Here is a 113,410-nt window from a genome sequence, read left to right as displayed (position 1 = left end):
GCCTTTTTAGCTGCGCCCCTGCATGCACCGTCACACGCCGCGTCTGGCCGGTCCGGGCCGGACTCGGACGGTAAAGTAATGCGTATGCGCTGGTCACCGTCAAGTCACACGGCCGGCGGACTCCACCCGCGAGCCCCTCTTCGGAAGACCGGTGACACCCAGTGAAGCTGCGCCTGTTCCCGCAGGAGTCCGCCGGACTGAACCTGCTCTCCCAAATGGCGCGCCAGATCGTGCTGGCGACTGGAACCCTCTCGGAGATCCTCGGCGCCCCGGCCAGTGAGCATGCCCGGCTCGTGGAAGACATGCACAACCACGAGGCCAAATCAGCGGAACTGCACTTTGCCCTCCTGACCCACATGCGGACCAGCTTCATAAACCCGCTCCCCCGTGAGGACATGTACACGCTGTCCCGCTTCCTCAACGAGGCAATGGAGAAGCTCGACGCCGCCGCCGAGCTCGTGTCCCTCTACAAGCTCGAACGGCTGCCCAAACGCGCCGCGGACCAGCTGGAAATCATCAGCCGCCAGGCCGAACTCACGGTCGATGCCATGCGGAAGCTGAACAACCTGGACGACCTCGAGGACTACTGGATCGAGATCTTGCGGCTGGCCAAACGCGCCGAACGCACGCACCGGGTTTGGGTCGCGGACATGCTCCACGAGATGAAGGCGATGCAGTACGCGCGCAACCGCGACGTCGCGAACCAGCTCGTGGAAGTCACGAAGGACATGCGCCGGATCGCCACACAGGTGGGCAGCATCATCGTCAAGGAATCCTGACGTGATGATCTTCTTCCTGGCCCTGGTGCTGCTCTGCGCCGGGGCCTACGCATTTCTCAACGGCTTCAGGGACGCGTCCGCGTCGGTGGCACTGGCCGTGAGGACGCGGGCGTTGACCCCAACAGTGGCGGTGCTGCTGGCAAGCCTTTTCAACTTCATCGGCGCCGGGCTCAGCGCCGCGCTGACGCTGGCCGTGAGCCAGGCGTGGCTGTCGCTGCCCCAGGGCACGAACGGCCTGACGATCCTCCTGGCCGGACTGCTCAGCGCCATCCTGTGGGGCCTGTACATGTGGTGGCGCGGGATCCCGGCTTCCTCCACGCACTCCCTGGTCGGCGGGCTCGCCGGGGCGGGAGTCGCGAGCGTGGCCGTCGGCGGCAACCCCGTCACCGGCGTTGACGCCTCGCTCCTGTCCCAGGTGGTGCTCCCGCTGCTGGTCTCACCGGTGATCGCCTATGTCGGGTCGTACCTGCTGGTCTGGCCTGCCAGCTGGGCGGCCCGCTATACGCCGCCCAACGTCGTCAACACCCGCTCCCGGCGGGCCCAGGCCATTGCCGCCGGCGCCGTCGCCTTCGGCCACGGGCTGCAGGACGGCCAGCGCACCAGCGCGGTGGTGATCCTGGCGCTGCTGGCCGCCGGGCTCACCGACGGCGGATCCATGCCCATGTGGGTGGCCCTGCTGACGGCCATCATGCTGTCGGCGGGAACCCTGGCCGGCGGCTGGCGGATTTCCTACACCATCGGCTACCGGCTGACCCGGATCGACCCCCTGCGCGGATTCGTCGCGCAGATGTACACTGCGGTGATGCTGCTCGTGGGCGCGATCGGGCTGCACTGGCCCGTCTCCACCACCAACACGGTGACGGCGGCAACCCTTGGCGCCGGCGCCAACCAGAGTTTCCCGGACACCAACCGACGGCTGGTGATCCGCATCCTGGCGTTCTGGGTCCTGACCCCGGTCGCCACCGCCGCCGCCGCGTTCGTCCTTCAGCTGGCGCTCTCGCCGGTGGCCGGTCTGTAGGACCGGCTCCTATAGAGCCGCTCAGCCCCCAATCGCGTCGCCTATCCGGGATGTTTCCCTGAATACGACTACGTCCCCGTAGTGGTGGGCTATTTCGATCACGGCCGGATTGTCCCTTATCGGAATATCCGGTCGTCCAAGGACTCCTACTACGACTGCGTCCAGAGCTGTGTTTAGACCTACCGACTGGATGGCCTCTTGGCCCTTCCCCATGTACTTCTTTACGAGGATTTCCTTAACCGAATCGAGTTCGGACCAGGACCACTGGGCGTCCACCAGGACGATCTGTTTGTGGCCCGGATCCAATTTCTTGGCCAGCTCCTCGAGCCGTTTGGCGGCGGCGTCGGAAGGCCTGGCAACCCCCACGAACAGCTTGGAGGAGTCCGAAGCGAAGTAGGCACCTGAAAAGGTGTCCCGGTGCGCGGTGACGTAGAGGTTGATCTTGTGCGCCATACTGCTCAGCTCGCCACTGGCCGATCCGGTATAAACAGGATCCGTGACGACGCGGACCGGCTTCTGCGCCTGGGTCGTTTCCTTCGGAGATTGCAGTCCCGGTTGGGCATCGGCTCCTGGAATACCGCAGGCAGCCAGACTTAAAGCCACGCCTAGAACAGCCGCCAGCGAGGGCTTGGACAGATCTTTCACCTACGCGCCCTTCAACGAATCCCTACGCCGAACTATTCGCCCGCTTGCGGGGTGTGTCAAGGACACGGGCGAGGCCCGGTCGCAAGGAAACGTTGCGGGTTATCCGAAGCGGCCGGAGACGTAGTCCTCGGTGGCCTTCTCTGTCGGGTTGCTGAAGATCGTCGGGGTGTCGCCGAACTCGATCAGCTTGCCCGGCTTGCCGGTACCGGCAATGTTGAAGAAGGCCGTCTTGTCCGACACGCGGGCCGCCTGCTGCATGTTGTGGGTCACGATCACCACCGTGTACTGGTCCTTGAGCTCGTTGATGAGGTCCTCAATGGCCAGCGTCGAGATCGGGTCCAAGGCGGAGCAGGGCTCGTCCATGAGGATCACCTGGGGCTCCACGGCTATCGCGCGGGCAATGCACAGGCGCTGCTGCTGGCCACCGGACAGTCCGGAACCGGGCTTGCCCAGACGGTCCTTGACCTCGTTCCACAGGTTCGCCCCTTGCAGGGAACGCTCCACCAGGACATCGGCCTCGCCCTTGGAGATCTTCGTGTTGTTCAGCTTCACGCCGGCCAGCACATTGTCCCTGATGGACATGGTGGGGAACGGGTTGGGGCGCTGGAACACCATGCCGATTTGGGAACGGACCGTCACCGGGTCAACGCCGGGGCCGTAGAGGTTGTCACCGTCCAGCAGCACCTCGCCTTCAACCCGCGCACCGGGGATGACCTCGTGCATGCGGTTCAGGGTGCGCAGGAAGGTGGACTTGCCGCAGCCTGAGGGGCCGATGAAGGCCGTGACGGACTTGGCCTCGATGTTGATGTTGACGTCTTCGACGGCCAGGAATTTGCTGTAGTAGACGTTCAGGTCCTTGACGTCGATGCGCTTAGACATGGTATTCCTTCACTTGCTGGAGGTAAGGGCGGCGGGCGCGGCGGTGGCCTAGCGGCCTGTCTTGGGGGCGAACATGCGGGCAATCAGGCGGGCGCCAAGATTGAGCAGCATCACCAGGATGATGAGCACCAGGGCCGCGCCCCAGGCCCGCTGGGAGGACGGATCCGGGTTGGACGGCGAGGTCGGGTTCAGGATCTGGGTATAGATGAACGTCGGCAAAGAGGCCATCCAGCCGCTGAACACGTTGGTGTTGATGGTGGTCGCGAATCCGGCGGTGACCAGAATCGGCGCGGTTTCGCCGATCACGCGGGCGATCGCCAGGGTGATCCCGGACGCGATGCCGGAGATCGCCGTCGGGAGGACCACTTTGAGGATGGTCCGCCACTTGCGGACGCCAAGGGCGTAGGCGGCCTCGCGGAGTTCGTTTGGCACGATTTTGAGCATTTCCTCGCTGGAGCGGACCACCACCGGGATCATCAGCACCGAGAGTGCGACGGCGGCAACGGCGCCTGTCTTGGTGCCCGGACCGACCAACGCGAAGAAGGCGGCGGCGGCGAAGAGGCCCGCGACAATCGAGGGAATGCCGGTCATGACGTCCACGAAGAAGGTGATGGCCCGGGCCAGTGCGCGGTCCTCGCCGTACTCCACGAGGTAAATCGCGGTCAGCAGGCCCACGGGGACCGAGATGAGGGTGGCAAGCACCGTAATCAGCAGGGTGCCCATGAGGGCATGGTAGATGCCGCCCAGCAAGGGGGCGCCTTCCTCGACGGTCTTGTTATCGAAGGCGCCTGTGACACCATTCATGGAGGTGTTGAGGAATCCGGGGTCCAGGAGCCCGGGAAGCCCGTTGACCAGCACGGTCCAGATCACCGAGAACAGGGGCAGCAGGGCAACCAAGAAGGCTCCCACCACCAGGCAGGTGGCCAACTTGTCCTTGGCCTTTCGGGCGCCTTCCACAATCAGGCTCCAGCCCACCAGGCCGGCGGCGAAGAGGATGCCGGAGACGATCCCCCAGCCGAAGGCGTTGAATCCGATCAGGGCCAGGATCGCGGCGCCGAGGACCAGGGCAACGGCCACGACGATGTACGGCGCGGCCTTGGGCAGTTGGCCCTTGGTCAGTGCCGAGCGCTTGCGTACCGGGGTCAGGGTGGAGGTCATTTAGTTGGCTCCCGAGAATTCTTTGTGCCGGGTGATGATCCCGCGGGCGATCATGTTCACGCCGAGGGTGATGACGAACAGCACCAGGCCGGCGGCGATCAGCGTGCTGACCTTGAGTCCGCTGGCCTCGGGGAAGTTCAGGGCGATTTCTGCGGCGATGGTCTGGTTGCCGGACTGGATCAGGCTGGCTGTGAGGGCTCCGGAGGAAAGGACCAGCGCCACCGCCATGGTCTCGCCGAGGGCACGGCCGAGTCCCAGCATCACGGCACTGATGATTCCGGGCCGGCCGAACGGCAGCACGGTCATCCGGATCATCTCCCAGCGGGTGGCACCGAGCGCCAGCGCGGCCTCTTCGTGCAGCTTGGGGGTCTGCAGGAAGATTTCGCGGGTCAGGGAGGTGATGATCGGCAGGACCATGACGGCCAGCACGATCCCGGCCGTGAGGATGGTCTTTCCGGTGGCGGAGGCAGGACCCTGGAAGATCGGCAGCCAGCCCATGTTGTTGGCCAGCCAGTTGTAGGCCGGGGAGATTTCCTTGGCCAGGAACGCAACGCCCCAGGCGCCGTAGACCACGGACGGGATGGCGGCGAGCAGGTCAATCACGTAGCCCAGGCCGGAGGCGAGCTTGCGCGGTGCGAAGTGCGAAATGAACAGCGCCACACCGATGGCGATCGGCGTAGCGATCACGAGTGCGATCACGGCGGCGATGAGAGTGCCGATAACGAGTGGCCAGATGTAGGTGAGGAATCCTTCACCGCCCTGGATCTTGTCCGGCGAGGCCACGAGGGCCGGGAACGCCTGGATGACCAGAAACAGTGCCACGCCGAAGAGCACGACGAGGATCAGACACCCTGCCGCCAAGGCGGCTGCGGAAAAGACTTTGTCACCGGTGTGGCCTGCGCCCCGGGACTTGGTCAGGGAGGTGGTGGTCACTTCACGGTCCTTCGGTTTGGATGGGGATCCGGGTGCCGGCTGCGGAGGCCTCCGCGGCCGGCGTCCGGCAAATCTTGAAGTTTGGAACAAACGCGTCGGTTCCCTGCTCCATGGCGGCCGCGGTGACGGCCGCCATGGTGCAGGGAACCTGGGTCAGGCTCGTGTTTCCACTATGCCTCGCGGTGCGAGCGTATCCCTAGGCCTTGGCCTTGACGGTTTCGACAGCAGCGATTGCCTTGTCCTGGAGGGTCTTGGACAGCGGCGCCGACTTCGCGGCGTCGGCGGCGGCCTTCTGGCCCTCGTCGGAGGCTGCGTACTTGACGAACGCCTTGACCAGGTCAGCAGTGGCCTGCGTGTCGTAGGTGGTGCAGACGATGTGGTAGGACACCAGGACGATCGGGTAGGCGCCTGCGACCGTGGTGGTGCGGTCCAGCTTGATGGCGAGGTCGTTGGCGTTGCGGCCTTCAACCGGATTGCCTGCGTCCACTGCCTTGGCAGCCGCCTCCGGGGAGATCTTAGTGAAGGAGTCTCCGACCTTGATCTGTGCTGTGCCGAGCTTGCCGCTGACAGCGGAGTCGTCGGCGTAGGTGACCGCACCGGGGGTGTCGGTGACGGTCTTGACGACGCCGGAGGTGCCCTTGGCGTTCTCGCCCTTCAGGCTCGCGGGCCAGATGCCGGCTGCCTTGTCGGTCCAAACCGTGGGAGCGACGGCGGACAGGTAGTCCGTGAAGTTCGAGGTGGTGCCGGAGTCATCGGAGCGGTTCACCGGGGTGACCTTGAGGTCCGGAAGCTTGGCGTCCGGGTTCAGGGCCGCGATGGCGGGGTCGTTCCAGTTGGCGACCTCGCCGCGGAAGATCTTGGCCACGGTGGGAGCGTCGAGCTTCAAGTCCGTGATGCCGGGCAGGTTGAAGGCCACGGCGATCGGGGAAATGTAGACTGGGATGTCCAGGGCGCCGTCGGGACCGCACTTCTCCTTGGAGCTGGCGAGTTCTTCATCCTTGAGGTAGGCATCGGAGCCGGCGAACTGGGCCGAGCCGTCGAGGATCGCCTTGCGCCCGGCGCCGGAACCGTCCGGGGAGTACTGCACAGTGGCACCCGGGTTCGCGGAAGCGAAGTTGGTCTTCCAGACATCCATGGCCGCGCCCTGGGCGGAAGAACCGATACCGGTCAGGGTGCCGGTGACCTTGGGGCCGGAGGCGGACGGAGCGGTCTGGGCCGTGTTGGTTGCGTTGTCCGAACCGCAAGCAGTCAGCGCGAGTGCGCCGGCGGCGATAACAGCGATGGCCGCGTTGCGGCCGAAGCGGAGTGCCTTCACTTGATATACCCCTTTCAGGGCTTTGCGTGCCGGGCCGGAGATGGCCAGCAGGGATGCGTACGGGTTTGTACCTTTACCGACCGTAGGTGGCCCAGATGAAGAGAATTGCGGACCAAAGTGAACGGCCGGTTAACGACGCCGGGCTATTGGCTTACATCTGTCGGGCAGCCATTGTGTTCTGTGCGTCACAGTCGTATCGCCCTCAGTGTGATGGGTTTGCCGGCCCGGCCTGTCTGACCCGGGGGCGGCCGTGAACGGCCGCCCCCGGGCAGCAAATAGACTGGAGGGCATGGCCTCCGCGACTGGACTCTCCGCAAGCGCACGATTCCTGCGCGTCCGGGTCCGCACCGGCTTTGTCCGGAGCCGCAACTCTCTGGGCCCGGCCATCCAGATGACCACCTGTGCCGTCAGCGCCTACGCCTTCGCCGAATACGTCCTGGGCCATTCCGGACCGTTGTTTGCGGCCACGTCATCCCTTATTGCCCTCGGTTTTTCCCGCGACCCCAGGCTGCGCCGCGTCATCGAGGTGGGCCTGGGCTGCACGATCGGAATCGTGGTCGGGGACCTGCTGCTGCACTGGCTGGGCTCCGGAATCTGGCAGGCCGCCGTCGTTCTCCTGTTCTCCATCCTGCTGGCCAGGTTCCTGGACAGCGGGACGATCTTCACCACCCAGCTGGGCCTGCAGTCAGTGCTCGTGGTGCTCCTGCCCGCGCCGGCCGGGGGGCCGTTCACCCGCAGCATCGACGCCGTGGTGGGCGGGGTTTTCGCGCTCTTGATGACCGTCCTCGTTCCCAAGGACCCCCGGCGTGAACCCCGCAGTGATGTCAAGAAGCTCCTGCACGAGCTCGCCGAGGTGCTGCGGGAATGCGCGTCGGCGCTGAGCTACAGCGACTCCACGCAGGCGTGGCACGCCCTCATCCGGGGGCGGAACTGCCAGCCCCTGGTCGACGCCATGCGCCAGTCGCTGCGCGCCTCCGCCGAAGTGGCCACCCTGGCCCCCGCCTACCGGCGGCACCGGGAGGAACTGGACCAGATGGAGCAGTCGCTGGACTACATCGACCTCGCGCTGCGCAACAGCCGGGTCTTTGCGCGCCGCCTGACCAGCGCCATCAACCATGCGGCGCTCTCGGACGAGGCCACCCAGAACATCGCCGAGGTCCTGCAGGAGACGGCGGCCGCCATCGACGAGCTCTCGCTGGGCCTGGCGGAAGTCCACGACGGCGCCCGCCGCGCCCACCTGCGCACCGCCCGGTCCGAGCTGCGGGAGATCGCCGTCCGCCTGCATCCGCGGATGCTGGACGTCCAGCTGCTCGAGGGCGAAACCGTGGTCATGCTGTTCCGCCCGCTCATGGTGGACCTGCTCGAGGCCGCCGGCGTGGATTCCAAGGAAGCCCGGGACATCCTTCCCCCGCTGTAGCCGCTGTAGTTGCTGCTGTAGTTGCCGCCGGAGCGCCGCTGACCCCGCTGGCGCCCTTGGTTGTCGCTGGCCCCGGATAGTGTGGACCAATGGCTACGAAGACTTCCCGGGGGCCGAAGGCACCGGGCTACAAATGCGCCGAATGCGGCTGGACGACTGCCAAGTGGGTGGGCCGCTGCGGCGAGTGCCAGGCGTGGGGCAGCGTGGAGGAAACCGGCAACGCCGTCGCCCGGACGACGGCGGCCACGACGGTCCTTGAACCGGCCCGCCGGATCGCCGACGTCGACGCCACCACTGCCGCTTTCCTGCCCACCGGTGTGGACGAACTGGACCGCGTGCTCGGCGGCGGGCTGGTGCCCGGCGCCGTCATCCTCCTAGCGGGCGAACCCGGGGTGGGCAAGTCCACGCTGTTGCTGGATGTCGCGGCCAAGTTCGCCCGCACCGCGCAGGATGTTCTTTACATCACCGGCGAGGAATCCGCTGCCCAGGTCAAGCTCCGCGCGGACCGGATCGACGCCGTGGCCGAATCTTTGTATCTGTCCGCCGAAACGGACCTCGGGCAGGCCCTGGGGCAGGTGGAGAAGCTGGAACCGCGGCTGCTGGTGGTGGACTCCGTGCAGACCCTCAGCAGCGCCGATGTCGAGGGCAGCGCCGGCGGGGTGTCCCAGGTGCGCGAGGTTGCGGCGTCCCTGATCGCCGCGGCCAAGCGCCGCAACATGACCACGCTGCTGGTCGGACACGTGACCAAGGACGGCTCCATCGCCGGGCCCCGGCTGCTGGAACACCTTGTGGACGTCGTTTGCCAGTTCGAGGGCGAACGGCACTCGCGGCTGCGGCTGCTGCGCGCCGTCAAGAACCGCTACGGACCCACCGACGACGTCGGCTGCTTTGACTTGAACGAGGACGGCATCGAGGGCCTCGCCGATCCCAGTGGACTGTTTGTCTCCCGGACCAAGGAGCCCGTTTCGGGAACGTGCATCACGGTCACGCTGGAGGGCCGTCGGCCGCTGCTGGCCGAGGTCCAGGCCCTGCTGGCCGAGAGCGCCAGCTCCCAGCCCCGCCGCGCCACCAGCGGACTGGACAGCTCGCGCGTGGCGATGCTGCTGGCCGTCCTGCAGCAACGCGCCGGCTGCCTGCTCAACAAGGACGACTCCTATGTGGCAACGGTTGGCGGGGTCAAGCTCAGCGAACCCGCCACGGACCTCGCCGTGGCCCTGGCGGTGGCTTCCGCCAAGGCCAAAAAGCCGCTTCCCCAGCGCCTGATCGCCTTCGGCGAGGTGGGCCTGGCGGGCGAAGTCCGTCCAGTGCCCGGCATCAACCAGCGCATCCAGGAGGCACACCGGCTTGGCTTCACCCATGCCGTGGTCCCGGCCAGCCCCAACGGGCACGGGCCGGTTCCCGCGGGCTTCTCGGTCCGCGAGGTCGGCCACCTGGCCGAAGCGTTGGGACTGCTGATCAGCTGACGCCGCCGGGCAATAGAGGGCCATGGACAGTGGTGCGCTCCCTCCCAGTTGCTGCGGCCCCCGCCCCCGGTCGACCCGGGTTTCCGGGACTGGCCGGGACCGCACTGCCCTCGACGCGCGGGCAACCGGGAAGGAGCGTCTGCCGGGGTGCGGTGAGATCGACGTCCGAAGGAAATGCCTTGCCAAGAATACCCCCTGGGGGTATGTTGGGAAAAGACTGGCCCCTAATCCCGAGGAGGGCGTCATCATGGATCACCAGCACATCGGACCCGCTGTCCGCCCGGCCAACCAGGCCGTCGACGCCGGACAGCACAGGCACGAGGCCGCCGGCAGCGGGCACACATCCAAGGGGACGCCCAGCCCGGATGCGGGCCATCCGCCGGACGGCGACCACTCGGTGCACGGCCACGGCCAGCACGCCGGGCACAGCGTCGCGATGTTCCGGGACAGGTTCTGGCTGACACTAATCCTGGCCGTGCCGGTGGTCTTCTTCAGCCCCATGTTCGCGGAGCTCCTGGGCTACGAGCCTCCCGCCTTTCCCGGCTCGGCCTGGATCCCGCCGGTGTTCGGCACGGTGATCTTCCTTTACGGCGGCCGGCCGTTCCTCAAGGGCGGCCTCAGCGAACTGAGGGCGCGCCAACCAGGGATGATGCTGCTGATTGCCATGGCCATCAGCGTCGCCTTCATCGCCTCCTGGGTGACGAGCCTCGGCATCGGCGGTTTCGATCTCGACTTCTGGTGGGAGCTGGCGCTGCTGGTCCCCATCATGCTGCTGGGCCACTGGATCGAGATGCGCGCCCTCGGCTCGGCCCAGGGCGCCCTGGACGCGCTGGCGGCGCTGCTGCCCGACGAGGCGGAACGCGTCACAGCCGCCGGCACGGAGACTGTCAGCCTCGCCGAGCTCCGCGCCGGAGACACCATCCTGGTCCGCCCCGGCGGCCGGATGCCGGCCGACGGCACTGTCAGCGGCGGCCAGGCCGAATTCGACGAATCCATGATCACGGGCGAATCGAAAACTGTCCTGCGGGTCCCGGGCGATCCCGTGGTGGCCGGCACCATCGCCACGGACAACTCCGTGCGGGTCCGGGTGTCAGCCATCGGCGAGGACACCGCCCTCGCCGGGATCCGCCGCCTTGTGGCCGAAGCGCAGGCGTCCTCCTCCCGCGCCCAGGCCCTGGCAGACCGGGCCGCGGCGTTCCTCTTCTATTTTGCAGCCGGCACCGGCGTCCTGACCTTCATCTTCTGGACCCTGATGGGCAGCGTAGGTGATGCCGTCACGCGCACCGTGACGGTCCTCGTCATCGCCTGCCCCCATGCGCTCGGCCTGGCCATCCCGCTCGTCATCGCCATCTCCACCGAGCGGGCCGCCCGGGCGGGCGTGCTGATCAAGAACCGGATGGCGCTGGAGCGCATGCGGACCGTCGACGTCGTGCTGTTCGACAAGACCGGAACCCTGACCCGGGGCGAGCCGGAGCTCAAGGAGGTCGCCGCCGCAGGCACGGGAACAGCGGCCGGCCAGGACGCCGCGCAGAATACAGTGCTGGGACTCGCGGCCGCCGTGGAGGCGGACAGCGAACATCCCCTGGCCCGTTCGATCGTTGCCGCCGCCCGGGAACGGGGACTGAAGATACCGGCGGCGGACGGGTTCACCTCGCTGACCGGCCGCGGAGTCCGCGCCACGATTGATGGCCGCATGGTCCAGGTGGGCGGCCCGGCGCTGCTCCGGGAGCTGGGTTTGCAGGAACCGCGGGCTTTGGCCGCCTCTACGGGCGCCTGGCTGGAGCGTGGCGCCGCGGTGCTCCACGTCGTGGACGGCGGCACAGTTCTGGGCGCTGTCAGCCTCGAGGATGCCGTGCGGCCCGAGTCCTACCAAGCTGTCCGGGCCCTCCAGGCACGCGGCATCAAGGTGGCCATGGTCACCGGCGACGCCCTGCAGGTGGCGCACGCCGTCGCCGCCGGGCTCGGCATCGATGAAGTGTTCGCCGAGGTCCTCCCCGCCGACAAGGACAAGAAGGTGGCGGAACTGCAGGGCCGCGGACTGAAAGTGGCCATGGTGGGCGACGGCGTCAACGACTCCCCCGCGCTGGCACGGGCGGAGGTGGGGATCGCGATTGGCGGCGGCACCGACGTGGCAGTGGAATCCGCCGGTGTGGTCCTGGCCGGCAACGATCCGCGGGCTGTGCTGTCGATGCTCGATCTTTCCGAGGCGAGCTACCGGAAGATGTGGCAAAACCTCGTGTGGGCCACCGGATACAACATCATCTCGGTGCCGCTGGCTGCCGGGGTCCTGGCCTTCGCGGGGATCGTCCTCTCCCCCGCCGCGGGCGCCGTGATGATGTCGGCGTCGACCATTGTGGTTGCCCTGAACGCGCAGTTGCTGCGCAGGCTCAAGCTCAACCCGGCCGATCTCGGCTGACCGGAAGGAGTCCCATGCCGGAAACCAACCGCCGCGAATCATCATTCGGGGCATCCTATGCCCGCGTGGGTCCGCGGATGGATGCCCGCGGGGCAACGGAGCACCGCCGGCGGCTCGTGGAAGCGGCGCACGGCGTCGTCATCGAAATCGGGGCGGGCTACGGGGCCACCTTCCCGTTCTACCCTTCCGCGGTGTCCAGGGTGCTGGCCCTCGAACCGGACCCCACGCTCCGGGGGCTGGCCCTCGCCGCCGCCAGCACGGCACCGGTGCCTGTCAGCGTGAAAGACGGCGTGGCGGAAGCGCTGCCGGCGGCGGACGCCTCGGCGGACGTCGTCGTCTCCAGTTTGGTGCTGTGCAGTGTGGCGGACCAGTCCGTCGCCCTGGCGGAGGTGGTCCGGGTCCTGCGCCACGGCGGCGTGCTGCTGTTCTACGAACACGTTCGCTCCGCCCACCGCGTGCTGGCGGCCGCCGAAGACTTGGCCACCCCGCTGTGGAGCCGCGTGGCAGGCGGATGCCACCCGAACCGCGACACCGCCGCCATGATCGCGGCTGCCGGCCTCACCATGCAGCGCCTCGAGCGCTTCGGCTTTTCGGTCCTTCCCGGCAACCCGCGGCTGGCCCACGTCCTTGGCGCGGCGAGCAAGCCCTGAGCCTACCCCCGGTGTGGCGTTCCCGCCCGATTGCTTCCGCACCGGGGCTTGGGCTGCCCGGAATTCCGGGGCTTCCCGTTCCGGCCGGGCCGAACCAGCGCAGGCAACTGGGAGGAAGCGTCGGCCCGAAACCAGCACGGGTCGCCACTCGCTCCGCCACACGCAGAAGGGGCGCCCGCCGCAATGGCAGGCGCCCCTCCTTCAATGATTCGAACCGGGCGATGGGCCCCGGTGCTAGGCCTTCTTCGGAGGCAGGGCCAACTTGAAGACCTTGGCCCAGGTGGAGCCGACCTGCTTCAGCAACGGCCCGGTTGTATACGGCAGCCCGTACCGCTGGCAGATCTCCTGCACCTTAGGTGCCACTTCGGCGTAGCGGTTCGAGGGCAGGTCCGGGAAGAGGTGGTGCTCGATCTGGTGCGAGAGGTTGCCGCTCATCAGGTGCATGAACTTGGACCCGGAGATGTTGGCCGATCCGATCATCTGCCGAACATACCAGTCGCCGCGGGTTTCGCCTTCGACCATCTCTTCGGTGAAGGTGTCGGTGCCGTCGGGGAAATGCCCGCAGAAAATAATCGCGTGCGCCCAGACGTTCCGGACCGCGTTGGCGGTCAAGGTGCCATACAGCGCCTGCTTGCCCGAGCCGGTCAACATGGCGACGGCCGGTGTGGCGGCATAGTCCTTGGTGAATTGCTTCAGGGCCTTGAGCCCCAGCGCCTTGAGGTCCCGGGTCATGGCCTCCTTGCTCTTCTTGCCCTCCTTGTAGTCAGGCAATTCAAGATCGTAGAGTGCGATGCCCCATTCGAAGACTGGCGCCAGGATCGCGTTATACAGCGGATTGCCCAGATTGAAGGGCTTCCATTCCTGGGACGGATCCATCCGCAGCAGGTTGTACCCGATGTCATTGTCCTTGCCCACGACATTCGTCCACCGGTGGTGCAGGTCGTTGTGGGTGTGCTGCCAGGATCGCGTCGGGGTGACGAAGTCCCAGTCCCAGGTGGTGGAGTGGATGTCCGGGTCCCGCATCCAGTCCCACTGGCCGTGCAGGATGTTGTGGCCCAGTTCCATGTTTTCCAGGATCTTGGCGAAGCTAAGCATCGCCGTGCCGGCGACCCAGGCTGCTTTGTGCTTGCTCACCAGAAGGGTGGCGCGGCCGGTGATCTCAAGCCCGCGCTGGACCTTGATCACCCGGCGGATGTAAGCCGCGTCGCTGGCGCCGCGCTTGGCGAGGACCTCGTCCTTGATGGCGTCGAGTTCGCGGCCGAGCTCGGCGACCTGCTCGTCAGAGAGGTGCGCCGCCGCGTCCGGACGGACCAGCGGGCTGCCGGACTCCGCCAGGGCACCGGGCCGCGGCTTTACGGCAGCGGACGCCTTGCTTTGGGAAGGGCCGCCCTTGGGAGCTTCCTCGGAAACGTCGGGTTTGTCGGAAACAATCGTCATGCGGTGGTACTCCTTAGAGATCGAGGTTAACGGGTCCGGCGGCTGCCGAAACACACGTCTGAATTAATTGGCCGGGCTCGCCATGGACTTCGTCCGTGCGCAGGTCACGAACGTGGCCGGCCCGGAGTGGGATGAGGCAGCTGTGGCAGATGCCCATGCGGCAGCCGCTGGGCATCAGGATGCCGGCGTCCTCGCCGACATCGAGCAGCGGCGTATCGCCGTCGGCTTCGACTTCGCGGTCCGACGCCTCGAACGTGACCAGGCCGCCGTCGTGCCCTTCCCCGCCGGCGAGCTTCGTGCTGAAGCGCTCGATCGTCAGTGAGCCTTCCACGGCCGACGGGGCTTCAGTGGCCTCGGCGGCTTCGGCTTCCCAAAGCGTCTCGGCATCGTCGAGGAAGCCTTCCGGGCCGCAAGCGTACGCGGCACGCTGCCGCCAGTCAGGGCACAGCCGGTCCAGGTCGGCGGCGGAGGTGAAGTCCAGCCGGCCTTGCTCGCCGGTGAACCAGTGTGTGACCCGGAAGTTCGGGAACTGGTCGGCGAGCTCCGCGAGCTCTTCACGGAAGATGGTGTCCGCGGCGGTGCGGGCGGTGTGGATCAGGACGACGTCGGAGTCGGGACGGTGCGGCACCAGCGTGCGGATCATCGACATCACGGGCGTGATTCCGCTGCCGGCTGTGAGCATGAGCAGCGGGCGGGGGTGTTCGGGCAGGACGAAGTCGCCTTGCGGAGGCGCCAGGAACAGGACGTCGCCGGGTTTCGTGCCGCGCACGAGGGCGCCGGAGACAGCGCCCATATCGGTAACAGTAATTGCCGGGTCCTGCCCGGCGGGGGCGCTGAGCGAATAGGACCGCCAGTGGCGGACGCCGTCGAGCTCGACGCCAATACGGGCCCATTGGCCAGCAAGGTGCGCTTGCCAGCCGCGGCCGGGACGGAAGAAAATAGTGGCGGAATCGGCCGTTTCTGGAACCACCCTCGTGACCACGCCGCGCAGTTGGCGAGCGGAGAAAACAGGATTGAACAGCGACAGAATGTCTTCTGGAGCTAGGGGGGTGGTCAGTAGAGATGCGGCGCGCGCCAGCTTACGGAGCCGGATCATCTATCAAGCTTATGTCAGTTTGCGTAATACATCTTCACCCAAGGCATACGATCGACACAAGAAAACTATCCCACCGCAACAACTCATCGGATTAACCATGAACGCAGCCCCTGTCCCGGAGCCTTCTGGCCCCGCCCCCGCCCACGAACCTCCATGGCTGGCACTGCCCGGGGAGGTCAGCGACATGCTGCGTCCCAGGATGCCCGGCATCGTCGAGGCCATCATCGAGGCCGTCCCGCAGCTCGTTCCCGCCTACGCCAGACCGATTGAGGGGCGGTTCGGCCGGGGCCTGAGGCGGGGCGTGGCAGCGGCGCTTGACCGGTTCCTGCAGCTGCCCGGGACCCGGCTGCCGGCGCTGTCCGAGGAAAGCCGGGAGCTGGTGGCCGGCCTGGGCAGCGGCGAGTTCCGCCAGGGGCGGAGCATGGACGCGCTCCTGAGCGCCTACCGGATGGGTGCCCGCGTGACCTTCCGGGAAATGTCCAAGGTCTCAGTGGAACACCACCTCGGCCAGGGCGTCGTGGTGGATCTGGGCGAATCGATCCTCGCGTACATCGATGAGCTGTCCGCGGTCAGTGCCGAGGCCTACGCTTTTGAACAATCCGAACGCGCCGGAGCGGTGGACCGGCGCCGCACCGGACTGCTGGACCTGCTCCTGCTCGGCCAGGCAGACGAGGCAGCCCTGCGCCAGACTGCGGCGATGGCGGACTGGTCCCTGCCGCCGCGCATGGCGGTAGTGACGCTTCCGCTGGACCGGGCGGCCGGGCTGCGTCTGCGCCTCGGTCCGGGAACTCTTGTGATTGAGCGCGAGACCGACGTCGTCGCGCTGGTGCCGGCGCGGAATTCGCGGTCCGCCCGGGAGGATCTGGACCGTGCCCTGAAGGGGCGCGGCGCTGCCGTGGGGCCGTCCGGCGGCTGGGAGCGGGTTCCGGATTCACTGCGGCTGGCCGTGCTGGCGGCCGCGGCGCTGCCTCCGCGCGAAGGGCCGGACGATCCCCCGATTTGGGCGGACGAGCACCTGGCGCAGGTGATTCTTGGTGCGGAACCCTCGGCAATCACCGAACTGGCCACCCGGCGGCTCGCGCCGCTGGAAGGGCTCCGGCCCGCGCAGCGCGAGCGGCTCGCCGAAACCCTGCTCTCCTGGCTGCGCCACTGGGGCCAGCGGGCACCCGTGGCCGCCGAGCTCGGGATCCACCCGCAGACCGTGGGCTACCGAGCGGCACAGCTGCGCGAGCTATTCGGCGACGCCCTCGAGGATCCAACGGCGCGCTTCGAACTCGAACTGGCCCTGCACGCCGGGCGGCGGTAGGCGACCGGTGGGCCGGCGGCGGACCGCAGATTACCCGGCGAGCGCCCGCCGGCTGTGGAGCCGCAGCTCCAGGTCGTGCATCACGAGCGCCGCCAGGTCTTCCAGCGCAGAAGTGTCCTCCTCGCTGAACTCGCGGGGCTCACGGTCCAGGATGCACAAGGTGCCCAGGTTGTAGCCGTCCGGAGTGCGCAGCGGCACTCCGGCATAGAACTGCAGGCCGAACTCGCCGGCTACGAGAGGGTTGGCCAGCGTCCGGGGATCATTGATGGCGTCCCGGACAATCCAGGCATCGCCCTGCAGGATGGCGGAGGCGCACAACCCGGGGTCCCGGCCGATCTCCGTGACGTCCGTGCCGTGGTGGGACTTGAACCAGATGCGGTCATGGTCCACTACGCTGACAATCGCCACGGGCACCGAGAACATGCGTGCGGCCAGCGTCGCGATCCGGTCGAAGGCGCCGTCCGCGGGGGTGTCGAGGATCTGGTACCGCTCGACAGCCTGCATGCGCCCGTCTTCGTCGGTCAGCAGCGCGGCCTGGTCGCGGCGGTGGCGTCCCGTGCCATTGATGACTTCCTGGCGCAGGGCCAGGGACACTTCCCGGGCCGGCGGGCGGGCCGCCGGATCCCGGTCAAGCATGGAGGTCAGCAGGGCCACCCACAGGGGTGCGAGCTCTTCGGGGATGTGCGGGTCCTGGAGCAGCCGGGCCAGGGCGGACTGGACCGGCGCGCCGGGGTACGCCATCTTTCCGGTCAGGCCTTCCAGGAGGACCAGCCCCAGCGAATAGACGTCGCTGGCGGGGCCGGCCGGTTCGCCGGCGGCCTGTTCGGGGCTGAGGTAGGCCGGGGTTCCGGAGCTGTCGTCAGGGTCGCCGCAGTGGTCTTCGCGGATTGTGATGGCCACGCCGAAGTCGCTGAGTTTGGCGCGCGGGCGCCGGTCCTCGACGCTGTAGTCCACAAGCAGGATGTTGGCCGGCTTGACGTCCCGGTGGATGATGCCGTGGTGGTGGATGTGCGCCAGTCCGTCGGCGAGATCGTGTCCGATCACCGCCATGTGGGCTGCCGAAAGCGGGCCCTCGGCCGAGCGGCGGCGGAGGTCGGGGCCGCGGACGAGTTCCATTACCAGGTAGCTGAGCCGGCGGGCCGGGTCGCTCAGGTCTGTCCCGGCGTCGAACAGTGTCACGAGGGCGTGGTGGGCCATCCCTGCCAGGATCCGCACTTCTTCGCTTTGCCTGCGGGTCCGCTCTTCGTCCACAGTCCCGTCGCGGAAAAGTTTGACTGCCACTTCGCGTCCCAGGACCTCGTCCGTGGCACGGTACACGCTCGATTGGCTGCCCCGGCCAATGAGTTCTTCGATCCGGTAGCGCCCGCTGAGCAGGAACCCGGGGTTCATGGTTGTCAAAAGGTTTACGTGGTCCCTCTAATGGGGCCGCCGCTGGAATCGGGGCGGATCAGTCCAAAGCCGGAAAACCGATCCCGGCACCCGCATCATAAGCAAGCTTACTTATGATAACGCGGAAACCGGATTTCGGAAGACATGGCGGGCCTTTCGGTCCGGCGCCTTGCCGCTATTTTGCGGGGTTGTGGGTCCCGATCGGCACCAGGGTGAGGTCAGGGTGGTTCTTTTCGATCCGGCGCAGGGCCCAGACGTCGTTGAACAGTGCCAGATATTCCCCGTCGGAACGCAACAGGACTTCGGCGCCGGGGACGTTGGCCAGCGCCGGCATGGCGTCGACGGTCGAGATCCGGGCCATCGAGTACGGGAGGCGTTCCAGCCGCATCGGGGCACTGAAGTCGTGCGCCATGCGGTCTTCGACCACTTCGAACTGCATGGGGCCGACGGCGGCAAGGACTGGCGCCTGGTCACCGCGGATGTCGGAGCGGAGCACCTGGATGACGCCCTCGTGCTCGAGTTGTTCGATGCCGCGGCGGAACTGCTTGAACCGGCTCGGGTCCTTGGAGCGCGCCACCTGGAAGTGTTCCGGGGCGAACAGCGGGATCGCGGGGAACTCCACCGGCTGGTCCAGGAACAGGCTGTCCCCCACGCGAAGGGAGGAGGCGTTCACGAGGCCAACCACGTCGCCCGGGAAGGCCTCGTCGATCACCTCGCGTTCGCGGCCGAAGACCTGCTGGGCGTACTTGGTGGCGAAGGATTTCCCTGTCCGGGTCTGGGTGACCACCATGCCGCGCTCGAACATGCCGGAGCAGACCCTGATGAAGGCAACGTGGTCGCGGTGGGCCTTGTTCATGCCGGCCTGGACCTTGAAGACGAATCCGGCGAACGGTGCATCGACTGGGCGGGGCTCACCTTCGACGTCGGGCCGCGGGGCAGCCGGCGGGGCAAAGTCGACGAGGGCGTCGAGGATTTCCTTCACACCGAAGTTCAGCGCGGCCGAACTGAAGAGGATCGGCGTCGCCTTTCCGGCGTGGAAGGCCTCGACGTCGAACGCCAGGTTGGATTCAATGACCAGCCCGGCCTCGTCCACGGCATTCGACCAGTCCTCGCCCTGGCTGGCCGCGGCCTCATCCGGGGTGAAGTACTCGGTGAGGGCGATGTTGGCGCCGGAGTTGTTGCGCTTGAACTGCGCGAAGCGGTCATTGCGCAGGTCCCAGACGCCGCGGAAGTCGCCGGAGATGCCCACGGCCCAGGTCAGCGGCATGGGCTGCAGGCCGGTGCGCTCGGTGATCTCGTCCATGAGGGCCAAGGCGTCCAGGCCGGGCCGGTCCCACTTGTTGATGACCGTGATGATGGGCAGGTTGCGCTGCTTGCAGACCTCGAAGAGTTTCATGGTCTGGGTTTCCAGGCCCTTCGCGGCGTCGACCAGCATGACGGCGCAGTCCACGGCTGCGAGCACGCGGTAGGTGTCCTCGGAGAAGTCCGCGTGGCCCGGAGTGTCCAGGAGGTTGATGACGGTGTCCCGGTAGCCGAACTGCAGCGCTGCGGAGCTGATGGAGATGCCGCGGTCCTTTTCCATCTGCATCCAGTCCGAGACCGTCTCCTTGCGGTTGGCCTTGCCGCTGGAGGCCCCGGCAGTGCCGATCACCTTTGCGTGCAGCGCGAGGGCCTCCGTCAGGGTGGATTTGCCGGCGTCGGGGTGCGAAATGACCGCGAAAGTCCGGCGCCGGGCCGCCTGCTTGTGAATCTCCTGGACTCGGGCGGGGCTGAGGACTTCTTGAGACACGATGCTACTTTCGCTGCGGCTGTGGACGGGTCACGGCGCGGAGAGCCCGCGGTACACCCAAGGATCCAAGTTTATCGCAGGCCGCGCACCGCGCACGAAGCGGCGGCCATTCAGCGCCAAAATGCCGTCGAGGGCGGGACCCGGAACAGCCGTTCCGGAGGCTCTTGGCGGCACGTCGCAATGGACCACTTTAAGGCTTGCCCGTGCGGAAGTGGCCGTACTTTACCCCTATCATGGGGAGAGCGGGGAACTGAGTACTTTTGATCCTGCCGGGGGACCCTGGAAACCGGCGCACTTGCAGGCTCTCGCCTGCACCTTTGAAGGGAAATCTATGGCTCGGAGCCCTGAAGATGCGCTGAAGGCCACCCTGGCCAGGGTGGCACCGGGCACCGCCCTCCGCGACGGCCTGGAACGCATCCTCCGAGGACGGACCGGCGCGCTGATCGTGCTGGGAATCGACAGGACCATCGAGTCCATCTGTTCGGGCGGCTTCGAAATCGGAATCGACTTCTCCCCCACCCGGCTGAGGGAACTGGCGAAGATGGACGGTGCCATCGTCTGCGATAAGGATGCCAGCAACATCCTGCGCGCGGCGGTCCAGCTCGTCCCGGACTCGAGCATCGAAACGCAGGAATCGGGAACCCGGCACCGGACCGCGGAACGCGTGGCCATCCAGACGGGCGTCCCGGTCATTTCGGTCAGCCAGTCAATGCAGATCATCGCGCTGTACGTGCACGGGCTGCGCCACGTCCTGGAGGGCTCGGAGAAGGTCCTGGCCCGCGCCAACCAGGCCCTGGCAACCCTGGAACGCTACCGCTCGCGCCTGGACCAGGTGACCAGCTCACTCTCCGCCCTCGAAATCGAGGCCATGGTGACAGTCCGCGACGTCGCGGTCACGCTTCAGCGCCAGGAAATGGTGCGCAGGATCTCCGAGGAAATCTCCCAGTACGTCCTGGAACTAGGTGAAGACGGCCGCCTGCTTTCACTGCAGCTGGACGAGCTCACCGTGGGCCGCGGCCCGGGCAGCGACGTCATCATCCGCGACTACTCCGGCCCGGCCGCAACCGCGGAGGACATCGACAAAGCGGTCAAGGCCCTCGTCAGCCTGGGCCCAACCGAGCTGATCGATCTGGGCAAGATCGCCGGAATCGTTGGCTTCGCCGGCGGCGAGGCCAACCTCGACGCCGTCGTGCAGCCGCGCGGCTACCGCCTGCTCTCCGGCCTCAAGGCCGTACCCAAGGCCGTCGCCGACCGGCTCGTGGACCACTTTGGCGGCCTGCAGTTCCTGATGGCGGCAACGATCGATGACCTCATGACAGTGGACGGGATCGGTGACCAGCGCGCCAGGACCGTCAGGGAAGGCCTGAGCCGCATGGCCGAGGCCAGCCTGCTGGACCGGTTCCTCTAGCCCCCTCCAACACCCCTCGAGTGCTCCCCACCGGCCCCCTCGCCTCGCAAGCTCGGCCAGGGAACCCTGCCGGCGTGGGCCCAGGTGCCCTTTTGAGCGCCCAAAAGGGCACCTACGGAGCAGTCGACGGGGGTTAACGGGATTAGTTGAGTTGGAACACGGCCTTGGGGCTGGTTTTGTTCGCCAGCCGGGCGGTGAAGACATAGTAGGCGCCGCCGGCTCCGGGCTTGGCGTCGACGGGTTCGCAGCCCTGCACCGTGCGGTTGCGCTGCCACGGGAAGTTCGCGGACTCGCTCTTGCCCGGAGCAATGGTCTTCATCAGGTCCGTGCTCTCCGCCTGGCAGTCCTTGGAGGAGAAGATCCGGTCCGAGCCGCTGGTGATCATGTACTCCATCTGCGATGTCCCGATATTGACGTCGCAGGGCACCTTGTTGTTGTTGGTCACCGTGAGGCTTAGCAGCGGCTTCTCACCGGAGGCATAGATCTGTTTGTCGGTGGCAGCCGTGACGACCACCAGATTCTGCTCGCAGCCGTCGCCCGAGGCGGCCGTGGGTGAGGCCGAAGGATCCCCGGACGCCGTAGGGCTCCCCGACGCGGACGCAGTCGGCTGGCTCGCCGGCGCTGCGGCCCCTGAAGGCTGGCCACCGGATGAGGGGCCGCCGCCCTGGCCCCCACTCATGGCGCTCGAGAGGGCGACGAAGCCGCCGAAAGCCACGGCGAGAACGAGCAGCAGGACCACGCCGGCAATCAGCCGGCGGCGGCGGTACACCGGGCGGAGCGGGGGCCGTCCGGATTTCCGCCCGGATCGTCCTGGGGGAGAACCTTTCGGCCGCGAGCCACCCGTTCCTGAACTGCCTTGCCTGACCATTCTTCTAGCCTAGAGAACCGCGCGGGCTATGGCGCCCGACCACGCCGCGGGACCTACCGCCGTCCCGATCCGTTACCCCGATCTATTACGCTGAATGGATCGAAACTTTAACCCCAACGCCCCCAGTATCCGCCGCGGCGCAGCGGGAGCCCCTGCCCGCCGGGCCGCGCGCCCGCGCCGCGGATCTCCCCGCGCTCCATGCCGCCCTGGACGACTGGTTCGCACTTAATGCGCGGGAACTGCCGTGGCGGGCCGCGGAGTGCACCCCCTGGGGCGTGCTGGTCAGCGAGGTCATGCTCCAGCAGACGCCGGTGGTCCGGGTCCTGCCGGTCTGGGAGGAGTGGCTGCGCCGCTGGCCGGAACCGTCCGCTCTGGCCAGCGAACCCGCCGGGGAAGCCGTCCGGTCCTGGGGCCGGCTGGGGTATCCCCGGCGCGCACTGCGCCTGCACGCGGCTGCCGTGGCCATCAGGGACAGCTACGGCGGGGCCGTCCCCGGCGCCTACACCGAACTCCTGGATCTCCCCGGTGTGGGCAGCTACACGGCCGCGGCCGTCGCGGCGTTCGCCTATGGACGCCGGGAAACGGTGGTCGACACCAATATCCGCCGGGTCCACGCGCGGTTGGTCTCCGGTTCTGCCCTGCCGGCGCAGGCCCTGACCGCTGCCGAAATGCGGCTGGCGGCGTCCCTGCTCCCCGACGACGCCGGCGCCTCGGTGCGCTGGAACGCCTCCGTCATGGAACTCGGCGCCCTGGTCTGCACGGCGCGGGCCCCCGGGTGCGGCCAATGCCCTGTCCGGGAGTCCTGCGCCTGGCTGGCGGCCGGGGAGCCAGCGCCAACGTACACGCCCAAGGGACAGGCCTGGCACGGCACGGATCGGCAGGTTCGCGGCGCCGTGATGGCTGTCCTGCGGGTGGCCGAGGACCCCGTGGCGCCGGTGCTGTTCCATCAGGCTCCCGCGGACCTGGGCTTCGAACCGCAGGGAATCGGGATCCCGCTCGCGGCCCTGCACCGGCTCAATGCCGCTCCCGAGCAGCTGGAGCGGGCGCTGGCCGGCCTGCTGGGCGATGGCCTCGCGGAACTGTACCGGGGCGGCTTCCGGCTCCCGGGCTGAAGATCTACGCTGGAGCATGCGCAAGCTGGCGGCCGCGGCCGCTCTGGCCCTCACCGCCTTCCTGGTAGCCTCGTGCCGGGCGGAGGCCGCCTGCCCGGCGATCGGCCAGGCGACTGTCGTGACCTTCACCGTCGCCCGGGAGTATGCCCCGTCAGTGCGGGCCATCCACCTTCGGGCCTGTCAGGACGGGCGCTGCAAGGAAGCGGACCTGGAACTGGTGCCCGGGAGCACGGCCGTGGACCAGGGCTGTGAACCGGTTCGCTACGGCGGCGACGGCGTCTGCTCGGCCACTTCGTCGCCCGACGGCACCCTGACCGGCATGCTGATGATGGAGACGCTGACGGCCAGCCGCATCGAGGTGACGGCCACGGGCACAGATAGCGCCGGGAACCCGCTGCCGTCACGGACCGCGGCCTTCACACCCCGGGCGGCGCAGCCGTTTGGCGAGCAGTGCGGAACCTTCATCACGGCCGGCGTGGTGCTGGACGCGGCCGGCCTTAGGCAGGCACCCTAGCCCGGGCCGCCCGGCCTGCCAGACCCGCGCCTATGGTTCGCCGAACCCCGAGCCGACCAGGCGCTCCAGGTAGCCGACCGCTTTGGCGGCGTCCGGGCCGCTGGCCTCCACATGCAGGATGGTTCCCTTGCCGGCGGCAAGCATCATGAGCTCCGTCATGGAGGCGCCATCGGCGCCGTTGACGGTCACGTCGGCGTCCATGGCGGACAGGCCGCCGGCTATCTTCGCCGCCGGCCGGGCGTGCATGCCGGCCTGGTTGACGAGCTCGAAGTCCCCCGTGGCGTCAGGCGGCTGCTGGTGCACATGTTCGGCCTCCGCGGGGTGGGCTGGGGGCCGGTAGACGGCCTCGGCCGCGTCCTTCACCGCCGCCGCTTCGGCTCCGGCCTGGGCAGCCACCGCGGCCGCCACCAGTCCTTCCACCAGGGGCGCGTCCGCGAGCAGCACCGATCCCGGATCCGCTGCGAACTCCGCTGCGGACTCCGCCGTCATCACCGCGGATCCGAGGTCGGCGAGCACCACCACCCCGTCACCGGCGGCCTGCTCCAGCGCCGCCATGACCTTCTCCAAGCTCGTGCCGATGCGGCCGTCGTCGGTGCCACCGGCGGGGAGGATTAGGACGTCGGGGGCCATCTGGGCGGCGAGCTCGGCGGCGCCGTCCGCGATCTTGGCGCTGTGCGAGACCACCACCAGCCGGACTGTCATTCGGTCGCTCCGGCCGCGGCGCGCAGGATCAGTGCACTGGAGACCGCTCCGGGGTCGCGGTGGCCGATGCTGCGCTCCCCCAGATAGCTGGCGCGGCCCTTGCGGGCGAGCATCGGATCCGTGGACACTGCGCCGGCTTCGGCGGCCTCCGCCGCGGCGAGCAGCACCTTCCGGACGTCGCCGTCGCCAGCCGCGGCAGCGGCTGCGGCTGCCTCGATCGCGGGCGTCCAGGCGTCCACCATCGTTTTGTCCCCCGGCTCGGCCTTTCCGCGGACGACGATCCCGTCGCGGGCGGCCTGCAGCGCGGCCGCCAGGGTGGCGGCGTCGACGTCGGAAGTGTCACCGAGTGCCGTGGCGGCCCGCAGGAACGCGGTGCCGTACAGTGGGCCTGCCGCGCCGCCGACCTTGGACATCAGCGTCATGGCCGTCAGTTTCAGGGCCGCGCCCGGGGTTTCCGGCGGCGCCTCGGAAAGCTTGTCCATCACGGCCTTGAAGCCGCGGTCCATGTTCTCGCCGTGGTCCGAGTCCCCGATGGGCCGGTCCAGCTCGATTAGCTCCACCCGGTGTTCCGCCATGGCCTGCGCTGAAAGGGTCAGCCAGCGCACGGCCCAGCCGACGTCCAGCCCCACGGTCAGACGCCCCAGCGGAGGGCCGAAGTGTGCACGGGAGCGTCCCAGAGCGTCGCCATTTCATCATCGAGGCGCAGGACAGTGATGGAGCAGCCCTGCATCTCCAGGGAGGTGATGTAGTTGCCCACCAGGGACCGTGCCACGGTGACGCCCTGCTCGGCCAGTTTCTGCGCGGCCCGGCGGTACACGATGTACAGCTCGCTGGCCGGGGTGCCGCCCATGCCGTTGACGAACAGGAGAACCTGGTCCCCGGAACTGAGGCCGAGGTCGCTGACCACCGGGTCCAGGAGGCGGTCGGTGATGCCGTCGGCGTTTTCCATGGGAATTTTGTGCCGGCCCGGCTCGCCGTGGATGCCGATCCCGATCTCGATCTCGTTTTCCTCGAGCTCAAAGCTGGGGACTCCTGCGTGCGGAACGGTGCAGGCGGACAATGCCACGCCCATGCTGCGCACGTTCTGGTTGACCCGGTCACCGATCGCGGCGACTGCGTCCAGGTTGTCGCCGCGTTCGGCGGCCGCACCAGCGATCTTCTCGACCAGGACTGTTCCGCCGACGCCCCGGCGGCCGGCCGTGTACAGCGAATCCTGCACGGCGACGTCGTCGTTGACCAGAACAGTGCGGATCTCTACGCCTTCGGCCTGCGCGAGTTCGGCGGCGGTCTCGAAGTTCAGGACGTCGCCGGTGTAGTTCTTCACGATGTGCACGACGCCGGCGCCCGAGTTCACGGCCAGTGTGGCCGGCAGGATCTGGTCCGGGGTGGGCGAGGTGAACACGGCGCCCGGAACGGCGGCGTCGAGCATGCCCAGGCCCACGTACCCGCCGTGCAACGGCTCATGTCCGCTGCCGCCGCCGGAGACGAGTCCGACTTTCCCCGCCACGGGAGCGTCCTTGCGCACAATGTATTTCGGGTCCGGAAAAACGGTCACGAGGTCGGCGTGTGCAAGCCCGAACCCCTCCACTGACTCGTCGACCACGGCTTTGGGATCATTGATGAGTTTCTTCATGGCGGTGCTCCCTGGATGGTGTCCTGGCTGCTTGCTTAGACCCTACTACCGGGGCACGGCCGGCGGTAGGCTCCCGATTCCCTCGGCCCGGGGCTCCCTGGCGGGGCTGCGAATCCCGGGCCGGCGGGTTGTTGCGGCGCGTTCCCTGGTCCTACGGATGATTCAGGCTTGTTTGTCGGCTCACGCCGGGAAGTGCGGCCAGGCGTCGACGCCCAACCAGGAGAACGGCGGCGCGGCGAGCCGGCCCATCCGGGCGCGGGGTGTGGCCGGCGGCCCTGCCGCGGCAGGCGCGGGACCAGCGGTTTGTCCCGTCACGGGGACACCCGTGCCCGGCGACGAGCGGTTGGTGAATTCTGCCGGTGGCGCTTTCAGCGGCTGGACCGGCGGCGCTGCCGGAGCGTTGGCGATTGTCATTTGGAAAGCGGAGAAATCGGGAAAAATCACGGCTTTATGCAATCTTCTGCCTCCGAAAGTATGGCGGCCCACCCCCTGGGCCGGGATCAGTTTATCCACCAATTTTATTGAAGGGAAGCCCCGGGCGGGCGCCGGGTTCCTGGCGGCTGCCGGTGCTGGCCGGAACCCGCCGGACGCTCACCCGGACTGGGCACAACCGGCGGGCGCTACAGCTCCTTGATCATCCTGGTGTTGCCCAGCGTGTTCGGCTTGACCCGCGCCAGGTCCAGGAACTCGGCAACGCCTTCGTCATGCGAGCGCAGGAGCTCGGAATACACCACGGGGTCGACGGCGGTCTGGTCAGCCATGACTTCAAAGCCGTGCTTCTTGAAGAAATCCACTTCGAACGTCAGGCAGAAGACGCGCGAGACGCCCAGCGCGCGGGCATCCTCCAGCAGACGCTCTACCAGGGCGTGGCCCACGCCCCTGCCGCGCCAGGCATCCGAGGCCGCGAGTGTGCGCACCTCGGCCAGGTCCTCCCACATGACGTGCAGCGCTCCGCAGCCGATCACCTCGCCGTCTTCCGATTCGGCGATCCGGAATTCCTGCAGGCTCTCGTAGTAGGCCACGGTTTCTTTGGCCATGAGGATCCGCTGGTCGGCCAACGGCGCCACGAGCGTCTTGATGGCGCCAACGTCGCTGGTACGGGCAGGGCGGATGCGGATCGAGTCAGTCACAGCCCAATCCTACGGGGGCTCCGGGCCAGCCGGCTCGCGGCCGGGCCCGGGGCCGGGGTGTCAGAGACCCAGTTCGTCGGGGACGGGAATGTCCTTGTCCAGCAGGTTCCTGGCGAGGAAGTGCTCGACTACCCCGTACCAGACCTTGGCGTGCTGCGGCTGCAGGATCCAGTGGTTCTCGTCCGGGAAGTAGAGGAAGCGGTGGTCCGTTTCGCCGTTGTCGTCGGCCGCCAGCTGTGACTTGGCGAGCAGTTCGTACCAGAGCCGGAGCCCCTCGCCGATCGGCACGCGGTAGTCCTTGTCGCCGTGGATGACGAGCATCGGAGTGCTGATGTTTTTCACGTGCAGATGCGGGGAGTTCTCCAGCGCCATCTCGGCCGTCATCTCCTTGAGCCAGTACTGCGCGGCGTCCGTGGTGGGACCGAACTGGTCGAGGGCCCAGAGGCTGGCGTGCGTGACGATTGCCTTGAAGCGGTCCGTATGTCCGGCCACCCAGTTGGCCATGTACCCGCCGAAGGAACCGCCCATGGCGGCCGTACGCGTCTCGTCGATGTCCGGGCGCTGCACAACAGTGTCGGTGATGGCCATCAGGTCAGTGAACGGAGCCTTGCCCCACTCCCCCCAGCCGCGCTGGATGTGCTCCTGGCCGTAGCCGGTGGAGAGGGCAGGGTCCGGGAGCAGCACCGCGTAACCGCGGGCCACCAGCAGCCACGGGTTCCAGCGCCAGGTCCAGGCGTTCCAGGATCCCAGCGGGCCGCCGTGGATCCAGAGCAGCAGCGGGGCCGGGCTCGCGGCGGACGCGCCCTCGGGCAGCGCCAGGTACGCGGGCACACGGGCGCCGTCGGCCGCCGTCGTCTCCACGCGCTCAAGGGTCCCTTTGAAGTGCGGGCGCTCCGCGGGCGAGGGCAGGCGCACGACGCCGCCGCCGGCGAGGTCGATCCGCACAGGTTCGGCGGGGAATTCGTAGGAGCTGCGCAGGGCATAGGCGCTGCGTCCGTCGGGCGCGACGACGACGTCGGTATACGCGGCGGCGTCGTCCGTCAGGCGAAGCACCTGGCCAGCTTGGCTCCCGGCTGCACCGATCCGGAACACCGGCGAGGCGCCGTCCTCGTCGGCGGTGACCAGCAGCGCCGATCCGTCCGGCAGCCACGCTGCGGGGTGGGCCCAGCGGTCCCAATCATGGGCGAGCGGCGTCAGGGCACCCTCGCCTGCCGCCGGGCCGGCGACGTCGAGGAGGTGCAGCTTGACCTGCGGGGCCTCCAGCGGAGTGGTGTCGCTTTCACTGAGCACCACCAGGCTCCGGCCGTCCGGACTGACCGGGCCCGGGAAGTAGCTCAGGCCTTCCGTGTCCAGCAGAACCGTCCGGGTGCCGGTGGCGACGTCGATGGCGACCAGCACGGAACGTGAATCGGCATTAGCAAGCGGCTTGGCGAAGCTGCTGTAGATCATCGTGCCGTCCGGGCTGACCACCGATTCGGCGTCCCTGAGCCGGGTTCCGGCGTCGGGCGTCAGGTTGCGGAGCTTCAGCGGCGGCGCGGCGTCGACGGTGGTCGGCTTGCCGGCCTCCAGCTGCCCTCCGGATTCGACGGCGAACAACCGCGGCTGCCCCGGCCCCAGGTCCGCGTCCCAGTAGCGGACGGGGTAGCCGCTGTGCAGGATGGCCGCGACCTTGTTGTCCTTGCGCGCCTTGCGGCGTTCTTCGTCATTTTCCTCATCCGTGGAGCCAGCCAGCACCGAGGCCGCCACCACCACGGTGTCGGCGTCCTTGGCGGCGTGGACTCCGCCGATTCCGCCGGCGCGGGACAGAGCCACCCGGGCTTCGCCGCCGTCGGACGGGAGTATCCAGAGGGCGCTGACGGGGTCAGCCTCGGGGCTCTCCGGATCGGGACGGGCAGAGGTGAAGTAGAGGTCGCCGTTGGCGGCAAACACCGCACCCGCCTCCCCCTTGGCGCTGCGCGTGATCCGGCGGGCCTGTTTGACCCCGCCCGGGTCAACTTCCCACAGCGCGGTGCAGTATTCGGTGCCCTTCGCGCCGAGTGTCGCCACAGTGGTGACCAGCCGTGCCCCGTCCGGGCTCAGCGTCAAACCACTCACCTTGGGGATGGCGAGGTAGTGGTCCAGATCGTGGAAGGGGGTCTCGGGTTGTTCGCTCAGGGTCTCTGAGTCCTTGGCAGCCATGCACCGATTCAACACCGTATGTGGCATCGATCACAGAAAGTTCACTGAGAGTGAAACACTGCTTTCAGATACGGAGGGCCGTCGAACCGGCTGCCGGGCGCAAACGCAAGGCCCCGCCGTCCGTTTCGGGACAGCGGGGCCTTTTGTCTTGATGCTAGACGCTGGGAGCGATCTCCGGGATGCGCGGCTTGGCGTTGCCGGCGAAGGTGAACTTCGCGTCGTCGCCTTCGCCTTCCACATCCACCACCACGATGTCGCCGGAGTGCAGTTCGCCGAAGAGGATCTTCTCCGAGAGCTGGTCCTCGATCTCGCGCTGGATGGTGCGGCGCAGCGGCCGGGCACCCATGGCGGGGTCGTAGCCGCGGGTCGCCAGGAGCACCTTGGCCGCGGACGTGAGCTCGATGCCCATGTCCTTGTCCTTGAGGCGCTTCTCGAGCCGGCCGACGAACATGTCCACGATCTCGATGATCTCGTCCTGGGTCAGCTGCGGGAAGACCACAACATCGTCAACACGGTTCAGGAACTCGGGGCGGAAGTGCTGCTTGAGCTCCTCGGTGACCCTGGCGCGCATCCGGTTGTAGCCGGTCTGCGTGTCCGTGCCGGACTGGAATCCGGTGGCAACGCTCTTGGAGATGTCCCGGGTGCCGAGGTTCGTGGTCATGATGATCACGGTGTTCTTGAAGTCCACCACGCGGCCCTGGGAGTCGGTCAGGCGGCCGTCTTCCAGGATCTGCAGCAGCGAGTTGAAGAGATCGGCGTGCGCCTTCTCCACTTCATCGAACAGGACCACGGAGAACGGACGACGGCGGACCTTCTCGGTCAGCTGGCCGCCTTCCTCGTAGCCCACGTAGCCCGGAGGGGCACCGAAGAGCCGCGAGACCGTGTGCTTCTCCGAGTACTCGGACATGTCCAGCGTGATCAGCGCGTCCTCTTCGCCGAACAGGAACTCGGCGAGGGCCTTGGCCAGTTCGGTCTTGCCGACGCCGGTGGGGCCGGCGAAGATGAACGAGCCGCCCGGACGCTTGGGGTCCTTGAGGCCTGCACGGGTGCGCCGGATCGCCTGGGACAGGGCCCTGATGGCCTCGTCCTGGCCGACCACGCGCTTGTGCAGTTCGTCTTCCATCTTCAGCAGGCGCGAGGACTCTTCCTCGGTCAGCTTGAAGACCGGGATGCCGGTGGAGTTCGCCAGCACTTCGGCGATGAGGTCCTCATCAACTTCGGAGATGTCGTCCATGCCGCCGGTCTTCCACTGGCGTTCCTTCTCGGCGCGCTCGGCAATGAGCTTCTGCTCCTTGTCGCGCAGCGACGCGGCGCCTTCGAAGTCCTGCGCGTCGATCGCGGATTCCTTCTCCAGCTTCATGGCGGCGATTTTCTCGTCCATGATCTTGAGCTCGGGCGGGGCGGTCATGCGCCGGATGCGCAGCCGCGCGCCGGCCTCGTCGATCAGGTCGATCGCCTTGTCCGGCAGGAACCGGTCCGAGATGTAGCGCTCGGAAAGGCTCGCCGCCGAGGCGAGGGCGCCGTCGGTGATGGTGACGCGGTGGTGTGCCTCATACCGGTCGCGAAGGCCCTTGAGGATCTCGATCGCGTGCGCCACGGAGGGTTCCTTGACCTGGATCGGCTGGAAGCGGCGCTCCAGCGCGGCATCCTTCTCGATGTGCTTCCGGTATTCGTCCAGCGTGGTGGCACCGATGGTCTGGAGTTCGCCGCGGGCCAGCATGGGCTTCAGGATCGAGGCCGCATCGATGGCGCCTTCGGCGGCTCCGGCACCCACCAGGGTGTGGATCTCATCGATGAACAAGATGATGTCGCCGCGGGTGCGGATCTCCTTGAGGACCTTCTTCAGGCGCTCTTCAAAGTCACCGCGGTAGCGGGAGCCTGCCACGAGGGACCCCAGGTCCAGGGTGTACAGCTGCTTGTCCTTGATGGTTTCCGGGACATCCCCACGCACGATCGCCTGGGCAAGGCCCTCGACGACGGCGGTCTTGCCGACGCCCGGTTCGCCGATCAGCACGGGGTTGTTCTTGGTGCGCCGGGAAAGGACCTGCATGACGCGTTCCATTTCCTGCTCGCGGCCGATCACGGGGTCCAGTTTGTTCTCGCGCGCCGCCTGGGTCAGGTTGCGGCCGAACTGGTCCAGGACGACGGAACCCGCGGGGGTACCCTCGGCCTGCCCGGGGCCGACGCCGGCGCCCGTGGTTTCCTTGCCCTGGTAGCCCGAGAGCAGCTGGATGACCTGCTGGCGGACCCGGTTCAGGTCGGCGCCGAGCTTGACGAGCACCTGGGCGGCAACGCCCTCGCCCTCCCGGATGAGGCCGAGGAGGATGTGCTCGGTACCGATGTAGTTGTGGCCCAGCTGCAGGGCCTCGCGGAGCGAGAGCTCCAGGACCTTCTTGGCACGAGGGGTAAAGGGGATGTGGCCGGAAGGCGCCTGCTGGCCCTGGCCGATGATCTCCTGGACCTGCTCGCGGACACCGTCGAGCGAAATGCTCAAGGATTCAAGGGCTTTGGCGGCAACACCTTCACCCTCATGGATCAGACCCAAGAGGATGTGTTCGGTACCAATGTAATTGTGGTTCAGCATGCGTGCCTCTTCTTGGGCAAGCACAACTACGCGACGGGCACGGTCCGTAAATCGCTCAAACATTTCGCCACACTCCTAGCTACGACGTACTTTGATGCTACGTGGCCGGGTTCCAGATTTGGGGCTTGTTCGCCACAGGGGAAACCGGAGGGTTGCGCATCGCTGCCCGGACACCCCTCCCGGCAGGGGCGGGATGGGCCGGAACCCTTCCCGGGCGGGTGCAACCGGCCGGGCCGGGCGGCGCCGTCCGGCGCTTGCTGGCGGGGAGCCGGCCGGGCCGGGCGGCGCCTTCCCGCGCTTACCGGCGGTGCAACCGGCCGGGCCGGGCGGCGCCGTCCGGCCCTTGCTGGCGGAGCGGGTGCGGGGCCCGCCCGAAAGGCGTGCCGCCGTCGGCATGGCAATGCCCCCGCCGGATAACGGGGGCATTGGCATTTGACTGCGCCTCATTGGGACTTCACTGCGAGTTCACAGGGACTTCATTGCGACTTGATTGCGACCTGAGGACTTGATGAGACTTGATTGTCTCTTGATACCGGGCCGTGATACTGCGCCGCCCTGATGCGAGTCCCTGGCTAGGAATTCGCCTTTTGGTAGGCTTCCTGAATTTCGGCCTGGATACGTCCGCGGCTGTTTACCGCGTAGCCGTTGTCCCGTGCCCACTGACGGATCTGGGCAGAGTCCTGATTCCGTCCGCTGGAAACTTTCGTGCGCGTGGCGCGTCCGCTTGATGTCTTGCGTGCGTGCGACATAAATCGCTCCACTGCGGAGCGCAGTTCTGAAGCATTGCTTGACGACAGGTCAATTTCGTAGCTGACGCCGTCAAGGCCAAACCGGACAGTTTCGTCCGCGGATCCCCCATCCAGATCATCAACGAGGATGATTTTTACTTTCTGTGCCATAAAGGACTCTCTTTCCAAAGATCGAGCGTTAAAAAAGCAGGATGTATCTGGAATAAGTATCCTCCGCGTTACAGCAGGGAGTCAAAGCGCAAAACTTCTGTTCAAAGGAAAACCACAGGCGGCAATAGGGAACTATTACTTCGTTCCGGGTAATTAGCCCCCGAGGGCTCCGGAATCCTGCTCCCGGTTTTGAGCTTCCGCTCGGGCTTCCGCTTCGGCATGGGCGCGGGCTTCTGCCTGCCGCTCCGATTTGTCGGCATTGAATATGGATTTCATGGCAAACCAGAAAAGCAGGCCCACCACGATGGGGGGCAGCAATACGGCGATATAGTCCATGCTCAGTGTCCTTCGGGCTTCAACAGGGGGAAGAGGATCGTTTCGCGGATGCCGGCGCCGGTAAAGAGCATCACGAGGCGGTCGATGCCCAGGCCGATTCCGCCCATGGGCGGCGCGCCGTACTCGAGCGCACGGAGGAAGTCTTCGTCCAACTGCATAGCCTCCACGTCGCCCGCGGCGGACCGACGGGACTGTTCGGTGAGGCGTTCGCGCTGGATCACCGGGTCAATCAGTTCGGAGAACGCCGTGCCCCGCTCCATGCCGCCGATGATGAGGTCCCAGGCCTCGATCAGGCGGCCGTCTTCGCGGTGCTGGCGGGCCAGCGGCTGGGCGGACGGCGGATAGTTGTAGACGAACGTGGGGTTGAGCAAGGTAGGCTCCACCAGTTCGCCGAAGAGTTCGACGACGAGCTTCTCGGCGTCCCAGCCGGCGTCGACCTTGACCTCGTGCTTGGCGGCCAGTTCCAGCAGTTCGGCAACAGGGGTGTCCGGGGTCACTTCCTGGCCCACGAATTCGGACAATCCCGGGTAGACCGCCAGCCAGGTCCAGTCGCCGTCGAGGTTGATCTCTCCGGCTTCGGTCTGCAGCACGCGGCCCACACCGGCGGCGCCGGCGGCGTCCAGGATGATCTCCTTGATCCGGTCCGCCATGACGAACTGGTCCGCCCACGCCTCGTAGGACTCCAAGGTGGTGAACTCGGGGCTGTGCGTGGAGTCCACCCCTTCGTTGCGGAAGACCCGGCCCATGTCGTAGACGCGGTCGATCCCGCCGACCACCGTGCGCTTGAGGTAGAGCTCGGTGGCGATGCGCAGCGTCATTTTCTGGTCGAAGGCGTTCATGTGCGTCTCGAAGGGACGGGCCGTGGCGCCGCCGTGAACCAACTGCAGCATGGGGGTTTCCACCTCGACGTAGCCCTGGCGGTGCAGGGTTTCGCGGATGGAGCGGGTGATCGCGGCGCGGGTGTAAACCATCTCGCGGGCTTCGTCGCGGACAATGAGATCCACGTAGCGCTGGCGGACGCGCGTTTCTTCATTCAGCCCGGCGTGCAGCACGGGCAGCGGGCGCAGCGCCTTCGAGGCCATGGTCCAGGAATCCGCCATGACGGACAGCTCGCCGCGGCGCGAGGAGATGACCTCGCCCTTGACGAAGACGTGGTCGCCGAGGTCCACGAGGGACTTCCACTCCGCGAGCGCCTCCTCACCGATGTTCGCCAAGCTCAGCATGACCTGCAGCCGCACGGCCTTGCCGTCCACGCCGCCCTCCTGGAGCGTGGCGAAGCAAAGCTTGCCCGTATTGCGGATGAAGACAATGCGGCCGGTCACGCCGACGACGTCGCCGGTGGTTTCGTCGGCCTGCAGGTAGGCGTATTTCTCGCGGATTTCCGTGAGCGAGTGTGTGCGTTCGACACCCACCGGATATGCCTCGACGCCGCGTTCAATCAGCTTGGCGCGCTTCTCCATGCGGATGCGGGTCTGCTCGCTGGCATCGTGCGTCTCGGCGGCGGTGTTCGGGGCGGGGGTGTTTTGGGAAGTCACAATCCCCAAGTTTACCGTCGATTTGCGCCCGGGCAGGTCCCGGGCCGGTTCTGCCGGGCGCAGCCGGGCAGACAGGGCGCGGGAATAGACTCGGAGCTGTGGAGACATGGACTGTGAGGACCGACGACGGCGAGGGGCACCTCGAGCTGCACACAATCCGTCCGGCGGCGCGGGCGCCGGGCGGGCCGGGCGCATCCGGCGCCGCCCAATCTCAGAAACCGCGCGGTGAAGGATCCGGCGTCGTCATCGTGCACGGGACGCTGATCACCGATCAGCTCTACCGGCCGTTTGCGAGGAAGCTCGTCCGGCTGCTTGGCAGGCCGGTGCACTGCTACAACCGGCGCGGGCGCGCCGGTTCCTCGCCCCAGCCCGCCGACTATTCTGCCGCCACGGAGGTGGCCGACCTGGCCACCGTGCTCCGCGAGACCGGCGCCAGCGACATCGTGGCCCACAGTTATGGCGGGTTTGTGGCCCTGCAGGCGGCCCGTAGTCTGCCGATCCGCCGGATGGTGACCTACGACGCGGCCGTCAGCCTCTCCGGGAACCTCAGCCAGCGCTGGCGGCCGGAGCTTGAACGTTCCGTGGCCTCCGGCCAGCTTGACGACGCCTGGGCGCATTTGGTGCAGGGCCTGGAGACGGCGGGGCCGGTGTCCCGGCTGCCGCTGGGCGCGCTGCGCATGCTGAGCATCCTCTCCGCCCGGACCAACCTGGGGGCGGAAATGCGGGAACTGCTGCCCACGGCTGTTGCGGAGATGCGGGCCGTGCTGGCCGCCGACGCCGAACTCGGTGAGTTTGCCGCCATCACCACGCCCACGCTCATGCTCAGCGGCGGCTGGAGCCCTCCCTACTTCGCCGAGACAGGCCGCCAGCTCGCCGACGCCGTCCCGGCGCTCAGCTTCGCCGTGGTTCCCGGGCAACTCCACGAAGGCCCCATCCGGCCGGGGAACCGGCTGGCCCTCCGCGCGGCACGGTTCCTGCTCGGCGGGGCCGGCGCTGTGACTCCGCCCTCTGGCAACCTGGTTGGCAGCCTGACGGCCGGGGGCATGGCCGGCATCGCCGGGGTGCCGGCCCGGTGGCGGCGGATTGGGTCCGGCGGCTGACGGCACCGCGGCGGCCGACCGCTAGAATCGGGGGCGACCCTTTCGAAAGGACCCCCTTGGCCAAGCTCTACTTCCGCTTCGGCGCCATGAACTCCGGCAAATCTACGGGGCTGCTGCAGGCTGCGTTCAACTATGAGGAACGCGGGCAGCGGGTTCTGCTGGCCAAACCGGACGTGGACACCAAAGGCGACTCCGACGTCGTGTCCCGCCTGGGCATGACCCGTTCCGTGGACTTCCTGATCCCCGCCGGCGCATCGGCCCGCGAGCTTTTCACCGCCCAGGCCCACGGAGACGATCCCGACGCCCTTCTGCAGCACGTGGACACCGCGCCGGTGGCCTGCCTGCTGGTTGACGAGGCCCAGTTCCTGGAACCGGAGCAGGTGGACGATCTCTTCCGCATCGCGGTCCTGGACAACGTCCCCGTACTCGCCTACGGCATCCGCACCGATTTCCGGACCCGCGCCTTCCCCGGTTCCCTTCGGCTCCTGGAGATTGCGCACACCGTCGAAGAACTCAAGACCATCTGCCGCTGCGGACGGAAGGCTATCTTCAACACCCGCCGGATCGGGGACCAGGTGGTCTTCGACGGGAACCAGGTTGCGATCGACGGCCAGGACGTCTGGTACGAGTCGCTCTGCGGCGCCTGCTACCTCGAGGTCTCCGGCGGCCGGCTGGGCAACTAGCTCCACTGCGCCGGGCAGTGCCCAACTGAACTGCGGCCCATTGAACGGCACCCTACTGAGTTGTGGCTTACTGCAGTGGGGCGCGGCCTCGGCTAGGCTCGGAGCATGACCCGCGAGAACATCAGAACCCCCGACGGCGGAACGATCGAGCTTTTCAGCACGGGCGCCGAGCTCACCTCGGCGGGTTCGGGAATCGTCGTCGTGCCGGCCTCGATGGTGACGGCCGCCGATTACACGCGTTTCGCGCAGAAACTCAGCGCTTCACTGGGCCGGCCGGTGCACACCTTCAACCGTCGCGGCCGCGGCTCGTCCTCCCCGCAGCCGGAGGGCTACACCCTTGACGTGGACATCCACGATCTCGACGCCGTCATGAAGCAAACGTCCAGCACGGACGTCTTCGGCCACAGCTTCGGCGGGGCGGTGGCCCTCCACGCGGCCCGCACCCTGCCGGTGGAACGGCTGGCTGTGTACGACCCCGCCGTGTCCGTCAACCACAGCGTGACGGCGGACTGGACGCCCGAATACGAGCGGGCGACCGCGGCCGGCGACGACGACCGCGCCCTCGCCGTCCTGCTCAGAGGCCTGGAGACCGGCAGCGCCCTGTCCCGGATGCCGCTGTCAATGCTGACGCTGGCGAACAAGCTTTCGGCGGGCACGCCGATGGGCAAGCAGCTGCGCGACCTCATGCAGACCGGTGTCCGCGAGATTAAGGCGATCATCGCCGCGGACATGCCGGCCGAACCGTTCCTGGAACTTCCGCTGGAGACGCTGATCATTGTGGGCGAGAAGAGCCCGGCATACTTCGGCGTGGCCTGTGCCCAGATCCACGATGTCCTCTCCGGTTCCAGCTACACGATCCTGCCCGGCATGGGCCACGACGGTGTCAACAAGGCGCCGGACAAGCTGATCGCCGAGCTCAGCGCGTTTTACGCGGGCTGACCCGCAACAAAGCAACGCGAAATCGGCAACGCGAAACAAACGCGGCGTCACGTCGCTCCCATCCGGCTGAGGACATGGGCGCGACGTGACCCGCTTTTTCTGGAGTGGCGTTGCTTTTAGTGTGCGGGCTGTGCCGCGCCTGCGGTCTTGCGCATCATGGTGGACAGCACGACGGCGGCGAGGGCTATGACGGCCGCCGTCAGGAATGCGGCGTGCATGCCGGCAACCATTCCCGAGGACTCTGCCACGAAAGCGTAGATAGAGACCAGCAGCGCCGTGCCGGCGGCGCCGGCCACCTGCTGCAGCGTGCTCATGATGGCCGAGCCGTGGGAGTACAGGTGCGGCGGCAACGGGTTCAGGCCTGTCGTGAAGGCGGGGGTGAACAGCAGTGCCAGGCCCAGGCTCAGTGCCACGTGCAGGGCAATGATCCATCCCACGGGTGAGCCGGCGTCCAGCATGGAGAACTGCCAGAGGGACAGCACCATCATCACCGAGCCGGTCACTGTAAGCGGCAGCGGCCCGACCCTGTCGAACACGCGGCCGATGAATGGCCCCAGCAGGCCCATGGCGAGGCCGCCCGGAAGCAGCACCAGGCCGGTTTCGAGTGACTTCAGACCGCGGATCTCCTGCAAGTACAACGGCAGCAGGATCACCGCGCCGAACAAGGCGATCATGGCCACGACCAGCAGCAGCACGGACACCGTGAACATCCGGAACGTGAAGGCGCGCAGATCCAGCAGGGGGCCGTCGCTCTTCTGCAGCTTCAGCTGGCGCAGGACGAACGCGGCCAGGGCAACCACTCCGACGGCCAGGGCCACCACGGCAGGGGTGCGGGAGCCGGCCTGGCCGCCGCCGATCTGGCTCAGGCCGTACACCAGGCCGCCGAATGCGGGGACCGTGAGCACCACTGAGAGGGCATCAAGCCGGGTCTTCTCGGAGGTGCCGATGTTGGTCAGATATTTGGCCCCGATGGCCAGCGCGGCGAGGGCGATGGGCAGCACGAAGACGAACATGAAGCGCCAGGAAAAGTGCTCGAGGATCAGGCCGGAAACTGTGGGGCCCATTGCCGGCGCAACCGAAATGGCGATGCTGACGTTGCCCATGACGGCGCCGCGGCGTTCCAGCGGCACGAGCGTGAGGATGGTGGTCATCAGGAGCGGCAGCATGATGGCTGTGCCGGCGGCCTGGACGATGCGGGCCAGCAGCAGGACTTCGAAGCCCGGCGCGAGGGCGGCCAGCAGCGTGCCGCCGGAGAACAGCCCCATGGCCAGCATGAACACAGCACGGGTGGACAGCCGCTGCAGGATGAACCCGGTGGTGGGGATCACCACAGCCATGGTGAGCATGAAGCCGGTGGAGAGCCACTGCACGGTGGGCGCATCGATGTTCAGGTCCACCATCAGCCGCTGCAGGGCAACGTTCATGATGGTCTCGTTGAGGATCACCACGAACGTGGCCACCAGCAGCGTGACGATGATGGTCACGGACTCCCGGGACATCTTCGCCGGCGCGGTTGGCGCGGACGGCACGTTCTGCGCGGGGATGGTGGGGGCAGCGCCCGGTGCGGGATCGCCAGAGGCGTTGGACGAGACGTCTGTTGACATGGGAATTCCCTCAGGGAGTTTGGTGTGGGTCCGGCGAGCTTCAGCGCTGCTGCAGGTTCCAACAGTCTAAGGCCCGGGGGCATTCCCGCCACCGGAAACCGATGCGGGGTCAGCTACTGCCCGTGGAGGTCCGCCGTTTAGGCCGTAGACCCCGTGCCGGTTTCAGGAGTTCAGGGGCGCGTTGTCGATGAGGCGGACGGGGCCCACTTTGGCGGCGATGATCGCCAGCCCCTCGCCGCGGAACGGGGTGTCCCGGCAGTTCTCCGCGAGGGGCTCGAGGGTGCGCGGATCCACCACCTCGAAATAGTCCAGTTCCACGAGCGGCTGGGACCGGACCAGGGCCTGCGCGGATTCAACGTCCAGCGGCTCATGCGCGTTGGCACGCTCCTCGATGAGCCGCAGCGCTCGGGAGAGCACCAGGGCAGCCTCGCGCTGGTCCTCGGAGAGGAAGCGGTTGCGGCTGGACAGTGCCAGGCCGTCGGCCGCTCGGACTATGGGCACGGGCACGATCTCCACGGGGAAATTCAGGTCCGCCACCATGCGCTGGACCAGTGCCAGCTGCTGCGCGTCCTTCTGGCCAAAATAGGCACGGTAGGCCGGCTGGGCTCCGCCCGGCAGCCCTGTCCCCGGGATGCCGTAGTGCAGCAGTTTCGCGACGACGGTCAGGGCGCCGTCGAAGTGTCCGGGCCGGGACGCGCCCTCCCACTTTTCGCCCAGGGGTCCCGCCGTGATCCGCACCAGGGGTGCCCCGCCGGGGTAGACCTCCTCAACGCTCGGCGCGAACGCCAGGTCCACGCCCTCGGCGTCGAGCAGCGCGAGGTCCGCTTCGAGCGTCCGGGGGTAGCGGTCCAGATCCGCGGCCTCGCCAAACTGCAGCGGGTTCACGAAGATGCTGGCCACCACGACGTCGTTCTGGGCGACGGCCGTCCCGGCCAGTTGGGCATGCCCCTCGTGCAGGGCGCCCATGGTGGGCACGAGCCCCTGGGACGTGCCGCCTTTCTGCGCCAGCAGCCGGGCGCTTGCGGCGCGGAGCTGGGCAGCCGTGGTGACGAGTTGGATTGCCATGTCAGGGTCCTTCCGGGGCGGGCGTCCCGTTCTGGCCGGGGCCGCCGAGCGCCTGTTCGATGCCGTCGACTTGTTCCGGCTTCAGGAGCCCGCGGCTTCCTGCCCGGCGGGCTGTCGCCCGGGCCATGGCCAGGTACGCCTCAAGAATATCGCCGGCGGCGCCGTCGTCGTACTCGCGGAGGGCGCCCGCGTGGGCGGCAACTGTGCCCGTGTCGCCGCGGGCAACAGGCCCAGTCAGGGCGGATTCGCCGGAGGCGAGGGCGTTCTCGAGGGTGGCGCGCAGCAGCGGGCCCAGCATCCGGTCCGGGGCGTCGACGCCGACGTCCCGGAGCAGCTGCGAGGCCTGCGCCACGAGCGTGACCAGGTGGTTGGAGCCGTGCGCGAGGGCAGCGTGGTACAGGACGCGGTCCGCCTCGGCGATCGCGACGGGCTCGGCGCCCATTTCGACGACGAGTGCCTGGGCGATCGGCAGCATCGCGGCGTCGGCCGTGACGCCAAAGGTGCAGTCCAGGAGCCTCGTGAGGTCCAGGCTCATGCCCGTGAACGTCATGGCCGGGTGCAGCGCGAGGGGCACGGCGCCGGCGGCACGGACCGGGTGCAGGATCCCGACGCCGAAGCGCCCGGAGGTGTGCGCCACGAGCTGGCCGGGCTGCCAGGCGCCGAGCTTGGCCAGACCGTTCACGAGCGGGCCTAGGGCATCGTCCGGGACGGCGAGCAGGACCAGCTCGGCGCGCTCCACGATGTCCTGCACCTCCAGGATCGGGACACCGGGCAGGAGTGTTTCGACGCGGTCCCGGCTGGCGTCCGAAACGGCCGACGCCCCGATGACGGCGTGCTCGGCTCCGCGCAGCGCCGCCCCCAGGACGGCACCGACCTTCCCTGCGCCAATGATTCCGACGCCGAGGCGTCCTGGTTTAGCCATGATGCGGGCCTTCCTGAGGGTGGTCTGCGGGTGGTGCGGCCGGCTGGGCCACCGGCTCCATCCAGTGCTCGCTCTTCTGGCGCTTGCGTGCGGCGCGGGCACGGGCGGACTGCGCATCGAACAGGGCCCGGGCTTCGTCGAGGCCGGCCTGGATGAGCCGCGGTGCCACCGGACCTGCCGTGGTGTGCAGGACCAGGTCCGCCACCCGGAATCTGCGGGCGAGCGGGCCCTGTTGCAGCGCCATGGACTGGGTCCGCTGGTGCGGCACCACCACCAGGCTCCGCCACCACCGGCCCGATCTCAGGAGCAGGGCGGTCTCGGTTGCCGTGAAGCCGTTGCGCCGCCAGCCCAGCGGCGCCAGGAACCGGGCCCGGCGCGGGCTGGTGACGAAGCCGCCGTCGGTGTCCTGCCCGCCTCCGCTGCCTGGAGTCCCGGCGGCGTCCGCGAGACCGGTGATCCCTGCGGTGAAGACACCCAGCGGATCCGGGGTTCCGGGATCCGGGAGCACCAGGGAGAGGATTTCCAGGACGTCCGCAATGGATCCCACCGGAAGCAGCGTGGTCCGGGCCGTTCCCTCGCCGGCGCTGGCGGCCAGACCGTAGCCGGCCACGTTGACCTGAATGCGGTACCAGCCGAAAATCCGCCACAGCGGCGGCTGGCTGATCTTCAGCGCCTGGATCCTACCCGGCGGCACGGTCTGCGCCTGCGTGTCCAGCAGGCCGTAGCGCAGCCGGATGCCGTCCGGGGAAATGGCGGCCGTGAAGTTGTAACCCTTGTTGAACGAGGACCAATAGGAGGCGACGAGTCCGATCGCGGCAGGGATCAGGAAGACCGCGAAGCTCCGGTTTTCAGTGACGGCGGACAGCAGCACGGAAGCGATGCCGCCAGCCAGGATCACGACGCTTTGTTCGCTCAGGAGCAGCGAGCCCACCAGGCGCGGCGGCGGCACGGTGAGCACCACCTGTTCCGGGGCCTCCACGGCGGCGGTCTCCGGTTGTCCCGGCTCCGGCGACGGCGACAACGTCCCGCCGGAGGCACCGGAGGCGCGGGCCAGGATTGTCGCGCGGAGCTGCTGGGCCTCGTCCGCGCGCAGGTACGCCAAGCGAACCGCGGATTCGCCGGCGTCGGCGACTTCGAACCTAAGTTCAGCAAGTCCGAAGATCCGCGCCAGCAGGGGCTGCACGACGTCGATTGCCTGCACCCGGTCCAGCCGGGCCTGCCGCTGCTGTTTGAAGAGGAAACCGGTGTTGACGCGTACGTAGCCGCCCGCCACCTGGTAGCGGGTGAAGTACCAGCTCAGGACGTAGCCGAGGACGGTCAGCAGCAGCAGGGTGCCGCCGCCGAGCAGCAGCCACGGCGCCCGTCCGGCCAGCCGCTCGTCAAAGAGCGGGCCGCCCTGGAGCAGGCGTTCGAAACTGTCGCGTCCAAAAAAGAACAACAGTGCGGCCAGGGCCACCCAGCCACGGACAAAGGGCGAGGCCGGGTGCACGCGCAACCAGCCGGCGTCGACATTTCCTGCGTTGCCAGCCGCGTCGGCACCGGAGGGTCCGGCACCCTCCGGTGTCAGCGCCATCGTGTCACGCTCTTCCCGTCACAGCCCGGCCAGCCGGGCTTCGCCGCGGGCGGACAGCTGTTCGCGGAGCCGGGCCCCTTCGCTGGCGGGCAGGCCGGGAATCTCGGCGCTGGTCGCGGCGGCGGCGGTGTGAAGCTTGAGCGTGCACAGGCCCAGCGGACGCTCGACCGGGCCCACCCCGATGTCCACGTACTGCATCCGACCGTACGGGACCACGAGGGTGCGCTGGAAGAAGATGCCGCGCCGGATCAGGAGGTCGTCCTCCCGCTCGGCATAGCCGATCGAGCGCACCTGACGGGGAATCAGCAGGAGCCGCCACAACGCCAGAAGCAGCCAGACGGCGGGAATGGCGACGCCCAGCCAGACCGGCGGCCAGGTCCACACGCCGGTCAGCACCAGGACCAGGGGAAGCAACAGCAGGGACACCGCAATCAGGTTGCCCAAGGCCCACCCCGCGAGGCGCACCTTGACGTACTTCGGTGACACCCTGAGCCAGTCGATGCCCGGAGGATCAATCGCTTCGGTACGCATATTCGCCTTCCGACGAGGGCTTGCTGCGCTTTCCCTGCACGCCGGGCCGGGATTCGGCGTCGCCGTCCTCGGGCGGAATCCGGCAGAACCGCTCGACGACGAGCCCCACGATCACCATGATCAGCCCGCCGCCGGCCATCGCCAGCGCCTGCCAGGTGAGGTCCTGGTTGCTGCGCAGGTTCCACAGCCGCAGTTGCTCCACCACGACCCCCGCGTGCCAGCCCAGCAGGACCGCGCCGGTGTAGGCGCAGGCCTGGGCGAGGACCAGCGTCCAGGCCGCCAGGATGGGGTTGAGGATTTTCTTCTTCTTGCCGTTGCGCCACCGCAGCACGCGGATGCCCAGCACCAGGGTGAGTGCCACGATCACACCCATGGTCAGCAGCCCCGTCAGCGGCAGCACCGGGGTGGCCAGGCTGTAGCGGCCCGAGAGCATGGTGGCGGACCAGCCGGCCACGGCCATGACCACGCAAATGGCCAGCAGGAGCAGGGGGCTGGTCAGCTTCACGGCCGCTCCGCCGCGCCGGACACGCCTGTGCGCTCTGTGGTTGTGTGGGTCTGGAAGCCGTCAAATGGCGCGAGGTCGCCAAAATCGGCGGCCTTCGCGGCGAGGTCGCCTACGCGTTCGCCGTTGAGCTCCGCCGCGGGATCGATCAGCGACCACGGATAGAGCACGAAGGCCCGTTCCGCGGCCCGGGGGTGGGGCAGGGTGAGCTCGGGGTCGGAGCTCACCACGTCCCCGTAGGTGATGATGTCCACATCCAGGGTCCGCGGCCCCCACCGGACCTCGCGCACGCGTAAATGCTTCTGCTCGACGGCGTGGCAGTGCTCCAGCAGTTCGCGCGGCGGCAGGGACGTCTCGAGGGCAATCACCATGTTCAGGAAGTCAGGCTGGCCCGGCGGGCCGCCCACGGCCTTCGTCTGGACGATCGGCGAGATGGCCAGCAGGCGCACCTCCGGCGGGTCGACGAGGTCCGCGACGGCGGCGGACAGCGTGTCGCTGCGCTCCCCCAGGTTGCTGCCGAGCGCGATCACGGCGCGGGTGTAGAGCGGGCTCACGGCCGGCTCCGGTGCACGCTGACGGAGACATCGCCGAAGTCGACTTCAATCGGGGCCTTGGGCTTGTGCACGGTGATGTCCACGGCGGCCACCGGGAATTTCTCCAGCACGTCCTCGGCAATCCGCACGGCGAGGGCCTCGATCAGGTTCAGCGGTCCCCCGGTGATCCAGTCGCGGATGCAGTTGGCCACTTCGCCGTAGTGCGCGGTGTCCAGGACGTCGTCGGACGCCGCGGCCTTGCTGAAATCCAGGTGCAGCACAGCGTCAACAACGAACGGCTGGCCGTCGCGGCGCTCGAAATCGAACACACCGTGATGGCCGACGGCGGTGACGCCGCTCAGCGTGATCTGGTCCATGGCGTCCGCCGGATCAGTTGGTGCCGGCGCCGGCGGCAGCAGCCGTTGCCGGGCTCGTCGGGGGTACCATGCGGGCGGCGACCTTGACGGCGTCGAGGCTCGCGCCGACGTCGTGCACGCGCACAGCCCAGGCGCCGCGGAACGCGCTGATGGCGGTCACGGCGGCGGTGGCGGCATCGCGTTCCACCGGCTGGGCGGCCTTGCCCGCCACGGTCAGGAGGCTGCCGAGGAAGCGCTTGCGTGAGCCGGCGACGAGGACCTTGTGGCCCATGGCCTGCAGCACATCCAGGTGCTGCAGGAGCTCCCAGTTCTGGACGTCGTTCTTGGCGAAGCCCAGTCCCGGGTCCACAATGATCTGCTCCGGGGCGACACCGGCGGAGTACAGCTTGTCGCGGACGCCGGCGAGTTCCGTCACGACTTCCCCGGCCACGTCGCGGTAGTCCGTCAGGGAATTCATGGTGCTGGCGTCGCCGCGGCGGTGCGTCAGGATGTAGGGGACCTTGGTCCGGGCGGCCAGTTCCGCCATTTCCGGCTCCATGGTCAGGCCCGAAACGTCGTTAATGATTGCGGCGCCGGCCTTCAGTGCCGCAGCCGCCGTCACGGCGTGGGTGGTGTCGATGCTGACGAGGGCGCCGGCCTTGACCAGGGCCTCGATGACCGGCAGGACCCGGCGCTGTTCCTCGTCAACGCCGACCGCCGTGGCGCCCGGGCGGGTGGATTCGCCGCCGACGTCGATGATGTCCGCCCCGGCGTAGAACATCCGCAGCCCCGCCGCGATCGCCGTGTCCGGGGTCGGGTGCGCCCCGCCGTCGCTGAAGGAGTCTGGGGTGACGTTGAGGATTCCCATTACGAGTGTCCGGTCCGTGGGCAGGTCCTGGAACTTCGCCGCCGGGCGCGGTTTGCGCAGGATTGGCAGGGGCGAGGTGGCGGGGCCGGTCCCCGGGGCTGCAGCTAGGGAGTCCATAGTCTGTGTTCTTACCTTCCGAGTATGAGGCTCATGGCTTCGGCACGGGTGGCCGGGTCATGCAGTTGCCCGCGCACTGCGCTGGTGACGGTCTTGGCGCCGGGCTTGCGGATTCCCCGCATGGACATGCACAGGTGTTCACATTCGACGACGACGATCGCGCCGCGCGGTTTGAGGTGGGTGACGAGGGCCTCGACGATCTGGGTGGTCAGGCGTTCTTGGACCTGCGGGCGCTTGGCGAACATGTCCACCAGCCGGGCCAGCTTGCTCAGGCCCGTGACCTTGCCGTCGTGGGACGGGATGTAGCCCACATGCGCCACCCCGTGGAACGGCACCAGGTGGTGCTCGCAAGTGGAGTAGAACGGGATGTCCTTGACCAGCACGAGTTCCTCGTGGTCCAGGTCGAAGGTGGTGGCCAGGATCTCGGCGGGGTCGTGGTGCAGGCCGGCGAACATTTCCGTGTAGGCCTTGGCCACCCGCTTCGGGGTGTCCAGGAGCCCGCCGCGATCCGGGTCCTCGCCGATGGCCAGCAGGATCTCCCGCACGGCGGCTTCGATCCTGGGGCGGTCCACCTTGGTCTTTGAATGCGGGGCTTCCCCGTCCCCCGCCGAAGCAGCGGGGGCGGGAACGTCGTCGTCGAAGTTAGAAGTCACAGAAGAAGCCTAGCCGGGATGACCATCAGTCCCGATATCCGTAGCACCGCCCTGGAAGGACTCCTGTCCGCCGACGCCCTGGGCATGCGGGGGCTGGGCATCCAGGGGCTCTTCGAGCCGGGCCTGGGTGGCCTCCTCCTGCGCTTCCCGCTCCGCCTTTTCGCGGCGTGACTCCACCGGGCCGGCGGACTGGAGCGTTCGGGTCTCCTTGGAGAGCCAGACGTCGCGGAAGTCGCGCTTGCGGATGTTGGTGAAGACCTGCGCGATTTCGGCTTGGTTCAGCGTCTCGCGTTCGAGCAGTTCCAGCGCGAGCTCGTCCAGGACGTCGCGGTTCTCGGTCAGGATGGCGTAGGCCTCATCATGCGCGCCGTCGATCAGGCGGCGCACCTCCTCGTCGACGATGTAGGCGATCTGGTCCGAGTAGTTTCGCTCGTGGCCGGCGTCGCGGCCCAGGAACGGCTCGCCGCCGCCCTGGCCGAGGCGCACCGACCCGACCCTTTCGCTCATGCCGAATTCGGTGACCATCTTCCGGGCGATCCCCGTGGCCTTCTCGATGTCGTTGGACGCGCCCGTGGACGGATCGTGGAAGACGAGTTCCTCGGCGACGCGGCCGCCCATGGCGTACGCCATCTGATCGAGCAGCTCGTTGCGGGTGATGGAGTACTTGTCGTTTTCCGGGACCACCATGGTGTAGCCGAGGGCGCGGCCGCGGGGCAGGATGGTGATCTTGGTGACCGGGGCGGAGTTCCGCAGGGCGGCCGCGACGAGGGCGTGGCCGCCTTCGTGATACGCGGTGACCTTGCGCTCGTGTTCCTTCATGACCCGGCTGCGCTTCTGCGGGCCGGCCATGACGCGGTCGATCGCCTCGTCCAGGGCGCGGTCATCGATCAGGTTCGCGTTGGAACGGGCCGTCAGCAGGGCGGCCTCGTTCAAGACGTTGGCCAGGTCCGCGCCCGTGTAGCCGGGGGTCTTTTTGGCAACAGCCTTGAGGTCGACGCCGGCAGCCATCGGCTTGCCCTTGGCGTGCACCTGCAGGATCTGGTCGCGGCCGATCAAGTCGGGGGCCTCGACCGAGATCTGCCGGTCGAAGCGGCCCGGACGCAGCAGTGCGGGGTCCAGGACGTCGGGGCGGTTGGTGGCGGCAATCAGGATGACGTTGGTCTTGACGTCAAAGCCGTCCATTTCCACCAGCAACTGGTTCAGGGTCTGCTCGCGCTCGTCGTTGCCGCCGCCGATGCCGGCGCCGCGGTGCCGGCCGACGGCGTCGATCTCATCGACGAAGATGATTGCCGGCGCGTTGGACTTGGCCTGCTCGAAGAGGTCGCGGACGCGGGAGGCGCCCACGCCGACGAACATTTCCACGAAGTCGGAACCGGAGATGGAGAAGAAGGGAACGCCGGCCTCGCCGGCAACCGCGCGGGCCAGGAGGGTCTTGCCGGTGCCCGGAGGGCCGTAGAGCAGCACGCCCTTGGGGATCTTGGCGCCGACGGCCTGGAACTTGGCCGGTTCCTGCAGGAATTCCTTGATCTCCTCGAGTTCCTCGACGGCCTCATCGGCGCCGGCGACATCGCTGAAGGTCACCTGGGGCATGTCCTTGTTGACGAGCTTGGCCTTGGACTTGCCGAACTGCATGACCTTGGACCCGCCGCCCTGCATCCGGGAGAGCAGGAACCAGAACAGGACGCCGAGCAACAGCACAGGCACCAGCAGGGAGAAGAGTCCGGAGAACCAGTTGTTTTCGATCGGCTGGTCGGTGAAGCCGCCCGACGGTTTGGAGTCCGTGACCGCCTTGACGACGTCCTGGGCGCGGGCGTTGACGAAGTAGAACTGGACGTTCTTGCCCTTGTCCTGCCCGTCGACCTGCAGGTTGTCCTTCAGGACCAGGTCCACACGGTTCTCGGCGTCGAAAATCTTGGCCTGTTCAACCTTGCCGCCGGCGCTCAGCAGTTCAAGGCCCTTGTCGGTGTCGATCCGACTCGCGCCGCCCGGCGCCAGAGTGGCAAATGCCAGCAGCAGCATGGCCACCACGACGACAATCCAGATGCCGGGGCCCTTGAAGAAACTCTTAGCTTTCATCTGTTCGGGGGCTGGCCCCGTCCCTCCTGGTAGTGCTGCACGGCGACCGTTCTGCGCGCGTGTGGTGCTGCGTCAGGTTCTAGCTATACACCGTCGCACTAACTCACGCACGGCGGAGGGCAAAAGTTCCCTGTGGGCGTAGCGCGGCCGGGCCGCCCCGGCGCCCGGGTCCCGGGCGGGGGTGCCTCTGCGTGAACGATTTACTCGTAGACGTGGGGGGCCAGGGTGCCGACGAAGTCCAGGTTGCGGTACTTCTCGGCGTAGTCCAGGCCGTAACCGACGACGAATTCGTTGGGAATGTCGTAGCCGACGTACTTGACGTCGATCTTGACCTTGGCGGCCGTCGGCTTGCGGAACGCGGTGCAGATTTCCACCGACGCCGTGCCGCGGGATTCCAGGTTCGTTTTGAGCCAGGACAGCGTGAGGCCGGAATCGATGATGTCCTCGACGATCAGGACATCCTTGCCCATGAGGTCGGTGTCGAGGTCCTTCAGGATGCGGACCACGCCTGAGGACTGCGTGCCGGAGCCGTACGAGGAGACCGCCATCCAGTCCATGGAGACGTGGCTGTGCAGTGCACGGGCCAAGTCCGCCATGACCATGACGGCGCCCTTGAGCACGCCGACGATCAAGAGGTCGCGGCCCGCGTAGTCCTCGTCGATCTGCGCCGCGAGTTCGGTGATCCGTTGCTGGATCTGTTCCTTGGTGTAGAGAACGTGTTTGAGGTCTGCCTGGACGTCGTTTGAATCCACCAATGGCTCCTGTGTAGATGCGGGGTGCGACTAATTTCGGGGCGGCTGTTGAGGCCGGAATACAAGCTTCCCACAGCGGGCGGCTTCGCGGGGAACACCGGCGGCGGTCGGCTCCACAGCAAGGAGCTGCGCGAGCGAGAGCCGGTAGACACTGACCGCGCCGGGAAGCTCCACCGGGCCCGCCGATCCCTGCCGGCGCAGCAGTGCTTCGGCCGCGAGCAGTCGCTGGTAGCTGGGCTGCTGACCTCCGACGGCGGCGGCGGCCTTGGCGATCACCCGGAATCTCACGGCCGGGGCAAGGTCGCGCAGCTCGGTCTCCGGGAGGCTGATCTCGTCCCCGGTCTGCTGACGCAGCCGGTCGAAGGTGTCATTCGCCACGTCCTCCAGGTAGTCGGCGTCCAGCTGCAGGATCGCGGCCGTGCGGGCGAGGGACTCGGCCACGCCGGGGCCGAGCTTGTCCTCAAGCAGGGGCAGCACTTCAACCCGCGTCCGGGAGCGCGCGTACACAGGGTCCGTGTTGGATGGGTCGTGCCAAGGTTCCAGGCCCTCCACCCGGCAGATCTCCAGGGTGTCCGCGCGCCGCAGGCCCAGGAACGGGCGCATCAGCCGGCCCCGGGAGGGCCGCATCCCGGCAAGAGACCGGGTGCCCGACCCCCGCGCCAGGCCCAGTAGCACTTGCTCGGCCTGGTCATCGAGGGTGTGGCCCAGCAGGATCGCGCCCGCACCTGCCTCGTCCGCGGCGGCCTCCAGGGCCGCATGGCGGGCGTCCCGGGCAGCCGCCTCCGGGCCCACGCCGGTGGAGGCGACGTCGACAGTCCTGATCTGCACGGGCGAGAGCCCGAGGTCCTCGAGGGTCCGGGCAGTGGTTGCGGCGACCCCGGCCGAGCCCGGCTGCAGCTGGTGGTCCACGACGACGGCGCCAATGGACACTGGGTGGCCGTCCACGTGACCGCGGCGGGCGAAGTAGGCGGCGACGGCGGCGAGGGCCAGCGAGTCCGGCCCGCCGCTGCAGGCGACCAGGACGCGGTCCGGGTAGCCGGCCCCGGCCAGGGCGTCCTGCAGCATTTTTCGCGCCGTGCCGACCACAGGCGCGAGGCGGCCGGGCCGGCGTCGTCCGCTGGAAACCGAGGTGGAACCGGCGTTGCGGGCAGTCATGGCGGCTAGAGACCCATTCGGTCGAGCCAGAGCTTGGAGTCGTGGATCTCGGGTTCGCTGGGGAGATTCTCGGCGGACTCCCAGACCCTGTTGAAGCCTGCCATGCCGGCTGCGTCCACCACTTCCCGGACGAACTTGGCGCCGTCGCTGTACTGGCGCATCTTGGCGTCGAGGCCAAGCAGGTTGCGGATGAATTTCTCAATCACGCCGCGGTCCTGCCCGCGGGCGTTGAAACGCTGCCGGATGGTCTTCACCGACGGGACGATGCTGGCGTCCACGGCGTCCATGACCACATTGGCGTGCCCCTCGAGCAGGCTCATCAGGGCCGTCAGGCGGGACAGGGCCGCTTTTTCCTCCGGGTTCTGAAGCAGGTCCAGGATGGCGCCGCGTCCGGGCGCGGCACCGGGTGCCGTGCGGTCCTTCAGCGACTTCGCGGCCGCGGAGGCCCGTTCCATCAGGGAATCGACGTTGCCCAGCAGCAGCCCGCTGAGGTTTTCGATCTCCTGGAGCATGTGGTGCCGCAGCCACGGGGCGGCGGCGAACTGCACCCGGTGGGTCTGTTCGTGGAGGCAGACCCAGAGCCGGAAGTCCGCGGGCTCGACGTTCAATTCGCGTTCCACGGAGATGATGTTCGGCGCTACGAGCAGCAGGCGGCCGGACGCGGGGGCGGTGGAGTTCTCGGCCAACGCGGAGAAGGGATCGTACTGGCCCAGGACCTTGCTGGAAAGGAAGGCCAGGATGGCGCCGAGCTGGCTGCCGGTGATTGCCGCGCTGATGCCGGCAGCTCCGGGGCTGAGGGATCCGCGGCCCTCCAGCAGCTTTTCCATGGCGGGCTTGAGCATGACGGCGAAGCTCTGCGTGTTGGCCTTGGCCCATGAGGCCCTGTCCACCACGAGGACCTCGGAGTCTCGCAGGTCCCGGGCGGCGTCAAGGCCGGTGATGTGGTGGACGTGCGGCACGGAAATGTCCGCCATGAGCCGCAGGTTTTCGACGGCGGCCCCGATCTCGGCAGCGCTCAGGACAGGGCCGGCCGGTGTCAGGCGGGCGGCCGTGGACGCGGCGAGCTCCCAATTGATGAGGTCTTGGGCCTGGACCGATGCCTCACTTGTTGTCCCACTCGGCGTCTTTGGCAATGGCTTGCTTGATGTCTCGCTTGCAGAAGGCTCCATGGGATCCATCAGAACACAGGGGCCCGACCATCCGCCTTAATTTTCGCTGACCGGCGAACCGGCCGGGCCCACGTCCCAGCCGGGGCACCGGGTCCAGCGGGCCGCCGACCGGTCACCGGCAGCCGCAGCCGGCGAGGACGGCGGCGGAGCGGTCCAGCGCGGCCTTGTTCGCGGCGCCGGGGGTCAGGCCGTTGCCGACGAAGGAAAAGACCAGGAGCCGGCCGTCCGCGTCGACGACGTAACCGCTGAGCGCAATAACCGTGTTCAGCGTGCCCGTCTTGGCGCGGACCAGCCCGGCGCCCGCGGCCGAACCCGCGTCCGTGTACCGGTCCCCCAGGGTGCCGGTGAGCCCGGCGACCGGGAACCCGGTCAGGGCGGCGCGCAGCCGGGCGTCCGTTCCCGAGGTCATGGCCCGGACCACGTCCGTGAGCTGCCGGGCCGAGACCCGGTTGGCCAGAGCCAGGCCGGAGACATCCGCGGCCCGGAGCCCGTCAGTGGGAACGCCCATGTCCTTGACCTGCGCCTGCACGGCGGCAATGGCGTCGTCGCTGCTGCCGGGCCGGCCGGCGCCGAGGGCTGTCATCCGTCCCATCACCTCGGCGAGATAGTTGTCCGAGGTCTGCAGCATGAAGTCCACCTGCTGCCCCACCGTGGCGGACTGGACCTCGGCCAGGACCTTGGGGTGTGCGCTGTCCGGTGCGCTGTCCAGCGCTTCGCTGGGTTTGATCCGGGCGACCCCGGGGGCCACGGACAGTCCCTTGTCCGCCGCGGCCGCCGTGAGCCGGGCGGCGAAGGCCCTGGCGGCGGTCATGGCGGCGTCCTGGGGGCGAGGTCCGGTGGTCTTGGCGGGATCGAACCTGGCGGAGTTCAGTGCCAGCGGGTACAGCGGGGCCATCTCCCCGGCGGCGACGTCCTCGGGGCTCCACGCCTGGCTGAGCGACGGGCCGCTGAAGAGGGAGTCATCCAGCAGGACGCTCACGGCGCCGGTCACGCCGCCGGCCTTGAGGGCATCGGCCGTGGCCTCGGCGAGCGTGGCGAGCCCGGCGCGGCCTAGAACGGCTCCGGGGGCGGATTCTCCGGCGCCCAGGAGGACGTCCCCCCCGCCTGTGAGGACCACCGAGCCGGGGGTGGGCCCTGCCACCACTCGGGTGCTGAAGCGGCGGTCCGGGCCCAGGACGCGCAGGGCCGCGCCGGCTGTGAGGAGCTTCATGTTCGACGCCGGAATGCGGGCCTTGTCGGCCCCGCGGTCAAAGAGCACCTTCCCCGTGGTGGCGTCCTGGACGATCCCGGTGAAGGTGCCGGCGCCGTCGGGCTTAAGGGTTCCATTGAGCTGCGCCGCGAGGGCGGCGCCGGCTGGGAGTGGCGCGGTGCCGCTGAGGGGCCCGATTCCACCGCCGCTGCCGCCGGGGCCGCTCAGCGTGGCGGGGATCTGCTGCCACGGCAGTGCTGTCTGCGAGGCTTCGGAGGGCCGGTCCGGGCCGAGGAATGCCGGGGCGACGGCGATGCCGGCTGGCAGTGCCACGGCCACCACCAGGAGGGTCTGGAGCAGCAGTGCGGGGATCCCGCGAAGCCTGCCGGGCGCCTGTTCGGGGCCCTCTTGGCTGGTTCTCGGTTTCATGCTGGTGCTGGTCCTTAGTCCTGAAATGTCCCCACTAGTTCCTGAAACCAGCGCCTCTCGCTATATCCTCAATAGTAGTCGGCGGCACCGACAGCCCTTATGCACGTGCCGCGCACCCCCTGAATTCGTCAAGGAGCATTCCATGAAGCATGACGTGACCATCGAGATCCCCAAGGGATCGCGCGTCAAGTACGAAGTCGACCACGAGACCGGCCGCGTCCGCCTGGACCGCGTCCTGTTCACGTCGATGCAGTACCCCACCCACTACGGTTTCTTCGAGAACACCCTGGGTGAGGATGGGGATCCGCTGGACGCGCTGGTGCTCCTGCAGGACTTCGACCTCTACCCCGGCGTGATCGTCGAGTCCCGCCCGATCGGCGTTTTCAACATGACCGACGACGGCGGCGGAGACGCCAAGGTCCTGTGCGTCCCGACCGATGCCCGGTTCGACCACATCAAAGAGATCAGCGATGTCAGCGAGTTCCTGATCAAGGAAATCGAGCACTTCTTTACCCGTTATAAGGACCTGGAGCCGGGCAAGTGGGTCAAGGCCGAGGGTTGGGGCGACCGCGCCGCCGCCGAAGCCGAACTGGCTGCTTCCATCAAGCGCTACGTGCCGGCAGCCGGTCACTGACCGTTCCTGCACTCCAACGCGGGGTCGCTTACCGCCCATCCGGACCTCCGGAACGGGCGGTAGGCGACCCCGCGTTTTTTCGTTTGGCGTTTTTTCGTTTGGCGTTTTTTCGACTGGCGGGAGCCCGACGATGAGGACCCTCGGCGTCGACCTCGCCGCCGCCGCGAAGAAGACGGCGGTGGCCGTCATCGATTGGGCTGACGGCGCGGCAGGCCTGGTGCAGCTGTCCCTGGACGTGGGCGATGAGGAGATCCTGCGCCTCTTCGGCACCAGCGACATGACGGGGATCGACTGCCCCTTGGGCTGGCCGGACGCGTTTCTTCCCTTTATCGCCGGGCACCTGAACTTCGACGCCCATCCGGTGCTGGACCATGACGGGATCGAAGGCCGCCGGCTGCTGGCCTACCGGGACACAGACAGATTCGTCACAGGTCAAACGGGCCTGATCCCGCTCAGCGTCTCCGCGGACCGGCTGGCCCACCCGGCGATGCGTTGTGCCGTCATCCAGGCAAAGATCGCCCGGGAGTACGGGCCACAGGCCAGGGACGGCAGCGGCCGGCTGGCCGAGGTGTACCCGGCCGCTTCGCTGAAATTGTGGGGCCTGCCGACCCGCGGCTACAAGGGGCGGGGCGCAACGGAAACGGAGCGGCTGGCCGTGGCCCTGGACGCGCTGTCGGCCGCCGCACCGTGGCTGGACCTGGCCGGACACGATGACCGGCTGGCCGCCTCCGATGACATGTTCGACGCCCTCATCGCCTCCCTGACCGGGCGGGCAGTGGCCCTGGGCAGGACGCTGCGCCCTGATGGCGATCATCCCGCGGCCGCCCTGACCGAGGGCTGGATCCACCTCCCCCGGGGCGGGCTGGAAGAGCTCGCTGGCTAGCTGTGCTCGGCCGGGGCGTTGGGGCTACTCAATTCACAGCGACCACTCGCGGATCTCGGCCGGGTCCTCACCGTGCTCCCGGGTGTGGTCCCGGGCGCGCACGCGGCTGTCCTGGAGGGACTGGCGCAGCAGCGAGTGCTTCTCGGACAGCCCGGGGACCCGGTCGATCGCATCTATTGCCAGCTGGAACCGGTCGATCCCGTTCAGCATGGCCATGTCGAAGGGGGTGGTAGTAGTTCCTTCCTCCTTGTAGCCGCGCACATGCAGGCCCTCCCGGTTGGTGCGCCGGTACGTGAGCCGGTGGATCAGCGCGGGATAGCCGTGGTAGGCGAAGATCACCGGTTTGTCCGCCGTGAAAATGCCGTCGAAGTCACGGGACGTCAGCCCGTGCGGGTGCTCGCTGACGTCCTGGAGCCGCATGAGGTCCACCACGTTGACCACCCGCACTTTCAGCCCGGGCACCCCCTGCTTCAGGAGCTCGGCCGCGGCAACGGTTTCGACCGTAGGGACATCGCCGGCACACGCCAGGACGACGTCGGGTTCCTCACCGCTGACTTCGGAGCCGGCGAACTCCCAGATGCCCAGGCCGCGGCGGCAATGGTGCGAGGCTTCGTCCGGACCGAGCCAGGTTGGCGAGGGCTGCTTTCCGCTGACCACGATGTTGACGTAGTCGCGGGAGTCCAGGCAGTGCCCCATCACGGCCAGCAGTGTGTTGGCGTCCGGCGGCAGGTAGACCCGGATGATCTCGGCCTTCTTGTTGACGGCGTGGTCGATGAAGCCGGGGTCCTGGTGTGAAAAACCGTTGTGGTCCTGCTGCCACACATGGGAGGACAGCAGGTAGTTCAGTGAGGCCACCGGCTGGCGCCACGGCAGCTGCCGGTGGACCTTGAGCCATTTGGCGTGCTGGTTGAACATCGAGTCGACGATGTGGATGAACGCCTCATAGCAGTTGAACACCCCGTGCCGTCCGGTCAGCAGGTACCCCTCCAGCCAGCCCTGGCAGAGGTGTTCACTGAGGACCTCCATCACCCGCCCTGCCCGGGCAATGTGCTCGTCCAGCGCATCAATCCTGTACTGCCAGACCTTGTCGGTGGCCTCGTAGACGTCCTGCAGCCGGTTCGACGCGGTCTCGTCGGGGCCGAAGAGCCGGAAGGTGTCCGGGTTCAGGGCAATAACGTCCCGCAGCCAGGGTCCGAGCGTGGTCATGGGACTGATCCGTTCGACGCCGGGTTCGGCGACGTCGACGGCGTGCCGGCGGTAGTCCGGCAGGGTGAGAGGACGCAGCAGGAGCCCGCCGTTGGCATGAGGGGTTGCGCTCATCCGCAGCGGACCGGCCGGGGCGTTCCTGGCCGTCTCCGGCAACAGGCGCCCGCGGCCGTCGAAGAGCTCCTCGGGCCGGTAGGACTCGAGCCACTGCTGCAGCTGGCTCAGGTGCTCGGGGTTGGTGCGGACCTCGTCCAGCGGGACCTGATGGCTGCGCCAGGTTCCCTCCACCTGCTTCCCGTCCACTTTTTTGGGCCCAGTCCAGCCCTTGGGCGACCGCAGCACGATCATCGGCCACTGCGGAGCGCCGTCCTGTTGAGCGCCGTCCTGCGCCGTCCCGCCGTTGCGGTGGTGCTGCTGGATGGTCCGGATCTGGGCGAGGCAGGTGTCCAGTGCAGCCGCGAAATCCCGGTGCGCCGCGGCGGTGTCCGCCGGGTCGGCCACCGTGACGAAATGGGGGACGTGCCCGTAGCCGCGCAGCAGCTGTTCCAGCTGGGATTCGGGCATGCGGGCCAAAATCGTGGGGTTGGCGATCTTGTAGCCATTCAGGTGCAGGATGGGCAGCACCGCGCCGTCGGCCGCCGGATCCAGGAAGTTGTGCGAATGCCAGCTGGCGGCCAGCGGCCCGGTCTCGGCCTCGCCGTCACCGATGACGACGGCGGTGATCAGCTCCGGGTTGTCGAAGACGGACCCGTACGCGTGCGCGAGGGAATAGCCGAGCTCGCCGCCTTCGCTGATCGAGCCGGGGGTCTCAGGGGCGGCGTGGCTTGGGATGCCTCCCGGGTAGGAGAACTGCCGGAACAGCTCGGCCAGGCCGGCTTCGTCGTCGCCGACGTGGCCGTAAATCTCCGAATAGGTGCCCTCCAGCCAGGCGTTGGCGACCAGTGCGGGGCCGCCATGGCCGGGACCCGCGACGAAGAGCATCTGCTGGTTGTCCCGGCGGATGGCCCGGTTCAGGTGGGCGTAGACAAAATTCAGACCGGGAGTGGTCCCCCAGTGGCCAAGGAGCCGGGACTTTGTGTGTTCCGCGGTAAGGGGTTCACGCAGCAGCGGATTGGACCGGAGGTAGATTTGCCCCACTGAGACATAGTTCGCCGCGCGCCACCAGCGGTCCACCAGGTCCATGGCTGTTTTGTCCAGGCCCGGGCTGTCCAGGATCGGCCCGTCGGCCGGCGTCTGAGTGCGGGTGGTTCCATTGAGGTCACTGCTCATGTCGCTGCTCATGTCACTGCTCACTGGGGGTCCTCGCTTCGCTTGGTCCTGCCTCGGCATATTTCGTCCATCGCAACACGTCCGGCGGACGGGACACAACTCCGGTCCACCGGCGCCGCCGGCCACTTGCCCCCCAAGTGCCAGCAGGTAGTGTGTCATCCAGAATGTTCACGCTGACCATCAACCAAACCGACAGCCGGCGCGACGGCGACCGCGTGCCGCAGCTCCTCAAGGACCTGCGGCACATTCCGGCGCGCCTCGATTTCGACCGTTCCGTCGAGGACGAGGTCCAAGGGATCCTGGATTGTCCGCACCAGGCGGTGGAAGCGGCCATGATCGCCCTGCGCAGCGGCAGTTGGTACGTCGGCATTGGCGTGGGGCCGGTCAATGAACCCCTGCCGAACCAGATCAAGGACGCCTCCGGACACGGGCTGATCTATGCCCGGCGCGCCGTGGACCGTCTCCGGAACCACAAGGACCGCGTTCGGGTGGCCGTGGAGGGACCGCTGGCCGATATTGCGGCAGAGGCCGAGGCTGTCCTGCGCCTCCTGGGCCACATTGTGCACGACCGGAGCCATGCGGAATGGCGGGTGCTGGACCTGCTCACTCCGGGGGTGCGGGGCCAGCAGAAGGCAGTTGCCGAGGAACTCGGGATCACCACGCAGGCCGTGAGCAAAGCCGTGGCCCGCTCCCAGTGGAACGAAGAGCACGCGGCCCGGCCCGCTGCGGCACGGCTCCTGAGCCTCATCCTGGAAGTCCGCTAGCCCGGGCGGTCCCCCTGGAACCGGGCCGTCCCCCGCGGCGCTTAGAGCGCGGCGCCTAGAGGAGGCTGCGAAGCACGTGCGCGGCGCCGTCGTCGTAGACCGATTTCGTCACTTCATCGGCGGCGGCAATCACTTCAATGGGGGCTTGGCCCATGGCCACGCCCCGGCGCGCCCAGGTCAGCATCTCGATGTCGTTGCGGCCATCCCCGACGGCCACAGTGCGGTCGGCTTCAATGCTGAGCCGGTCCCGGAGCTGCTCCAGCGCGCTGGCCTTTGTGACACCGGCTGCGGCAATGTCCAGCCACGCCGTCCAGCCCACCGAATACGTCACGCCGGCGAGCCCGATGTGGCGGATCGCGGTGTTGAACTCTTCGGGCGTGTTCTCGGAGCTGAAGACCACCACGCGCACGGCGGTTGCCTCAAGCATGGTCTGGAAGTCGACGCCGACCGCCTCGACGCCGAAGCTGGCGTCCTGGAAGCGTTCGGTGGACAGGAAGTTGCCGTCCTCGTCCTCGAGCGCGTACTTGGCCGTGGGGAGCCGCTTGCGCAGGGCGCGAAGCACCGGCCCGGGGTCAAACGTCGCCTTGTGGAGGATTTCGTAGCCGTCCGGAAGTCCGGAGTCGACGCGCAGGATCACCCCGCCGTTGGAGCACACGGCGTAGCCGTTGTCGATCCCGATGTGTTCGATCACGGGCAACGTGGCGTTGAGGGAGCGGCCGGTGGCGATCATGACGTGGTGGCCCGCGGCCACGACGGCCTGGGCGGCCTCGCGGACAGGAACCGACATGTGCCCGTCGTGGTCCACGAGGGTGCCATCGACGTCCAGGGCGATCAGCATCTTGTCGCCGGCGCCGTTCAGGGCGCTTCTGTTCTTGGCTGACTTGATCGGGGCTGACTTGATCGGGGCTGACTTGATCGGGGCGGCAGCCTTGGTCGGGGCTGCCGTGTTCCGGTCTGCCGTGTTGTTCTCTGTCGTCGTGTTATCTGTCGTGTTCTGGTGTGTCTTGCGCCGGTCATCGTTGCCGGCGACTGAGGATTCAGTCATGGTTGTCATCTCACAAGTAGAGCAGACACCCCCGACAGCCGCTAGGACACACGCCACAGGAGGGCGTGAACTTGCGGTAAACACCCGCACGTTGTCCCCAGTGTGGTTGTTTACCCGGCGGCCGCCGAAGGCCTGGCTGGTGGTTAGGGAACGGGCATTTAGAGAACGGGGAAGACCGTCAGGCCGCCGAGGTACTTCTGCAGTGCCGCGGGGACGTTGACGGAGCCGTCGGGGTTCTGGTGGTGCTCCAGGATCGCGACGATCCAGCGGGTGGTGGCCAGGGTGCCGTTGAGCGTGGCCACGGCCCGCGTGCCCTTGGCCGCACCGTCCTCGTTGACAACGCGTTCCCGGATGTTCAGCCGGCGCGCCTGGAACGTCGTGCAGTTCGAGGTCGAGGTCAGCTCCCGGTACGCGCCCTGGGTGGGGACCCAGGCCTCACAGTCGAACTTCCGGGCAGCCGAATTGCCCAGATCCCCGGCCGCGGTGTCAATGACGCGGTACGGGAGCTCGCACTTGGCCAGCATCTCCTCTTCCCACGCCAGGAGGCGGGCGTGCTCGGCGGCTGCCTCCTCGACCGTGGTGTAGATGAACATCTCCACCTTGTTGAACTGGTGGACGCGGATGATGCCGCGGGTGTCCTTGCCGTGTGAGCCTGCCTCGCGGCGGTAGCACGAGCTCTGGCCCGCGTAGCGGACGGGGCCGGCCGAAAGGTCCAGGATCTCGTCGGCGTGGTAGCCGGCGAGGGCTACTTCCGAGGTGCCCACCAGGTACAGGTCGTCTTCGGCGAGACGGTAGATCTCGGCGTCGTGCTTGACATCGAAGCCGGTGCCCTGCATGGTTTCCGGGCGGACCAGGGTGGGGGTGATCATGGGGACGAACCCGGCCTCGATCGCCTGTTCCATCGCCATCTGGAGCAGCGCCATTTCCAGCCGGGCGCCGACGCCGCGCAGGAAGTAGAAGCGGGAACCGGATACTTTCGCGCCGCGTTCCATGTCGATGGCCCCGATCAGCTCACCGATCTCGAGGTGGTCCTTCGGCTCGAAGTCAGGGAATTCACGCGGCGTGCCCACCGACTTGAGAACGATGTAGTCGTCCTCGCCGCCGGCAGGGACGCCGTCCTCGATCAGGTTGGGGATGGCGCGGAGCAGTTCCTCCTGGGCAGTCTGGGCGAGATCTGCCTCGGCCGATGCGCTCTTGACGGAGGCAGCCAGAACCTTCAGCTCGGCGAGGAGGGCCTGCTTTTCCTCGCCCTTGGCCTGGGCGACTTTCTTGCCGTAGGCATTCTGTTCGGCCCGGAGATTCTCGAACCGGATCAGCGCCGCACGCCTGGCCGAGTCCGCAGCGATGATCGCGTCCACCACGGATTCGTCGGCGCCGCGGGCGCGCTGGCTGGCACGGAACTTGTCCGGATATTCGCTGAGGTCTTTTACGTCGATCACCAGACAAGAGTATCCAATCCGGCCACCGTTGCCGGGCAAGCCGGTCGGGGGCGCTGGCGGGATACTGTTGGAGCACAATGCGCGACTGGCTGCTCTACCTCGTCATCGCTGGGGTCCTGGTCTTTGCCGCCTCCAGTTGGTGGGGGGTGCGCCGGCTGAAGGCCAAGCACACTCGCCCTGCCGTGTGGGAGGAAACCCACAGCCCTGGGGCGGGCCGCCAGAAGGTTGCCGTGGTCCTGAACCCCACCAAGGCGAGGTCGGCCGAGGCCCGGGGCATGATTGAAGCCGCGTGCGCGGAGGCGGGTTGGCCGGCGCCTCGCGTCTTTGAAACCACCGCGGAGGACCCCGGCTTCTCGCAGGCGCGGGCGGCGGTGGCCTACGGGGCCGACGTCGTCCTGGCCGGCGGCGGCGACGGTACCGTGCGTGTGGTGGCCGAGGTCCTCGCCGGGACGGACATCGCTATGGGCCTGATCCCGCTGGGCACCGGGAACCTCCTGGCCCGCAATGTGCATCTGGAGATGAACGACCTCTCCGGCAACGTGCAGGCGGCCTTGTTCGGGCACCAGCGGTTCATCGACACGGCGCGGCTCACTCTGGAGAATTCACGCACCGGGGAATCCGCGCAGCACACGTTCCTCGTGATCGCGGGTATGGGCATGGACGCGGAGGTGGTCACTGACACCCTTGATGGCCTGAAGAAGGCGGTGGGCTGGCTGGCGTATACGGAAGCCTGGGTCCGGCACCTTGCGGGGCGCCGCAAGAAGGTCTCGATAGCGCTGGATGACCAGCCTGAGCAGGCCCGGAAGATCCGCAGCGTCTTGTTCGCGAATTGCGGCCTGATCCCCGGGGGCATCGACTTCATCCCGCAGGCCATGATCGATGACGGGATGCTGGACATCGTGGTGATGAGCCCGCGCAGTGCAATCGGCTGGCTGGCCATGTCCACAAAGATCGTGCTGAAGCACAAGAAGGACCTGCCGGTCATGACGTATTACCGCTCCGGCAAGATCACCATCCGGTGCCCCGAGCCTATGCCCACCCAGGTCGACGGCGATCCTTCCGGCGAGGCCACGAAGGTCATCGTTGAGGTGGCCCCGGGATCCCTGCTGGTCCGGGTCAAGGACGGCACCGAAGCCGGTTAGGCCGGCGGCGGCCGGAGCGAGGACTAGGCGCTGGCGGCCTTCTTCGCCTCTGCCGCCTTTTTCGCCTCTGCTGCAGCCTTGGCGGCCCGGGCTTCGGACTGCTCCCGGATCATTGCCTGCTCCTCTTCGAAGCGCAGGCGGTCCGCGCGGTCGGCGTCGTCGCCGTCCCAGTCCTGGTTCTCAGCAGTCGGCTTGGGATTGACAATCATTCCCTGGCCGTCATTTTCTGTGCTGGTGCCTGACATGACCCGCTCCTCCCGTAGGGGACTACCCCAATGTGGATCAGGTAAGCATACGCACAGTTCGGAGGGGGTGGAAGTGCGCCATATGGCATTTGCCTACGCTGTGGGCGAAGCCCCTGGGGTATATTTCGCCTCAGCAGATGCGCCGCCCAGTATGTCTTTCACCCAAGCATGTGCGGCGCGGAATGCCTGGTCCGAGGTATGCGGCGCAACTTTGGTCCGGTGGCCGTCGGCACGCTGATAGGAACCGAGAAAGCGGGTGGCCGGGCTGATCCGGTGCAGACCCGCGAGCGCGTCGGCCACCCGGGCGTCGGCCACGTGGCCGTCGGCATCAATGCTGAAAAAGTAATGGCCCAGGTACTGCCCGGTCGGCCGGGATTCGATCCGGCTCAGGTTCACGCCGCGGGTGGCGAACTGGTCCAGGATCTCCATCAGCGCACCCGGACGGTCCTCGGGCAGCGGCACCACCACGGTGGTCTTGTCCGCGCCGGTGGGGGCCGGCAGTTCGCCCGGACGGCCCACGAGCACGAACCGGGTGACCGCGCCGGGGTTGTCACCGATGTTTTCGGCAAGCACCTTCAGGCCGGGCTGCTCCGCGGCCACTATCGGGGCGCAGATCGCGGCGTCGTAGTGGGCGCTGTCGCCGTCCAAAAGACCCATGGCGGCAGCGGCTGTGGATGACCCGGGGATATATTCCACATTGGGAATGTTGGCATCCACCCAGAGCCTGCACTGGGCCCAGGCATGGCCGTGGGTGGAGACGCGCCGGATGTCCCCGATGGCCACGCCGGGCCTGGTCACAAGGACGAAGCTGATGGGCACCAGGGCCTCCCGGAGGATCCGGAGTTCCTGGCCGGTGGCGATGGCGTCGAGAGTGGCCGTGACGCCGCCCTCCACCGAGTTTTCGATCGGCACCATGGCCGCATTGGCGGAACCGTCCCGCACCTTGTCCAGCGCCGTGTTCACATTCGAGGACGGGATGCGGATGGCCTCCGCCGCGTCCGGGACCTGCATCAGGGCAGCCTCTGTGAAGGTGCCCTCGGGTCCGAGGAATGTGTAGGTGACGGTTGGTGCGGGCATCGGTTCTTCCTTCTTCAGCTACAAAACGACCGGTTTGAGGCCGTTGTCGGAGACCAGCGGCATGCCGGTCTCGACCCACTGGTCCATGCCGCCGGCCACATTCACCGCGGAATATCCCATTCCGACGAGCCACTGCGTGGCACGGAAGGAGCGGCCGCCGGTGCGGCAAATGACATAGAGATCCTCGTCCGGGTCAAGCTCCTCGATCCGGGCCGGCAGCTGGTCCATGGGTATGTGCAGGGCGCCCTCGGCGTGGCCCGCAACCCATTCATAGTCCTCGCGGACGTCCACGATCTTGGCACCATCGGGGATGCCAGACACGCTAACGGTCTGGAAGTCGCTCATGTTCACCCTTTCCGCAGAATTCAAGCTCCGATCCCAGCGTATCCCCCGCCGCTTCCGGCACGCCCACGCGGGCGGCAGGTTACGCTTCTGGGGACCCAAAGGAGGCCTCATGGCTGCCGAACACCCCGCCGAACACCCCGCGGTGCGGTCCGTCCGCGGCCCCCGCCACGGGGCATGCCCTCCCCCGGCCGCGAGCGCTGGGCATGATGCCATTGTGTCCTTCCGCGGCACCCAACAATGGGCATGTCCCCCGGGGATCCCGCAGCCCGGGGAACGGCTGGAACCCCGCCTCCTTGGCTGAGATCCACGAACTCTCCGCAGTCCAGCTCCGCTATGCGCTCAGGTCCGGAGAGCTGTCCGCCAGGCAGGCCACCGATCACTTCCTGGACCGCATCGAAGCCCAAAATCCGCACCTCGGGGCCTTCATCACGGTCACCGCGGAACAGGCGCGGAAGGACGCCGCGGCCGCGGACCAGCTCCACGCCCTCCGGGGCCGGAACGGCGGCGCTTTGCCCGCGCTGCATGGAATACCGGTCGCCTTCAAGGACCTGACGGATGTGGCAGGGGTCGTCACCACGCATGGAAGTGCCGCCCTGGAACGCAAACCGGCGCTGGCCGACGGCGCGCTCCCCGTCGCGCTCAAGACTGCCGGGGTCATCTCGCTGGGCAAGACACAGGTCCCGGAGTTCGGTCTGACGGCCTACAGCGAGAATCGGATCGCGCCGCCGTCGCGAAATCCGCATGCACTCAGCCGCAGTTCGGGCGGCTCCTCCGGCGGCAGCGCTGCCGCCGTGGCGGCGGGGATGTTGCCGTTCGCCCCCGGGTCCGACGGCGGCGGTTCCGTGCGCATCCCGGCAGCGGCGTGCGGGCTGGTGGGGCTGAAGCCCGGACGTGGCCTCGTGCCGGCCGGGGAAAGCACCGGCGATCCCGCCCGGCTCGTGGTTGCCGGACCGCTCGCCCGCTCCGCCGCCGATGCCGCCCTGCTGCTCGATGCCCTGATGCCCGGCGCGGCCCCGCAAGGTCCGTGCCAACAAAGTGCGGACGGGCGGGCCGCGACTGGCCGGGCGCACGCCAGCTATCTCGAACTAACCGCCAGGGAGCCGGGCCGGCTGCGGATCGGGATAAGCCTCGACAGCCCCTGGCAATCGACTTTCCCGGTCATCCCGGACCGGGAGGCGCTCGACGCTCTGACCGACGGCGTCGCCCGGCTGGAGGCGGTGGGCCACCAGACCTCGGCGGCCGCGATTCGCTACGACAACCGCTACCCGGACGCCTTCACCACAGCCTGGACCGCCGGGATTGGCAGCGCCCGAATCTCACCCCAGCGCGAGGCGCTCCTCACCCCGCTCACCAGGACTTTCCGCAAGCGAGCGCAGCAGCGCAGCGCAGCCAAACTGAACGAATCCGTCGGGTTCCTCCGGCAGTTCCAGCAGGACACGATCGCCCAGTACGCCCAATGGGACCTCATACTGACGCCGGCCCTGGCGCAAACGCCCCGCCCGCTGGGCTGGTTCACGGGCGCGACCCACGGCGGGGGCTATTGGCCGGCCACAGAATGGGCGGGCGACGCCGACGACGACTACCGCAAACAGTGCGAGTATGCGCCGTGGTCGTCCATGGTGAACGTCTGCGGGCTGCCGGCAATCAGTATCCCGGTGCATTGGGCCGGTGGCGCCCCCGCCTCCGGCCTGCCGATGGGCATCCAGCTGATCGGGCCAATGGGCTCCGAGGGGCTGCTGCTGCAGGTGGCCGCCCAGCTGGGGTTCTAGCCAAGGATCCGCCGCTCAACCGGGGACATGCCCATTTCTCACTCCGCACCCGGGACATGTCCAGTGCTCGCCGGGACATGCCCACCCCATGCCGCGACCGCTGGACACAATGCCATCCTGTCCACCCGCGGGCGCCAAGAATGAGCATGTCCCCCGGGCTGGGCCGAGAAAACCAACCGGTACGGGACATGCCCATCCTGCGCCGCCGAGGACATGCCCATTTCTCACTCCGCACCCGGGACATGTCCAGTGCTCGCCGGGACATGCCCACCCCAGGCCGCGACCGCTGGACACAATGCCATCGTGTCCACCCGCGGGCGCCAAGAATGAGCATGTCCCCCGGTTTGGGCCAAAAAGACCAGCCGACCCGGCCCCTCCGCGCAGCGTCAGCGCGGCCGCCGTCGGGCAGTCCCAAATGGACGCTGGCTGCGTCGGCGGCTATCGTTCACTCAAACCCGACCAGGTCGCGAAAAGAGGATCATTGAAGATCACCGGTGCAGTACTTGAGGAAATCGGCCGCCCGCGCCCCTTCGCGGAATCCAGGCCCATCAGCATCTCCGAGCTGGAACTCACGGCTCCGGGCCCCACCGAGATCCTCGTCCGGATGGAGGCCGCCGGGATCTGCCACTCGGACCTGAGCGTCGTCGACGGCAACCGGGTCCGGCCAGTCCCCATGCTGCTGGGCCACGAAGCCGCGGGCCGCATCGTGACTGTCGGTTCAGGCGTCACGGACCTGCAGCCCGGACAGCGCGTGGTCATGTCCTTCCTGCCCCGGTGCGAGAGCTGCGCGAACTGCGCCGAGGACGGCCGGCTGCCCTGCACGGCCGGCTCGCAGAGCAACAACGACGGAACCCTGCTGCACGGATCCAGGCACCTGAGCCGCGACGGCGAGCCCGTCCACCACCATCTGGGGGTCTCAGGCTTCGCCACCCACGCCGTGGTGGACCGCGCTTCCGCGGTGCCGGTGGACGACGACATCCCCGCGGACATTGCGGCGGTCCTGGGCTGCGCCGTGCTGACCGGCGGCGGCGCGGTGCTCAACGCGGCCCGGCCCCGCCCGCAGGACAGCATCATGATCGTCGGCCTCGGCGGGGTGGGAATGGCGGCGCTCATCACAGCCGTCTCGCAAGGAATCTCGCGGATCATCGCCGTGGACACGCTGGAACAGAAACTCGAACACGCCCGCCGCCTCGGCGCGCACGAAACATACACCCCGCAGCAGGTCCTCGACGCCGGAGTCAAGGCCAGGTTCGTGATCGAATGCGCCGGGAATCCGCGAGCCTTCGAAACCGCGTTCGCAGCCACCTCCCCAGGCGGCACCACCGTCACCGCCGGGCTGCCCTCCCCCGAGGCCCGCGCCCAGCTGGCGCCGCTCACCGTCACCGCCGAGGCCAGGACGATCGTGGGCAGCTACCTTGGCTCCGCCGTTCCGGCGCGGGACATCCCGAAATACGCCCAGCTGTGGCGGGACGGGAAACTGCCCGTCGAGGAGCTGATCTCGGACCGCATCGCCCTGGCCGACATCAACCGGGCCATGGACCAGCTGGCAGACGGCCACGCCATCCGGCAGATCATCATGTTCGACGCCGGCGAGACCGCCCAGGAGCCCGCCGGCGAGCCCGCCTAGGACACGGCCGCCCAGCCCGGAACGCCCCGCGGAATCCGCCGAAAGAGAGGCAAAACACGGCCCGGGTGCTTGCCTCGGGCGTGCTCGAATGTGACAATCGCGCGTCACAATGTCACCATTAAGTAAATGAGCACAACTCATTTATCCAATCCCCCCGCTATAACGCCGGGCGATCCCTCGTTACGTCCCCCCACTAAAACGCCGGGCGACACCTCGTTTTTTGGCCACCCAAAGATGCTGGCCAGCCTTTTCTCCGTAGAGATGTGGGAGCGCTTCTCCTTCTACGGAATGCAGGGGATCCTCCTCTACTACATGTACTTCACGGCCGCCCAGGGTGGCCTTGAGATTCCCCAGGCCTTGGCGGCCGGCCTCGTCGGCGCCTACGGTGGCGGCGTCTACCTCTCCACAATCCTCGGCGCCTGGCTCGCGGACCGGCTCTTCGGGTCCGAGCGGGTGCTGTTCGGCGCGGCCGTCCTGATCATGGCCGGCCACATCGCGCTGGCACTCGTGCCCGGCGTACCCGGCCTGATCGCCGGACTCGTGCTGGTGGGCGTCGGCTCCGGCGGCCTGAAGGCCAATGCCACCGCCCTCGTGGGCAGCCTGTACGGCGAGAAAGACGAACGCCGCGACGCCGGGTTCTCCATCTTCTACATGGGCATCAACGCCGGTGCGCTGATCGGCCCGCTGGTCACCGGCTGGCTGCAGGAAAGCCAGGGCTTCCACTGGGGCTTCGGCGCCGCCGCCGTCGGCATGGCCGTTGGCCTGGTCATTTACTCGCTGGGCCGCAAGAAGCTGCCCGAAGAAGCACACCGGGTACCGAACCCGCTCCCGGCCGCCCAGCGCACCCGCTACGGTCTGGTCTTCGCCGGCATCGCCGTGATCATCGCTGCGCTGCTCGTGACCGGCACCGTGAACGCCGAAAACCTGGCCATGTCCATGGCCTACGCCGCAATCGGCGCGTCGGTGCTGTACTTCGCGCTGATCTTCAGCAGCAAGAAGGTCACCCCCACCGAGCGCGGACGGGTGGCGGCGTTTATCCCGCTGTACATCGCCTCTGCCGCGTTCTGGGCCCTGTTCCAGCAGCAGTTCACGTTCATCGCCGTGTACTCCGAGGAGAAGCTGGACCGGAATCTCTTCGGCTGGGAAATGCCTGCCGCCTGGGTCCAGTCCATTAACCCGGTATTCATCATCATCTTTGCCGGCATCATGGCCGCCCTGTGGACCCGGCTCGGCCGCAAGCAGCCCGGTTCGGCCCTGAAGTTCTCGATCGGCCTCTTCGTGATGGGCCTTGCTTTCCTGGCCTTCATCCCGCTGGCCGGCGGCGGCAAGACACCACTGCTGGCTCTGGTTGGAATCCTGCTTCTGTTCACTCTCGCAGAGCTGTTCCTCTCCCCCATCGGCCTGTCTGTGACCACCAAGCTGGCGCCCAAGGCCTTCCACACCCAGATGGTGGCACTGTTCTTCCTCTCCGTGTCGCTGGGCACTACCCTGGCCGGCATCCTGTCCGGCCTGTACAACCCCCAGGACGAGTTGCCCTACTTCATCGGCATCGGCGGAACCGCAATGCTGCTGGCTGTGGGCCTGGCGGTCGCCTCGCCGGCGATCAAGAAGCTCATGGGCGGCGTACGCTGACCCGATGAATCCCGCACATCGCGTCCCGGTTGCTTCGCGCGTCTACACCCCCGCCCCCGGCGAGGCGTCCGACGTCGAACATATGCCGGCGGGCGATGTCACCGACGGTGTGGTGCGGGTCGGCGGAACCATCCGCCGCCCGCACCAGCCGCAATCCTTCGCCGTGGGCGAGTACCTCGACTGGCTGGACGACGCCGGCTTTGAGGGCTCCCCGCGGTTCCTTGGCCGCGACGCACAGGGCCGGGATGTCCTGACCTTCGTGCCGGGACAATGCGCGGGGGCCTGTCCCGAAGCCTGGGCACAGTCCGGGGACCTGCTGGTCTCCGTGGGCCGCCTGGTACGGCGCCTGCACACCGCGTCAACGGGCTTCGTGCCACAGGCCCACCCGTTTCCGCCGCGGCCGGTCAGGCCGAACCCCACCGAAGCCGCCGGGCTTATTTGCCATCTGGACATCACACCGCAGAACGTCGTGGTCCGGGACGGCCTGGCCGCGGGGTTGGTGGATTTCGACCTCGCGGGACCCGCCACGGCATTCCACGATTCGCTCAATACCGCCATGCACTGGGTCCCGCTCCGCGACCCCTCAGACGCATGGCCGGGCTGGGAACACCAGGACCCGTTCCACCGGCTGCGCATCTTCGCCGACGCCTACGGCTGGACCGAAGAGGAACGACGCCGGGTACCCGGCGCCGGGATCGACGCCGCCGCGCTCAGCTACGAGCGGATGCGGCACAACGCCGCGGCTCTGGGCGGCGGCTGGGCCCGGATGTGGCAGGACGGCGTGGGCGGCCAAATCCACCGCCGGCGTGCCTGGCTTGAGGCCAATGCCGGACCGCTGGTGGCTGCGCTGACGCGCTGGCACGCTGAGCCGGCGCAGCCCTCAGCCGCAGGGCAAGGCTAGACGCCGTATCCGCTGTTGCGGGCGGTGCCGATGACCAGCCCGAAAATGACCAGCACCAGGATGGTGACGGCGATGCCCACGTACCCCATCACGAGGCCGGCGATCGCCATGCCCCGGCCGGCCGGTTCGCGCCGCAGGGCCAGGTGTCCCAGGATGACGGCGGCCAGCTGCGGGAGCAGGAAGAATCCGAATCCCACCAGCGCGGCGATGCCGCAGCACATGCTGGCGATGCTCAGGCTCTTGGGCGCCGCCGGCGCCCCGTAGTACGCGGGCTGGCCGTAGGCGTTGGGGTTGCCCGGCTGAGCGTACGGCGACGGTTGGCCATAAGGCGACGCGGGCTGACCGTAGGCCGGCTGGCCCGACGAGTATGGCGTCCGGTCGTTCTCGCCGTAGATCGGAGGGTACGGGCTTGAGAACTGGCCATGGTCTGGTGCCGTCTGGCCGGGCCGCTGCTGGCCGACGTAGGGCTGCTGGCCCGTGTCTGGCCGCTGGCCCGAGGGCTGCTGCTGGGACTCAGGCTGCGCGAACTGCTGCGTCGCCGATTGTCCTTGGTCCTGGCTGGCGGGCGGTGCCTGCTCTGGCGGAACGTCCGGTTGGTGGTCCGGGAGGCGCAGGGTCGGCTGGTAACCCTCCGGGGTCTCGTCTTTGCCTTGTTTTGGCTGTTCAGTCATGGTTTGTCCCCTCAAGAAGTCTCTGGATCCAGAGTACCGCCGCAGGGTTGGCTTGGGACCGGGCCGATCGGCGGGTTTTCTTTCGTCATAGGAACGGGTTTGACGCGAAACCGTGTTGCGCTCCGCCCTCGTCTGGCATGCTGGTGCCATGGCTAGCCGCGCGGGCACAGTTGCCCAACCCCAAGACCTTGTTGACCTCACTGCGCTTTTGGATGCGTACTACGACGTTTCGCCGGACCTCTCGGACCCTGGCCAGCGGGTGGCCTTCGGCACCTCCGGGCACCGCGGATCGAGCCTGAAGGCGTCCTTCAACGAACCCCACATCCTCGCCATCACGCAGGCGATCGTGGAATACCGGGCGGGCCAGGGCATCACCGGCCCCCTCTACATGGCGAAGGACACCCATGGCCTGAGCGAGCCCGCACAAAACTCCGCCCTTGAGGTGCTGGCGGCCAACGGCGTGCACGTCCTCATCGACGCCCGCCACGGCTACACGCCCACCCCTGCCCTGAGCCACGCCATCCTGACGCACAACCGGAACGCCGCTCCGGGCATGCCGCAGGCCGACGGCATCGTGGTGACCCCGAGCCACAACCCGCCGGGAGACGGCGGATTCAAGTACAACCCCCCGCACGGCGGCCCCGCGGACACCGACGCCACCGGCTGGATCGCGAACCGCGCCAACGAGCTCCTCGAAAACGGGCTGCGCGGCGTCAAGCGGATCCCGGTGGCCGACGCCCTCGCCGCCGGGACCACCGGCAAGTTCGATTTCCTCAGCAGCTACGTGGACGACCTTCCCTCGGTCCTGGACCTGAATGCGATCCGCGAGGCCGGCGTCCGGATTGGCGCCGACCCCATGGGCGGCGCGTCGGTGGACTACTGGGGCGAGATCGGCGAACGCCACCACCTGAACCTCACGGTCGTGAACCCGACCGTCGACCCCCAGTGGGCCTTCATGACCCTCGACTGGGACGAGAAGATCCGGATGGATTGCTCCTCGCCGTCGGCGATGGCCTCCCTGATTAACCGCATGTCCGACGGCGCCAAGTTCGACGTCGCCACCGGCAACGACGCCGACGCCGACCGCCACGGGATCGTGACTCCGGACGGCGGGCTGATGAACCCGAACCATTACCTCGCCGTCGCGATCGATTACCTGTACCGGCACCGGACCGGCTGGAACCCGCAGTCCGTGATCGGCAAGACCCTGGTCTCTTCCTCGATCATTGACCGCGTGGCTGAAAGCCTGGGCCGCAAGCTCGTGGAGGTTCCCGTGGGCTTCAAATGGTTCGTCCCCGGGCTGCTGTCCGGAGAAGGCGCCTTCGGCGGCGAGGAATCCGCCGGTGCGTCCTTCAACAAGATGGACGGGAGCGTCTGGACCACCGACAAGGACGGCATCCTGCTGGCCCTGCTGGCCTCGGAGATCACCGCGGTAACGGGCAAGTCACCGTCGCAGCTGTACAAGGGCCTCACCGACCAGTTCGGCGACCCGGTCTACGCCCGGATCGACGCCGCGGCCACCCGAGAGCAGAAGGCGGCCCTCGGCAAGCTCTCGCCGTCGGACGTCACCGCGACAGAGCTGGCCGGCGAGACGATTACGGCCAAGCTGACCGAGGCGCCGGGCAACGGCGCTGCGATTGGCGGCCTCAAGGTTGTCACCGAAAACGCCTGGTTCGCGGCCCGGCCCTCCGGCACGGAGGACGTCTACAAGATCTACGCCGAGTCCTTCAAGGGTGCCGAGCACCTCAAGCAGGTCCAGGCCGAGGCGAAAGCGCTGGTGGACGGGGTTATTTCGTAGTTCCGTTGCCGGTGGCCAACTCGGCGCGGTCCCTGCCAAGCGTCTTTGCCTGGTAGAGGGCCGCGTCGGCCGAAACCACCGCAGCGTCGAGGCCGCCCGGCCCGGAGCCGGTGCACGCGATGCCGTAGCTCACGGTGGGCAGCCGGGGAATGATTGCCGAGCCGGTTCGATGGAGCCGGACGCTGATGTCGGCCGCGATTTCCTGCGCCCGGTCCGGCGTGACGCCGGGCAGCAGGAGAATGAATTCCTCGCCCCCGTAGCGGCCCACGAGGTCGGTGGAGCGCACGGTACCGGAGCACGCCCGGGCAAATGCCTGCAGGGCGGAGTCACCGGCCGAGTGGCCGAACTGGTCGTTGATCGTCTTGAAGTGGTCCAGGTCCGCCAGGATGAGCGACGCTGTGGTCCCGGTCCGGCGCAGGCGGCGCAGTTCGTTTTCCGCGAGATCCAGGAACGCCGAGCGGTTGAGCAGGCCCGTGAGTCCGTCCACAGTGGCCCGTGCCCGCAGGTCCCGGGTCTGTTGTTCGTAGCTCAGCTCGGCCATGGTGAAGGACGCCACCACGAGCGTGACCATCGACAAGACCGTCATGGGGACAGAACCAAAAACTGACGTGAAAACCGCACCGTCCGGTCCCTTAATCAGATAGGCGAACAGGCGGCCCAGGTAGAAAACGGCCAGGATCCCGGCGCCCACGGCGAGGGGACGGTGGACGCGGGAGTAGTCGCGGTCGAGCAAGAACAGCTCCCGGGCTCCCATGCCGATCAGCAGGGCCATGAATCCCAGGTACACCGGGCCTCCCGCCCAGACGTTGGTGGCCGGGTGGTCAAGAACTGAAGCGACGGCGGTGGCAGCAGGGCCGGCCGCGAGGAGCCAGGGCCGGGGTGAGGGGGCCCGCAACGACCTTCCGCCAGCCCAGATGCTGGCCGCACCGGCCACCAGGAGGACGCTGCCGGCAGGGTTGGTCCAGACCTGGTGCACCGTACCGTCCATCAGGTACGCGGCATTGCCGGCCAGGAACAGCGAGAGGGCCATGCACCACCAGCCGCTGTAGGGCGACCGGGTGCGCCGGAAGGTGATGAAGTAGAAAAGCATGAGCAGTGTGAGATCGACCAGCGCCAAGGCAACCCGCAGCGTCGCGGTGTCAAGCATCATTTAGTGGTCCCCCCGGTCCGCCGTGATTTGCCCGAAATACGTCACTCCGTCGACATAAGCCGTCGAATAACCGTCGAAGTTGACCCAAGTATGGCACCCGGTTCGCAGGAATCGACCGCCGGAGTCCCGGATATGACGCTCAGGCCCTCTTTTTGAGGCCGTTCCGGCATACGCAGCTAAGGCCCTTCAGGCTTACGCAGCGCCGACGGTCCACAACTTCAGGATCCGGCGGGTGGCGTGCCCGCCGTCGGGCGCCATGTCCACCAGCGCTATCCGGTCAAGCGCGAACGTCTCGCCCTGCCGGAGCCGTTTGTCGCCGTGGTGCGAGACGTGCGGCCGGTACCCTTCCAGGGTGTAGGCGGGCGTGGAGATCCTGCCGGGCAGCTGCTCCACGATCCGGACCAGCTCGTTGTGGAGAACCTGCAGCTGTTCGCTGGGTTCAATCAGGTTGACCGGGATCGATCCCGCGCGCCCGAACCCGGCTTCGCCGTCCACGCTGAGCCGGCAGCCCAAGGCGGCGGCCACCGGGTCGGTCATGAGGGTGGCGATCTGTTCGGTGAGCGGATCGCCTGAGGCCGGTGGCGCGCCTGGTTCGCGTTCGGTGCCAGCATCCTGGCGGGGATCGACGACGTCGAACTTCAAGGCGCCGGACTTAACGACGTCGGACGTGACGACGTCGAACTTAACCAGTGTGAGGTGCAGCGGCCAGTCATCACGGGGAAACTCGAGCCCCTCGGCTACCGGTTCCACGAAGGCCACCGCGATCAGGTTCCGCATGGGAAAAGTTTGCCACGCCGCGGCGCCCACGGGCCGGGCGGGCCGCCGCAAACCCACAGTGCCGGCAGCGAAGGCACGGACTAAAATGGGAAGTGGCCTTGGATGTGGGCCATGCGCTGAACCGCAGAATCGCATCCCGCGTGCCTCCGGCCTGTCCCCCATGGTGCCGGAGGCACCTCCGCGGGTTGACAGCGCCGGAGGCACCTCCGCGGGTGGACAGCGCCGGAGGCACCTCCGCGGGTTGACAGCGCCGGAGAGCGGTGCCGGGGCCCTTAGACGGTACGGACAACGTCCTCGTATGCGAATTTCGGCTTGGCTGCGCCCCACGCGTCTTCCCCGGGCTGGCCGATGTTGACCACCAGGAAGCTCTTCTGGCTTCCGTCGGGGAAGAAAGCGGTGTCGATTTTGGCGAAGTCGGCACCGGTCATGGGGCCGGCAGCGAGGCCCAGGGAGCGGACCGCGAGGATGAAGTAGCCGGCCTGCAGGTGGGCGTTGTTGTTGCCCGTGGCCGCAGCAAGGTCCGGCGCGGCGTCGTACATGGCTTTGGGGGCGTTGTAGCCGGGAAGGAACGCGTCCCACTGTTCCGGCCAGGCGGTGTCGTAGCTCAGGACCGCGACGAGCGGTGCCGAGGCCGTCTTGGCGCGGTTGCCGGCGGAAAGTGCGTCCACGAGTGTGGCCCGGGCTTCGTCGGAGCGGACGTAGGTGACGCGCAGCGGCTGGGAGTTGAAAGCCGTGGGGCCGAACTTGGTCAGTTCGTAGATGGCGCGGGCCTGCTCGTCCGTAACGTCGCCGGTGAAGACGTTGGCCGTGCGGGCTTCGGCAAAGATGGCGTCGACGGCAGCTGCCTCGATTACTGCTTCTTCGTGGGCGATTGTCATTGGCATCCCTTTCGCTGGCCCGGCGCACTCTTGTGTGGCCGGCTTCTCCTGCTGTCCATAGTTGCAACTTCAACGGCCGGGGTCTGCTTCCCACTGCGTCCTGTGACGTCCGGCACACGACGCCAGGCGGGGAGGCAATTGCCGGAGGGACGGCCGGCAAAACCCCGCGCGGTAAAGTTGCTCCGGAAGATTCCTTCCCGCCCGCCCCACATTCTCTGAAAGGCCCCGGCATGAGCATGCTCGGCACCAAATGGAAGCTCCACGGCAACGGCAAGTCCGTCCGCCCCGGTGAGGTCGTCAGGCCGGATGAGCGGCTCACCTGGCCCCTGACGGTAGGGATCGGAATGCAGCACGTTGTTGCCATGTTCGGTGCCACCTTCCTGGTCCCGATCATCACAGGCATGCCGCCAGCCACCACCCTGTTTTTCTCCGGCATCGGCACCCTGCTGTTCCTGGTCATCACGCAGGGGCGCGTGCCCAGCTACCTCGGTTCGAGCTTCGCTTTCATCGCGCCGATCATGGCTTCCCAACAGCAGTTCGGCATCCCCGGGGCTCTGGGCGGAGTGGTGCTGGCCGGAGCGACCCTCGCCGTCGTCGGTGCCGTGGTGCAGAAGTTCGGCGCCGGCTGGATCAACCGGGTCATGCCGCCGATCGTCACCGGTGCGATCGTAGCTTTGATCGGCCTGAACCTGGCGCCCGCGGCGAAGAGCAACTTCGACCAGGCCCCGGTGACCGCCTTCATCACGCTGGCCGTCATCATCGTGGTCAGCGTGCTGTTCCGCGGCATGCTGGGCCGGCTGAGCATCCTGGTGGGCGTTCTGGTGGGCTACCTTGTTGCGATGATCCGGGGCGAGGTGGACTTCTCCAAGATGGAGGGTGCTGCGTGGGTCGGCCTGCCGCACTTCCAGACCCCCGAGTTCCACCTCGGCGTCGTGGGCCTCTTCGTGCCCGTGGTGCTGGTGCTCGTGGCAGAGAACATCGGCCATGTGAAATCCGTGTCAGCCATGACAGGACAGAACCTCGACGGCGTGTCCGGCCGGGCGCTCTTGGCCGACGGCGCCGCCACTGTACTTGCCGGGCTGGGCGGCGGCTCCGGGACCACCACGTATGCCGAGAACATCGGCGTCATGGCTGCCACCAAGGTGTATTCGACGGCGGCGTACTGGGTGGCTGGCGTCTTCGCAGTGATCCTGAGCTTCTCGCCGAAGTTTGGAGAACTGATCGCCACAGTCCCTGCCGGCGTCCTCGGCGGCGCGGCCACGATGCTCTACGGCATGATCGGTGTGCTGGGTGTGAAGATCTGGGTCCAGAACAAGGTGAACTTCTCCAACTCGATCAACCTGACCACAGCCGCCGTCGCCCTGATTGTCGGGATTGCCGACTACACCTGGACCATCGGTGACCTGAAGTTCACCGGGATCGCGCTGGGCTCGGCCGCGGCCCTGGTGATCTACCACGGCATGAAGGCGATCGCGAAGGTCCGCGGAACGGTGACGGAGCCGGAAACTGAAGACCCCTCGCCGGCGGCGGCCTCGACGGCCGCGGTCAGGGCAGCCGCCAAGCGCGCCCCCAAGAAGCGCCGCTAAAGAATAAACGGTAGAGAACGCCGCTAAAAAACACCGGGAGCGGGCAACGTACCGCAGACGAAGGAGGCCGGACTCCGCCCGCAGGCTGGAGTCCGGCCTCCTTCGCTGTCAGGGCCCGCCCTTGGGGCTGCAGCGCCCGCAGCGGCGGGGCACGGCGCCGGGACTAGCCGGCGTCGAAGGAGTCCTTGTCATCGTCGCGGTCCTTCGGCGACTTGCTCTCCGGCAGGTCCGTCCCGGAGCCGTCCGGCAGGCCCGCAGCGTCCTGTCCTGGCTCGGAGGAGAAGGGGCGTCCGGCGTCGGGCTCTTCCGTGTTGGCCTCGTCCATCTCCGCCTCCGAGGACGGCACTGCGGCCTCGGTATCCTCCTGGGTGTCGGGGTCGAAGCCGGCGGTTGCGCTGGCGTTTTCTGAACTCATTTGTTCCTCCGTTCCTCCGAAGCGTCCTGCTCCGGGTTCTCCTGCACTGTCTTGGTCTTCGGCACCGAACTGGCTCAGGTCCGGCGCGCCGGCCGGATACGTCTCGCCGTCGGGGCTGTCCTGGTTCAGCCCAGCGGCGTCGAAGGCCTCCTCCTCGCGGGGCTGGGCGAAGTTCTTCGCGTCGCCGTTCTTCGCGTCGCCGCCGGGCATTTCCTGCTCGGCGGTCGGCGTGCCGTAGCCGCCGGCTTCTTCGGTGACGCTCTTGGGATCCTGCTGGTTTTCAGTCATGTCATTCCTCCTGTTGCTGGAAATGGGACTAGCTGGATTGGGCGGGGATCAAAGCGAACTCAGAGGCCTTTGCCTCCGGTGACCGGAAGCACCGCTCCGGAAATGTAGGAACCGTGGTCCGAGGCGAGAAGCACGTAGGCGGCCGCGAGCTCCGCCGGTTGGCCCGCCCGCTGCAGCGGCGTGTCCTGGCCGAAGGAGGGCAGTTTCTCCGGCCACTCGGTGGCCGGAATCAGCGGCGTCCAGATGGGACCCGGGGCCACGGCGTTGACCCTGATTCCCTTGGGTCCGAGCTCCTGGGCCAGTGCCTTGGTGAAGGCCACTTGGGCTGCCTTGGTCATGGCGTAGTCGATAAGCCCCGGGGACGGGTTGAAGGCCTGGATCGAGGCGGTGGTGATGATGGAGGCGCCGGCCTTCAGGTGCGGGACTGCGGCCCGGGCGGTCCAGAGCAGGGAGTACAGATTGGTTTTGAAGACGCGGTCGAACTCTTCGGTGGGCAGCGTTTCCAGGCTGTCACGGTTCTTCTGGTAGGCCGCATTCAGCACCAGGACATCGAGGCCCCCGAATTCGGCCAGCGTCGCCTCGACGATGTGGGCCGCGAAGTCCTCACTGCGGCCGTCGCCGGAAAGCAGCAGGGCCTTGCGGCCGGCCTTCCGGATCCACTCGCCGGTGTCCTGCGCGTCTTCCTCTTCCTCCGGCAGATAGGAGATCGCGACGTCGGCTCCCTCGCGGGCGAAGGCGATCGCCACCGCCCTGCCGATTCCGGAGTCACCGCCGGTGATAAGGGCGGCTTTGCCGCTCAGGGCGCCGCTGCCCCGGTAGCTTTCCTCGCCATGGTCCGGTTGGGGCTCCATGGGCGAGGTGAGACCGGGCTGTTTCTGGACCTGTTCCGGGAACGGGCCCGAGTGGTAGCCGGCGCGCGGATCGCGCGGCTGGTCCTGCTGTTTGCGCTGGTCTTGCTGATTGCCGCCGCCGCTGGAGGCGCCGGCTGTCGTGCTGCTTGCGTCACTCATTGTCCACCTAACCAATGCGTCGGTTTCCAAGGATGTTCTCGGGCCGGCGCTGGCCGGGCCTCCCGAAAATCATCCCCGTGAAGTAAACAGTTTCTACCCTAACCGCAAAGTGCTCAGCAAACTTACTACCGACTTGTCTTTTGGCAACTCTCAAGCCTAGGTTGAGGGTAGGCCGCACGCTGCGGCAGGTTCACGATTGATTTCAGGATTGCGCGGAGGAGCACCAATGATAGGCCCAATGGCGCCGAAAGATGACGGCAGGGACGAATCGCGTCTTGAACGGATGGACCGCAACTGGGCCGAACTGCTGCAGGAACTGCGGGTTCTCCAGACCGGGGTCCAACTCCTCGCCGGCTTCCTCCTGACCCTGCCGTTCCAGGCGCGCTTCGAGACGCTCGATGACTACCAGACCCGCCTGTACCTCGCCAACGTTGTCCTGGCCGCCCTGACCACCGCCACCATCCTGCTGCCCGTCAGCGTGCACCGCCGGCTCTTCCGGCAAGGGCTGAAAGGCACTCTCGTGGCCAGCGCCGACACCATCGCCAAGTTTTCACTGGCCGGCGTCGGTCTCCTGAGCGTGGGTACGACGTCCCTCATTTTCGACGTCACGGTAGGCCGGACGGCGGGCGTGATATCCGGCGTCGGCCTGCTGGCCGTGCTGGTGCTGCTGCTGGTGGTCGTCCCTGCCCGGATCCGCCGGCAGGCCCGCAAGGAGGATTCACTATGACAGGCGTTTCGCATGAGCGGCGCGGCGCGGATACGGGAGGAACCATGGGCAAGTGGGCCAAGGAACACGGACTGCTGCTGGCCAATATCGCGCTGTTCGTCACCTTTTTCGGCGGCATGATCCTCAGCGGAGCCAGCACCTACAGCGACGAGCAGATGGCCCACGGCGAACCCGCCGTGACCGTCCTGCAGTACCTCGGCACCGGGTCTTTCCTGGAGGCGACTTTCGAGAACTGGGAGTCGGAATTCCTGCAGATGGGCATGTATGTCCTTTTGACCGTCTTCCTGTTCCAGAAGGGGTCCTCTGAGTCCAAGCCCATGGGCAGCCCCGCCCCGCAGGACGAAGACCCCCGGCAGGCAAAGCTCAAGGCGTCCACGCCGTGGCCGGTGCGGCGCGGCGGCTGGGTGCTCAAGCTCTACGAGCACTCGCTCTCGATCATGTTCCTGCTGCTGTTCGTGGCGTCCTTCATCCTGCACGCGGTTGGAGGCACGGACGACTACAACAGTGACCAGGAGGCGCACGGACAGCCCACCGTGACGGTGCTGGGCTATCTGGCCACGAGCCGCTTCTGGTTCGAGTCCTTCCAGAACTGGCAGAGCGAGTTCCTCGCGGTGGCGGTCCTGGTGGGCGCCTCGGTCTACCTGCGCGAGAAGGGCTCCCCCGAGTCCAAACCCGTTGCCGAACCGCATTACGAGACCGGCGCCTAAACGACGAGGTGACCGGCGCGGCGGGCGGGCACCGCAGCCTGCCAGCAGGTGCGCTAGGCGCCTTCGAGGACCTGGCTGGTGACCCAGGCGAGGTACTTTGCGGCGTTGGCGATGGCGTCCTCCGGGCTGCCCGCGACGTCCAGCAGCTGCGCCGCCGCGACTACGCCGTGCGGGGCAAGATCCGCCGGGGTGACGAGGATCCGGCCGGCCACCACGATCACCGGAATCCCGAGAGCCTGGGCGGCGTCGGCGAGGGCGATCGGCGCTTTGCCCGTCAGCGATTGGCTGTCCATGGAGCCTTCTCCGGTGATGACCAAATCAGCCACCGCGAGTTTCGCGGCGAGCCCGGTGAGCCCGGCCACCAGTTCGAAGCCGCCTTCCAGGGCGGCTGTGCTGAAGGCCAGGAACGACGCCGGGAAGCCGCCGGCCGCCCCGGCGCCGGGCACATTGACGTCCCGGCCGGTTGCCTCGCGCAGGACCGAGGCCCAGTTGCGCAGGCCGGCGTCGAGCAGCTCCATGGCATCGGCGTCGGCACCTTTTTGTGGACCGAACACGTACGCGGCCCCGTCGCTGCCGTACAGCGGGTTTTGGACGTCGACGGCGATCCTGAACTTCACCCCGGCCAGCCGCGGATCGAGGCCGCTGGTATCCACGGACGCGACCTCGGCGAGCGATCCGCCGCCAAGGGGCACAACGTTGCCGGCGGCGTCCAACGGTTTGAGTCCGAGGGCCCGGAGGGCGCCGCTGCCGCCGTCGCTCATGGCCGAACCGCCCACGCCCAGCACGATTTCCGTGGCGCCGGCGTCCAGCGCGGCGGCGATCAGCTGGCCGCAGCCATAACTGTGGGCGCGCAGCGAGTTGGCCGGAGTGGGCTCCATGTGCGCGAGCCCGGAGGCCTGCGCCGTTTCAATCACCGCGGTGGCCCCGCCGAAGGCGTCCGCGCGGATGGCCCACGCGGCACCGATCGGGGCCAGGATGGGCCCCACAACTGCGTTGAGCCGTTCCTCGTAGCCGGCCGCGACGGCCGCCTCGAGGGTCCCTTCGCCGCCGTCGGCCACCGGAAACTGGGTGGTCTCGGCGTCGGGGTAGACGCGCAGGGCGCCTTCGGCAATGGCGGCGGCGGCTTCGACGGCGGTCAGGGAGCCCTTGAACTTGTCCGGGGCGATAAGGATGCGCATGGCTCTATCCTGCCAGCCCGGCGGTCCCGGAGGTTGCTCGCTCGGCCGGTGCAGCGACAAATCCGCGCCACCGGGAGTAACGTGGCTGCCACACACATTCCGGCCGGGGCCGGGCCGGCCGATGACGGCGCCGGAAACCAACGCACAGGGGGAACGGTGAGCGAGAACGGACACATCCGCAGCGTCCCGGGCGTGACTGAGCTGCTGCTGGTACGCCACGGTGAAAGCGAAGGCAACGTTGCCGCCACGCTGGCTCAGCAGGCCGGCGCGCACGTCATCGATGTCCCCGCCAGGGATGCGGATGTCGGGCTGTCGGTCACTGGGCGGGAGCAGGCGCTGGCTTTGGGCAGGCTGCTCGCGGGGTACCCAGACGGCCGGCGCACTCCAGTGTGGTCCTCGCCCTACCTGCGTGCCCGGCAGACCGCAGAACTCGCCGTCCAGACCGGCGGCTGGCAAACGGCAGTCCTGATCGACGAGCGGCTGCGCGATCGCGAGCTAGGAATCCTGGACATGCTCACCACGGCCGGGGTGGAAGCCCGGCTCCCCGAGGAGGCCAGCCGACGGCGGTGGCTCGGCAAGTTCTACTACCGACCCCCGGGCGGTGAGTCTTGGGCGGATGTGGTGCTGCGGCTCCGGTCGCTGCTCGCCGACCTTGACAACAGGCATCCCGGCGAGGGCGTCCTGCTGGTCTGCCACGACGCCGTGATCCTGCTCATCCGCTACATCCTGGAAGGGCTCTCGGAGCAGCAACTGCTGGACATCGCGGCCACGTCCACCATTCTCAATGCCTCCGTCAGCCGCTTCGTCCGGCCCGACGGCAGGGGTGAATGGCTATTGGAGACTTTCAATATGGCCGACCACCTCCTGAGCGAAGGTGTCCCGGTAACCCAGCACTCGGGGGACGCGGATGTCCACCCCCGCTAAGTCCCGGCAGGCCAAGCCGCCTCAGGCCGAGGCCGTCACCCCGACGTTGCTGCGTGCCTGGCCGCTTCCTGCCGGCGGCTCTGGGAAGGATGACCGCGGCTCCGTGCTGGTCATAGGCGGCGCGCGCAAGACGCCCGGGGCGGCGTTGCTCGCCGGCGTCGCTGCCCTCCGCGCGGGTGCGGGCCGGCTGACCCTGGCCGTGGCGGATTCCGTGGCGGTATCGCTCGCCATTGCCCTGCCCGAAGCTGGCGTCCTTGGACTGCCGGAAACGACGGCCGGGACCGTGGTCGGTTCCGCCGCCGGATCCCTGGCCGCCGAGCTGGAAACCGCAGACGCCGTCCTGGTGGGGCCCGGCCTGGACGACAAGGACCAAACCACGGCGCTGCTGCGTGAACTCCTCAAAGCCACGCCGGCCAACCAGCCGTGCTTTGTCCTGGATGCCTTTGCCCTTGCCAGCCTGCCGGAGCTCGAAGACGAATTGTCTCCGTGGGCCGGCCGGCTGATCCTGACCCCGAACATCACGGAGGCGGGCATCCTGATCGGGCGGGACATCGAGGACCTGCACCGCCAGCTCCCTGACGTAGCCGACAAATATCAGGCCGTGGTCTCCTGCCAGGGGGTGATCGCAGAACCCCGCAGCAGCGGCAGGGCTGCCGCGTCGGGGACCGGCCTCTGGGAGATCACCACCGGGCACAGCGGACTGGGCACCTCGGGCAGCGGAGATGTCCTCTCCGGCGCCATCACCGGCCTCCGTGCCAGGGGAACTGGCAACGCGCAGGCTGCCTGCTGGGGAACGCATCTGCATGCTGCGGCCGGAGACCGGCTTGCCAGCCGGCTGGGCGGCTTGGGCTACCTCGCCCGGGAGCTCAACGAGGAACTGCCGCCACTCATGATGGAACTTTCCGCCTGAGCGCGGGGGACACTCCCTTTAAGACCAGGCCCCGCTTAAGTCCAGGCCCCGCGCTCCTGGAGGACCGCCTTGAGCAGGTCCGCGCGGTCCGTGACGATCCCGTCGACGCCGAGATCCAGCAGCCGGTGCATTTCGGAGGGCTCGTTGACCGTCCACACGTGTACCTGCAGGCCGTGCCGGTGTGCCCGCCGGATGAAGCCGGGCGTCACCACTGGCACAGCACCGTAGCGGATCGGGACCTGCAGGGCGTGGACTCCGCGCAGTGCCCGGCGCGCCACGAGCGACATCAGACGCGCCGGCAGCACGGGACCCAGCAGGACGAACACGGCATTGGACACGATGCCGGCCGAACTCGCGGCGGGACGGCTCAACCGTTTCAGCACTGCGCGGCGGCGCCGGTCCGAGAAACTGGCCACCAGCACACGGTCGTGCAGTCCGTGGCGTTCGATCGCCGAGGCCAGGGTGGCCACGGAATTCCAGTCCTTGACGTCGACATTGAGCCGGACGTCCGGAAAGGCCGCGATCAGCTCTTCGAACCGCGGGATCGGTTCGGATCCGCCGATCCTGGCCAGGTCCACTGTCGAGGCAGGAAGGTCCGCGATCCGGCCGCGCCCGGCCGTGATCCGGTCGAGGGCTTTGTCGTGGAAGACCACCAACACGCCGTCGGCCGTTGTGTGCACTTCCGTCTCCAGGTGCCGGAACCCGAGGTCGACGGCGGCGCGGAACGCGGCCATCGAGTTCTCCAGCCCGTCCAGCGAGAAGCCCCGGTGGGCCATCGCCAGGGGCGCCCGGGGTCCGCCGGCGGTCCCGGGGGCCCGGGCGGCTGGGTCCCGGGCGGCTGGGTCCTCCGGACCGCCGTCGCGATTGCCGCGAGGGGCAAAGTAGGGGTGCGGGTCAGTCACTCCTGAAGCGTACCCGAGGCTCGACCTGCCGGCTCCGCCGAGGACGGGGCCGATGGGGCTGAGCAGGACCGGGCTGTCCGGGGCCGCAGCGGGACCGGGTTTAGCGGGATCGCGCGTCAGGAGTCATACTGGCGGATTTCGACGTCGTCGCTGCAGTGCAGCAGCGTGCGGCCGCGGCCGCCGTCGAGGTCCACCCAGACCATGCTGTGATCCGCCGTGACGGCATCCACGAGGCCGTCGGTCTCGAAGCCCGGGCCCAGCCGGACGCTGACGCGGTCGCCCTGGCGCAACTGCCTCCAGTGCCGGTCCGGCTCCACCTTGTGCATGGGTTGTTCGTCCGTGTTGTTGATGCGGTATCTGGCCATGATGTCCCCACTATCGGTCAAACGATCTGTCGCGAGCTCCCAGCCTAGGAGGCCAAGGTGAACGCCAGTTGGCCGTCCGCTGGGAATCTGGTGTCCACGTGGACAGCCGATTTGCGGCGGAGTGCCAGGGTGCGCCGGGGCGCAGAGGTGCAAGGGCGCCGGCGGTGTCCGCGTGGACGTGGCCGGGCTCCGGGCGGATTTAGGGCAGCCGGACGCCGAGTTCGGTGAGCTTGGCCTCGAGGATCTGGGCGACGCCGTCGTCGTCAAAGTGCGGGGCCTGCTGGCCGGCGGCCCGGATCGCTTCGGGATGGCCGCTGGCCATGGCGTAGCCGTGCCCGGCCCAGCGAAGCATCTCGATGTCGTTGGGCATGTCCCCAAATGCCACGACGTCCGCGGCCCCGATGCCGAGGGAGGCCGCATATTCGGCCAGGGTCACGGCCTTGTTCACGCCGGGCAGGGACAGCTCCAGCAAGGCCATGTTCGGCGCCGAGTGCGTCGCGGCGGCCAGATGGGCGACGGCAGGCGTCACCTCGGCCAGGAACTCGTCGGCGGTGCCTTCCCGGACAATGGCCAGGAACTTGGCGATGGAGTCCCCCTCCGTGAGGGTGGTGTGCAGCGGGGCCGGGGTGAATTCCGCCAGCAGTTCGCTCGAGCCGTTCTCGATAAAGCCCGGTTCCAGGTGGAAGCCGGTCAGCGTTTCAGCGGCAAACAGCGCGGACGGACGCAACCGTTTGATGATGCGGCGCACCTCGAACATGGCTTTGAGGTCCAGGGTCCGCGCCGAGAGCATGCGGTCTGCCTCGAGGTCCCAGACGACGGCACCGTTGGAGCAGATGACCGTTCCGGTGTGCCCCAACTGGTCCTGCAGGGGGTGGAGCCAGCGCGGCGGGCGCCCCGTGACGAACACCAGTTCCAGCCCGGCGTCGCGGCAGGCGTGGAATGCGCGGACAGTCCGGCCGCTGATTTTGCCGTCATGGCCGAGGATCGTTCCGTCGATGTCACTTGCTACCAGCCGCATAGTGCCAGTCTACGTGCGCCGGGACGGTCGGCCTTCGCGGCTGTACGCGCGGAGGTGTGCGCCGAGATCGCCGGAGCGCGTCGGAATCGCCGGAAATTTCCGGCGATCTCGAGAGTTTCCGGCGACCTCGACGGCGGCGGCGGAGGCAGCGGCGGGCTGCTCGACGGAGGCTGGCGGCTGGCGGCTCAGTGGCGTTCGAAGATGCCGGTGAGCGTTCCCCGGCCCAGGGTGTGCCGCGACAGCTTCGCTTCCAGGCTTCCCGGTGCGGTGTGCTCGTTCAGCCCGGACGGTGCGATGTCGAGCGCGTGGACGGTGATGACGTACCGGTGCGGCCCGTGCCCGGGAGGCGGCGCGGCGCCCAGGTAGCCGTGGAACCCGCCGTCGTTCCTTAACTGGATGGCGCCCGCGGGAAGATGCTTGCCGCCCTCGGCGCCCGCCCCCGCCGGCAGCGACGTGACGTCGGCGGGGACGTCCAGCACGGCCCAGTGCCAGAAGCCGCCGCGGCCCGGGGCGTCGGGGTCGAACATGGTGACTGCATAGCCCTTGGTGCCGGCCGGGGCGCCGCTCCAGCTCAGCTGTGGGGATTCGTCCTGTCCGCCGGCGCGCATCTTGCCGCTCCGCTGGGCAGGCGGGAGCGTCTGGCCCTCCGCGAAGGATTCACTACGGACAGGGAACTCCGGAAATTCGTGGCGTGTCATGGCTGCCTTTCACTTACTGCAGGGGATGGGCCCCCATTTCCATCCGTGCCAGCTCCGCGCGCGTGGGCGGGTTGGCGCCGGCGCGGGACACGGTGACCGCCGCTGCCCGGGAGGCATGGGCGAGGAGATCGCGGAGACTTTCGGGGGAGAGTTCGCGCAGGGTCTTGCGGTTTTGTGCCCCGTCCAGGCCCAGGTCCACCACACCGGACAGCAGCGCGGCCATGAACGAATCCCCCGCCCCGACTGTGTCCGCGACGCTGATCTCGGGGGCGGGGAACTGCGCCGCACCGGCGGCGTTGATGCCCCAGGGGCCCTTGCCGCCGCGGGTCACCACCACCATTGCGGGCCCTTCGGAGCCGCCCAGCGCCAGCCAACGGCGGGCCGAGTCCAGCGGGTCGTCACCCGGGTAGAGCCATTCGAGGTCCTCGTCGGAGGCTTTCACAACGTCAGCCAGGGTCACGAACTTTTCGGCCTGCCCGCGGGCGTAGTCCACGTCCGGGATGATGCTGGGGCGGCAATTGGGGTCGAAGCTGATGGTGGCGGACGGGTGGGCGCGCTCGACGGCGGCCAGCACCTCGGCCGCGCCGGGCGCCAGCATGGTGGCGATGGACCCGGTGTGCAGCAGCGTGGTTCCCTGGAGCAGGAACGGCAGGCGCGCCGCGACGCCGGGGAGCTCCCAGGCGAGGTCGAAGGTGTAGGTGGCGGCGCCGGCGTCGTCGATCAGGGCGGCGGCCACGCTGGTGGGCAGCTCGTCGGGTCCCAGCGGGAGCAGCACGGAGCTCGACTTCAGGTGTGCGGCAAGGGCCTCGCCATAGGCATCGCGGCCGTACCGGCCAATGAACTGGACGGGATGGTCCAGCCGCGCCAGCCCTACCGCCACGTTGAGGGGGCTGCCGCCGACATGGGTCTGGACGCCGGAGGACCGCTGGACTACATCAACCAGCCCCTCGCCAATAACTGTGAGCATGACCATACTCTGCCAGAGAATCCGCTCCGGCGCCGTGTGTTGCGCGCTGCCGCCCGCATCCGCCTCGCCGCCCGCGATCAGGCCGCGGCGGTGTCCAGGGCGATCCCGGCGGACGCGGCCTCGGCGAACCTGGCATCGATGTGGACCACATCCCGGCCTGCCCGCGCCAGGAGGCTGGCGGCGATCCCGGCACGGTATCCGGAACCGCAGTGCACCCAGAGCTTCCCGGCAGGGATGTCGCCGAGGCGCAGCAATAGCTCGTGCAGCGGCACGCTGACCGCGCCCGGCACGCGGGCGGCGGCGAATTCGTCGGCCCGGCGCACGTCCAGGACGGTGTCCCCGGGCGCCCGGCCGGTGAGCACGCCGTCCCAGCCCACGCGGGGGTACGAGGCCAGGCCGGCCTGCGGCGCCAGGGCGTGCGGCTCGGTTCCGACGGCGGCGTCCGGGGATTCGATGCCGATCCGGGAGAGGTCCCGGATGGCGCGCTCAATATCTTCCCGCGAGCCCACCAGGGTCAGCGGCTCGCCCCACGGCAGCACCCAGCCGAGATACGTCGTGAAACTGGAGCCGGAGCCGTACTCGAAACTGACGCTGCCCTTGAGGTGGCTGTTGGCGAACGCCACGCGCCGCCTCAGGTCCACCACCCACTCGCCGTCGTCCAATCTTCGGGTGAGCTCTGCGGCATCGAGCGATTCGGGAACGGCCAGCTCCGCTGGCCTTGGGCCGCTCAGGTTGGCCGGACTCATGTGGGCGTAGTACGACGGGTGGTCCGTGAGGTTGGCGATGAGCTGGCGGACGAAGTGGTCCTCGTCGGGATCCGTCAGGGCGTGGTTGGCGGCGAGCTGCTCGCCGATGGTGGAGGACCGGGCGCCGGTGGCGGGTCCGGAGGAGCAGAACGAGCCGAATCCGTGGGTCGGGAACAGCGCGGCGTCATGGACGGCCTCGGCGGCCAGGCGCCGGACCGAGGCGTACTGGTCGCGGGTCAAGCCGACCGTGTCCGCCTCGGCAACAAGGTCGGTGCGGCCCACCGAGCCATACAGCAGGCTGCCGCCGGAGAAGACGGCCTGCTTCCCGCCGTCGTCCACGATGAACGAGAGGTGGGTGTGCGTGTGGCCCGGCGTGGCGATTGCCTTGACGGTGAGCGAGCCCACCCGGACGGTTTGGCCGTCCGTGACCGGCGTGCGCTCGAAGGCGACGGGATCGGCGGCGTTCACGAGGTAGCTGGCGCCGTGGGCGCGGGCCAGGATCAGTCCGCCGGTGATGTAGTCATTGTGCAAGTGTGTCTCGGCCACGTGCGTGATAGCCACGCCGGCGTCGCGGGCGGCCGCCTCGATGCGGTCGGTGTCACGCTGCGGGTCGATCGCCAGCGCCACGGAGCCGTCGTGGACCAGGTAACTGCGGTCCCCGAGCTGCGGGGTCTCGATGACGATGACTTCCATGGTCCCTCCGGAAAGGTCAGCGGTCAGCCCCGGTTGACGGGGTGCCCCTCGTCCTGCCACTGCATGATCCCGCCGGTGACGTTCACGGCGTCGTACCCCTGGTCCTCCAGGTAGGTGGTGGCCTGGGCGCTGCGGCCCCCAGCGGCGCACATGACGTAGACGGTTCCGCTGGCCGGAACCTCGTCGAGGGACTGGACAAACCGTGAGAGCGGAATGCTCCTGGCGCCAGGAACGCGGACAGCGGCGTATTCGTCTTCCTCGCGGACATCGACGATTTCGGTGGCGTCGCCCAGGGCGACCAGGTCCTTGACGGAAATGCTCTTCATGCCTGTTCCTTTCGCGGGCACCGGACGGCCCGGCGCGCGTATTCCAGCTAGACAATGATACCCCTTGGGGTATCACGCTTGCTCTGGACGGCACGTCCCTGCCGCACCCCCAAATGTAGTCCGTCAGCTTGGCCTGTCCACCCAGACTGCCGGACTCCAGCTAGCCTGCGGGACGGTCTTGCTCGTAGACATCCGGGATGCCGTCGTGGTCCGAGTCGATCCTTTCTTCCTCCTCCGCCTGGCGGTACTGCTTGTTGCGGGCACGGAGCACCGCGGCGGCGAGGAGAGCCGCGATCACGGAGGCCGCGAGGATCCCGACCTTAGCGTGGTCGTCGTGGACAGTGCCCTGGCCGAAGCTCAGTTCGGCCACGAGCAGCGACACCGTAAAACCGATACCGGCAAGGATGGACAGCCCGAAGACGTCGATCCACTTGAAGGAACGGTCCAGCCTGGCCCGCGTGGCCTTGGTGATGAGCCAGGTGGTGCCGAGGATCCCGGCCGGTTTTCCGAGCACGAGGGCCAGGACAATACCCACGGCAACGGGGTCCGTCAGGGCGGCACCGAGGCCCTGCCAGCCGCCGACGGCCACCCCGGCGGAAAAGAACGCGAAGACCGGGACCGCGAATCCAGCCGAGATCGGGCGGAACCGGTGTTCAAAGATCTCCGCGAGGCCCGGTCCGGCCTCGGGGCCGCCGCTGGCCTGGGAACGCCTCACGGGGACCGCAAAGCCCAGCAGGACCCCGGCCACGGTGGCGTGGATGCCTGAGGCGTGGACGAGCGCCCACGTGGCGGCGCCGAGCGGCAGCAGGATCACCCACGCGGCCAGCGCGTGCAGGCCGAAGAACCGGCGGTATTTCTGTACCAGGAGCGTGTACAGTCCCAGCGGGAGCAGGGCCAGCATGAGCGGCATGGGATGGAGTTCGCTCGTGTAGAAGATCGCGATGATGGTGATGGCCAGAAGGTCGTCCACGACGGCGAGGGTGAGCAGGAAGATCCTCAGCGCACTGGGAAGGTGGGAACCGATGATCGCCAGCACGGCGAGTGCGAAGGCGATGTCAGTGGCGGTGGGGATCGCCCAGCCGTGCAGCGCCTCGGGGCCGGCGAGGTTGACTGCCGCATAGATGAGCGCGGGTACGGCCACGCCGCCCACGGCGGCGGCCACCGGGACCACGGATTTGTTGAATTGGCGCAGGTCGCCGGCGACGAACTCGCGCTTGAGTTCGAGCCCGACCAGGAAGAAGAAGATGGCCAGCAGGCCGTCGGCGGCCCATGCGCCCAGGCTCAGGTCCAGATGCCAAGGCTCGTAGCCGATGGTGAAGTCGCGCAGCGCGAAGTAACTCTCCGAGGCCGGGGAATTGGCCCAGATCAGGGCGACCGCCGCCGCAGCGACCAGCAGCGCGCCGCCGACGGTTTCCTTGCGGAGGATTTCGCCGATTCGCAGGGCCTCGGCGTAGCTGCCGCGGCCGAAAACGGTGAGGCGAGGGGGTGTGGGAGTGGGTGGCAGGGCGCTCATGGAGTCCTCAAAGTGGGGTCGACGGAATCATGCCGACCAGACTTCCCGGCGCACCTTGGTCCAGTCTATTCGCATTCGCCCGCCTAGGGACGCCTGGCAGGACGCCGGCCGGGTGCCTGTCCGGGGCCGGCGGGTTCCAGCCCGGCAGGTGCCGGGCCGGCCGGATTTCAGACCAGCAGCTGCTGCACGAGTTCACGGCATTTCCGGTAGGCGGGAGCCTTTGGATCAATGAGCGCAAAGTGGTCGCCCGGGACCTTCAGCAACTGGACAGGCGCACCGGCTGCCTTGGCTGCTCCGGCGTAGGTCTCGGACTGGCTGACCGGCACGGTGTCGTCCTCTGTGCCGTGAACGGCATATACGGGCACGCCGAGTGGCACCGCGCTCATAGGGTCTGCAAATTTGTGCCGTTTGGGATATTTCTCTGACGAGCCGCCCAGGAAGTTGCTGACGGCGCCGTTGCTTAGGTTGAGCCGCTCGGCGGCCCCGAGGTTGAGCACCCCCGACTGACTGACGACGCCGGTAAGCTGCACCGCGCCGTCGTCGTCGCCACGGCGCGTGAGCTGACGGTCCGCGTCCGGGGCTCCGAGCCCGGCGAGCCGGCTGCGTCCCGCCGCCCAGACCGCCAAGTGGCCGCCAGCTGAGTGGCCCAGGGCCACCACCCGATCCAGCCCGAGGCCGTGCTCGTCTGCGAGCTCCCCGAGCTTGTCGATTCCGGCCAGGACGTCGGCAAAGGTGTTGGGCCAGCCTCCGCCGTTGCCGGCGCGCCGGTACTCCAGGTTCCAGGCTGCCATGCCGTGCGCGGCGAGGTCCTTGGCAAGGGGTTCTCCCAGTTCTGCGCCGTACTGCGAACGCCAGTACCCGCCATGGATCACCACCACCACACCCTTGGGCGCGGCCACCTCCGGAAGGAAGAGCTCACCCCACTGGCTGGGGTCCTCGCCATATTGGTACTTCTGCCTCTTCACTGCGTCCTCCTTGGGGCCCGGTGAACAGGCGACGGAGACTGCCCCCAGAGTCACCACCGCTGCGGCAGCGATCATAGCCCGCCGCCGCATTTCAGCCATGTGCTGAGCCTACCTTGGGCGCCAAGCGGCCCCACGCAGGCCGGGCCCCGCACGCCGCCCTTGCACACCTCCCTTGAACGCGGCCCGACGGCGGCGGCTGCGGGAGTGCCCGCGGGAGAGCCTGCGGGCCGGTGTCGGCGGTGCGCCGTAAGCTGGATCCATGGCGAGCAACTGGGACCGTTTGGACTTGAGCCTGCGCGATTCCGTGCAGGAGAACGTGGAACTGTACGAGCGGGTCCGGCCTGCCCTGAAGCTGGTCACCCGGGAGGTCCTGCTCACGCTGCGGACCATGCTCAAGGATACCGAGGTCACGCCGTTGTTCGTCACCGGCCGCACCAAGACCGTTGAATCCTTCCGCGAGAAGATTTCCCGCACGGAAGAACCGCTGGAGCCGGGCGGGCCGCCTGTGCTGAAGTTCCCGGACCCGTTCCGGACCCTGAACGACATGGTGGGCATCCGTGTGATCACCAAGCTGCCGGCGGAGAACGCGGTGGTGGCCAACCTGATCAAGCGCCAGCGCCAGCTCTTTGACTGCCGGGGGGACCGCGAAAAGGACATCGGCTCGATCGAGTCCGGCACCTACGGCTACTCCAGCCGGCACTTGATCCTGCGGACAATCCAGAACGAGGCCGTCAAGGACTACCAGCTGGCCTTCAACCCTGACGTCCCGCCGAACGGCAGCTACTTCTTCGAGTGCCAGATCCGCACCGTGTTCGCGCACGCCTGGAGCGAGATCGAGCACGACATCCGCTTCAAGGCCGAGGACCCGCGGGCCTGGACCCCGCACTTCGACCGCCAGTTCACCGCCACGGCCGCCATGCTGGAGACCGTGGAGAGCGCGTTCTCTGACCTGCATGAGCGCTACGAGGAGGTCCGCGGTTACTGGGATATGGACGGCGAGGGTGCCGCGCAGCTGACGCCCAACCGGATCCGCGACGTCTGGCGGACCCTTCTGCCGCACGTAGACCGGAAGGTCGACGACGACTGGGGCTGGGCGGCGGAGCTCATGGCCGCCCACGGCCTCAACCAAACGATGCAGCTCGCCGGGCTGCTCAGCGCCAACCGCATCACCGAGGTCCGCAAGGCCCTGGACCACCGCTACTCCCCCGGCCCGGACCGGCTCCTCGATGACCTGCTGCTGTGGCAGTACGGCACCGAACACATCGAGCTCACCGCCGAGCCGGCCGACGCCGTCCCGCACCCCCGCCGGGACAGCCTCCTGCGGCGGCTCAAGCAGATCGAGCGGTACCGGCTCACCCAGGGCTAGCGCGGGCATCGTCGGCGGATGCCCTTAATTCCCTTGGAGGTGCGTGGCAATCCGTTGCTCTAGGACCCCTGCTCTACGGGCGCGGACGCCGCGTGCGGCTTATTTGTGGGCGTAGGTGAGGCAATCAGCGTTGTCGACTCCCGGGCCCACGTGAACTTCGGACGCCTTACACATCAGGTGGTCGTTGTGGGTGCATTCAGTACGCTGGCAGGCGCCGACGTCGGCCAGCACTTTGGGAAGACCACCGTGCACACCGATGTCGATGAAGGTCGCGCAGGAGGCATGATCTTCAACGCCGCCGACGGTAATGGCGGCCGCGTTGCAGTGGGAGTGGTCGTTGAACGAGCAATTGCTCACGCTGCAGTCGGCTACGTGCGTCGTCATTGGATTTTCCTCCATGCTCCGGCCACCCCGGACGGGCGGCGCCGTAAATCCACGCTAGGCCGCACCAGGGCAAACAAAAAGACCCAAACGTGTGACCTAATGCCGGCCTGGGCGGGCGCCGTGCCGGCTAGTTTCCGGCGCCGAGCTTGCCGGCCAGGCGTTCGCGCATCAGGGCGCTGGCCTCGTTCAGGCCCACGACGTCCACGCTCTTGCCGTGCCGCCGGTACTTCTCGGTGATGGCATCCAAAGCGGCGATCGTGGAGGCGTCCCACAGGTGGGAGTCGTGCATATCAATGACCACGTGCTTCGGGTCCAGGGCGTACTCGAACTGGGTGTAGAGGTCATTCGATGAGGCGAAGAACAGCTCGCCGTCCACCCGATACGTAGCCCGCCGGCCGCCGTCGTCCTCCGTCACGGAGCGCTCCACCGTGACGAAGTGCGCCACCCGCCTGGCGAACAGGACCGTCCCGACGATTACGCCGACGCCGACGCCGATTGCCAGGTTGTGCGTGGCAACGGTGACCGCCACCGTGGCCGCCATGACCGTGGTTTCGCTCTTGGGCAGCGCCTTGAGCGTGGCGGGCCGGATGCTGTGCCAGTCAAAGGTGGCGACGGAAACGAAGATCATGACGGCCACGAGCGCGGCCATGGGGATCAGGGACACGATATCTCCGAGGGCCACCACGAGAATGAGCAGGAAGACGCCGGCCAGGAAGGTGGAGATCCGGGTGCGGGCGCCGGAGGCTTTGACGTTGATCATGGTCTGGCCGATCATGGCGCAGCCACCCATGCCGCCGAAGAAGCCGGTGACAATGTTCGCGACACCCTGCCCCCAGGCCTCGCGGGTCTTGGGTGAGCGCGTGTCCGTGATGTCATCCACGAGCTTCGCGGTCATGAGGGATTCGAGCAGACCGACAAAGGCCATGGCCAGCGCGAACGGGAAGATGACCTGCAGCGTTTCCGGCGTGAACGGCACGTTGGGAAGCGACAGGGAGGGCAGCGAGTCCGGCAGCGCACCCTTGTCACCCACAGTGGGAACGCCGACGGCGGCCGTCACCGTGATGAGCGTCAGGGCCAGAATGGCCACGAGGGGTGCGGGGACGGCTTTGGTGAGCCTGGGCAGACCGAAGACGATCAGCAGGCCCAGCGCGGTGAGCGGGTACACGAGCCAGGGCACGCCGATCAGCTCGGGCACCTGCGACATGAAGATCAGGATAGCCAGGGCGTTCACAAAGCCCACCATGACCGGGCGAGGGATGAAGCGCATCAGTTTGGCCACGCCGGAGAGGCCCAGGACGATCTGGAACATGCCGGCCAGAATCACCGCCGCAACAAGGTAATCCAGTCCGTGGGACTTCACCAGTGGGGCGATCACCAGGGCGACGGCGCCGGTGGCCGCCGAGATCATCGCCGGACGGCCGCCGACGAAGGCGATGGTCACGGCCATCGTGAAGGACGCGAAGAGCCCGATCCTCGGGTCGACGCCGGCGATGATCGAGAAGGCGATCGCCTCTGGGATCAGGGCCAGGGCCACGACGAGTCCGCCCAGGACCTCGGTCTTGAGCCGGCGCGGGGACCTCAAGGCACCTCCGACCGACTGCAGTTGCTCGGGCGTACAGGCCGGGGCCTTCGCTTCGGTTCTGGTGGCCAATGCTGGCTCCGTTCGTGGTCAAGAAGGCGCAACGGCCTCCACTTTTCAAAAGAAGGTGCAGAATTCAGAGAATGTGGGGCGCTGCATCACGCCGGAGGGGTGGGGAGTTCGCCGTTTTGGGCTCACCCACCCAATGAACCTTACCTGTCGGGCCCTCGCCGGACACCTGTCGGGCCGTCCCCGGACAGTCCCCCAAAAATCTGACATATTTGTCCGACAGGTGGTCACGAAGTGGTCAGTCCGTGGATGCCGGTGGCACCATTCTTGGATGCTTGAGGCAACCAAAAATCCAAATACCGCCCGGGACGCGGGCGCTGCCGCCGACGTCCCGGCCAATCCCGCCCTCGCCGCCGAGGCCAAGATCGCCCGGATTGCGGTGACCATCTTCCCGCTCCTCGTCGTGGCGGCCGGGCTCGCCGGCTTCCTGCTCCCCGGGGCGTTCAAACCCCTCGCGCCCAGCGTGCCCTTCCTGCTGGGCATCATCATGTTCTGCATGGGCCTGACGCTGACCCCGCCCGATTTCGCCTCGGTGGCCAAGCGTCCCTGGGCCGTGGCCCTGGGAATCGTGGCGCACTACGTCATCATGCCGGGCGCCGGCTGGCTGATCGCCGTCGGCCTGCACCTCGAGCCGGAGCTTGCGGTGGGCCTGATCCTGGTGGGCTGCGCGCCGTCGGGCACCGCCTCCAACGTGATGGCGTTCTTGGCCAAGGGCGACGTCGCCCTGTCCGTGGCCGTCGCTTCCGTGTCCACCCTGATCGCTCCGATCGTGACGCCGCTGCTGGTGCTGTTCCTGGCCGGCTCGTACCTGAGCATCGACGCCGGCGGCATGGTCCAGGACATCGTCAAGACCGTCCTCCTGCCCGTCATTGCCGGCCTGCTAGCACGCCTCTTCCTCCGCAAGCTCGTGGCCAGGGTCCTTCCGGCGCTGCCGTGGGCCTCCGCGGTCGTGATTTCCCTGATCGTGGCGATTGTGGTGGCCGGCAGCGCCAGCAAGATCGTCGCCGCGGGCGGCATCGTGTTCCTGGCCGTGGTGCTGCACAACGGCTTCGGACTGGGCCTGGGCTATCTGGCCGGCAAGCTGGGGCGCCTGGATGACAAGGCGCGCAGGGCCCTCGCCTTTGAAGTCGGGATGCAGAACTCCGGCCTGGCCGCCACCCTCGCGACAGCGCACTTCGGCGCGCTGGCCGCGCTGCCGTCCGCCGTCTTCTCCCTGTGGCACAACGTCTCCGGCGCGATCGTGGCCGCGTGGCTGGCCCGGCGCCCCCTCCAGGAAACCGCAACGCAGGACACAGCACCGGAGGCCGCTGCGCTGAAAGCCTAAGGCGGGGGCCTAGCTCCGGAGCCTGGCGAGCAGCGCCGTGACGGCGCGCTCGGCCAGAACCTCGGGGCTGTCCGTTCCGGGGACCACATCGTATCCGCCCTGAACACCTGGGCTGCCGGCCCCGGCGTCGTCCGCAATGAGCACCTGAGCCACGCCGCGGACGGCGAGTTCAGCCATGGTCCCGGAATCGTCGCCAGTCTCCAGCGCGCAGGTGTGGATCACGCCGTCGGCGCCGCCGGAGAGCATGAACTGCCGCCAGCCTCCGCCCAGCAGGATGACGGCCTGGTAGCCGCGCTCCGGGAGGATCCCGGCCAGCGCCGTGGCGATGGCCCTGTCCCGCGGCTGTTCGAGATCCGCGACCGCCACGGCCACCAGCTCCGTCCGGCCCCGCCGCATCCCCCGGGCGGCACGGTTGGCCACGTAGCCAAGGTCGCGGACCGCGGAGTGCACCCGATCCTGGGTGGCCTGGCTGATCCGGGTGGTGCCGCCGGAGCGGCCGGAGAGCACGTAGGACACGGTGGTCAGGGACACACCGGCCGTCTCCGCGACGTCGCGGATGGTGGGCTTGGATCCATGCCGCACGAGTTGCTCCCCGGGTACTTCGGCGCCGCAAAGCGCGGCGGCTGAGGCGATACTGGCACGGCGCGGAAGTCGCGCCGGCCTGTTCTGCACTCTATCGCCGGGACGGCCCCCGGCGTGACCCGGCGGGCAGGTCCTTGGTGAAGGCCAGCGGTCCGATGGATTCAGGGTCGGCGGAGAGATCGAACTGAGCCTCGTAGCCGGTGTTCAGGTAGAGGTGCTTCGCCTCCGGCTGGCGGGGGCCGGTGGTCAGGTAGACCTTCCGGTAGCCGCGGCGGGCGGCCAGCGCCTCCAGCTCGGCGAGGACAAACCGGGCCAGTCCGCGGCGGCGATGGGCCGAATGCGTCCAGATCCGCTTGAACTCGGCGGTCTGCGGGCCGTGCCGGCGGAAGGCGCCACCCGCCACGGATTCACCGTTCTCGCGCACAATCAACAGGGCCCCGCCAGGCGCCGCGAATTCCTCCGCCGGGTAGCGGTTGAGTTCCTCCGCGGCGGCTCCCCGGCCGAAGAGGTTGCCGTAGCGGGTGTCATATTCGAGCGCGAGCTCATCCAGGAGCGGACAGACCCTGGGATCGCTCATGGGGAGGTTGAGGACCGTCAGCGTGGAGTTGTCCACGGGCCTGATTTCGATGGGCCGGGTCTCCGCGGGCGGGGTGTGTAGTGGTGACGGGGTCATGACGGGTCCTTTCCGCCGGCGGCGGCCTGCGGCACCGCCTGGCCGATGTTGGCTGGCTCGCTGTCCGCTTGCTCGTTGCTGTCCTGGCCGTTGTTGGAGCCGGACAGCAGGTTCAGGATGCGCCGGGCCAGGGCGTCGTTTTCACGGAACGGTGCGGCGTTGCTTCCGGGCCGGGCGAAGGCGCCCGCGCCCCAACCGGAGGTGCCGGGCCCGACGCCGAACAGCCGCTCGCGCCACTCCCCCACCGGACTGATCAGCTCGTTGTGGGCGGACACCAGGAGCCGCCCGGTCGCATGCGTGCCGTCCGCGGTCAGGAGCTGCTGTTCGGTGCCGAGCCCGGAGGTGTGCAGCTGGCGCAGCAGCGGGTTCGCGGAGCGGGCCACCGACGGCGCCGGGAGCCGGGCCTCGATCAGCGCCGGCGCTGACACGGTGAGCCCGGACTGGGCCGAGCGGGCGACGAACCGGCCCGAGTACTCCGCGGCCTCGATCTCCAGGCCCGGGCCGATGAACTGCAGCAGCCCGGCCTGGTGGATCGCCAGCATCTCCCGCAGCCTGCGCGGCGGCGGCCCGGAGTCGACGAAGCTAAAGAAGCCGTGCCACCAGCCCTGGACGTCCCGCTGCGACCGCGCGTTCAGCCGCTCTGACGGGACCAGCCGGCCCAGGTCCATGTAGGACTTGAGCAGGGAAATGAACAGGGCCAGCGTCTCCGAATGGTCCGGCCCGGTGCGTAACTCAAGGTCGCGGCCGATGTACGCCGCCACGGCGGCCTGGACATCCGCGTGGCCGGCGAAAACCCGGCCCGCGAAGGGATGGTCCAGCCGTTCGAGGTCCAGGTGGAGCTCTGCGTCCGGGACGGACTCGGTGACCAGGCGCTGGCGGTCCTGGCTGTACCACTGCGCGGCGGAGAACCGCTCGGCGAATTCCTGCCAGCCAATCCGGACCCGCCCCGGGTAGCCGGTGAACAGCTCGCGGTAGTACGCGTAGCCGGCATCCTTCGCGATCAGGGGCCAAAGCTGGTCGCGGAAGTCCAGCTCGCCGGGCGCGTCCAGCAATGCAGCGACGGCGTCTGCGGTGAAGAACGCGGGTTCTGCCGCTGCGTCGCCGCGCAGGGTGGACGTGATCTTGGAGTGGTAGGGCACGCCGCGGCGGGACCCGGCCCACAACCGTGGCTCGGCACCGGAGGGCAGGTAGCGCAGGCCGCCGTCGGGCAGCTCCTCGAATCTGCCGCCGCGGCCCTCCATGAGTAGGACCAGCAGGTCCACGAATGCCAGGCCCATGCCGGAGACAATCACGTCCTGGCCGGCGGCGAGCGGTGCGTAGTCGACGTCGGTGGTGTAGCTGGGCGCCGCGTGGAACGCACCGTGCCGGGCGGCAAAACCGGCCCACGCGGCGGACTCCGCATCCGGCAGCGAATCGGTGTGCCCCAGGGAGGCGATCACGACGTCGGCGTGCAGCACCGCGCCGCCGGCCAGCCGGACGCGGTAGCGTTCCGGGCCCTGTTCCGGTGCGCCCTGTTGCCTGCCCTGTTCCAGTCCACTGTGTTCCGGCTCGTCCTGCACACGTTCGACGGCGGACGCCGTGTTCCGGTGCACCGTGACGGTGACGTCCGGCCCGAGGGCGGCGACGGAGCGGCGGAAGAACCATTCCAGGTAGACACTCTGCAACTGCCGGGTGGGAAAGGTGGAACCGGTGAGGGCGGCCAGCTGGCGCCGGAGTTCCGGCGCCAACTCCGGAACGTCCGCAATGGATCCGTCCATGACCCCGGCGGCCCAGTCCGCCAGTCCGGGACCTTCGACGGCCGGCCCCTCGCACTGGACCGAGGCATCGGTGAACATCGTGACGTCCGCCGCGGCGGAGTTGAGCATCAGCCCGGAGTGCTGTTCGTAGCGCCAGATCCTGCCGGCGCCCGGGGTATGCGGCTCCACGACGTGGATCTGAAGCGGGCCGGCAAGCAGCTCCGGCCGGTTGGCGGCAAGGCGTTCCAGCAGCCCGGCCGTGCGCGGGCCGCCGCCGATGAGGACCACGGATGGGGCGTTCACTGGCATGACGGTCTCCTCGCTCTGGTGCGGAGCCCTCATGCTAGGCACCCGAAACGGGGCCGGTCGAGGCGCCGGTCACGGCCGTTCACTCCACGTAACGCGGCGTAAATCGAGGCAAAAATTCGTCGTGTGACGCCGTGCGAACCTGCGTGAACGTATGCAACTTACCGCCTTGCCGCACGTTTTCGGCGGCCCCTAGATTGGCAGCCAACCGTACCCCCACAGCAACTGGAAGAAGCGAGGTGGCGCATGAGTTCAACAGCAACCCCGGTGGCGCAGTCCGCCCCGGTGCCGGCGTCCGCCGGCGTCGAATCCGCACCCGAAACCGCACCGGCCGAAGTGGCCGGCCCCGCAACCACACCGCCCGAAACGGCCGGCCCCGGTTCAGCCGGCCGCAAGGCAGCAGACTATGCCGACTACCGGCTGGTCCCGGCCCGCCACCCGTGGCGCTGGGTGGGCACCGCCGTCGTCGCCCTGGGCGTGGCGGGCATTGCCTGGTCCCTGGCCACCAACCCGCGCTGGGAGTGGGGCGTGGTGGCGCCATGGTTCACCGCGCAGTCGATTGTGAACGGCCTGCTGGAGACCCTGAAGCTGACGGCGATCTCCGGAGCCCTCGGGTTCATCCTGGGGTTCATTCTGGCCCTGATGCGGCTCTCCGCGTCCCCCCTGCTGGTCTCCGTCTCCTGGACCTTCTCCTGGATCTTCCGCTCCACGCCGCTGCTGGTGCAGATGCTGCTTTGGTACAACCTGGGCTACCTCTACGAGAAAATCAGCTTAGGGCTCCCGTTCACGGACGTGCGCTTCTTCGAGGCGCAGACCACCACCCTGATCAGCCAGTTCGCCGCGGCGGTCCTCGGCCTGACGCTGAACCAGGCCGCCTACTCCGCCGAGATCATCCGCGGCGGCATCCTCTCCGTGGACCAGGGCCAGCTGGAGGCCGCAACCGCCCTTGGCATTCCGGCGTGGCGGCGCTCCACCAGGATCGTCCTGCCCCAGGCCATGCGGGCCATCCTGCCCACCGCCTTCAACGAGGTGATCGGCCTGGTCAAGGGCACCTCGATTGTCTACGTCCTGGCCTACTCCGAGCTGTTCTACACCGTCCAGGTCATCTACAACCGGACCCAGCAGGTCCTGCCGCTGCTGCTCGTGGCCACCCTCTGGTACGTCGTGATCACCTCGGTGCTGAGCGTCTTCCAGTACTACATCGAGCGGCACTACTCCAAGGGCGCCGTCCGCACGCTGCCCCTGACCCCGCTGCAGAAGGCCCGCAAGTTCCTCGCCACGCATGCGCCCGCAACAAGGGAAACCACCCAGGAAAGGGGCACCCGATGAGCACCGTTGCCACCAACACCCTGCCGGCGCCCGCCGCCACTGACGCCGAAACCACCCGCGGCCTCGTCGAGATCACCAAGGTCCGCAAGTCCTTCGGGGCCACGGAGGTGCTCAAAGGCATCACGCTGACGGTCGAGCCCGGCGGCGTGGCCGTGATTGTCGGCCCGTCCGGGTCCGGCAAATCCACCCTTCTGCGCACCATAAACCACTTGGAAAAGGTCGACGCCGGGTTCATCGCGATCGACGGCACGCTGGTGGGCTACGAGGTCCGGGGGCGCCGGCTCCATGAGCTGCGCGAGAAGGAAATCCTGAAGCAGCGCACCGAGATCGGCATGGTGTTCCAGAACTTCAACCTCTTCCCGCACCTGACCGCGCTGGAAAACGTCACCGCGGCCCCGGTCGTCGCGCCGCGGGCCGGAAAACCCCGGTCGTCCAAGGCCGAGGCCCGCGAACGCGGCCTGGAGCTGCTGGACCGGGTGGGCTTGAAGGACCGCGCCGGCGCCTACCCGCGCCAGCTTTCTGGCGGCCAGCAACAGCGCGTCGCGATCGCCCGGGCCTTGGCCCTGGACCCCAAGATCCTGCTCTTCGACGAGCCCACCTCGGCCCTGGACCCGGAACTGGTCAACGAGGTCCTGGACGTCATCCGCGAGCTCGCCAAGTCCGGCACCACGCTGATCATCGTCACGCATGAGATGGGCTTCGCCCGCGATGTCGCCGACACGGTGGTGTTCATGGACCAGGGCCAGATCGTCGAGCAAGGCACACCCCAGGAGATTTTCACCAACCCGCACGAAGAACGCACCCGGAGCTTTTTCTCCAAGGTGATCGAACCCGCTTTCAACATCTAAGGAACACCCATGGCAATCAGCTCCGCCCTCCGCACCGCCCTTCCCAGTACTAGTCTCCGGCGGAAACGTGCGGCGCTTCCCGCCGTCGTCCTCATCGGCACTCTGTCCGGCACGCTGGCACTGAGTGCCTGCGCTGATCCCGGCGCCTCCGCGGCCGCCGGCGGGCAGCCGGCGACGACGGCGGCGCGCAACGGCGTCGTGTACAACACCTCGCCGGACCAGCAGCGCATCAGGGCCGAGAAGGACGCGGCCCTGGCCGCGAAGGTCCCCACGCTGATCGGCAAGGACGGCAAGCTGACCCTGGCCACGACAGCGGGCGCGATTCCGCTGTCCTTCCATGCCACCGACGACAAGACCCCGATCGGCGTCGAGGTGGACCTGGCCCAGCTGGTCGCGGACAAGCTGGGCCTGGCACTGGATGTCCAGGTGACCTCCTGGGAGAACTGGCCGCTGAAGACCCAGTCCGGCGACTTCGAGGCCGTGTTCTCCAACGTCGGCATCAACGCCGCCCGCGTGAAACTCTTCGACTTCTCCAGCTACCGCGCCGCGTACATGGGCTTCGAAGCGAAGAAGAGCTCCAGCTACAACATCAAGGGCTCCGATGACATCTCCGGCCTGAAGATTTCCGTGGGCTCGGGCACCAACCAGGAGAAGATCCTGATCGCCTGGAACAAGGAGCTGGAGGCCAAGGGCAAGGCGCCGGCGGAGCTGCAGTACTACTCCTCCGACGCCGACACCATCCTGGCCCTGTCCTCCGGACGCACGGACCTGAACCTCGCGCCCTACCCGTCCGTCACGTACCGGGAAAACACCCGGGACGACCTCAAGGTGGTGGGTAAGGTCAATGCCGGCTGGCCATCCGAGACCCTGGTCGCGGCCACCACGCTCAAGGGCAACGGCCTGGCCCCGGCCATCACGGACGCACTTAACTCCGCGATCAAGGACGGCTCCTACGCCAAGGTCCTGGACCGCTGGGGACTCTCCGAGGAAGCCCTTCCCGAGTCCACGACCGTCACCGAGGCCAACTTCGGAACCGCCTCTGCAGGGAAAACACAGTGAAGTTCCAGATCCTCGACATCATCCCGCACCTGAAAAACCCCGTCACCGGGGCGATCGTCTCCACCGCGGACCGGCTCAACCAGGTGGTGGAGACCGCGCGGCGGGCGGAGGACCTCGGCTATGACAGCTTCTCGGTCGGGGAACGCCACGCGGGCGAGTTCATCTCCTCCTCCCCCACCACCGTGCTCGCCGCCATCGCCGCCGTGACCACCAGGATCCGGCTGCAAAGCGGCGTGACGGTACTGTCCGTGCTGGACCCGGTGCGGGTCGCGGAGGACTACGCCACGATCGACCAGCTGAGCCGCGGCCGGCTGGAACTGGTGATCGGCAAGGGCAACGAGGTGCTGCAGTACCCGCTGTTCGGCCTGGACCTCGCGGATCAGTGGGAGCTGCTCGCGGAAAAATACGGCCTGCTCCGCCGGCTCTGGACCGAGGAGAACGTCACCTGGTCCGGGACGTTCCGCACGGCGCTCACAGAGCCCACCACCACCACGCCCCGGCCCTTCGCCGGCGCGCCGCGCGTCTGGCACGGTTCCGCCACGAGCCTGGCCTCGGCGGCCCTGGCCGCGCAGTGGGGCGATCCGCTGTTCACGGCCAATGCGATCCAGCCGCGGGAAAACTACAAGATGCTCATCGACCACTACCGCGACGAATACGAACGGCACGGGCACGATCCCCGGCACCAGTACCTGGGCTCCGGATCGGGCGCCGGCGGGGTGTTCATCGCGGACACCACGCAGGAGGCCAAGCGGCAGTTCGGCCCGGTCTACGAGGCCCTCACGACGGGCAGGAATGTTCCGGGGAACAACTCCCCCTACCGGGACATCGACCACGCCGTCGCCGAAGGCCCCGCCCTGGTGGGCAGCCCGGAGCAGGTGATCGACAAGATCCTCAGCTACCACGCGCTGTACGGCCACGACCTGCAGTCCATCTCGCTGCCCACCACGCTGCCCTTCGCCCAGCAACTGGAAATCCTGGAGCGCTTCGCCCTCGAGGTCATTCCGGCCGTCCGCGCCGCCGCGCCCACCACACTTTGGGCCGAGGGCGACCCGTACGCCGGCCGCCCGGAGGCCAGCCTCGCCGGCAACACAGGAGGCGCCACCGAACCCGACGACGCCGCCCGCGTCACAGCCGACCACGACAACCACAGGAGCTCCCATGTCTACACCCACTGACACCGACGGCCGCTCCCCGGCCGCCACCCCGGCCCACCGGACCGGTCCCGACGACCGCCCCGACGACACTCCGGATGGCCGCCCCGACGGCCGTCCCGGCCGGGAATTCCTGGCCGAATGGGCGGACTGGCATGCCGCGCACGAACGCCACCGCGCAGACCCCCACGGCTTCCTCGCCGTCACCCACCTGCACTGGCTCGATTCCTCTCCCGCCCGCCTCGACGGCGCGCCGGGTACGTGGAGCGTGGAAGACGACGCTGTCCGCCTGGTTTTGCGGGCAGGTGAGCGCGTCCTTCGCGACGGGCAGGAACTGAACGCCGACGGCACCGGAGCCACAGTGGTCCTTGGCCCGATTCCCGAGCGCGAAGGCCTGAATCTGCGCGTGGAAGATGCCGGCGCCGGTCATACCGTGATCGAGCTCGCCAAACGCGGCGGCCGCTATGTCGTGCGGCCGCGGCATCCCCTGAATCCGCTGCTCACCGGCTACCGTGGCACACCCGCCTACGCGCCCAACCCTGAATATGCCATTTCAGGAATATTCGTTCCGTTCGCAGAACCGCGGCCCACCACAGTAGGCGCAGCGGTCGAAGGAATCCACCATGTCTACGAGGCCCCGGGGGAAATCCGCTTCCGGCTTCACGGTCAGGATCTGAGCCTCACCGTCTTCAACGGCCACACTCCGGGCACATTGTCCGTGCTCTTCACGGACGCGACGTCGGGCAAAAGCACCTACGCGGCCAACCGCTCGCTCACCGTGCCAGCTCCGGGCGCCGACGGGACCGTCTCGCTCGACTTCAACCGGGCGGTGAACCTGCCGTGCGCCTACACGGATCTCGCCACGTGCCCGTTGCCGCCGGCCGAGAACCGCCTGCCGGTGGCCATCGAAGCCGGCGAACAGATCCCCTTCGAACGACAGGACGCATCATGAGCACCCCTCCCGCCCAGAACGCGCCGCGAGGACACGGCCTGCTGCTCCTGGAGCTCGACGGCGCCGGCAGCCACCCGGCCGCGTGGCGGGTTTCCCGCACAGGCCCCGCGTCCGTGCTGGACCCTGAACACCTGCGCGGCGCCGTGCTCGCCGCCGAGTCTGCCGGGTTCCACGCAGCGACGTTTTCCGACCCCGGCCTGCCGGATCCCGCACTGCCGGACCCCGCACTGTCAGATCCCGCATTGTCAGATCACGATCACCCGGACCGGGACGCCGCTGCCCGGCTCAACGCCCTGCAGCGCGCCGCGTTCGCGTCTCCCCTGACGCGTACCCTCGCCCTGATCCCGGAAGTGGACACCGTCTACACCGAGCCATTCCACCTCTCAACCCAGCTGGCCAGCCTCGACTACGTCTCCGGCGGACGGGCCGGCTGGCTGGTGGCCGCCTCATCAAGCGCCGCCGATGCCGCCGCCGTCGGACGGGACACTGTGCGCGGGGAGCGGCTCTCCGGGGAGGCCGCCGATTCCATCGAGGTCAGCCGCAGGCTCTGGGACTCCTGGGAGGACGACGCCGTGATCCGCGACGTCCCCACCGGGCGCTACCTCGACGTCGACAAGCTGCACTACATCGACGTCGAGAACGGCAGCTATTCCGTCAAGGGTCCGTCGATCATTCCGCGGCCGCCGCAGGGCCAGCTCCCTGTGCTGGCCCCGGCCGGGCTCCTCACGCCGGAGGCTGTCGCAGCCGGGGCAGCCGACGCGCTCCTGGTCTCGGCCCCGACGCCCGAGCTCCTGGCCGCCGAGCTCGCGGCGACGCGGGCAGGACTCGCCGCCGGCGGCAGTGGGCCTGCGCTGATCGCCGAGCTCGACGTCGTACTGGAGTCCCGCGGCCAGACCGCCGCGGAGCGGCTGGCCGAACTGAACCGCCACACAGTGTGGCAGAGCCCGCGCGCCCGGTTCGTCGGGACGGGTGCTGAACTGACCGAACTGCTCACCGACGTGCTGGCTTGGGCCGACGGCGTCCGCCTGCACCCCGCGATGCTGGAGACGGATCTTGAGGAACTGTCGCGGCTGGTACTGCCAGAGCTGCGCCGGCGCGGGCTCCTTGCCCCCACAATCCCGGACGCCACGTTCCGCGAGCAGCTGGGGCTGGCGCGGCCAGCCAGTCGTTACGCCGCCGGGGCGACCGCCACGACCACTGCCCCTGGCACGGAAAACTAAGGAGTCCACCATGAGCCACAGCACCCACCCCGCCGCCGAATTCACGCCGTCAGGCCAGCTCCAGCTGGGCGTGTTCTTCCAGGGCGTCAACTCCGGAACAGTCTGGAAGAGCGCCGAGTCCGGCTCGCAGACCGATTTTGAATCGTTCCGGCGCATCGCCCAAACCGCCGAACGCGGCCTGTTCGCGGCGTTCTTCCTCGGCGAAGGACTGCGGCTGCGTGAGCACCTCGGCCGCCCGCACGCGCTCGACGTCGCCGGCCGTCCCGACGCGCAGACCGCGCTGGCCGCCCTCGCGGCGGTGACCACCAACATCGGCCTGGTCGCCACCCAGAACACCACGTACAACGACCCCGCTGACCTGGCGCACCGGCTCTCCACGCTGGACCTGCTCTCCGGCGGCCGCGCGGCCTGGAACATCGTCACCACGGACAACGCCTGGACCGGCGCCAACTTCCGCCGCGGCGGCTACCTGGACCACGCGGACAGGTACACCCATGCCGAGGCCTTCGTGGAAACCGCCAAGCGCATCTGGGACGCGTGGGACGACGGCGCCATCGCGGCCTCGGCTTCCTCCGCCCGGTGGTCGGCGGAGGGGGCAGTCCGCCGGGTGCGGCACAGCGGCCAGCACTACTCCGTGGACGTCACACCCCGGCTGCCGCGCAGCGCCCAGTACCGGCCGGTGCTGTTCCAGGCCGGGGATTCGCCCGAGGGCCGGGACTTCGCCGCCCGGCAGGCGGACGTCATCTTTTCCGCGCACCCGCAGCTCGACGACGCCCTGGACTTCCGCCGCGACATAGTGGAGCGCACCCTCCGGGCCGGTCGGGGCGCCCAGGACGTGAAGATTATGCCCGCCAGCGAGTTCATCCTCGCCGCCACACCGCGGGAGGCTCTCGAAAAGAAGGCCTGGGTCCGGAGCCTGCAGATTGGCCCGCAGCAGGCCATCGCGTACCTCGAGCAGTTCTGGGGCCGGGAGCTGCAGGGCTACGACCCCGACGGCCCGCTGCCGGACATCGACCCCGTGGTGGAAGAGACCTCCGAAACCCGCGGCAGCGGCTTCCACGGCGCCAAGGCCCGCCAATTGGCCGACCAGTGGCGAGCCGAGGCCAAGGAAAAGGGCCTGTCCATCCGGCAATTCGTCTCGGCCAAGACCAGCCGGGGCGACTCCACCTTCACCGGCTCCTACACCGAGGTCGCGGACCGGCTCACCGAGTATGCCCGGACCGGCGCCGTCGACGGCTTCAACATCTCGCCGTGGCTCATCCCCTCCGGGCTCGATGACATCGTCAACCACCTCGTGCCGGAACTCCAAGAGCGCGGTGTGTACCCCACGGAGTACGCGGGCAGCACATTGCGGGAGAACCTCGGCCTGGCCACCCCGGTGCGCGCTGGTGCCGGCGTCGAGACCGATTCAGTCACGGCACGGGTCTAGACGAGGATCCGCGATCAAGACACAAATAATCCCCGCCGGAGACGTTCCCGGCGGGGATTGTCTGTGTCCGGCACCATCGGTTGCTCCGTAGCCGCCCTATTCGAGGCCCAGAAGGGCAGTTACGGAGCAATCGATCTACCAGGCAATCGGCACCCTCAGGCGGCGGCCTAGCTCTTCGGCAGGCCCGCCGGGTTCAGCTCCGACTTCGCTACGGCCTCCTCGGACAGCCCCCAGCGGTCCAGGATCTTGGCGTAGCTGCCGTCCTCGATCAGGTGGTTCAGTCCGGCCTGGGCCGCGGCGGCAAACCCGTTGTCCTTCTTCGTGGTGACCGCGATGCTGGCCTTCAGCGGCCAGCCGCCGTCCACCAGGCCCACCAGCTTGGTCTTGGCGTCGGACGCCGCTTTGTAAGCTGCCGTGGCGTTGGGGCCGAAGGTAAGGTCCGCCCGGCCGGACTGGACGGCAAGCTGGGAGGCGGAGTCGTCGTCGTAATACTGGAACTCCACGGGCTTGAGGCCGTTCTTCTTGTTTTCCTCGTCCCAGCGCAGCAGGATCGCCTCCTGGTTGGTGCCGGAGCCGACGATCACGCGCTTGCCGGCGATGTCGGGGGCCGACTCGACCTTGGTGACGCTGCTGTCCGCCTTGGCGTAGAAGCCGAGCTTGTCCTCGCGGTAGCTGGCGAAGTCGAACTTGAGCTTGCGCTCCTCCGTGACGGTGACGTTGGACAGCACTGCCTCGTACTTGCCCGAATCGACGCCGAGCGGCCAGTCGGCCCACGCGGTCGGGACAATATCCGCCTCCAGGCCCAGCGACTCGGCCAGCGCGACGGCGAGATCCACCTCATTGCCCACCGGGGTCTTGTTATCCGTGGCATAAACGGCCAGCGGCGCCGCGAACGGGCTCACCGCCACGGTCAGTTTCCCGTCCTTCTTGATGGCCTCCGGGACCAGCGCGGCGGCCGCGGCATCCACCGTGGCCTTGATGCGATCCTGCTGCGGAGAGAGGTTGAACTGCTTGATGCCGGAGGAGGACGACGGCGCCGCGGACGTGCCGCCGGCAGCTGCGGCGCCGGGATCGGAGCAGGCCGCGAGACCCAGGACGGCGGTGGCCGCCAATGCGACGGCGGCGCCGGACTTGAACGAAAGACTCGACATGGTTTCTCCTTGAAAGAGGTGGTCTGTGGTGCTGGTGCCAGCAACTATCCGGGGCGCGCGAATGCCGGTCAAAGCGCCGTGAAACCAGATGAAACCAAGGGATACAGGCGGTAATACCCGTTCATCCGGCGTCTGCGGACGCGGCCTGCGGACGCCCAGTGTTACCGAAGATTGCCCTGCGTGACGTGGCGGGAAGGAATTGTTCACGGCGGGCCGCAACTGGCCTAGCCTGCATAGAAGACCTGCAGGGTGACAGCACGACACAGGAGGGGTGAACTTGTCAGTGAGCACGCACCAGAGGACGCACCGGACCACGCACCGGCTCGGCATCAACGCCCCGGCGGACCTCGTCTTCAGCATGCTGCGGGACGCCTCACACTGGCCCTACCTCGACGGCTTCACGGTGTACTCGGAGCGGGTCAGCGGCGACGACGCCGCGCATGAGCTCCGCACGTCCTTGGTGTCCAACGGCTCGCTCAGTTCAAGCCACTGCTGGCGCGTCTTTGATGCCGCCAGCCACCGCGCCGAGTTCCACCAGTTGGACCTCGAATCCCCGCTCCGGGAGCTCTGCGGCGACTGGGAGATCCGGCCGGCGGACGGGCTCTCCGTGGTCACCTTGAACCACGAGTTCGAGGTCGACGATGAGCACCTCGCCGAGCGCATCAATGCGATTATCGAGGACTACAGCCGGCGTGAACTGGAAGCGCTCCGGGTCAGCTGCGAACGGTTGTCCGTCCTCCTGCAGCACCACGCCCCGCAGACGCACCCCACCCCGCATCCCCCGCCGCACCCCACAGCAAAGGAGGCCTGAGCATGTCCGAGGTCAGGTTCACAACCGAACGGGACAGCTTCGGCCGGCTTCTCGCGGACCGCGAAGTCTGGCGGCAGGCCGCCACCATCGCGGCGGCCGGCGAGCTGACCGCCCGCTGGCTCGAGGGCACCAGCGAATACCAGCCCGGGGTCTTCTCACCCGGGTTCGACGACGAGACCACCGTCATTGCCGCAGAGCTTGCCCGGCTCAACCGCAACGGGCTCTTCACCAAAGAATCGCAGCCGGGCGTTCAGGCCGTTGGCGTCGCGCAGCGCGCCTATGTGACGGCCTTCTGCAGCGCGGAGACGGCGTCGGCCCTCCTGGCCTTGTCCACCCGGACCGGACTCGTGACGGTTGCGCACGCCCCCGGTGAGACCAGCAGCGCCTCCATTCCGGTGACCGTCCAGGACGGCGACGTGGTGACCGTGCTCGGAAGCAGCGAGGGGCCGGTTGGGGAAGACCAGTTCAGGGACTGGGCGGCCGAGACCAACGAGACGCTGGCCCTGGTGCTTGCGGATGCCTGGTATGTGGAAATCTTCGATCCCGTCTGGGGCCGGAACGATCTCTTGCTGACTTCCGTGTTTGAGGCGCTGCAGGCCGAATAGCCTGCGGGAACGTGCGCCGCCGCGCAGCCGGCGGCTGCTTGGCGCCCGATTCCCGATTCCCGAATCCCGGGAAACTCACATATCGGTCGCGTCCCAGCCGATGCTGGCGGCCTCGTCCAGGGTGCGCGACTCGAAATGTTCCAGGATGTCCTTCATAGCCTCGACGCTCTGCTTGAACAGGGCTGAGTCCCGCCACTGCTCAATCTGTTCCAGGGACTCCCAGGGACCGGTGCTGATGAACCGGTTCTTGACGTCGCGGTCGTGCATCAACACCCCTTTGGCGTTGGGAAAATCCTCCTTCGTTTTCCTGGCCAGGTCCCGCCAGGCCTGCACAAAATCGTTCTCGCGGCCGGGATGCACCAGCCAGATTCCGAGCGTGTAGACAGACACGTCGATCGCCTCCATTGTCCGTACGGGGTTGATACGGCGATTATGTTCCAGTCCTGCGGCCGGCGGTAGGGCCGGACTGCCCGGCGGGCCCGCTCGTGGCCGCCAAAAGACCGTTGTACGGGTGAAGTGGAAGGCCTAGCATGTACGCAGGCCCCACTCTGGGACCAGCCCCGGACCTTCCACTATTGGGAGCGGGCACGCTTCGGAGGCCGATGTCCTGGGCGTCACAGGATAGGAAAAACGATGAGCAAATATCTGTTCGAAGCGAACTACCTCGGCGACGGAATCAAGGGCCTCATGCGTGAGGGTGGCACCAAGCGGCGTGACGCGGTGGTCGAAGCCCTCAAATCGGTGGGCGGCACACTCGATAGCTTCTACTACGCCTTCGGGGAGACCGACGTCGTGGGGATCTTCGATATCCCCGACCAGGCCAACGCCGTCGCGCTGTCACTGATGATCAATTCCAGCGGTGCCGTGAACCTGCACCTGAAACCGCTCATGACCGCGGAGGATCTCGACGAGGCAACCACGAAGACGCCGTCGTACCGGGCCCCGGGGCAATAGGTCAAATACAGCCTGCTCTTTTCAGCAGCAATAGCCACGGTTGCCAGTAGGCTCGGGGCATGTCACTGGGGAAGTCACAGCGCAAGTCACTCGGCGGGGAAAGACACTGGATGCGCGGCGCCGCGCTGCTGTTGGCTGTGGCCGGCATGGCAGCAGGCCTGGCCGGGTGCGAATACCCCGATGACGTAACAGATCCGACGGCGGCACCCACCAGGGCCGGTCGGCCGGCACGTTCGCTGCCGCCTCCCCCGCCGGTTGTTTCGGGTCTCGCCGAGGCCGAGCAGCGCAACCTGGGCGAGTTGGAAGCAGTCCTCGGCACCCGGCCGGGCGGGCTCGTCCTCGGCGGAACGGGCGGGATTGGCGGCAGCGGATTCCGCAACTCGGCCGCAGCGGTGCCGAAGGGAACCTACATGCTCACCGCCGCCTGCGTCGGCGCACCGAACGCGCTTTTGACGGTGTCCCAGGACGGCCTCCGGGGCGGGGGCAGAGCGGAGATGAACCTCGACTGCGGAGCAGCTGAGACAACGCGGGTCGAGCTGAGGGCCGGACCAGTCCAGGTTCAGGGATTCCGTCCCGGCACCGACCCCGCCGCCGGCGAAGTCGCGGGTTTCTGGATGGTTCCGGCCGCGCCGGGGTCCTAGCCGGGCACCGGCTTCGGGGCCAACGCCAGAAAGCCACCGGCACCTGGCATGCCGGGCGGGGCCCTTCCCCTCTTGGGCAGCGGGACCCCGCACCGGCAGCGCCGGAGGATTTAGCGCAGTCGTGTTATGTGGTGCCGTTGTATTCCTCGTCGCTCACGAGGTCACCCCACTCGGACTCCGCACCCTCGGCCGGGGCTTCCCACATCGCAAGGTGGGTCATGAAGTGGTCCGGCGCGGCGCCGTGCCAGTGCCATTCCCCCGGCGGCGTGTAGATCGTGTCGCCCGGGTGGATCTCCGTCACCTCGCCGCCGCGGGCCTGGATCAGGCCGACGCCTTCGGTGACGTGCAGGGTCTGCCCGACGGCGTGCGAATGCCAGGCCGTGCGGGCGCACGGGGCAAAGTGCACCGCGTTGACGCGCATGCGGGACGGTTCGGGCTGTGGGGCCGCGATGACGTCAAACCAGACATCGCCGGTGAACATCTGCGCCGGTCCCTTGACGCTTGGCTTCTTGGCTGGGATTTCCACTGTCATTTCCTCACAGGGTGTTTGCTGGGTGTTGACTGCTTGGCGCGACCGGAGGCCACGTCTGCCGTGGCTCAGGTCCCTGGCTCGGCGTCCTAGTTCAGGGTCGCGGTGTCAATCACGAAGCGGTAGCGAACGTCGGAGGCCAGGATGCGCTCGTAGGCGTCGTTGATCTTCGCGGCCGGGATGACCTCGATCTCGGCGCCCAGGCCGTGCTCAGCGCAAAAGTTGAGCATTTCCTGGGTTTCGCGGATGCCGCCGATGGCCGAGCCGGCGAAGGAGCGGCGCCCCATGATCAGGGAGAACACGTTCACCGGGAGCGGTTCCGCGGGCGCGCCGACGTTGACCAGGGCACCGTCGAGGGACAGCAGCTGCAGGTACGCGCTGATGTCGATCGCGGCACTGACCGTGTTGATGATCAGATCGAACGTGCCGGCGAGTTCCGTGAAGGTGTTTTCGTCGCTCGTGGCGTAGTAGTGGTCCGCGCCCAGGCGGAGCCCATCTTCCTGCTTCTTCAGCGACTGGGACAGGACGGTGACGTCGGCGCCCATGGCGTGGGCGATCTTGACTGCCATGTGGCCCAGGCCGCCCAGGCCGACGATCGCGACCTTTTTGCCGGGGCCTGCGCCCCAGTGGTTCAGCGGCGAGTAGGTGGTGATGCCGGCGCACAGCAGCGGCGCGGCGACGTCGAGCTCGATGCCCTCGGGAATGGTGACCACGAAGTCTTCGGCCACCACCACGTGCGTGGAATAGCCGCCCTGGGTGATGGTGCCGTCACGGTCGACGGCGCCGTAGGTGCCGGTGTTTCCGGCGAGGCAGTACTGTTCCTCGCCGGCCTGGCAGTTGACGCACTCGCCGCAGGAGTTGACCATGCAACCGACGCCGACGCGGTCGCCGACGGTGTGCTTGGTCACGGCGGAACCGATCTCGGTGACGATCCCGGCGATTTCATGGCCGGGGACCAGCGGGTAGGTCTGCGGGCCCCAGTCGCCGCGGACGGTGTGGATGTCCGAATGGCAGATCCCGGCGAACTTGATCTCGATCAGGACATCGTGCGGGCCCACGTCGCGGCGCTCGATGGTGGTGAGGGCGAGCGGCTCTGTCGCGGAAGGTGATGCGTAAGCGTTGACGGTAAGCAATGAATCTCCTGCTTGTTGATCGTTGGGGGTTGTTCAACGGAACACCATCCATCAAACCCGTCTTCGCAGCGCTGAGGGAGTCCCTGCTGATAGGGGTACTGGCAGGGCCTCCCTCAGGGGGCGGTAAGACCTAACGTTGATGGCATGGACAATCGAGACGCGACCCGCGAATTCCTTGCCTCGCGCCGGGCGAAGATCACCCCCGAGCAGTCGGGGCTGCCGGTCTACGGCGCCAAGCGCCGGGTGCCGGGGCTGCGCCGCGGGGAGGTCGCGATGCTGGCCGGCGTCAGCGTCGAGTATTACACCCGGCTGGAGCGGGGAAACCTGTCTGGCGTGTCGGAGGGTGTGCTGGATGCGGTGGCGAGGGCTCTGCAGCTCGACGACGCTGAACGGGCCCACCTCTTCGACCTGGCCCGGGCGGCGGCCCCCGGCAGCCGGACCCGCCGTCGTCCCCGTCCCACGGAGTCCGTCCGACGCAGCGTTCAGCTGACGCTGAACGCCATCACCAACGCGCCCGCCTTTGTGCGGAACGGACGCATGGACATCATCGCGGCCAACCCGCTGGGTTACGCCCTGTATTCGGACATGTATGTGGGCCCGGCCCGTCCGGCCAATCATGCCCGCTTCATCTTCCTGGACGGCCGCTCGCGCAGTTTCTATCCGGACTGGGAGCGTGCGGCGAACGACACCGTCGCGATCCTGCGCACCGAGGCCGGCCGGGACCCCTTCGACCGCGGCTTGACCGACCTTGTGGGCGAGCTATCGACCCGGAGCGAGGAATTCCGCACCCTGTGGGCCGCGCACAACGTGCGCCAGCACTATACCGGGCTCAAGCATTTCCACCACCCGGTGGTCGGGGAACTCCACCTGATGTTCGAGGCCTTGGATGTCTCGGCCGACGCCGGGCTGTCCCTGCTGGTTTACAACGCCGAGCCCGGCTCCGCGTCGGAGGACGCACTGCGGCTGCTGGCCAGCTGGGCCGCGACCAACCGGCAGGTCAAGGAGACCGAGGCAGCTACTACGGTGGACCAGGCCTAACCGCACGCCGCAGGCCGGAACTCTCACGCCAGGGCGGAAATGCCGTCCGCGTGTCCATCGGGCTGGCCGCCGTCGGAGATGAAGTTGTTCAGCCAGGCCATGGCGTCGTCCCTGGAAGTGAAGAACTCGTGGGGGTACCGGGTGTGCCGGCTCATTGCCGCCGCAATCACACGATCCACAGTGCTGGATCCAAGCACGGCGATCGCCAGCACCCCTGTTGTCTGCGCGAACTCGTACCTGGCGGCCGCGCTGATCTCCACGTCCGTCATTTCGGAGAGCATCGGCATCGGGATTCCGCCGCTGACCTGCGCTACGGCCCGCATGGCGTCCCTGGCGTCGTGGACATCAACAAACGAGCCGGGTTGCCAGACCGATGTGATGATGCCCGCGCTGACGCTCAGCACGTTCTTTCCATCAGCAGCTGCAATCTGTCCTGGCATCATCGAAACCATTGTAGGTCCGGCCCCGCCAAGCCAGGGCTTTGGGGCTCGGTGCGCGTGGCGGACCGCCAACCGTGGCTGGTCGCGCCTGCCCGAGTGGACATGT

The 113,410-nt window shown here is 68.0% G+C and carries 108 protein-coding genes; 41 read left to right on the top strand and 67 right to left on the bottom strand.

The genetic code is table 11. The features are described from left to right. The first annotated feature begins 161 nt into the window (after positions 1-161). Together M2428_RS07745 and M2428_RS07740 are read left to right on the top strand one after the other, a co-directional pair. Positions 162-779 carry a nuclease PIN gene (locus M2428_RS07745; protein WP_277525355.1) on the top strand — a complete coding sequence of 206 codons (618 nt, stop codon included), beginning with the start codon at positions 162-164 and terminating at the stop codon, positions 777-779. 4 nt (positions 780-783) lie between these two features. Next, the gene (locus M2428_RS07740) at positions 784-1,797 is read left to right on the top strand and encodes an inorganic phosphate transporter (protein ID WP_277525529.1); all 1,014 of its coding nucleotides are present in this window, start codon (positions 784-786) and stop codon (positions 1,795-1,797) included. 21 nt (positions 1,798-1,818) lie between these two features. On the opposite strand, the gene M2428_RS07735 is transcribed toward M2428_RS07740, so the two are convergent. From M2428_RS07735 to pstS, 5 genes are all read right to left on the bottom strand, one after another. Then, on the bottom strand, positions 1,819-2,442 hold the full coding sequence (locus tag M2428_RS07735) for a hypothetical protein (protein ID WP_277525354.1): 624 nt from the start codon (positions 2,440-2,442) through the stop codon (positions 1,819-1,821). A 99-nt stretch (positions 2,443-2,541) separates the two neighbouring features. Next, positions 2,542-3,321 (bottom strand): phosphate ABC transporter ATP-binding protein PstB, encoded by a 780-nt coding sequence (pstB, locus tag M2428_RS07730; protein WP_229995114.1) that lies wholly within the window; start codon positions 3,319-3,321, stop codon positions 2,542-2,544. A gap of 48 nt (positions 3,322-3,369) precedes the next feature. Next, positions 3,370-4,479 carry a phosphate ABC transporter permease PstA gene (gene pstA / locus M2428_RS07725; protein ID WP_277525353.1) on the bottom strand — a complete coding sequence of 370 codons (1,110 nt, stop codon included), beginning with the start codon at positions 4,477-4,479 and terminating at the stop codon, positions 3,370-3,372. Next, positions 4,480-5,412: a phosphate ABC transporter permease subunit PstC gene (pstC, locus tag M2428_RS07720; RefSeq protein ID WP_277525351.1), complete on the bottom strand. Its 933-nt coding sequence runs from the start codon at positions 5,410-5,412 to the stop codon at positions 4,480-4,482. Positions 5,413-5,608: 196 nt separating this feature from the next. Next, positions 5,609-6,727, bottom strand: coding sequence for a phosphate ABC transporter substrate-binding protein PstS (pstS, locus tag M2428_RS07715; protein WP_277525350.1), 1,119 nt, complete (start codon positions 6,725-6,727; stop codon positions 5,609-5,611). Between the two features lie 289 nt (positions 6,728-7,016). Here pstS and M2428_RS07710 point away from each other — a divergent pair, with 289 nt between their 5' ends. The 4 genes from M2428_RS07710 to M2428_RS07695 all read left to right on the top strand — a co-directional run bounded on the left by M2428_RS07710 (position 7,017) and on the right by M2428_RS07695 (position 12,673). Further along, positions 7,017-8,144 (top strand): FUSC family protein, encoded by a 1,128-nt coding sequence (locus tag M2428_RS07710; protein ID WP_277525349.1) that lies wholly within the window; start codon positions 7,017-7,019, stop codon positions 8,142-8,144. A gap of 89 nt (positions 8,145-8,233) precedes the next feature. Continuing rightward, positions 8,234-9,607, top strand: coding sequence for a DNA repair protein RadA (radA, locus tag M2428_RS07705; protein WP_277525347.1), 1,374 nt, complete (start codon positions 8,234-8,236; stop codon positions 9,605-9,607). 247 nt (positions 9,608-9,854) lie between these two features. Beyond that, positions 9,855-12,023 carry a copper-translocating P-type ATPase gene (locus M2428_RS07700; RefSeq protein ID WP_277525346.1) on the top strand — a complete coding sequence of 723 codons (2,169 nt, stop codon included), beginning with the start codon at positions 9,855-9,857 and terminating at the stop codon, positions 12,021-12,023. A gap of 14 nt (positions 12,024-12,037) precedes the next feature. Then, positions 12,038-12,673, top strand: a complete 636-nt coding sequence (locus tag M2428_RS07695; RefSeq protein ID WP_277525344.1) for a class I SAM-dependent methyltransferase — start codon at positions 12,038-12,040, stop codon at positions 12,671-12,673. Positions 12,674-12,907: 234 nt separating this feature from the next. Here M2428_RS07695 and M2428_RS07690 read toward each other — a convergent pair whose 3' ends face one another. Together M2428_RS07690 and M2428_RS07685 are read right to left on the bottom strand one after the other, a co-directional pair. Further along, positions 12,908-14,110 carry an acyl-CoA desaturase gene (locus M2428_RS07690; protein WP_277525342.1) on the bottom strand — a complete coding sequence of 401 codons (1,203 nt, stop codon included), beginning with the start codon at positions 14,108-14,110 and terminating at the stop codon, positions 12,908-12,910. A 13-nt stretch (positions 14,111-14,123) separates the two neighbouring features. Further along, entirely contained in the window at positions 14,124-15,206 is a 1,083-nt protein-coding gene (locus M2428_RS07685) for a ferredoxin reductase (RefSeq protein ID WP_277525340.1), read from the bottom strand. 97 nt (positions 15,207-15,303) lie between these two features. Here M2428_RS07685 and M2428_RS07680 point away from each other — a divergent pair, with 97 nt between their 5' ends. Next, the gene (locus tag M2428_RS07680) at positions 15,304-16,512 is read left to right on the top strand and encodes a helix-turn-helix domain-containing protein (RefSeq protein ID WP_277525338.1); all 1,209 of its coding nucleotides are present in this window, start codon (positions 15,304-15,306) and stop codon (positions 16,510-16,512) included. A gap of 30 nt (positions 16,513-16,542) precedes the next feature. On the opposite strand, the gene M2428_RS07675 is transcribed toward M2428_RS07680, so the two are convergent. Together M2428_RS07675 and M2428_RS07670 are read right to left on the bottom strand one after the other, a co-directional pair. Continuing rightward, on the bottom strand, positions 16,543-17,901 hold the full coding sequence (locus tag M2428_RS07675) for a GAF domain-containing serine/threonine-protein kinase (RefSeq protein WP_277525337.1): 1,359 nt from the start codon (positions 17,899-17,901) through the stop codon (positions 16,543-16,545). A gap of 175 nt (positions 17,902-18,076) precedes the next feature. Beyond that, the gene (locus M2428_RS07670) at positions 18,077-19,690 is read right to left on the bottom strand and encodes a peptide chain release factor 3 (protein WP_277525334.1); all 1,614 of its coding nucleotides are present in this window, start codon (positions 19,688-19,690) and stop codon (positions 18,077-18,079) included. 331 nt (positions 19,691-20,021) lie between these two features. Between M2428_RS07670 and disA the strand changes: the two genes are divergently transcribed. Next, on the top strand, positions 20,022-21,098 hold the full coding sequence (gene disA / locus M2428_RS07665; protein ID WP_018774911.1) for a DNA integrity scanning diadenylate cyclase DisA: 1,077 nt from the start codon (positions 20,022-20,024) through the stop codon (positions 21,096-21,098). Between the two features lie 142 nt (positions 21,099-21,240). On the opposite strand, the gene M2428_RS07660 is transcribed toward disA, so the two are convergent. Then, on the bottom strand, positions 21,241-21,867 hold the full coding sequence (locus tag M2428_RS07660) for a hypothetical protein (RefSeq protein ID WP_277525330.1): 627 nt from the start codon (positions 21,865-21,867) through the stop codon (positions 21,241-21,243). A 374-nt stretch (positions 21,868-22,241) separates the two neighbouring features. Between M2428_RS07660 and M2428_RS07655 the strand changes: the two genes are divergently transcribed. Together M2428_RS07655 and M2428_RS07650 are read left to right on the top strand one after the other, a co-directional pair. Next, complete coding sequence (locus M2428_RS07655; RefSeq protein ID WP_346780731.1) at positions 22,242-23,078, top strand: A/G-specific adenine glycosylase; 837 nt, start codon at positions 22,242-22,244, stop codon at positions 23,076-23,078. A gap of 16 nt (positions 23,079-23,094) precedes the next feature. Continuing rightward, positions 23,095-23,592 (top strand): hypothetical protein, encoded by a 498-nt coding sequence (locus M2428_RS07650; protein WP_277525328.1) that lies wholly within the window; start codon positions 23,095-23,097, stop codon positions 23,590-23,592. Positions 23,593-23,622: 30 nt separating this feature from the next. Here M2428_RS07650 and dhaM read toward each other — a convergent pair whose 3' ends face one another. From dhaM to lysS, 10 genes are all read right to left on the bottom strand, one after another. Continuing rightward, complete coding sequence (dhaM, locus tag M2428_RS07645) at positions 23,623-24,294, bottom strand: dihydroxyacetone kinase phosphoryl donor subunit DhaM (RefSeq protein ID WP_277525326.1); 672 nt, start codon at positions 24,292-24,294, stop codon at positions 23,623-23,625. Beyond that, the gene (dhaL, locus tag M2428_RS07640) at positions 24,291-24,923 is read right to left on the bottom strand and encodes a dihydroxyacetone kinase subunit DhaL (RefSeq protein WP_277525324.1); all 633 of its coding nucleotides are present in this window, start codon (positions 24,921-24,923) and stop codon (positions 24,291-24,293) included. The genes dhaM and dhaL overlap by 4 nt, the downstream gene beginning before the upstream one ends. 2 nt (positions 24,924-24,925) lie before the next feature. Further along, a complete protein-coding gene (gene dhaK, locus M2428_RS07635) occupies positions 24,926-25,927 on the bottom strand; it encodes a dihydroxyacetone kinase subunit DhaK (RefSeq protein ID WP_277525323.1) in 1,002 nt (333 codons plus the stop codon). 180 nt (positions 25,928-26,107) lie between these two features. Beyond that, positions 26,108-26,341: a hypothetical protein gene (locus tag M2428_RS07630; protein WP_277525321.1), complete on the bottom strand. Its 234-nt coding sequence runs from the start codon at positions 26,339-26,341 to the stop codon at positions 26,108-26,110. A gap of 206 nt (positions 26,342-26,547) precedes the next feature. Continuing rightward, positions 26,548-27,057: an amino-acid N-acetyltransferase gene (locus tag M2428_RS07625; RefSeq protein WP_277525319.1), complete on the bottom strand. Its 510-nt coding sequence runs from the start codon at positions 27,055-27,057 to the stop codon at positions 26,548-26,550. 60 nt (positions 27,058-27,117) lie between these two features. Beyond that, on the bottom strand, positions 27,118-29,235 hold the full coding sequence (locus tag M2428_RS07620) for a prolyl oligopeptidase family serine peptidase (RefSeq protein ID WP_277525317.1): 2,118 nt from the start codon (positions 29,233-29,235) through the stop codon (positions 27,118-27,120). 154 nt (positions 29,236-29,389) lie between these two features. Then, positions 29,390-31,882, bottom strand: a complete 2,493-nt coding sequence (locus tag M2428_RS07615; RefSeq protein ID WP_277525315.1) for an ATP-dependent Clp protease ATP-binding subunit — start codon at positions 31,880-31,882, stop codon at positions 29,390-29,392. Positions 31,883-32,391: 509 nt separating this feature from the next. Beyond that, on the bottom strand, positions 32,392-32,718 hold the full coding sequence (locus M2428_RS07610) for an Lsr2 family protein (RefSeq protein WP_277525311.1): 327 nt from the start codon (positions 32,716-32,718) through the stop codon (positions 32,392-32,394). A gap of 153 nt (positions 32,719-32,871) precedes the next feature. Next, a complete protein-coding gene (locus M2428_RS07605; RefSeq protein ID WP_277525310.1) occupies positions 32,872-33,054 on the bottom strand; it encodes a hypothetical protein in 183 nt (60 codons plus the stop codon). Between the two features lie 2 nt (positions 33,055-33,056). Next, complete coding sequence (lysS, locus tag M2428_RS07600; protein WP_277525308.1) at positions 33,057-34,589, bottom strand: lysine--tRNA ligase; 1,533 nt, start codon at positions 34,587-34,589, stop codon at positions 33,057-33,059. A 98-nt stretch (positions 34,590-34,687) separates the two neighbouring features. Here lysS and M2428_RS07595 point away from each other — a divergent pair, with 98 nt between their 5' ends. The 3 genes from M2428_RS07595 (at position 34,688) to M2428_RS07585 (ending at position 37,311) form a co-directional block, all read left to right on the top strand. After that, positions 34,688-35,689, top strand: a complete 1,002-nt coding sequence (locus M2428_RS07595) for an alpha/beta hydrolase (RefSeq protein ID WP_277525306.1) — start codon at positions 34,688-34,690, stop codon at positions 35,687-35,689. A 56-nt stretch (positions 35,690-35,745) separates the two neighbouring features. Then, positions 35,746-36,372, top strand: coding sequence for a thymidine kinase (locus M2428_RS07590; protein WP_277525303.1), 627 nt, complete (start codon positions 35,746-35,748; stop codon positions 36,370-36,372). 105 nt (positions 36,373-36,477) lie between these two features. Continuing rightward, a complete protein-coding gene (locus M2428_RS07585; protein ID WP_277525302.1) occupies positions 36,478-37,311 on the top strand; it encodes an alpha/beta hydrolase in 834 nt (277 codons plus the stop codon). Between the two features lie 116 nt (positions 37,312-37,427). On the opposite strand, the gene M2428_RS07580 is transcribed toward M2428_RS07585, so the two are convergent. From M2428_RS07580 to dacB, 15 genes are all read right to left on the bottom strand, one after another. Beyond that, on the bottom strand, positions 37,428-38,915 hold the full coding sequence (locus tag M2428_RS07580; protein WP_277525300.1) for an MDR family MFS transporter: 1,488 nt from the start codon (positions 38,913-38,915) through the stop codon (positions 37,428-37,430). 162 nt (positions 38,916-39,077) lie between these two features. Continuing rightward, the gene (gene panC / locus M2428_RS07575; protein ID WP_277525298.1) at positions 39,078-39,980 is read right to left on the bottom strand and encodes a pantoate--beta-alanine ligase; all 903 of its coding nucleotides are present in this window, start codon (positions 39,978-39,980) and stop codon (positions 39,078-39,080) included. 1 nt (position 39,981) lies between these two features. Beyond that, positions 39,982-40,902, bottom strand: a complete 921-nt coding sequence (locus M2428_RS07570; RefSeq protein ID WP_277525296.1) for a DUF2520 domain-containing protein — start codon at positions 40,900-40,902, stop codon at positions 39,982-39,984. After that, positions 40,895-42,475, bottom strand: a complete 1,581-nt coding sequence (locus tag M2428_RS07565; RefSeq protein ID WP_277525294.1) for a PH domain-containing protein — start codon at positions 42,473-42,475, stop codon at positions 40,895-40,897. The genes M2428_RS07570 and M2428_RS07565 overlap by 8 nt, the downstream gene beginning before the upstream one ends. An 18-nt stretch (positions 42,476-42,493) precedes the next feature. Then, positions 42,494-43,006 (bottom strand): PH domain-containing protein, encoded by a 513-nt coding sequence (locus M2428_RS07560; RefSeq protein ID WP_277525292.1) that lies wholly within the window; start codon positions 43,004-43,006, stop codon positions 42,494-42,496. Continuing rightward, positions 42,987-43,511, bottom strand: a complete 525-nt coding sequence (locus M2428_RS07555) for a DUF3180 domain-containing protein (RefSeq protein WP_277525290.1) — start codon at positions 43,509-43,511, stop codon at positions 42,987-42,989. Before M2428_RS07555 ends, M2428_RS07560 begins: the two co-directional genes overlap by 20 nt. After that, a complete protein-coding gene (folK, locus tag M2428_RS07550; protein WP_277525288.1) occupies positions 43,508-44,062 on the bottom strand; it encodes a 2-amino-4-hydroxy-6-hydroxymethyldihydropteridine diphosphokinase in 555 nt (184 codons plus the stop codon). Before folK ends, M2428_RS07555 begins: the two co-directional genes overlap by 4 nt. After that, positions 44,059-44,418: a dihydroneopterin aldolase gene (folB, locus tag M2428_RS07545; RefSeq protein ID WP_277525286.1), complete on the bottom strand. Its 360-nt coding sequence runs from the start codon at positions 44,416-44,418 to the stop codon at positions 44,059-44,061. Before folB ends, folK begins: the two co-directional genes overlap by 4 nt. A gap of 13 nt (positions 44,419-44,431) precedes the next feature. Next, positions 44,432-45,382, bottom strand: coding sequence for a dihydropteroate synthase (gene folP / locus M2428_RS07540; RefSeq protein ID WP_277525284.1), 951 nt, complete (start codon positions 45,380-45,382; stop codon positions 44,432-44,434). A gap of 11 nt (positions 45,383-45,393) precedes the next feature. After that, positions 45,394-46,035, bottom strand: a complete 642-nt coding sequence (folE, locus tag M2428_RS07535; RefSeq protein WP_277525282.1) for a GTP cyclohydrolase I FolE — start codon at positions 46,033-46,035, stop codon at positions 45,394-45,396. A gap of 9 nt (positions 46,036-46,044) precedes the next feature. Then, positions 46,045-48,111, bottom strand: coding sequence for an ATP-dependent zinc metalloprotease FtsH (gene ftsH / locus M2428_RS07530; RefSeq protein ID WP_277525280.1), 2,067 nt, complete (start codon positions 48,109-48,111; stop codon positions 46,045-46,047). A gap of 200 nt (positions 48,112-48,311) precedes the next feature. Beyond that, complete coding sequence (hpt, locus tag M2428_RS07525; RefSeq protein ID WP_277525279.1) at positions 48,312-48,863, bottom strand: hypoxanthine phosphoribosyltransferase; 552 nt, start codon at positions 48,861-48,863, stop codon at positions 48,312-48,314. A 30-nt stretch (positions 48,864-48,893) separates the two neighbouring features. Continuing rightward, on the bottom strand, positions 48,894-49,928 hold the full coding sequence (gene tilS, locus M2428_RS07520; protein WP_277525527.1) for a tRNA lysidine(34) synthetase TilS: 1,035 nt from the start codon (positions 49,926-49,928) through the stop codon (positions 48,894-48,896). Between the two features lie 95 nt (positions 49,929-50,023). Then, the gene (locus M2428_RS07515) at positions 50,024-51,196 is read right to left on the bottom strand and encodes a zinc-dependent metalloprotease (RefSeq protein WP_277525277.1); all 1,173 of its coding nucleotides are present in this window, start codon (positions 51,194-51,196) and stop codon (positions 50,024-50,026) included. A 103-nt stretch (positions 51,197-51,299) separates the two neighbouring features. Continuing rightward, complete coding sequence (gene dacB / locus M2428_RS07510; protein ID WP_277525275.1) at positions 51,300-52,805, bottom strand: D-alanyl-D-alanine carboxypeptidase/D-alanyl-D-alanine-endopeptidase; 1,506 nt, start codon at positions 52,803-52,805, stop codon at positions 51,300-51,302. Between the two features lie 142 nt (positions 52,806-52,947). On the opposite strand from dacB, the gene M2428_RS07505 reads away from it, so the two are divergent. Both M2428_RS07505 and M2428_RS07500 read left to right on the top strand, forming a co-directional pair. After that, positions 52,948-53,439 (top strand): inorganic diphosphatase, encoded by a 492-nt coding sequence (locus M2428_RS07505; RefSeq protein ID WP_018774943.1) that lies wholly within the window; start codon positions 52,948-52,950, stop codon positions 53,437-53,439. Between the two features lie 130 nt (positions 53,440-53,569). Further along, positions 53,570-54,322 carry a DUF429 domain-containing protein gene (locus M2428_RS07500; RefSeq protein WP_277525271.1) on the top strand — a complete coding sequence of 251 codons (753 nt, stop codon included), beginning with the start codon at positions 53,570-53,572 and terminating at the stop codon, positions 54,320-54,322. 33 nt (positions 54,323-54,355) lie between these two features. Here M2428_RS07500 and M2428_RS07495 read toward each other — a convergent pair whose 3' ends face one another. Then, a complete protein-coding gene (locus M2428_RS07495; protein WP_277525526.1) occupies positions 54,356-56,797 on the bottom strand; it encodes a phosphoketolase family protein in 2,442 nt (813 codons plus the stop codon). A 164-nt stretch (positions 56,798-56,961) separates the two neighbouring features. Here M2428_RS07495 and M2428_RS07490 point away from each other — a divergent pair, with 164 nt between their 5' ends. Beyond that, on the top strand, positions 56,962-57,561 hold the full coding sequence (locus M2428_RS07490) for a hypothetical protein (protein ID WP_277525525.1): 600 nt from the start codon (positions 56,962-56,964) through the stop codon (positions 57,559-57,561). 55 nt (positions 57,562-57,616) lie between these two features. Here M2428_RS07490 and M2428_RS07485 read toward each other — a convergent pair whose 3' ends face one another. Both M2428_RS07485 and serS read right to left on the bottom strand, forming a co-directional pair. Then, a complete protein-coding gene (locus M2428_RS07485) occupies positions 57,617-58,606 on the bottom strand; it encodes an HAD family hydrolase (RefSeq protein ID WP_277525269.1) in 990 nt (329 codons plus the stop codon). A 158-nt stretch (positions 58,607-58,764) separates the two neighbouring features. Beyond that, positions 58,765-60,045 carry a serine--tRNA ligase gene (gene serS, locus M2428_RS07480; RefSeq protein WP_277525267.1) on the bottom strand — a complete coding sequence of 427 codons (1,281 nt, stop codon included), beginning with the start codon at positions 60,043-60,045 and terminating at the stop codon, positions 58,765-58,767. Between the two features lie 77 nt (positions 60,046-60,122). Here serS and M2428_RS07475 point away from each other — a divergent pair, with 77 nt between their 5' ends. Next, the gene (locus tag M2428_RS07475) at positions 60,123-61,187 is read left to right on the top strand and encodes a diacylglycerol kinase family protein (protein ID WP_277525266.1); all 1,065 of its coding nucleotides are present in this window, start codon (positions 60,123-60,125) and stop codon (positions 61,185-61,187) included. A gap of 23 nt (positions 61,188-61,210) precedes the next feature. Here the strand turns inward: M2428_RS07475 and M2428_RS07470 are convergent, their stop codons facing one another. The 3 genes from M2428_RS07470 to M2428_RS07460 form a co-directional block, all read right to left on the bottom strand. Next, complete coding sequence (locus M2428_RS07470; RefSeq protein WP_018774949.1) at positions 61,211-61,432, bottom strand: hypothetical protein; 222 nt, start codon at positions 61,430-61,432, stop codon at positions 61,211-61,213. 93 nt (positions 61,433-61,525) lie between these two features. Further along, a complete protein-coding gene (gene pheA / locus M2428_RS07465) occupies positions 61,526-62,509 on the bottom strand; it encodes a prephenate dehydratase (RefSeq protein ID WP_277525262.1) in 984 nt (327 codons plus the stop codon). A gap of 18 nt (positions 62,510-62,527) precedes the next feature. Further along, entirely contained in the window at positions 62,528-62,854 is a 327-nt protein-coding gene (locus M2428_RS07460; RefSeq protein ID WP_277525260.1) for a rhodanese-like domain-containing protein, read from the bottom strand. A 293-nt stretch (positions 62,855-63,147) separates the two neighbouring features. Between M2428_RS07460 and M2428_RS07455 the strand changes: the two genes are divergently transcribed. From M2428_RS07455 to M2428_RS07440, 4 genes are all read left to right on the top strand, one after another. Continuing rightward, complete coding sequence (locus M2428_RS07455) at positions 63,148-64,623, top strand: amidase (protein ID WP_277525258.1); 1,476 nt, start codon at positions 63,148-63,150, stop codon at positions 64,621-64,623. Between the two features lie 481 nt (positions 64,624-65,104). After that, positions 65,105-66,250, top strand: coding sequence for an alcohol dehydrogenase catalytic domain-containing protein (locus tag M2428_RS07450; protein ID WP_277525256.1), 1,146 nt, complete (start codon positions 65,105-65,107; stop codon positions 66,248-66,250). A 126-nt stretch (positions 66,251-66,376) separates the two neighbouring features. Then, positions 66,377-67,882: a peptide MFS transporter gene (locus tag M2428_RS07445; RefSeq protein ID WP_277525255.1), complete on the top strand. Its 1,506-nt coding sequence runs from the start codon at positions 66,377-66,379 to the stop codon at positions 67,880-67,882. Between the two features lie 4 nt (positions 67,883-67,886). After that, positions 67,887-68,783, top strand: a complete 897-nt coding sequence (locus tag M2428_RS07440; RefSeq protein WP_277525253.1) for a phosphotransferase — start codon at positions 67,887-67,889, stop codon at positions 68,781-68,783. On the opposite strand, the gene M2428_RS07435 is transcribed toward M2428_RS07440, so the two are convergent. Beyond that, complete coding sequence (locus tag M2428_RS07435) at positions 68,780-69,454, bottom strand: DUF4190 domain-containing protein (RefSeq protein ID WP_277525251.1); 675 nt, start codon at positions 69,452-69,454, stop codon at positions 68,780-68,782. The two genes, M2428_RS07440 and M2428_RS07435, sit on opposite strands and share 4 nt — an antisense overlap. A 148-nt stretch (positions 69,455-69,602) precedes the next feature. Here M2428_RS07435 and pgm point away from each other — a divergent pair, with 148 nt between their 5' ends. Beyond that, complete coding sequence (gene pgm, locus M2428_RS07430; RefSeq protein ID WP_277525249.1) at positions 69,603-71,252, top strand: phosphoglucomutase (alpha-D-glucose-1,6-bisphosphate-dependent); 1,650 nt, start codon at positions 69,603-69,605, stop codon at positions 71,250-71,252. On the opposite strand, the gene M2428_RS07425 is transcribed toward pgm, so the two are convergent. The 3 genes from M2428_RS07425 to M2428_RS07415 form a co-directional block, all read right to left on the bottom strand. Continuing rightward, entirely contained in the window at positions 71,242-72,402 is a 1,161-nt protein-coding gene (locus tag M2428_RS07425; protein WP_277525247.1) for a GGDEF domain-containing protein, read from the bottom strand. The genes pgm and M2428_RS07425 overlap by 11 nt on opposite strands. A 192-nt stretch (positions 72,403-72,594) precedes the next feature. Further along, on the bottom strand, positions 72,595-73,179 hold the full coding sequence (locus M2428_RS07420; protein WP_277525245.1) for a hypothetical protein: 585 nt from the start codon (positions 73,177-73,179) through the stop codon (positions 72,595-72,597). A 272-nt stretch (positions 73,180-73,451) separates the two neighbouring features. Next, positions 73,452-74,057: a malonic semialdehyde reductase gene (locus tag M2428_RS07415; protein WP_277525244.1), complete on the bottom strand. Its 606-nt coding sequence runs from the start codon at positions 74,055-74,057 to the stop codon at positions 73,452-73,454. 230 nt (positions 74,058-74,287) lie between these two features. Here M2428_RS07415 and M2428_RS07410 point away from each other — a divergent pair, with 230 nt between their 5' ends. Then, complete coding sequence (locus M2428_RS07410) at positions 74,288-75,643, top strand: solute carrier family 23 protein (RefSeq protein WP_277525242.1); 1,356 nt, start codon at positions 74,288-74,290, stop codon at positions 75,641-75,643. Between the two features lie 163 nt (positions 75,644-75,806). Here M2428_RS07410 and M2428_RS07405 read toward each other — a convergent pair whose 3' ends face one another. Both M2428_RS07405 and M2428_RS07400 read right to left on the bottom strand, forming a co-directional pair. Next, the gene (locus M2428_RS07405; protein ID WP_277525241.1) at positions 75,807-76,346 is read right to left on the bottom strand and encodes a hypothetical protein; all 540 of its coding nucleotides are present in this window, start codon (positions 76,344-76,346) and stop codon (positions 75,807-75,809) included. 59 nt (positions 76,347-76,405) lie between these two features. Next, a complete protein-coding gene (locus tag M2428_RS07400; RefSeq protein WP_277525239.1) occupies positions 76,406-77,356 on the bottom strand; it encodes an SDR family oxidoreductase in 951 nt (316 codons plus the stop codon). Between the two features lie 238 nt (positions 77,357-77,594). On the opposite strand from M2428_RS07400, the gene M2428_RS07395 reads away from it, so the two are divergent. Both M2428_RS07395 and M2428_RS07390 read left to right on the top strand, forming a co-directional pair. Next, positions 77,595-78,083 (top strand): DUF6328 family protein, encoded by a 489-nt coding sequence (locus tag M2428_RS07395; RefSeq protein ID WP_277525237.1) that lies wholly within the window; start codon positions 77,595-77,597, stop codon positions 78,081-78,083. Beyond that, entirely contained in the window at positions 78,080-78,790 is a 711-nt protein-coding gene (locus tag M2428_RS07390) for a DUF6766 family protein (protein WP_346780730.1), read from the top strand. The genes M2428_RS07395 and M2428_RS07390 overlap by 4 nt, the downstream gene beginning before the upstream one ends. Before the next feature lie 53 nt (positions 78,791-78,843). Here M2428_RS07390 and M2428_RS07385 read toward each other — a convergent pair whose 3' ends face one another. Further along, positions 78,844-79,968 carry a glycerate kinase gene (locus tag M2428_RS07385; RefSeq protein ID WP_277525235.1) on the bottom strand — a complete coding sequence of 375 codons (1,125 nt, stop codon included), beginning with the start codon at positions 79,966-79,968 and terminating at the stop codon, positions 78,844-78,846. A 156-nt stretch (positions 79,969-80,124) separates the two neighbouring features. Here M2428_RS07385 and M2428_RS07380 point away from each other — a divergent pair, with 156 nt between their 5' ends. Both M2428_RS07380 and M2428_RS07375 read left to right on the top strand, forming a co-directional pair. Continuing rightward, the gene (locus tag M2428_RS07380; RefSeq protein ID WP_277525232.1) at positions 80,125-80,892 is read left to right on the top strand and encodes a histidine phosphatase family protein; all 768 of its coding nucleotides are present in this window, start codon (positions 80,125-80,127) and stop codon (positions 80,890-80,892) included. Continuing rightward, entirely contained in the window at positions 80,876-81,802 is a 927-nt protein-coding gene (locus M2428_RS07375) for an NAD(P)H-hydrate dehydratase (RefSeq protein ID WP_277525231.1), read from the top strand. Before M2428_RS07380 ends, M2428_RS07375 begins: the two co-directional genes overlap by 17 nt. 35 nt (positions 81,803-81,837) lie before the next feature. Here M2428_RS07375 and M2428_RS07370 read toward each other — a convergent pair whose 3' ends face one another. The 9 genes from M2428_RS07370 to M2428_RS07330 form a co-directional block, all read right to left on the bottom strand. Next, positions 81,838-82,578, bottom strand: coding sequence for a glycerophosphodiester phosphodiesterase (locus M2428_RS07370; RefSeq protein WP_277525523.1), 741 nt, complete (start codon positions 82,576-82,578; stop codon positions 81,838-81,840). A 242-nt stretch (positions 82,579-82,820) separates the two neighbouring features. Then, positions 82,821-83,069 (bottom strand): hypothetical protein, encoded by a 249-nt coding sequence (locus M2428_RS07365; protein ID WP_277525228.1) that lies wholly within the window; start codon positions 83,067-83,069, stop codon positions 82,821-82,823. A 199-nt stretch (positions 83,070-83,268) separates the two neighbouring features. Further along, complete coding sequence (locus M2428_RS07360; protein WP_277525226.1) at positions 83,269-84,087, bottom strand: HAD family hydrolase; 819 nt, start codon at positions 84,085-84,087, stop codon at positions 83,269-83,271. Positions 84,088-84,272: 185 nt separating this feature from the next. Then, the gene (locus tag M2428_RS07355) at positions 84,273-84,785 is read right to left on the bottom strand and encodes a YbhB/YbcL family Raf kinase inhibitor-like protein (RefSeq protein WP_277525224.1); all 513 of its coding nucleotides are present in this window, start codon (positions 84,783-84,785) and stop codon (positions 84,273-84,275) included. A 13-nt stretch (positions 84,786-84,798) separates the two neighbouring features. Continuing rightward, a complete protein-coding gene (locus tag M2428_RS07350; protein WP_277525222.1) occupies positions 84,799-85,752 on the bottom strand; it encodes a carbohydrate kinase in 954 nt (317 codons plus the stop codon). A 77-nt stretch (positions 85,753-85,829) separates the two neighbouring features. Beyond that, positions 85,830-87,191, bottom strand: a complete 1,362-nt coding sequence (locus M2428_RS07345; protein WP_277525220.1) for an MBL fold metallo-hydrolase — start codon at positions 87,189-87,191, stop codon at positions 85,830-85,832. A gap of 23 nt (positions 87,192-87,214) precedes the next feature. Next, a complete protein-coding gene (locus M2428_RS07340; protein WP_277525219.1) occupies positions 87,215-87,517 on the bottom strand; it encodes a rhodanese-like domain-containing protein in 303 nt (100 codons plus the stop codon). Between the two features lie 160 nt (positions 87,518-87,677). Then, positions 87,678-89,030: a Na+/H+ antiporter NhaA gene (gene nhaA, locus M2428_RS07335; protein ID WP_277525217.1), complete on the bottom strand. Its 1,353-nt coding sequence runs from the start codon at positions 89,028-89,030 to the stop codon at positions 87,678-87,680. Between the two features lie 167 nt (positions 89,031-89,197). Beyond that, positions 89,198-89,995 (bottom strand): alpha/beta hydrolase, encoded by a 798-nt coding sequence (locus M2428_RS07330; protein WP_277525215.1) that lies wholly within the window; start codon positions 89,993-89,995, stop codon positions 89,198-89,200. Positions 89,996-90,254: 259 nt separating this feature from the next. On the opposite strand from M2428_RS07330, the gene M2428_RS07325 reads away from it, so the two are divergent. Further along, positions 90,255-91,361 carry a (p)ppGpp synthetase gene (locus M2428_RS07325; protein WP_277525213.1) on the top strand — a complete coding sequence of 369 codons (1,107 nt, stop codon included), beginning with the start codon at positions 90,255-90,257 and terminating at the stop codon, positions 91,359-91,361. Between the two features lie 99 nt (positions 91,362-91,460). Here M2428_RS07325 and M2428_RS07320 read toward each other — a convergent pair whose 3' ends face one another. Beyond that, entirely contained in the window at positions 91,461-91,745 is a 285-nt protein-coding gene (locus M2428_RS07320) for a DUF1540 domain-containing protein (protein WP_277525212.1), read from the bottom strand. 127 nt (positions 91,746-91,872) lie between these two features. Then, positions 91,873-93,396 carry a SulP family inorganic anion transporter gene (locus M2428_RS07315; protein WP_277525209.1) on the bottom strand — a complete coding sequence of 508 codons (1,524 nt, stop codon included), beginning with the start codon at positions 93,394-93,396 and terminating at the stop codon, positions 91,873-91,875. 268 nt (positions 93,397-93,664) lie between these two features. Here M2428_RS07315 and M2428_RS07310 point away from each other — a divergent pair, with 268 nt between their 5' ends. Beyond that, positions 93,665-94,717 carry a bile acid:sodium symporter family protein gene (locus M2428_RS07310; RefSeq protein WP_277525207.1) on the top strand — a complete coding sequence of 351 codons (1,053 nt, stop codon included), beginning with the start codon at positions 93,665-93,667 and terminating at the stop codon, positions 94,715-94,717. 9 nt (positions 94,718-94,726) lie between these two features. Here the strand turns inward: M2428_RS07310 and M2428_RS07305 are convergent, their stop codons facing one another. From M2428_RS07305 to M2428_RS07295, 3 genes are all read right to left on the bottom strand, one after another. Further along, positions 94,727-95,299 (bottom strand): LacI family DNA-binding transcriptional regulator, encoded by a 573-nt coding sequence (locus M2428_RS07305; protein WP_277525205.1) that lies wholly within the window; start codon positions 95,297-95,299, stop codon positions 94,727-94,729. 91 nt (positions 95,300-95,390) lie between these two features. Then, positions 95,391-95,972 (bottom strand): GNAT family N-acetyltransferase, encoded by a 582-nt coding sequence (locus tag M2428_RS07300; protein ID WP_277525203.1) that lies wholly within the window; start codon positions 95,970-95,972, stop codon positions 95,391-95,393. Further along, positions 95,969-98,017: an FAD/NAD(P)-binding protein gene (locus M2428_RS07295; RefSeq protein WP_277525200.1), complete on the bottom strand. Its 2,049-nt coding sequence runs from the start codon at positions 98,015-98,017 to the stop codon at positions 95,969-95,971. The genes M2428_RS07300 and M2428_RS07295 overlap by 4 nt, the downstream gene beginning before the upstream one ends. A 243-nt stretch (positions 98,018-98,260) precedes the next feature. Between M2428_RS07295 and M2428_RS07290 the strand changes: the two genes are divergently transcribed. From M2428_RS07290 to M2428_RS07260, 7 genes are read left to right on the top strand one after another with little or no spacing between them, the layout of a single operon-like run. Then, positions 98,261-99,343 (top strand): ABC transporter permease subunit, encoded by a 1,083-nt coding sequence (locus M2428_RS07290; RefSeq protein ID WP_277525198.1) that lies wholly within the window; start codon positions 98,261-98,263, stop codon positions 99,341-99,343. Next, positions 99,340-100,191, top strand: a complete 852-nt coding sequence (locus tag M2428_RS07285) for an amino acid ABC transporter ATP-binding protein (RefSeq protein ID WP_277525196.1) — start codon at positions 99,340-99,342, stop codon at positions 100,189-100,191. Before M2428_RS07290 ends, M2428_RS07285 begins: the two co-directional genes overlap by 4 nt. 9 nt (positions 100,192-100,200) lie before the next feature. Further along, positions 100,201-101,250 carry an ABC transporter substrate-binding protein gene (locus M2428_RS07280; RefSeq protein WP_277525194.1) on the top strand — a complete coding sequence of 350 codons (1,050 nt, stop codon included), beginning with the start codon at positions 100,201-100,203 and terminating at the stop codon, positions 101,248-101,250. Further along, a complete protein-coding gene (locus M2428_RS07275; RefSeq protein WP_277525191.1) occupies positions 101,247-102,425 on the top strand; it encodes an LLM class flavin-dependent oxidoreductase in 1,179 nt (392 codons plus the stop codon). The genes M2428_RS07280 and M2428_RS07275 overlap by 4 nt, the downstream gene beginning before the upstream one ends. Further along, positions 102,409-103,353, top strand: a complete 945-nt coding sequence (locus M2428_RS07270) for a DUF1684 domain-containing protein (protein WP_277525189.1) — start codon at positions 102,409-102,411, stop codon at positions 103,351-103,353. The genes M2428_RS07275 and M2428_RS07270 overlap by 17 nt, the downstream gene beginning before the upstream one ends. Further along, positions 103,350-104,573: an LLM class flavin-dependent oxidoreductase gene (locus M2428_RS07265; RefSeq protein ID WP_277525187.1), complete on the top strand. Its 1,224-nt coding sequence runs from the start codon at positions 103,350-103,352 to the stop codon at positions 104,571-104,573. Before M2428_RS07270 ends, M2428_RS07265 begins: the two co-directional genes overlap by 4 nt. Positions 104,574-104,583: 10 nt before the next feature. After that, positions 104,584-106,002, top strand: a complete 1,419-nt coding sequence (locus M2428_RS07260; RefSeq protein WP_277525184.1) for an NtaA/DmoA family FMN-dependent monooxygenase — start codon at positions 104,584-104,586, stop codon at positions 106,000-106,002. A 167-nt stretch (positions 106,003-106,169) separates the two neighbouring features. On the opposite strand, the gene M2428_RS07255 is transcribed toward M2428_RS07260, so the two are convergent. Further along, positions 106,170-107,153 carry an ABC transporter substrate-binding protein gene (locus M2428_RS07255; RefSeq protein ID WP_277525183.1) on the bottom strand — a complete coding sequence of 328 codons (984 nt, stop codon included), beginning with the start codon at positions 107,151-107,153 and terminating at the stop codon, positions 106,170-106,172. Positions 107,154-107,436: 283 nt separating this feature from the next. Between M2428_RS07255 and M2428_RS07250 the strand changes: the two genes are divergently transcribed. Continuing rightward, complete coding sequence (locus M2428_RS07250) at positions 107,437-107,964, top strand: SRPBCC family protein (protein ID WP_277525181.1); 528 nt, start codon at positions 107,437-107,439, stop codon at positions 107,962-107,964. Positions 107,965-107,966: 2 nt separating this feature from the next. Further along, positions 107,967-108,569, top strand: coding sequence for a hypothetical protein (locus tag M2428_RS07245; RefSeq protein ID WP_277525179.1), 603 nt, complete (start codon positions 107,967-107,969; stop codon positions 108,567-108,569). Between the two features lie 75 nt (positions 108,570-108,644). On the opposite strand, the gene M2428_RS07240 is transcribed toward M2428_RS07245, so the two are convergent. Beyond that, entirely contained in the window at positions 108,645-108,974 is a 330-nt protein-coding gene (locus M2428_RS07240; RefSeq protein WP_277525177.1) for an antibiotic biosynthesis monooxygenase, read from the bottom strand. A 228-nt stretch (positions 108,975-109,202) separates the two neighbouring features. On the opposite strand from M2428_RS07240, the gene M2428_RS07235 reads away from it, so the two are divergent. After that, on the top strand, positions 109,203-109,523 hold the full coding sequence (locus tag M2428_RS07235; protein WP_277525175.1) for a GYD domain-containing protein: 321 nt from the start codon (positions 109,203-109,205) through the stop codon (positions 109,521-109,523). Between the two features lie 59 nt (positions 109,524-109,582). Next, entirely contained in the window at positions 109,583-110,164 is a 582-nt protein-coding gene (locus M2428_RS07230; protein ID WP_277525173.1) for a hypothetical protein, read from the top strand. 124 nt (positions 110,165-110,288) lie between these two features. On the opposite strand, the gene M2428_RS07225 is transcribed toward M2428_RS07230, so the two are convergent. Both M2428_RS07225 and M2428_RS07220 read right to left on the bottom strand, forming a co-directional pair. Then, entirely contained in the window at positions 110,289-110,696 is a 408-nt protein-coding gene (locus M2428_RS07225; protein WP_277525170.1) for a cupin domain-containing protein, read from the bottom strand. 86 nt (positions 110,697-110,782) lie between these two features. Next, on the bottom strand, positions 110,783-111,826 hold the full coding sequence (locus tag M2428_RS07220) for an NAD(P)-dependent alcohol dehydrogenase (RefSeq protein ID WP_277525169.1): 1,044 nt from the start codon (positions 111,824-111,826) through the stop codon (positions 110,783-110,785). A gap of 144 nt (positions 111,827-111,970) precedes the next feature. Here M2428_RS07220 and M2428_RS07215 point away from each other — a divergent pair, with 144 nt between their 5' ends. Then, entirely contained in the window at positions 111,971-112,864 is an 894-nt protein-coding gene (locus M2428_RS07215; RefSeq protein ID WP_277525167.1) for a helix-turn-helix transcriptional regulator, read from the top strand. A gap of 23 nt (positions 112,865-112,887) precedes the next feature. On the opposite strand, the gene M2428_RS07210 is transcribed toward M2428_RS07215, so the two are convergent. Further along, positions 112,888-113,307, bottom strand: coding sequence for an STAS/SEC14 domain-containing protein (locus tag M2428_RS07210; protein WP_277525165.1), 420 nt, complete (start codon positions 113,305-113,307; stop codon positions 112,888-112,890). Between the last annotated feature and the right edge of the window lie 103 nt (positions 113,308-113,410).

The sequence above is a fragment of the Arthrobacter sp. ES3-54 genome (genome assembly GCF_029504395.1).
In the GTDB taxonomy this organism is placed as follows: Bacteria; Actinomycetota; Actinomycetes; order Actinomycetales; family Micrococcaceae; genus Arthrobacter.
The sequence above is the reverse complement of the archived record's forward strand: the minus strand, read 5'-3'. Positions and strand labels throughout refer to the sequence as shown.

Coding starts and splice junctions, on each gene's coding strand:
- M2428_RS07445 (WP_277525255.1), top strand. CDS start 66,377: ATGAGCACAACTCATTTATCCAATCCCCCCGCTATAACGCCGGGCGAT.
- pstA (WP_277525353.1), bottom strand. CDS start 4,479: ATGACCTCCACCCTGACCCCGGTACGCAAGCGCTCGGCACTGACCAAG.
- M2428_RS07235 (WP_277525175.1), top strand. CDS start 109,203: ATGAGCAAATATCTGTTCGAAGCGAACTACCTCGGCGACGGAATCAAG.
- M2428_RS07360 (WP_277525226.1), bottom strand. CDS start 84,087: ATGCGGCTGGTAGCAAGTGACATCGACGGAACGATCCTCGGCCATGAC.
- M2428_RS07355 (WP_277525224.1), bottom strand. CDS start 84,785: ATGACACGCCACGAATTTCCGGAGTTCCCTGTCCGTAGTGAATCCTTC.
- M2428_RS07470 (WP_018774949.1), bottom strand. CDS start 61,432: ATGTCAGGCACCAGCACAGAAAATGACGGCCAGGGAATGATTGTCAAT.
- M2428_RS07395 (WP_277525237.1), top strand. CDS start 77,595: ATGGCGCCGAAAGATGACGGCAGGGACGAATCGCGTCTTGAACGGATG.
- panC (WP_277525298.1), bottom strand. CDS start 39,980: ATGGCAATCCAACTCGTCACCACGGCTGCCCAGCTCCGCGCCGCAAGC.
- M2428_RS07375 (WP_277525231.1), top strand. CDS start 80,876: ATGTCCACCCCCGCTAAGTCCCGGCAGGCCAAGCCGCCTCAGGCCGAG.
- M2428_RS07255 (WP_277525183.1), bottom strand. CDS start 107,153: ATGTCGAGTCTTTCGTTCAAGTCCGGCGCCGCCGTCGCATTGGCGGCC.
- M2428_RS07500 (WP_277525271.1), top strand. CDS start 53,570: ATGAGGACCCTCGGCGTCGACCTCGCCGCCGCCGCGAAGAAGACGGCG.
- pheA (WP_277525262.1), bottom strand. CDS start 62,509: ATGCCCGCACCAACCGTCACCTACACATTCCTCGGACCCGAGGGCACC.
- disA (WP_018774911.1), top strand. CDS start 20,022: ATGGCTCGGAGCCCTGAAGATGCGCTGAAGGCCACCCTGGCCAGGGTG.
- M2428_RS07605 (WP_277525310.1), bottom strand. CDS start 33,054: ATGGACTATATCGCCGTATTGCTGCCCCCCATCGTGGTGGGCCTGCTT.
- M2428_RS07570 (WP_277525296.1), bottom strand. CDS start 40,902: ATGGCTAAACCAGGACGCCTCGGCGTCGGAATCATTGGCGCAGGGAAG.
- M2428_RS07700 (WP_277525346.1), top strand. CDS start 9,855: ATGGATCACCAGCACATCGGACCCGCTGTCCGCCCGGCCAACCAGGCC.
- M2428_RS07415 (WP_277525244.1), bottom strand. CDS start 74,057: ATGACAATCGCCCACGAAGAAGCAGTAATCGAGGCAGCTGCCGTCGAC.
- M2428_RS07290 (WP_277525198.1), top strand. CDS start 98,261: ATGAGTTCAACAGCAACCCCGGTGGCGCAGTCCGCCCCGGTGCCGGCG.
- M2428_RS07620 (WP_277525317.1), bottom strand. CDS start 29,235: ATGGCTGCCAAGGACTCAGAGACCCTGAGCGAACAACCCGAGACCCCC.
- M2428_RS07230 (WP_277525173.1), top strand. CDS start 109,583: ATGTCACTGGGGAAGTCACAGCGCAAGTCACTCGGCGGGGAAAGACAC.
- M2428_RS07225 (WP_277525170.1), bottom strand. CDS start 110,696: ATGACAGTGGAAATCCCAGCCAAGAAGCCAAGCGTCAAGGGACCGGCG.
- M2428_RS07675 (WP_277525337.1), bottom strand. CDS start 17,901: ATGAACCCCGGGTTCCTGCTCAGCGGGCGCTACCGGATCGAAGAACTC.
- M2428_RS07560 (WP_277525292.1), bottom strand. CDS start 43,006: ATGCGTACCGAAGCGATTGATCCTCCGGGCATCGACTGGCTCAGGGTG.
- M2428_RS07680 (WP_277525338.1), top strand. CDS start 15,304: ATGAACGCAGCCCCTGTCCCGGAGCCTTCTGGCCCCGCCCCCGCCCAC.
- M2428_RS07240 (WP_277525177.1), bottom strand. CDS start 108,974: ATGGAGGCGATCGACGTGTCTGTCTACACGCTCGGAATCTGGCTGGTG.
- M2428_RS07400 (WP_277525239.1), bottom strand. CDS start 77,356: ATGAGTGACGCAAGCAGCACGACAGCCGGCGCCTCCAGCGGCGGCGGC.
- M2428_RS07370 (WP_277525523.1), bottom strand. CDS start 82,578: ATGGCCCACCGGGGCTTCTCGCTGGACGGGCTGGAGAACTCGATGGCC.
- nhaA (WP_277525217.1), bottom strand. CDS start 89,030: ATGAGCGCCCTGCCACCCACTCCCACACCCCCTCGCCTCACCGTTTTC.
- M2428_RS07405 (WP_277525241.1), bottom strand. CDS start 76,346: ATGACTGAAAACCAGCAGGATCCCAAGAGCGTCACCGAAGAAGCCGGC.
- M2428_RS07345 (WP_277525220.1), bottom strand. CDS start 87,191: ATGGAAGTCATCGTCATCGAGACCCCGCAGCTCGGGGACCGCAGTTAC.
- M2428_RS07310 (WP_277525207.1), top strand. CDS start 93,665: ATGCTTGAGGCAACCAAAAATCCAAATACCGCCCGGGACGCGGGCGCT.
- M2428_RS07425 (WP_277525247.1), bottom strand. CDS start 72,402: ATGATGCTTGACACCGCGACGCTGCGGGTTGCCTTGGCGCTGGTCGAT.
- M2428_RS07615 (WP_277525315.1), bottom strand. CDS start 31,882: ATGTTTGAGCGATTTACGGACCGTGCCCGTCGCGTAGTTGTGCTTGCC.
- dacB (WP_277525275.1), bottom strand. CDS start 52,805: ATGAAACCGAGAACCAGCCAAGAGGGCCCCGAACAGGCGCCCGGCAGG.
- M2428_RS07265 (WP_277525187.1), top strand. CDS start 103,350: ATGAGCACCCCTCCCGCCCAGAACGCGCCGCGAGGACACGGCCTGCTG.
- M2428_RS07260 (WP_277525184.1), top strand. CDS start 104,584: ATGAGCCACAGCACCCACCCCGCCGCCGAATTCACGCCGTCAGGCCAG.
- tilS (WP_277525527.1), bottom strand. CDS start 49,928: ATGCTGCAGGACGCCCTGGCCGGGGCCGGCTACCCGGACCGCGTCCTG.
- M2428_RS07365 (WP_277525228.1), bottom strand. CDS start 83,069: ATGGCCAGATACCGCATCAACAACACGGACGAACAACCCATGCACAAG.
- M2428_RS07300 (WP_277525203.1), bottom strand. CDS start 95,972: ATGACCCCGTCACCACTACACACCCCGCCCGCGGAGACCCGGCCCATC.
- dhaM (WP_277525326.1), bottom strand. CDS start 24,294: ATGACAGTCCGGCTGGTGGTGGTCTCGCACAGCGCCAAGATCGCGGAC.
- ftsH (WP_277525280.1), bottom strand. CDS start 48,111: ATGAAAGCTAAGAGTTTCTTCAAGGGCCCCGGCATCTGGATTGTCGTC.
- M2428_RS07740 (WP_277525529.1), top strand. CDS start 784: ATGATCTTCTTCCTGGCCCTGGTGCTGCTCTGCGCCGGGGCCTACGCA.
- M2428_RS07695 (WP_277525344.1), top strand. CDS start 12,038: ATGCCGGAAACCAACCGCCGCGAATCATCATTCGGGGCATCCTATGCC.
- M2428_RS07690 (WP_277525342.1), bottom strand. CDS start 14,110: ATGACGATTGTTTCCGACAAACCCGACGTTTCCGAGGAAGCTCCCAAG.
- M2428_RS07350 (WP_277525222.1), bottom strand. CDS start 85,752: ATGCTCACAGTTATTGGCGAGGGGCTGGTTGATGTAGTCCAGCGGTCC.
- dhaK (WP_277525323.1), bottom strand. CDS start 25,927: ATGAAGAAACTCATCAATGATCCCAAAGCCGTGGTCGACGAGTCAGTG.
- M2428_RS07495 (WP_277525526.1), bottom strand. CDS start 56,797: ATGAGCAGTGACCTCAATGGAACCACCCGCACTCAGACGCCGGCCGAC.
- M2428_RS07630 (WP_277525321.1), bottom strand. CDS start 26,341: ATGACAATCGCCAACGCTCCGGCAGCGCCGCCGGTCCAGCCGCTGAAA.
- M2428_RS07295 (WP_277525200.1), bottom strand. CDS start 98,017: ATGCCAGTGAACGCCCCATCCGTGGTCCTCATCGGCGGCGGCCCGCGC.
- M2428_RS07280 (WP_277525194.1), top strand. CDS start 100,201: ATGGCAATCAGCTCCGCCCTCCGCACCGCCCTTCCCAGTACTAGTCTC.
- M2428_RS07505 (WP_018774943.1), top strand. CDS start 52,948: ATGAAGCATGACGTGACCATCGAGATCCCCAAGGGATCGCGCGTCAAG.
- M2428_RS07390 (WP_346780730.1), top strand. CDS start 78,080: ATGACAGGCGTTTCGCATGAGCGGCGCGGCGCGGATACGGGAGGAACC.
- M2428_RS07565 (WP_277525294.1), bottom strand. CDS start 42,475: ATGGCGCTGACACCGGAGGGTGCCGGACCCTCCGGTGCCGACGCGGCT.
- M2428_RS07320 (WP_277525212.1), bottom strand. CDS start 91,745: ATGACGACGCACGTAGCCGACTGCAGCGTGAGCAATTGCTCGTTCAAC.
- M2428_RS07710 (WP_277525349.1), top strand. CDS start 7,017: ATGGCCTCCGCGACTGGACTCTCCGCAAGCGCACGATTCCTGCGCGTC.
- M2428_RS07340 (WP_277525219.1), bottom strand. CDS start 87,517: ATGAAGAGCATTTCCGTCAAGGACCTGGTCGCCCTGGGCGACGCCACC.
- M2428_RS07410 (WP_277525242.1), top strand. CDS start 74,288: ATGAGCATGCTCGGCACCAAATGGAAGCTCCACGGCAACGGCAAGTCC.
- M2428_RS07515 (WP_277525277.1), bottom strand. CDS start 51,196: ATGGATCCCATGGAGCCTTCTGCAAGCGAGACATCAAGCAAGCCATTG.
- M2428_RS07435 (WP_277525251.1), bottom strand. CDS start 69,454: ATGACTGAACAGCCAAAACAAGGCAAAGACGAGACCCCGGAGGGTTAC.
- M2428_RS07215 (WP_277525167.1), top strand. CDS start 111,971: ATGGACAATCGAGACGCGACCCGCGAATTCCTTGCCTCGCGCCGGGCG.
- M2428_RS07585 (WP_277525302.1), top strand. CDS start 36,478: ATGACCCGCGAGAACATCAGAACCCCCGACGGCGGAACGATCGAGCTT.
- M2428_RS07325 (WP_277525213.1), top strand. CDS start 90,255: ATGGCGAGCAACTGGGACCGTTTGGACTTGAGCCTGCGCGATTCCGTG.
- M2428_RS07475 (WP_277525266.1), top strand. CDS start 60,123: ATGCGCGACTGGCTGCTCTACCTCGTCATCGCTGGGGTCCTGGTCTTT.
- M2428_RS07490 (WP_277525525.1), top strand. CDS start 56,962: ATGTTCACGCTGACCATCAACCAAACCGACAGCCGGCGCGACGGCGAC.
- M2428_RS07245 (WP_277525179.1), top strand. CDS start 107,967: ATGTCCGAGGTCAGGTTCACAACCGAACGGGACAGCTTCGGCCGGCTT.
- M2428_RS07685 (WP_277525340.1), bottom strand. CDS start 15,206: ATGATCCGGCTCCGTAAGCTGGCGCGCGCCGCATCTCTACTGACCACC.
- radA (WP_277525347.1), top strand. CDS start 8,234: ATGGCTACGAAGACTTCCCGGGGGCCGAAGGCACCGGGCTACAAATGC.
- pgm (WP_277525249.1), top strand. CDS start 69,603: ATGGCTAGCCGCGCGGGCACAGTTGCCCAACCCCAAGACCTTGTTGAC.
- M2428_RS07650 (WP_277525328.1), top strand. CDS start 23,095: ATGCGCAAGCTGGCGGCCGCGGCCGCTCTGGCCCTCACCGCCTTCCTG.
- pstB (WP_229995114.1), bottom strand. CDS start 3,321: ATGTCTAAGCGCATCGACGTCAAGGACCTGAACGTCTACTACAGCAAA.
- M2428_RS07285 (WP_277525196.1), top strand. CDS start 99,340: ATGAGCACCGTTGCCACCAACACCCTGCCGGCGCCCGCCGCCACTGAC.
- M2428_RS07580 (WP_277525300.1), bottom strand. CDS start 38,915: ATGTCAACAGACGTCTCGTCCAACGCCTCTGGCGATCCCGCACCGGGC.
- M2428_RS07210 (WP_277525165.1), bottom strand. CDS start 113,307: ATGATGCCAGGACAGATTGCAGCTGCTGATGGAAAGAACGTGCTGAGC.
- M2428_RS07420 (WP_277525245.1), bottom strand. CDS start 73,179: ATGCGGAACCTGATCGCGGTGGCCTTCGTGGAACCGGTAGCCGAGGGG.
- M2428_RS07440 (WP_277525253.1), top strand. CDS start 67,887: ATGAATCCCGCACATCGCGTCCCGGTTGCTTCGCGCGTCTACACCCCC.
- M2428_RS07270 (WP_277525189.1), top strand. CDS start 102,409: ATGTCTACACCCACTGACACCGACGGCCGCTCCCCGGCCGCCACCCCG.
- M2428_RS07485 (WP_277525269.1), bottom strand. CDS start 58,606: ATGACTGAATCCTCAGTCGCCGGCAACGATGACCGGCGCAAGACACAC.
- folB (WP_277525286.1), bottom strand. CDS start 44,418: ATGGACCAGATCACGCTGAGCGGCGTCACCGCCGTCGGCCATCACGGT.
- M2428_RS07460 (WP_277525260.1), bottom strand. CDS start 62,854: ATGAGCGACTTCCAGACCGTTAGCGTGTCTGGCATCCCCGATGGTGCC.
- M2428_RS07610 (WP_277525311.1), bottom strand. CDS start 32,718: ATGGCACAGAAAGTAAAAATCATCCTCGTTGATGATCTGGATGGGGGA.
- folP (WP_277525284.1), bottom strand. CDS start 45,382: ATGGACTCCCTAGCTGCAGCCCCGGGGACCGGCCCCGCCACCTCGCCC.
- M2428_RS07385 (WP_277525235.1), bottom strand. CDS start 79,968: ATGCGCATCCTTATCGCCCCGGACAAGTTCAAGGGCTCCCTGACCGCC.